Below are 112,100 nucleotides of genomic sequence, written 5' to 3' on the forward strand. Positions count from 1 at the left end.
CTCGATCTCGTCGCGCTGACGACCCAGCTCAGACCGGATCGAGCCAAAAAGCTCAGGATCGCGGTCCGACAAGGACTGGGTGAAAAATCCGGTGTCACGAAGATTGGCGTTCATTGGCGCTCCACATGGCTGGGTAAAATCTTGCGGATTTCCTATCGGAAACGCCACTTTCGCAAAAGGCTTAAAGCGACGATTTGGCCTGCTGCGGCGTCAAGACTGGCCTATTGGGGAAAGGTATGTTTGTTTCGGAACCAAATGTGCAACACCGGAAACCACAAAACATGAAAAAGAGAATCGCCTTTCTCGCCAGTGAGGTCAAAGTGGCGCAAACGGCGCGCGACATCCTGGTGGCCAAACATGGTAACGTGGCACCTCGGGACGCAGATATTGTGGTTGCATTAGGTGGGGACGGCTTCATGTTGCACACCCTGCACAACATGCAGCATCTTGATACTCCGGTCTACGGGATGAATCGCGGCACGATCGGCTTTCTGATGAATGAGTATCACGAAGACGACCTGATGGCGCGGCTGGAGGATGCCGAGGAAGAGGTTATCAACCCGTTGGCCATGCAGGCGATGGATCAATCTGGAAAACTGCACGAGGCACTGGCGATCAACGAAGTGTCATTGCTGCGTGCCGGTCCTCAGGCAGCAAGGCTCAAGATCAGCGTAGACGGCCGGGTGCGCATGGCCGAACTGGTCTGTGACGGGGCGTTGCTTGCCACGCCTGCGGGATCGACCGCCTACAACTATTCCGCGCATGGGCCGATTGTTCCGATTGGCGCTGACGTTCTGGCCCTGACACCCATCGCGGCGTTTCGCCCACGGCGGTGGCGCGGTGCCTTATTGCCGAAAATGGCGAAAGTCAGGTTCGATGTGGTCGAAGCTGACAAGCGCCCGGTCATTGTGGCTGCTGATTCCGTGTCTTTCCCGGATATAGACTGGGTCGAGATCAGGTCGGAACCTGCCATTGCGCACCGTATCCTTTTCGACCCCGGCCATGGGTTGGAAGAACGTCTAATATCCGAACAATTCACATAAAACTAGGATTCCCCTAATTTTTCTCACGCCTGTGTGAAGCAGTTCACAGGAATTCCCTTAACGATTGGCTAATGTGAACTTGCCCGGAGAACGCGCCAAGGTGGGAGTGAGTGGCCACCTGAACGGTGTTTTCGAATGGTTGCGCAGATTTTGCGCTGGCGAGGGTGGGTGGTGCTACGCTCGTCATCAGAAATCCGGGCTTATTTTAGCAGCTGGACCCCGGGCACAATGACCCGGGGTCTATTTTTGCTACATATGATCCCAAAGCGGCAAACACATCTGTCCCACGCGGGCTTCTATCGCGGCGGCGGCATCCACGGCCAGATCCTCGCGCCAGCGCTGTGCCGCGATCTGTACGTTGATAGGTTGAGGCCCTTTGGGAAGATTGGCCAGCCGCGACGGAACGCAAGCTGCTGGCAGTCCTAGAAAGTTCATCGCATAGGAATAGACAGCGCATCCCAAAACATCATGCACGCCTTCCGCGCCTTCGGTGTCCCGGTCAGGTTTGAAAAATGGCTGTGGCAGGAAAGGGGACAAAACCAGCGGGTAGTCCTGCAAAAACAGGGACCATTCGCGTGCATAATGGCTGCGCTTGGCCAGCATCCGAACCAATTCTGTTTCAACGATGGGCGGGAACTCCTGAAAGTAGACGTCAAAGATGTCGCGGATAGTTCTGGAACCAGCGGCTTCAATGTCAGATTTCATCAGGGTCAGCACTTCGCCCATCAAGGTCCGATACCCGATCCGGCCACATTCAAAGACATCGGGTGGATCGAACTCTTCAACGACGTACCCTGCATCGACCAGCGCATCGCGCGCAGTGTCGAGGGCTTTTTCTACCTCGGGGTGCAGGGCATAGCCGAAGGTGTTCTTGGTGAATGCCACCTTGATCGGCTGGTCAAAACGCTCGCCGTGCCAGGGCATTGGAACGTGGAATGGGTCCCGCGCATCGGTGGCGATCAGGCTGGGCATGGACAGGTGCAGATCCGCAGCCGACCGGGTGATCAGGCCCTGAACCGACATTGACTGCGCCAGCAATCCGCGTTCGGCCTTCTGACTTGGGTTCCACGCGGGAACGCGCCCCAACCCCGGTTTGACCGTCACGGCACCGATGGCGGCAGCCGGAAAGCGTAGGCTACCGCCAATATCGTTGCCATGGGCCAGAGCACCGACACCCGCCATCACGGCGGCAGCAGCGCCACCGGATGATCCCCCGGGTGAAATGTGCCGTCCCCACGGGTTGAACGTGCGCCCATGCAGGGGGTTGTCGGTGTCGGCCCTGAAGGAAAACTCGGGCGTATTCGTTCGCCCGATCACAATGGCCCCCGCTTTTTGCAAGTTGCTGACCACCGGCGCGTCATCCGGTGCAATCACATCCTTCAGCGCAATGACACCGTTGGTGGTCGCGTGGCCTTTTTGATCGACATTCACCTTGATTGTTACCGGAACTCCATGCAGCGGGCCGGTCGGCTGACCACGCTCCCGTGCAGCATCTAGCGACTGCGCGCGTTCCAGGGCCTCGGTGCGCAAATCTTCGACGACTGCGTTCAGCGCGGGGTTCACCGCGTCCATGCGATCAATCGAGGCCTGAACCGCCTCGGTTGCACTCAGATCGCCGCGTCGGGTCAGGGTGGTCAGCTCTGTGGCGCTGAGACGCCAGATATTGGTATGTGTCATGGGCCCTCACTGTCTTACAGCGACAGTAGGGGCCCAGATTCAGGTTGCAAGGGCGGACATGGTATGGGCGGCCGATGCCGCCCGATGGTTACTTTGCGTAACCAATTGTCTGCAACGCCACCTTGATCTCATCAAGGATGGCAGGATCGTCAATTGTTGCAGGCATTTTGTAATCTTGACTGTCTGCAATCGACACCATCGTGCCGCGCAGGATCTTACCGGAACGGGTCTTGGGTAACCTGTCGACAACAACAGCCAGTTTGAAGGCGGCCACCGGCCCGATCTTTTCCCGAACCATTTTGACGACTTCCTGAACCACATCGCCATGATCCCGTGTGGCACCAGCATTCAGGCACAGGAAGCCGACCGGCATCTGCCCCTTCAGTTGGTCCGAAACACCGATTACCGCGCATTCTGCCACATCGGGGTGGGCGGCCAACACTTCTTCCATCCCACCCGTCGACAGGCGATGGCCCGCTACGTTGATGACGTCATCGGTGCGCGCCATGATGTAGAGGTACCCGTCTTCGTCAATCATCCCGGCATCGCCGGTTTCGTAATATCCGGGGAAGTGTTCAAGATAAGATTTCTTGAACCGTGCTTCGGCATTCCACAGTGTTGGCAAGGTGCCTGGGGGCAGGGGCAGTTTAACCGCGATGGCACCCAGTTCACCGGCCTTCATCGGGTGACCGCCTTCATCCAGAATTTGCACGTCATAACCCGGCATCGGTTTTGCGGGCGAGCCCAGCTTGACCGGAAGCTCTTCGATACCCAGCGGGTTTCCGGCAATGGCCCAGCCGGTTTCGGTTTGCCACCAATGGTCGATCACCGGAACCTTCAGCGCGTTTTGTGCCCAGATAATTGTGTCAGGGTCAGCCCGTTCGCCTGCCAGATAGAGGGCCTGTAGATGAGACAGATCGTATTTGGCGATCAATTCGCCTTTTGGGTCTTCTCGTTTGACGGCGCGGATGGCTGTAGGTGCGGTGAAGAAGCTTTTGACCTTATGTTCCGAGATCACGCGCCAGAAGGTGCCCGCGTCCGGGGTGCCGACTGGCTTGCCCTCGAACACAATTGTGGTGTTTCCATGGATCAGGGGCGCGTAGCAGATATAGGAGTGTCCCACGACCCAGCCCACGTCGGAGGCTGCCCAGAATACGTCACCCGGATCGACGTTATAGATATTCTTCATCGTCCAGTTCAGTGCCACTAGGTGTCCGGCAGTGGGGCGCACGACCCCTTTGGGTGCACCCGTAGTGCCAGAGGTGTACAGGATATAAGCCGGGTCATTGCCATCGACCGGTACGCATTCAGCCGGTTCGACACCGTATTGGAAGCCATGCCAGTTGAAGTCGCGCCCTTCAATCAACTGAGCGACTTCTTGTTCCCGCTGGAAGATCACACAAAAATCAGGCTTGTGGTTAGCCAGGTCGATCGCGCCGTCAAGCAGGGGCTTATAATGAACCACGCGGCCTGGCTCCATCCCGCAGGACGCGGCGATGATTGCTTTGGGTTTGGCATCGTCGATGCGCACAGCCAGTTCGTTGCTGGCAAACCCGCCGAACACGACTGAATGCACGGCTCCCAGACGGGCACAGGCCAGCATCGCCTCAAGCGCTTCGGGGATCATCGGCATGTAGATGATGACACGGTCACCTTTCTCGACACCCTTTGCCCGCAGCGCGCCGGCCAGAGTGGCCACGCGGTTGCGAAGCTCGACATAGGATATCTCGCGCTTGGTGTGGGTGATGGGGCTGTCATAGATGATGGCGGTTTGTTCACCGCGCCCGTTTTCCACATGACGGTCTACGGCATTCCAACAGGTATTGACCCGCGCGTCGCTGAACCATTCGTACAAAGGCGCATTGTCGTCGAACAGTGCCTTGCTGGGGGCCTTGACCCAATCGATCCCTTTTGCGGCGTTCATCCAGAACGCTTCGGGGTCGGTCTTCCAGCTGTCATAAACGTCCTGATACGCCATTTCGTCCTCCTCACAACGGCCTGGACATTGTGTTAGGTCGCAGAAAACATCCGGGCAAGCGCGACGCATGACGACGCGTCAGTTTATCGCAAATAATTTGCAGATCAGCGGAATATGACTTGCAAATTTTTGCAAAATCGCAGGCGTAGCAGAGTTTTCATCGCCGCAGCGGATGGATTTGCAAAGTTGCAAACTTTTGCATGCAAATCTTGCACCCCCTCCGGGAATCATCTCAACCAGCCGTTTTGGCGTAACGTGGCAGCTTGTCCTGAAGGTTCAGCCAGGGCAGGTGATCGGCGTGGAACACGTGAAACTGTGGTGGCAGGGTTTCCGGTTCGTCCAGCGTTGCGGTGTAAAGATGTATGTTCACGCTATCGCGCGCTGTGCGATAGGCCATCTGGGTTCCGCAATTGCCACAAAACAGACGCTCGACCCCTTCGGATGAACGATAGATCTTTGGTGCCTGACCCAACCATCTGACTGCTTCATGCGGCAGCCCGAAAAAAGCCGTGACCGGCGCGGCGCAGTTTCGCCTGCAATCTGAACAGTGGCAATAACAGCTCCACGCGGCTTGGGCATCGCTTTCCCAATGCACGGCGTTGCAGTGGCAATGTCCTTTCATGCGCTTCCCCCCTGTTGACAGGGGCGCCAGCAAGGCTGCCCCCGGTTAACCGTAATGCGCCACGGGTGTTCCTGCAATCGCCGCCATGTTCAGCAGACCGCGCGCGGTGATGGATGGAGTAACAATATGGGCCTTGTTGCCCATTCCCATCAGGATCGGGCCAACTTCAATCCCGTCCGCCTTCATCTTCAGAATATTGCGCACGCCGCTGGCCGCATCTGCGTGGGCGAATATCAGAACGTTGGCCGCCCCTTCCAACCGCGACGCCGGGAAGATGCGCGCCCGCAGGTCTGCATCCAAAGCCGCATCCAGGTTCATTTCGCCTTCATAGACAAAATCGCGCGGCTGCCGATCAAGGATTTCCAGCGCCGCCCGCAGCCGTTTGCCTGATCCTTCAGCCTGATTGCCAAATTGCGATTGCGAACAGAAGGCGATCTTGGGCTCGATCCCGAACCGGCGAACATGTCGCGCAGCACCAATGGTGGTTTCTGCCAGTTCTTCCGGCGACGGCAATTGCCGGACATGCGTGTCGGCGATGAACAGGGGGCCGTCTTCCAAAATCATCAGCGACAACGCGCCGTGCGGGCGCAGGTTGCCCTCGTCAAGCACCTGCTCAACATAGTTCAGGTGCCAGCGGAATTCACCAAATGTGCCGCAGATCATGCTGTCCGCTTCGCCACGATGCACCATGATCGCACCGATGGCTGTCGTGTTGGTGCGCATAATCGCCTTTGCCAGATCCGGCGTCACACCGCGGCGCTGCATGATCTGGTGGTAGGAAGTCCAATAATCGTAATAGCGCGGGTCGTTCTCCGGGTTAACGATCTGACAGTCCTTGCCCGGACGAATGGTCAGCCCCAGCTTTTCACACCGGGTTTCGATCACATCGGGTCGCCCGATCAGAATTGGCGTTTCCGTCGTCTCTTCGAGAATGGCCTGCGCGGCTCTCAGAACCCTTTCATCTTCACCTTCGGCAAAAACGATGCGACGGGATGCGACGGCCGCAGCCTCGAACACAGGACGCATCAGAAGGGCAGATTTGAAGACAGTCTGGTTGAGCTTTTCCTTATAGGCGTCAAAGTCGTCGATAGGGCGTTTTGCAACACCGCTTTCCATGGCGGCTTTGGCGACCGCCGATGACACCACGCCCACAAGACGCGGGTCAAATGGTTTTGGGATCAGGTAATCCGGGCCAAAGGTCAGTTGCTCGCCCTTATAGGCAGCCGCGGCTTCGGCGCTTGTGGTTGCGCGCGCCATCTCAGCGATACCATCCACGCAGGCAATCTGCATCGCGTCGTTGATCTCGGTCGCGCCGACGTCCAATGCACCCCTGAAGATAAACGGAAAACACAACACGTTGTTGACTTGATTGGGAAAATCGCTGCGACCCGTGGCGATGATTGCGTCTGGTGCCACTGCGCGCGCGTCCTCTGGCAGGATTTCCGGCGTCGGGTTGGCCAGGGCGAAGATAATCGGGCGGCTGGCCATTTTCCGGACCATGTCAGGCTTCAGAACATTTGGTCCGCTGAGACCTAAAAACAGGTCAGCCCCACCGATCACATCGTCCAGCGTCCGCAAGTTCGACTTCTGCTCGAACTGTGACTTGTGCGGGTTCATGTCCTCGGCCCGTCCTTCGTAGACAAGCCCGTGAATGTCGCACAGCCAAATGTTTTCACGTTTCACGCCCAGCTTGACGAGCATGGTCAGGCACGCGATCCCGGCGGCCCCGCCACCGGTTGACACGACCTTGATGTCCTCAAAAGACTTTCCGGCCACATGTAGCGCATTCTTGGCCGCAGCCCCGACCACAATGGCAGTTCCGTGCTGGTCATCATGGAAAACCGGGATGTTCATACGTTCACGGCAGAGCTTTTCGACGATGAAGCAATCGGGGGCCTTGATGTCTTCAAGGTTAATGGCGCCAAATGTCGGTTCAAGGGCACAGACGATATTCGCCAGCTTTTCGGGATCGGGCTGATCGACCTCGATATCAAAACAGTCAATGCCCGCGAACTTTTTGAACAGAACAGCCTTGCCTTCCATAACCGGCTTCGACGCGAGAGCCCCGATATTCCCCAGGCCGAGCACGGCGGTGCCGTTTGACACCACAGCAACAAGGTTAGCGCGCGCGGTGTACCGCTCGGCATTGGCTGCATCGGCCTTGATTTCAAGACTTGCCTCCGCCACGCCGGGCGAATAGGCGCGGGCCAGATCGCGACCGTTGGCCATAGGTTTGGTGGCCTTGATCTCAAGCTTTCCGGGTTTGGGAAATTCATGATATTCGAGCGCAGCTTGTCGCAGGCTGGGGGTGTCAGACATCGGCGATTCAGCTCCCATTGAGAATTTGATTTAGCCTTAAACTATTTATTTGAACTTGGCTACGCTACGTAACTCTGCCGTGATGTCGCAACCAGAATCCGGATTGATATTGTCTGAGTTCATTTTCACCTTTTCACATTGCGACGTCCAAGATCACTCTGGCAAGGCCGTCGTGACATTCAGGCCTGATGACATGGCTGGTAACCAATGAGGGATCAGTAGGTTGGATGTTGGTTGCAGCGATGCTGGGCAGTTGTTGTCGCCCAGATTTTGGTCGAGTTCACCGCGCTGAACGGCGGAATTTTACCCGTGATCATTGAAATGCGGTTCTTCGCTGCGGAAGAAATGCCGGGGATGTTTTTTTCGGTTGGCATTTTGGCGTCTGTTCTGATCGGATGGCCAAAGTTGCAATTCGAAGAGAATACTGATGACCAAGACATCCGATCTGGCGAAAACGCACGCTGAGATTCGCCTGCCCACGCGGGAAATTCGCGACGACATCCCCTTTTACACGAAAAAACTGGGGATGAAGATGGACATGATCTATCCCGCTGACGATCCGCGCGTCGCGGTGTTTTCGGGGCATGGCGTGCGGTTGCGCATTGAAAAAGACGCACCGGAAAGCCCTGGAACCTTGCGTATTCTGACGGATAATCCGTCTGATTTCGCGGGTGGTGAACGCGTTCTGGTGGCGCCAAATGGCACCCGGGTCGAAATTGAAGAACGAAATCCGCCACTGGTGATGCCAGAGACCGTGCATTCCTTTGTCGTGCGCAGGCTCAAGGATCAGGCCCCTTGGATCATCGGTCGGGCCGGGATGCACTATCGCGATCTGGTGCCGGATCGGCTGGGCGGGTCGATCATCGCCAGTCATATCCGCATTCCCGATGGCGGACCGGTCCCGGACATGGTGCATTTTCACAAGGTCGGGTTTCAGCTGATCTTTTGCATCCATGGCTGGGTGGATGTGGTCTATGAGGATCAGGGCGAGAAAATGCGCCTGACAGCGGGGGACTGCTTTATTCAACCACCGGAAATCCGGCACCGTGTTCTCGAAGCCTCTGATAATGTTCAGGTCATCGAGATTGGAGTGCCGGCTGAGCATGTCACGGAAATCGACCATGACATGATACTTCCCACTCCGCACATCCGCCCGGACCGCGAATGGCAGGGGCAACGTTTTGTCTATAATCAGGCCAAGGGTGCCGAGTGGATGCCCTTCCGTCTTCCGGGTTACATCTGCCGCGACACCACGATTGCCGAGAACACCAAGGGCGTCGCTGGGGTGCAGGTTGTGCGCAAAGGATCGGGTGATCCGGAATGGGCCATCCATGACACCGACATTCACTTTACCTTTGTGATGGACGGAGAGGTCACCCTGGAAGGAGAGGGGCGCGATCCCTACCGGCTGGAGCAAGGGGATGCGTTCGTCATCCCACCTGGGATGCGCACACGGCTGTCCGACCCAACAGAAAATATCGAATTGTTGGAAGTCACCTTACCCGGTACCTTCAACACAACGCTGGGTTAAGCGAAGAACACGGGTCGGGGGCTTCAAATTCCCCGCTTTAATACGTTAGCGTGCAAATTTCTGACCAGATGATCAAAAAAATGGGGAATCGCCATGTCGCTGAAAGACGCCGCCTTGTCTGTCCGGGAAAACGCCTACGCGCCATATTCGAACTTCAAAGTTGGCGCAGCGCTCCGGTCTTCTTCGGGTCATGTCTTTTCCGGGTGCAACGTCGAAAATGTGGCCTATCCCGAGGGCACCTGCGCGGAAGCAGGTGCAATTGCCGCAATGGTGGCCGCGGGTGAGCAGGAACTGACCGAAGTCTACGTGGTTGCCTCCAGCCCTCAGCCTGTGCCGCCTTGCGGTGGATGCCGTCAGAAGCTGGCCGAGTTTGGCAAGCGCGATGTAAAGGTCACTCTGGCAACCGTAGATGGTGCGGAGTTTGAGACAACCATCGGAGATTTGCTGCCGGGTGCGTTTGACGCGTCGCACATGGAAGATGTCTGAACGCATGGACGCCCGTTCAATCATAGCCAAACTGCGCAGGCACGAAGTTCCAGGCCGCGACGAGCTGATCTGGTTCGCGCAAGGGTTGGCAGACGGCAGCGTCAGCGATGCGCAGGCCGGGGCGTTTGCCATGGCCGTCTGTATGGGCGGGCTGGGCCCTCAGGGGCGTGCGGACTTGACGATTGCGATGCGCGATAGCGGCGATGTTGTCAGTTGGGATGTGGACGGGCCGGTGATCGACAAGCACTCGACCGGTGGGGTCGGGGACTGTGTCAGCCTTGTGCTTGCTCCGGCGCTGGCGGAATGCGGTGCGTTTGTTCCGATGATCTCGGGCCGGGGTTTGGGACACACGGGTGGAACGCTTGACAAGCTCGAGGCGATTCCGGGTGTCAGCACTCAGATCAGTCAGGACCGACTTGCGCAGATATTGCGCGAAACGGGCGCGGCTATCGTCGGCGCGACGGGCCAGATTGCACCGGCGGACAAGCGGCTTTATGCGGTTCGGGACGTGACGGCGACGGTTGAAAGTCTGGATCTGATCACAGCATCGATCCTGTCTAAAAAGCTGGCGGCCAGCCCGGATGCGTTGGTTCTTGACGTCAAGGTCGGCAGCGGTGCCTTTATGAAAACAATTGAGGATGCCCGTAAGCTGGCCACAGCATTGACCGAGACCGCAAACGCGGCCGGGTGCCGGACTTCGGCGGTGATCACCGACATGAACCAGCCTTTGGCATCGGCGCTGGGCAATGCACTGGAGGTCGCGGAAGTGATGAAGGTTCTGACCGGTCCGGATGCTTCGCCTCTGGTGGATATTTCTGCCGAGTTGGGCGGCGTCCTGTTGGCCGATGCAGGCATGTGCAAATCGGTCGAGGAGGGGCGCGAGCAGATCGCCGAGATCATCCGTGACGGTCGCGCCGCCGAACGGTTTGGTCGCATGTTGGCTGCGGTTGGTGGTCCTGTGAAATTTGTCGATACCTGGACCCGTTTCCTTCCTGAGGCGAGCGTTATTCAGGAGGTTCCTGCCTCCGAAGACGGTTACATCTCCTCCATCAACGGAGAGGCTCTGGGCCTTGCGGTCGTCGCGCTGGGTGGCGGCCGTCAGGTCGAAAGCGATGAGATCGATCCAGCAGTAGGAATATCCAACATCCTCAGGCTGGGGGATCGTGTGTCCAAAGGTTCACCGATTGCCGTGGTCCACGCTGCGCGGGAAGACGCCGCACGGCGCGCGGCGGAAACTGTGCTAAGCGCGATGACGATCAGCGATACAGCTCCCAAGCGTCCCGATCTGATCCACGAAAGGATCAGCGTATGAGCCGTGCATTCCTTGTGGTTATGGATTCCGTCGGAATAGGCGGGGCACCCGACGCAGATCAGTTTTTCAACGGTGATGTCCCGGATACCGGGGCAAACACGCTGGCCCATATCGCCCAAGCCTGCGCGGAAGGCCGTGCAGAAGAGGGGCGCACCGGCCCTTTGCACCTGCCCAATCTGGACGCGCTGGGTTTGGGCGCGGCTGTGCGGCTGGCGTCTGGAGAGGCCACTCCGGGCCTCGATGCCGAACCCGCTGGACTATGGGGCTGCGCGCGTGAGCATTCGCCCGGTAAGGACACGCCCTCAGGCCACTGGGAACTGGCGGGCCTGCCGGTGCCCTGGGATTGGCATTACTTTCCGAACACGGTTCCGGCTTTTCCAACGGAATTGAGCCGCGCGGCAGCCGAAGCTGCCGGGACCGAAGGCATTCTTGGCGACTGCCACGCGTCCGGAACAGCGATCATTGCCGAGCTGGGCGCCGAGCATATGCGCACCGGCTGGCCGATCTGCTACACATCCGCTGACAGTGTATTTCAGATCGCGGCTCATGAGGAAAGCTTTGGGCTGGAACGGTTGCTGGACATGTGCCGCGCGCTTGCACCGCGTTTGCATCAGATGAAAGTCGGGCGTGTCATTGCGCGCCCCTTTGTCGGAACGCCTGAGGCGGGGTTTGATCGGACGACCAATCGCAAGGATTTCGCCATTCTGCCCCCGGCACCGGTGCTGACCAATTGGGTGCAGGATGCAGGGCGGCGGGTTCATGCTGTAGGTAAGATCGGCGACATCTTCTCGATGCAAGGGATCAACACGCTGCGCAAAGGGTCGGATGCCCAGCTAATGCAGCACCTGTCTGACCTTGTGGACGAGGCGGAAGAGGGCAGTCTGGCCTTCGCCAACTTTGTCGAGTTCGACAGCCTGTACGGACATCGCCGGGACATCAGCGGATATGCGCGTGCGTTGGAATGGTTCGACCGCGAGATCGGAGAAGTCCTTAAGAAGCTTCACCCGGGCGACCTGTTGCTGTTGACTGCTGATCATGGCAATGACCCAAGCTGGACCGGAACAGATCACACCCGTGAACAGGTTCCGGTTCTGATTGCGGGGCAGGGTGCGGGACAGATCGGGCAAGTGGATTTTGCCGATATCGCGGCCAGCATTGCCCATCATCTGAATATTCCGGCGCAAGGGCCGGGAAGGAACTTTTTATGAGCGTTGCAGACCTGCCCAAAATTGAACTGCATCTTCACCACGAAGGTGCAGCGCCTCCGGCCTTCATCCGCCAGCTTGCGCATGAAAAACGTGTGGATCTGAGCGGTATCTTCAAGGCGGACGGGTCGTATGATTTTCGTGATTTCGCGCATTTTCTGAGCGTGTACGAAGCCGCTTGCGAAGTTCTGAAAACGCCCGAAGACTTCCGGCGGCTGACATTGGCCATTCTTGAGGAAAGCGCTGAAAATGGCGTGGTTTATTCCGAGACCTTCCTCAGCCCTGATTTTTGCGGCGGTGGCGACCTGCATGCGTGGCGGGATTATCTGAACGCCATTCAGGATGCGGCAGACGAGGCCGAGCGTAAATTTGGTATCACCTTGCGCGGTGTCGTTACCTGTGTCCGCCATTTTGGCGCCGAACAAGCCAGGCGAAGTGCCCATTGTGCGGCCGAGACCGCCGGAAACTGGATCACCGGTTTCGGCATGGGCGGCAACGAATCCATCGGCACGCAGGGCGACTTCAAATGGTCTTTCGATTGTGCCCGCGAAGCCGGGCTGCGCCTGACCACGCATGCAGGTGAGTTTGGCGGTCCGGACAGTGTGCGCGACGCTGTGCGCGATCTGGGGGTTGAGCGTATCGGGCACGGCGTCCGCGCCATCGAAGACCTTGATCTTGTTCGTGAACTGGTTGACCGGGATATCACGCTTGAAGTGTGTCCGGGTTCGAATGTGGTTCTGGGCCTTTTCCCGGATTTTGCTGCCCACCCCATCGCGAAACTGCGCGATGCGGGCGTAAAGGTTACGGTTTCCACCGACGATCCTCCGTTTTTTCACACGACCATGCGGCGGGAATATGAGATGTTGAACGCGGCTTTCGGTTGGGAGGCTGGGGATTTTGCGGCAATGAATGAGATGGCCCTGAATGCGGCCTTCTGCGATGAAGACACCCGCGCGCGGGTCAAGAAAAGACTGGAGAACACATGAGCGAACATCTGACCGTCGTCGATCACCCGCTGGTGCAACACAAGCTGACGCTCATGCGGGACAAGGGCACCTCGACCGCCGGGTTCCGGCAGTTGTTGCGCGAAATCACATTGCTGCTGGCCTACGAGGTCACGCGCGACATTCCCTTGACCACGCGCAATATCGAAACGCCGATGGAAGAGATGGACGCCCCCATTCTGGCAGGTAAGAAAATGGCGCTGGTGTCAATCCTGCGCGCCGGAAACGGGATGCTGGATGGGGTGCTTGAACTTGTGCCTTCAGCACGCGTCGGTTTCGTGGGGCTGTATCGCGACGAAGAAACGCTGAAACCCGTACAGTATTATTTCAAGGCCCCCGAAAGCCTGAAGGACCGTTTGGTCATTGCGGTGGATCCAATGCTGGCCACCGGCAACAGCTCGGCCGCGGCCATTGACCTGCTGAAAGAGGCCGGGGCGACGGATATTCGCTTTCTGTGCCTGTTGGCGGCACCCGAAGGTGTCGCGCGGATGAAAGAAGCGCACCCTGACGTGCGTATCGTTACAGCAGCGCTGGACCGCGAGTTGAACTCGAAAGGCTACATCATGCCCGGTCTGGGGGATGCCGGTGACCGGATGTTCGGAACCAAGTAACCCGGTTTATTCGCCGCAAATATTCTGTAGCCGGACCCAGTCGCGGTCCGGCAGCACCTGTTCCAGCGCCCTTCCCGCCATTGGATCCGCTTCGATCAGGCCAAGAACGGTTTCGCCGGTCACATCACGGGCATAGGCGTAGGGGGTTGACGGAAGCGCGCTTTGCGAGAACAGCGCCAGCAAATCGTCGTCAGAAATGGCCGGGCGGGGCTGTGACAGGACCTTCTCGGTATATATGTCGATAATCTCGGACGTCAGTCCGCCGGTTGTCAGCAGTCTAAAGGCAGAGGTTGCGCCGGTCCTGTCCAGCAAGTCATCCAGCGGGTCTTTGTGCGCGGTCCGCGCCCGTTCAGCAATCACATAGCCCGCTGCGACCGCAGGGTCTTCGTAATCCTCTACCAAAGCACGGCTTAGCAGGACTGTGCCGCCAGGCAGGCTGAGGCTGTCCTGAACGCCTGCGGGCAGAATGATGATTTGCCGTACGCCGGTGCGCCGGGCCAATTGTTCCAGTGAATCCCGAGCATCCCGCGACGTACAGGCCCGGCCCGAGACGCGCTCGATCCGATGCAAGATCATATCGCCGATTTCTTGCCGTTTAACTTGGGGCACGACCGAGACAACATGGTTTTGCAGCGCACCGGGCAGCCAGAACAGCAACAGCGCCAGCACAGCGGCCACGACGCCTCCGACACTCAGCCAGCGCAAACGCCCCGGGTGGGGGCGGGACCGATCTATAGCGCGCTGCAATCGGTCGATCGCTTCAAGCATCGTGGTTTCGGATTCGGCCAGCTCAAGCGTCTCATCCGGATCACCGTCCGGGTTGAATATGGCCGGAAAGGAACCTGGGTTTTGGCGTTCAAGTGCCGCCAGCGACCAGTGAGTCAGCGCCCTGTCATTGAAATCGGAAATGGTCAGGGTGGCTTCGCCGATAGACACCACAACCTCGCGCCGCTGTTCATCGGGCGAGGGGCGCCACAGACCGGTGGCTTCGATCCGCTGGTACTGTTTCAGGGCCGTCATCTGGGTGGGTCTGCTCGAATTTGTTTTGCCGCAGCTTAGCATGGTGAAATCGCAGGGCGCAAACCTGTTGCGCAGTCACTGCGAATTGTGCTGGATACCCGAAAGGATCGAGACTGTCGGTCCACGATCACAATCAGGACACGACTTCATGCAGGCGCATTCCTCATCTTCTGCTGTGCTGGCTTCGGCCCTGATGGTCAGTGCTATGGCAATTATCGGCGTCATCGACAATGTTGTGATCCTTTTGGCCGAAACCGTCGGGCTGTGGCAGTTCCATCTGACCCGTGCACTGTTGATGCTGCCGCTGATAGTTGGCCTGTCGTTTCTGGGGCTGGGCGGGTTGAGGCCCGTGCGGTGGGGTCCTGTCATTTTGCGCAGCGTTCTGATTACCACGGCAATGCTGTTCTATTTTGCATCCCTTGCCATGATGCCTATTGCACAGGCGCTGGCAGGGTTGTTCACCTCACCGATTTTTGTGCTGCTGATCTCCGCTCTGGTGCTCAGGCAACCAATAGGGCCGTGGCGCATACTGGCCGTACTGACTGGATTTACTGGCATCCTTCTGGTGCTTCAGCCAAACCCCGGCGATTTTGACCTGCGCACGTTGGTGCCCGTGGCGGCGGGGTTTTTCTATGCCCTCAGTTCGATCCTCACGCGTACACATTGTTCTCAGGAAAGCACTGTGGCCATGCTGGCCGTCATGGTCATTACGCTGGGTTTGGCAGGTGCGATGGGGCTCACGTTTCTGACAATCTCGCCGGTCGTTACGGCAGACGGTGCCGAGGGGTTTGTTACGCGTGGGTGGGTCTGGGATATGGGGCCTGCCATACCGTGGCTGGTTACTCAGGCTATCGGTTCTACAATCGCGGTTTTCATGCTGATCAAGGCATATCAGGTGGGCGAGCCGTCTTATGTGGCGGTGTTCGAGTATTCTGTCATGATTTTCGGCCCGCTTTTCGCTTTTGCGGCCTTTGGACAAACCATTGGCGTCTTTCAGATTTCGGGCATCCTTATGATTGCGGCAGCGGGTCTGTTGCTGGGGTGGCGCGCCAGCCGATCATCTGACCAGCAAAAAGTTGCCTGACGCGATTGGGTCGTATGTACGCCTAAGCCAGACCGTTTTGTTATTTCCGTATCCAGTGAAACGCCGTGGATTCGGAGGATCGACAAATGGCATTCGTTTCAGAAATGGCAAAAATGCTCGGTGAGCTTTCTGGAGTGTTCACGAAAACCCTCGGTAATTACGCGGAATTGGTCAAAAATGGGCGCAAATATGTCTGAAATGTGACGGGCAGAATTTTTGGTGTTAGCTCATTGGCATAACCGTTTTGTGCCAAAAGGGGGTAAGGCACGTGTCCGAAGTAACAAGTATTTCTGTTTATCTGGATCAACTGCCAGAAGTTGATCGAACCAACAAAAAACAGGCGGTAAATGCGCGCCGTGGCGGGATTTTGCACGGCACCAAGATCGCCACGACTGCAGGGTGGAAGCCGGTCGAACGGATCGCGGTAGGTGATCTGGTTCGAACCCTCGATCATGGGTTCAAAGAGGTTCGGCGCATCTCAATAAGCGTTGTGGTCATTCCGGCCGATGAACGCCGGGTCGAGTTCCTGCCGGTCCTCGTGCCCGCCCACGCTGCATATAACGGGCGAGCTGTCTGGTTGATGCCCGAACAGGGCATGGCGCTGAACCTGTCCCGGATCAACGCCAAGGCCGATGGACCTTCGGTGTTGCCCGCGCGTTTGCTGAACGGAGCCGGTCGCCTGACGTCACAGGCACCGGGGTCGTCTTTTGAAGTGTTTTCCTTGTTCTTTGATGATGATCAGGTGATCTTTGTCGAAGGCGGATTGCAGGCCTATTGCCCGTCCGGTCGCTTCAACATGCGCGGCGCAACTACGGGAACACGGTATGAAGTCGCGACCGAAGAGGTTGCCTCCGACCTGATCCATTCGCTTATAAGCAGAGGCGATATGTCGGCTCTTGCTAACCCATTGGGTGCGCTGCCTGCACCCATTCCCCAGGAACCGATTTTTCCGATCCGCCCGCCATTTGGGGTCAGGCGACCGGGTCGACCGGGACGCCCAAGCGCGCCGGTTCTGTTCCTGCGGCCCGAATGGCAGATCTAACCAAACACTGACAAGAACGATGCGGGCGCATGATGACATGCGCCCGCGTCATTGGATTAAGCGGCTTTTGCTTCGGGGTTGAAGCGACCGTAGAAGCTCTGACCTTTTTCTGCCATCTCGCGCAGCAGCGGCGGGCAGGCAAAGCGTTCGCCGTATGTCTCGGCCAATTGATCACAACGCTCGGCCGCATAGGGCGTGCCGATGATGTCCAGCCAGCTGAACGGACCACCCGACCACGGGGCAAACCCCCAGCCCAGAATTGCACCGACATCGCCCTCGCGGATGTCTTCCAGAACACCTTCTTCCAGTGCGCGGACCGCTTCCAGAACCTGAGCAAACATCAGACGTTCCTGCACTTCGATCAGGTCAGGCTGGTCATCGGCAAGCGGATACTTCTCTTGCAGGCCCTTCCAGTATTCGACGCGCTTGCCCTTTTCGTCATAGTCGAAGAAACCCGCGTTCACCTTGCGACCCAGACGGCCCTGTTCCTCCATCCAGAAGATCAAATCGTCCGAGGGGCTTTCCGGATAGGCATCGCCCATCGCCGCCTTTGTCGCGCGGGCGATCTTGGCACCCAGATCAATCGAGGTTTCGTCGGTCAACTGGATCGGACCGACCGGGAAACCCAACTGCCGCGCGGCGTTGTCGATCAAAATGGGGCTGACGCCTTCAGTGACCATGCGCGCGCCTTCGTTGATATATGGAATGATGCAGCGGTTTGCGTAGAAGAAACGCGCATCGTTGACCACGATCGGGGTCTTGCGGATCTGGCGCACATAGTCCAGCGCCTTGGCCACCGCACGATCCCCGGTTTCCTTGCCCTTGATAATCTCGACCAGGAACATCTTCTCGACCGGTGAGAAGAAGTGGATGCCGATGAACTGGTCTGCCCGCACCGAGGCTTTGGCCAGATCGCTGATCGGCAGGGTCGAGGTGTTCGATGCAAAGATGCAGTCCTCGGGGATAATCGCCTCGACCTTCTTGGTCATCTCAGCCTTGACGCCCATGTCTTCAAAGACGGCTTCGATAATCAGGTCACACCCTTTCAGGTTGTCCAGATCCGGCGTCGCGGTGATGCGACCCAGCATGGCCTCTTTTTTCTCAGCCGTGACCTTGCCGCGCTTCATGCCTTTGTCGAGATAGGTATCGGTATAGGCTTTGCCTTTGTCTGCAGCCTCCTGGTCGCGGTCGATCAGAACCACTTCCATACCGGCCTGCGCCGAAACCAGGGCGATACCAGCCCCCATCATGCCCGCGCCCAGAACACCGATCTTCTTGACCGACTGATCCGGGACACCGGCGGGGCGCACGGCGCCTTTTTCCAGCGCTTCCTTGTTCAGGAACAGCGACCGGATCATCGCACCTGACGAAGGGTTCATCAGCACGGACGTGAACCAGCGCGCTTCGATTTTCAGCGCGGTGTCGAAATCCACCAGAGCGCCTTCGTAAACCGCGCTCAGCAGAGCCTTGGCTGCCGGGAAAGCCCCTTGGGTCTTGCCGTTCACCATCGCCGACGCGCCAACGAAGTTCATGAAGCCCGCAGGATGATAGGGGGCGCCACCGGGCATCTTATAACCCTTCGCGTCCCATGGCTTGACCAGATCGGCGTCCTTGGCGTTCAGCACCCATTCCTTAGCCGCTGTCATTGGATCGGCTGCAATTTCGTCGACATAGCCTGCGCCCTTGGCTTTCTTGACGTCCAGCATCTTGCCTTCCAGCAACAGCGGTGCCGCCGCAATGGCGCCAACTTTGCGGACCATGCGGGTGGTGCCGCCCGCACCGGGGAAGATGCCGACCATGATCTCGGGCAGGCCGTACTTCGCCTTTGGGTTTTCAGCCGCGAAGATACGATGGGTGGACAGCGGCAGTTCCATACCGATGCCCGCAGCGGTCCCCGGCAGAACTGTAGCAATCGGCTTGCCACCTTTCTTGTTCTTGGGGTCCATGCCAGCCAGTTCGATCTTGCGCAACAGGGCGTGCATTTTCATCGTTCCCTCGAACAGACCCTTGGCCGGATTGTCGCCCGCCTGTTCTTTCATCACCGCCAGCAGGTTCAGATCCATGCCGCCCGCAAATGACCCTTCCTTGCCCGAAGTTACGATGATGCCTTTCACCTCATCGTCGGCCAGCGCCTGATCGATGCAATCGCTCAATTCTGCTAGCCCATCAAAGGACATCACGTTCATGGTCTTCCCGGGCACGTCCCAGGTGATCGTGGCGACGCCGTCTGCGTCTTTGCTCAGAGTGAAATCAGTCATTGTCATCTCCAATCTGGTCAGCCGTCAGCGGGCTGCCATCTTTGCGTGTGAAGGAGAATCCGTTCTCATCAACCTTCACCATCATGTCCATGTCGCTGTAATAGCCGGTCTCGGTCGGGGTCCGTGTGCCCACCACCAGAAAGGTCATGGGCGCATCGGTCTTGTTCACAAGATGATGGCCGTTGGCCTCACCTGCGGGCCAGGCAGCGCAATCGCCGGGCTGCATCTCGTTTTCGCCATCATCATCGACCAGCGTGCACGAGCCGGTGAGGATGATGGCAAACTCGTCCTGCTTCATGTGGTAATGGCGCAGCGAGGACAGGCCCTGCGGTTCCAGCCGCACGATGTTGACCCCGTATTGGGTCAGCCCGCCCGCATCGCCCACCCGCTGCGCGAAGCGACCTGCGGTCGCTTCGGCCAGCTTGCCGGGATAGGCCGAGCCGCCCTGAAACGGGATCTGAGAAAGATCCAGCTTGGGCATCAGACGCGCTCGATAATGGTTGCCGCACCCATGCCGGATGCAATGCAAAGCGTGGCCAGACCGGTTTCCTTGTCCTGACGCTCAAGCTCATCCAGCAGCGTACCGATGATCATCGCACCCGTGGCACCCAGCGGGTGACCCATCGCGATCGAGCCACCGTTGACGTTGACCAGTGCAGGATCGACATCAAATGCCTGCTGGAAACGCAGCACGACCGAGGCGAAGGCTTCGTTCACTTCAAACAGGTCCAGATCGCTGATCTTCATGCCATTGTCGGCCAAAATCTTCTCGGTCACCGGTACCGGGCCGGTCAGCATAATGGTTGGATCGGTGCCAATCTTGGCGGTGGCCTTGATGCGAGCACGCGGCTTGAGGCCGTATTTCTCGCCAAATTCCTTGTTGCCGATCAGAACAGCAGCGGCTCCGTCCACGATGCCCGAGCTGTTGCCTGCATGGTGGATGTGGTTTATGCGTTCAAGATGGGGGTATTTCAGCATCGCAACCTTGTCGAAGCCAGGCATCTGTTCGCCCATCATTGCGAATGACGGGTTCAAAGCGCCGAGGCTCTGCATATCGGTGCCCGGACGCATGTATTCATCGCGGTCCAGAATGGTCAGACCGTTTTGATCCTTGACGGTGATCACGGATTTCTCAAACCGGTTGTCGGCCCAGGCTTCCGCAGCACGTCTTTGCGATTCAACCGCCAGCGCATCCGCGTCATCACGGGTAAAGCCATACTCGGTGGCAATGATGTCGGCCGAGATGCCCTGAGGCACGAAATAGGTCTCCATCGCCAGCGAGGGGTCAACGGCGATTGCTGCACCGTCGCTGCCCATGGCCACGCGACCCATCATCTCGACACCGCCTGCAATGTAGGCATCGCCCGCGCCGCCTTTCACCTGGTTTGCGGCCAGGTTCACGGCTTCCATGCCCGAGGCGCAGAAACGGTTGATCGCCAGACCTGGGATCGACTGGTCGAGGTCGGACGCCAGAACGGCCGAGCGCGCCAGACAGCCGCCTTGCTCCATCACTTGCGTGACGTTTCCCCAGATCACGTCTTCGACAGCGTGACCTTCTAGGTTGTTGCGCTCTTTCACCGCGTTCAGGGTCAGGGCGGACAGGCGCACCGAGGTTACCTCGTGCAGGCTGCCATCCTTGCGGCCCTTGCCGCGCGGCGTGCGCAGGGCGTCATAGATATAGGCTTCGGTCATGGGTCTTCTCCTCAAGCTCGATCCGACGGGTTGCCGGGCATCAGGTCATAGGGGTGTTTCCAGCCGGGCTGTTCGGACAAGCGGGTCAGCCAGGCGTCGATATGGGGCCAGTCGGCACGGTCAAAACCGAATGGTTCAGGGTAATACAGATAGCCGCAGCAGCTAAGGTCGGCGTTGGTCACGCCGTCGCCGACGATCCAGTCGCGGCCTTCCAGATGCGCGTTCAGGATCTCATAAGCTGCTTTCAAACGTCCTTTATTGAATGCAATGACGTCAGGGTTGCGGTGCTGCTCGGGTAGGAAATTGATCAGGAACCGCGTCAAACCAGCCATTGAGCTGAGTTTGTGATTGTCCCACAAAACCCAACGCAGAATATCGTAGTTTTCTTCCCGGTCCTTGCCACCGAACTTGCCGGATTTCTCTGTGACATAGGCCTGAATCGCGCCGGATTGGCTGGTGCGAAAATCTCCATCGACAAGAACAGGTGCCTCACCCAACTCGTTTACATCAGCACGATATTCCGGCGTGCGGGTTACACCTTTGAAGAAATCGACAAAGACCGGTTCCCACTCCAATCCGGACATTTCCAGAGCCAAAGCAGCTTTGTAGCTGTTTCCACTTTCTCCGAAGCAATGAAGTTTGATGGTCATGTGCTCGCCCCTCCCAAGGCGCATTTGGCTAGGCCGGATTTGAGTATTTTTGAAAAGATGAAGGGCAGTAGGTAACCTTTCATCAACCATCTTCGTATTCAGTGGTCGTGCAGTACAGGCTGGAGAGCCGATGACCGCAAAAGGTGAAGTCGTTCCTGTCCTGATGGCGAGTGCGCCCGGTGGCAGGGACGCATCGCCGCTTCATCTTTTCACAAATACTCCCGCCGGAGGCGTCCGGCATTCAAATTAAAGGCGCCGTTGAGTTTTCTCCGCAGCAGTTCACCTCTTCCGTGCCTCAAGTTCGGAATTGAAGATGCGTAGGCGGTGGGTCAGGTTCTCCTCATCAATCACGCTGTTGAAATTCTCGAACAAGAAAGACAGCGCCTCGCCTTCGTCCAGACCAGCATCCCGCGCGAACGCTTTGAGTTTGCGATACCCATCTTCAGTCATCGCAACCGGAAAGCGGCGGGTCAGGCGAAAACGTTTTGGCATTTGGTCTCCTCCGGTAAGCTGGGTCCGGGCGGTGTTGCCCGGACCCAGACTGAGTTCAGAAGTTCGCCGCGTCTAGTGCCATTACCGTGTCCGCACCGGTCTGAATGCGCGCAAGATGCATCGCTGTCGCTGGCAGGCGGCGCGCCATGTAGAAGCGACCGGTGTTGATCTTGGTCTCGTAGAACTCTTTGTCCGACGCATTACTGTCCAGAGCGTTCTGCGCGGCCTTGGCCATCTGCGCCCACATCAGACCCAGGCAAACATGGCCGAACATGTGCATGAAGTCATAGGACCCGGACAGTGCGTTATTCGGGTTCTTCATGCCTTCCTGCATGAAATACATGCCTGCGGCCTGAAGATCCTTGGACGCGGCCTTCAGCGGTTCGATGAAGGCTTTATCGTAAGCTTCGTCCTTGCCGCCGTTTTCTTTGCAGAAGCTTTTGACCATCTCGAAGAAGGCCATGACGTGTTTGCCGCCATCCTGCGCCAGTTTGCGACCCACAAGGTCAAGCGCCTGAACGCCATTTGCGCCTTCGTAGATCATCGCGATGCGGGCGTCGCGGGTGTATTGTGACATACCCCATTCTTCGATGTAGCCATGGCCACCATAGACCTGCTGCGCCTGAACGGTCATGTCGTAACCTTCGTCGGTCAGGAAGCCTTTGATGACCGGAGTCAGCAACGAGATCAGCCCGTCTGCATCCTTGTCTCCCGCGCGGTGCGCCTTGTCGATCATTGTCGCGCCCCAAAGGATGAACGCGCGTGCGCCTTCGGTAAAGCTTTTCTGATCCATCAGGTTGCGACGGATGTCAGGATGCACGATCAGAGGATCGGCCGGACCATCCGGATTTTTGACACCGGTCACATCGCGACCCTGCAAACGGTCTTTGGCGTATTCCAGAGCGTTCTGATAGGCCGCTTCGGCTTGCGACAGGCCCTGCATGCCCACACCCAGACGCGCTTCGTTCATCATGGTGAACATGGCGCGCATGCCCTTGTGCTCTTCGCCCAGCAGCCAGCCGGTGGCTTCGTCATAGTTCATGACGCAGGTCGAGTTGCCGTGGATGCCCATTTTCTCTTCGATCTTTCCGACCGATACGCCGTTGCGTTCGCCCAGGCTGCCGTCTTCGTTCACAATGAATTTGGGCACAATAAACAGCGACACGCCTTTGATGCCCTCGGGGCCACCTGGGATCTTGGCCAGCACCAGGTGGATGATGTTGTTTGCCATGTCGTGGTCGCCGGCCGAGATAAAGATCTTCTGGCCGGAAATCTTATAGCTGCCATCACCCTGCGGTTCTGCCTTGGTACGCATCAGGCCCAGATCGGTGCCACAATGCGGTTCGGTCAGGTTCATGGTGCCGGTCCATTCACAGCTGACCATGTTGGGCAGGTATTTGTTCTTCTGCTCGTCTGTCCCGTGCGCCAGAATGGCCGAGGCCGCGCCATGGGTCAGGCCCTGATACATGGTGAAAGCCTGGTTGGAGCCCGAGAACATCTCACCCACGGCCGTACCGATCACGTAGGGCATGTTCTGGCCACCATATTCTTCCGGCATGTCGAGGCCAGTCCAGCCACCTTCCTTCATCTGCTCGAACGCGTCTTTGAACCCGGTAGGTGTGTACACAATGCCGTTTTCCAACCGGCACCCTTCGGTGTCACCAACAACGTTCAAAGGATGCAGGACGTTGGCGGCAACCTTGCCTGCTTCTTCCAGAACTGCGCCGGTGAATTCGGCCTCCAGTTCATCATAGCCGGGGATGTCCGACTGCGAGACTTTCAGAACATCGTGCAGAATGAACTGCATGTCTTTGGTTGGCGCGTTGTAAACGGGCATGTGAAGCTCCCTTAATTCATATGTCCGGAAAGCAGGGCGAGGTTACTCGGCCGCCTTCTTTTCCTGTTTCATTGAGGCGATGACTTTCTCGCCCCAGCGCAACTGCTCTTTCAGATCGTCGATGGCCTGCGTCAGCTCTTCGCGGCGCGATTCCATGTCAGCCAGACGTTCGCACGCGATTTCATAAGTGCGATTCATCTGGGTGACCTGTTGATCGCCCACATGGTAGAGATCCAGCAGCTGTCGAATTTCCTCGAGGCTGAACCCGAATCTTTTGCCGCGCAGGATCAGCTTCAGCCGCGCCCGGTCACGTTTGGTGAACAGACGTTTTTGGCCTTCGCGGATCGGGAACAGTAGTTCCTTTGCCTCGTAGAACCGCAAGGTGCGTGGTGTGACATCATAGGTCTCGCACATCTCGCGAATGGTCATCACATCTTCGGTCATTCGTCATACTCTCGTCACTGGCGTCATGAGACATGAGTTGCGCAGTTGGTGGGCGCTTTACAACATGTGAGTGACGTTTACGTAATCCAGACGCTGCGTCACTTTTAAGTTGACGTAACATCCGTGCACGTAAGCAGCTTCCGGTGTAATTTTGTTACCGTTACGTCAACTAATTTCCGGCATGAATAAACGGGTGCCTTGAAGGGAATGCGCACCGGTTTTGACAGGTTCTGCCACCTGCAATGCTTTGTTATGAAATATCGGAAAAGGTTATTCCAGCGACTTGGCCGTTTGGTCGCGCAGGCTTTTGAGTTCGTCCATTGCCTCATCCAGCTGCTGTCGCTGCTGCTGAAGCTCACTCATCTGGCGGTCCGCCATTTCGACAAAGGTGGCCATCTGGGCCTCGTTTCCCTGATCTTCATAGATCAGTAGCCATTGGCGAATCTCTTCTAGAGGAAAACCAAACTTTCGGCCGCGCATGATCAGTTTCATCCGCGCGCATTCCCGGGCCCCATAAAAGCGCGAACGCCCTTCGCGGTCCGGTTGCAAAAGCTCGATATATTCGTAGTAGCGCAAGGTGCGCGGTGTCACTTCAAACTCGGCGCACATTTCTTTGAATGACAAACGGTTGTTGGACATTCCCGGTCTCCTCGTCAGCAACCTAGGCGGTCCCGATCCCAAGCGCAACAGGTAGGCTTGCTCTTTACCGGAACACCGGCTCATAAAGGCGGTGCAGAGAACAGGACGCATACCCATGGTCGGTAAGACAGTTTTAGCCCGCCAGTTTATCGAGGCGATCCCCCATGCGCGGGCATTGAACCTTACGCTCACGCAGATCGGCGAAGGTGAGGCAGAGATAACCTTGCCCTACAACGAAGACCTGATCGGGGATCCGCGCACAGGGGTGATTCATGGGGGGGCGATATCCACGATCCTGGACACCTGTTGTGGTGCTGCGGTGATGAGCCACCCGTCGGCCCCCGGAGGAACCGCAACAATCGATCTGCGGATAGACTATATGCGCGCGGCGACGCCAGGTCAGACGATTACTGCGCATGCCGTCTGTCACCATATCACGCGAAACGTTGCCTTCGTGCGGGCCACCGCAATGGACAACGACACGGATCTGCCTGTGGCGACTGCCTCGGGCTCTTTTACGGTTGAAGGGAAGTAATATGCCAAGACCTCGTCCCGAGCCGATGCAGGTGGTCAAGCAGCGCCGCGATGCAGCCCTACGCGCGCTTGTTGACGGCGTACCGTATATACGTTTTCTGAACATCAGTTTCGACAGGCGCGGGGATGAGCTGACCGGCGTTTTGAATTTCGATGACAAGCTGATCGGCAATCCGTTTCTGCCTGCAATTCATGGCGGCGTAACCGCTGCCTTTTTGGAGGTGACAGCCGTTATCACGCTGAGCTGGGAACACATATTCCCAAGTATAGAAAACGGTGAGATCGATGCAGATGCCATCGTGTCAGACGAAAGCATCCGGTTTCCGAAGACGATCGACTTTACCGTCGACTATCTGCGTTCCGGCTTGCCGCGAGACGCCTATGCGAGGGCGTTTATCAGCCGGTCCGGGCGGCGTTACGCCTCGGTACGGGTTGAAGCCTGGCAGGACAATCATGCGAAACTGTTTGCGCAGGCCTCCGGGCATTTCTTGATGCCGCAACCTGCCAGAGACAAGAGCTGACCATGCAGGACGCCTCGGCGCCCATCACGCATGGACGGGTGCTGAAGATCGCGGTGCCGATTGTCCTGTCGAACGCCACGGTCCCGATTCTGGGGGCAGTGGATACCGGCGTTGTCGGTCAGTTAGGGCAGGCTGCGCCTATCGGGGCGGTCGGGATCGGCGCAGTTATCCTGTCAACGATCTACTGGATCTTCGGCTTCTTGCGGATGGGAACCACCGGGATGGCGGCGCAGGCACGCGGGGCAGGCGACGCTGTTGAAACCCGCGCTTTGCTGATGCGTGGTCTGATGCTTGGCGGCGCGGCCGGGTTGTTCTTTATCCTCACCCAAGTGGCTGTGTTCGCGGGTGCGTTCGCTTTATCTCCGGCAAGTCCCGAGGTCGAAACGCTGGCCCACGCCTATCTTGAGATTCGAATTTGGGGCGCGCCTGCCACTATCGCGCTTTATGCGGTTACCGGATGGTTGATTGCGGTTGAACGCACGCGCGGGGTTTTTGTTCTTCAGGTCTGGATGAACGGATTGAACATCGTTCTGGATCTATGGTTCGTGCTTGGTCTCGGCTGGGGTGTCGAAGGGGTTGCCATAGCCACTTTGATTGCGGAATGGACAGGTCTGGCGCTGGGCCTTTGGCTGTGTCGGGATGGGTTCGAAGACGGAACCTGGCGTGACTGGGCCCGCATATTTGATGCCGTTCGGCTGCACCGGATGTTGCAGGTCAACGGCGATATCATGATCCGGTCGGTTTTGCTAACCGGATCCTTCACGACCTTTCTTTTCGTCGGTTCCGATCTGGGTGATGTCAATCTGGCGGCCAATCAGGTCTTGCTTCAGTTTCTAGAAATCACAGCTTTTGCGCTGGACGGGTTTGCCTTTTCCGCCGAGGCGCTAGTCGGAAGCGCGGTGGGTGCCAGAGACAGGTATCAGATGCGCCGCGCGTCCGTCATGACTTCGCAATGGGGTGTTGGCGGTGCCCTGTTACTGGGTGTGGTTTTCTTTGTCGCCGGACCGGCGTTGATCGACCTCATGTCAACATCGCCGCAGGTGCGCGAGGCCGGGCGCGAGTTTCTTATCTGGGCCGCGTTGGCACCCGTTATAGGCGTGGCAAGCTGGATGTTTGACGGCATCTACATAGGTGCTACATGGACCCGCGCCATGCGTAGCGCGATGTTCCAATCGGTCGCTATCTATCTGGTTGCGCTGTTCATTCTGGTGCCAAGTTTCGGAAACCACGGCCTGTGGGCCGCGTTGATGGTGCTTAATATAGCACGTGGCGTGACTTTGGGATGGCGCTATCCCAAGCTCGAGGCGCAGGTGGCCTAGAGCAGCGCAAGAAGGTTTTCCGGCGGACGCCCTATGGCGGCCTTATCCCCCGCAATTGCAAGCGGACGCTCAATCAGGATCGGGTTTTCAGCCATGGCCCGGATCAGGGCGTCGTCTGGCGAAGCCTTTGTCAGCCCCAGTTCCTTGAACCGAGATTCTCCGGTACGAATCATCTCAACGGGCGAAAGCCCCAAGGCGGATTGTGCCGCTCGCAGCTCATCGATTGATGGTGCATCCTCAAGATATTTGCGCACCGTGACCCGTGCGCCATTCTTTTCCAGTAATGCAAGACCCGCGCGGGATTTTGAACAGCGCGGGTTGTGCCAATATTCGATCATAGCCAGTCCTCTCGTTTGCTGCCGACGGCTTGGGCTACATTCTCAAAGCCGTCGCGGGCCAGTAGTTCATCCAGCCCGTTCGCAATGTCCGCCGCCAGAGAAATGCCGCCATACACCATCGCCGTATAGAACTGCACAGCAGATGCCCCGGCGCAGATCTTGGCATAGGCCTGTTCCGCATTGCTGATGCCACCGACGCCGATCAGGGGAATGTCACCCCCGGTCAACTGGCTGAGCCGCGCCAGAACACGTGTTGATTTCTCGAACAGCGGTGCGCCGGACAGCCCGCCGGTTTCACCTTTGTGCGAACTGCGCAGCCCGTCGCGTGACAGGGTGGTGTTGGTGGCGATCACGGCATCCACACGGGTCTCGCGCGCAACCTCGGCAATGTTCTGCAACTCGGCATCGGTCAGGTCCGGCGCGATTTTCAGGAAGATGGGCAGCGGGCGAGGCAGCGCATCCCGGGTTTCAATCACACTGTTCAAAAGTGCGCTCAGCGCTGCTTTGCCCTGCAAATCCCGCAGCTTTTCCGTATTCGGGGATGACACGTTGACCGTGGCAAAATCCAGATGCGCGGCACAATGCGCCAGCACCTTGACGAAATCACCTGCGCGATCCTCGCTGTCCTTGTTGGCGCCCAGATTCAGGCCGATCACCCCATTCTTGGGGCGATCAGCAAGCCGTTTTGCCATCACCTCCATGCCTTCGTTGTTGAAGCCAAAACGGTTGATCGCCGCTTTGTCCTCGGTCAGGCGAAACAGGCGGGGTTTGGGGTTTCCCGGTTGGGGGCGCGGTGTGACGGCGCCGACTTCGATGAAGCCGAATCCTGCGCGTGACAGCGGCGTCAGAACCTCACCGTTCTTGTCGAAGCCCGCGGCCAATCCTACCGGGTTAGGCAGGTCCAAACCTGCAAGGCTGGTTTTCAGGCGCGGCGTTGCCACCGGCCCCGGCGCAGGCGCAAGCCCCGCCTTCAAAGCCCTGATCGACATTCCGTGGGCGGTCTCGGGGTCCATGCAATGCAGGGCCGCAAGCCCGAACTTCTCGGTCAGTTTCATCCAAACGCTTTCCCGCTTTTGCTTGATCCGCACCGGATCAGGCGCGAGGTTTCTACCGCAGCCTGCCGATGGACCACCGCTGCCCGGTACACCGGGTCAGTCACCATTTCCAGAAACGCATATGCAGTCGGATAGCGTGCGATAAAGACGGCATCCCATACCTCATCAGCCGGTCCGATCAGAGTCGTTTCAAATACACCCCGCCACAGGATGCTTGCCCCGATACGGCCAATGATTGCGGCGGTTTCAGTCCCGTATTTCTGATAGGCCTGCGCCCCGGTCAGCCCTGCGCCGGCCAATTCATGCGAACTGGGATACTGCGCCTCGGCGCGGAACTTCACTAGATTGAGCATCTCGATCGGCCGGTCGCGGTCCAGGGCCTTGAACGCCTCGAACTGGGCGCGATCCGGATCGACATAGGATGTCATGCCATGTCCTCGGGAAACCGATGTGCCGTACCGACAAAAGGCAGCGGACGCGCCCAGACAACATCGCTTAACCTGATCTGACGATACAGATGCGGAAACAGGGCGTTTCCTCGCGACACTTCCCATTTCAGGTCATCGCCCATGGCGTCGGCATCACATGCCAACAGTGTAAGCCCTTCAACGCCGGCAAAATGCTTGGCGGCGGTTTCAGCCGCTTGTTCAGCGGTGGAAAAGTGAACAAACCCGTCTGACACGTCAATGGGTGCTCCGTCTGTGGCGCCCAGACTTTGCAGTTCAGCCCATTCGTCGGTTCGGAAAATCTTGTAGATCAGCATGATGACCTGATGCCCCGCACGGCGCTTGGAATCAAGCTGGATTTCTCCTTTGACTCTCAGTCGACATAAGCGCACGATCCCCGGCAATAATAATAGGGAGTTCCAAGATGTTGACCCGATTTTTAACTTCGGTTGCGGTGGTGGGCCTGACTGCGGGCGTCGCGGCAGCCGACTACAAGCTGACAATTCTGCACACCAACGATTTCCATTCGCGCTTTGAGCCGATCAACAAATACGACAGCGGATGCGGTGCGGAAGACAATGCGGAAGGTAAGTGCTTTGGCGGCTCGGCGCGCCTTGTTACGGCAGTTGCCGATGCGCGCGAGCGCGCAGAAAACTCGATTCTGGTGGATGGAGGTGACCAGTTCCAGGGGTCCCTTTTCTATACCTACTACAAGGGCAAGGTCGCGGCCGAGTTCATGAACAAGCTGGGCTATAACGCCATGACCGTTGGCAACCACGAGTTTGATGACGGCCCCGAAGTGTTGCGGGGGTTCATCGACTCGGTCGACTTCCCGGTCCTGATGTCCAACGCTGATATTCGCGACGAAGAGCTTTTGACGGACAGGATCAAGAAATCGACTGTTATCGAGGTGGGCGGCGAAAAGATCGGCCTGATCGGTCTGACCCCAATCGACACGGATGAGCTTGCCTCGCCCGGCCCCAACGTCACGTTCTCGGACCCGGTGCCAGCCGTGCAGGCCGAAGTCGATAAACTGACGGGTGAGGGCGTTAACAAGATCATCGTTCTCAGCCACTCCGGCTATGGCGTCGATCAGCGCGTCGCGCAAGAAACGACCGGCGTTGATGTGATCGTCGGCGGACATTCAAATACGTATCTTTCGAATGTGTCGGATAAGGCGGCAGGTCCGTACCCAACGGTGGTAAACGGCGTACAGATCGTTCAGGCCTATGCCTATGGCAAGTTTCTGGGCGAGTTGAACGTCACTTTCGATGACGACGGCAAAGTGGTCGAGGCAGTTGGCGAGCCTTTGATCATGGACAACGCAGTAACCGAGGATCAGGCCGCGCTGGACAGGATTGCGGAACTGGCGGTGCCTTTGGATGAAATCCGTAACAAGGTCGTTGCAAGCGCTGCGGAAGCTGTTGAAGGGGATCGCTCTATTTGCCGTGTGCAGGAATGCCAGATGGGCAACCTGGTCGCCGATGCGATGCTGGCGCGCGTGGCGGATCAGGGCGTTCAGATCGCCATTGCCAACTCGGGTGGGTTGCGGGCGTCCATCGACCCTGGCGATGTAACCATGGGCGAAGTTCTGGCTGTACTACCTTTCCAGAACACATTGTCGACCTTCGAAATCAGCGGACAGGGTGTCATTGACGCGCTGGAGAATGGCGTTAGTCAGGTGGAAGAAGTGAAAGGTCGTTTCCCGCAGGTCGCTGGTCTTAGCTTTACCTGGGACCCAAGCGTTGCACCGAACGAAGGACGCGTCAGCGAGGTGATGGTTGCCGACGGTGACGGTTTTATACCGATCGACCCGAACAAGACTTACCTTGTCGTCACCAACAACTTTGTTCGCAACGGCGGTGACGGGTACAAGATGTTCGAAGGCGACGACAAGAACGCCTATGACTTCGGCCCGGACCTTGCGGATGTAACCGCAGAATACCTGGCGGAAAATGCGCCCTATCAGCCCTATGTCGACGGGCGTATCAAGCAGAAATAACTGGGTTTACGACAAAGAAAAAAGCCGCATCCTCGTGATGCGGCTTTTTGGGGAACCGATCAGCTGAAATCGTATTCCGGCCAGAGTTCGGGGTCGATCCCGTCGAGCATCGGCTTGATATGCTCGACAACCCCGCGCCAACCTCCGATAGACTTGGTCGAGATCTTGCTGCGCACCTGATCAATGCTGGCCGTGCGCACCTGTTTCGTGTTCTTTTCAGGGTGCATCATCGTTTCGTTCCACTCCAAATCGCAGAACGCGGCGACCTGCTGGCTGTAAGTTTTCGGGTCTGCCACCAGTTCTTCGTAAGGCACCGTCAGAATACGATTGCCGAACACGGCATCCCAATGTGCCATGTAGCGACGATACATATTTGCCGAATGGGCGATGGCCTGCATATTCGAGGCATAGCGCATTCCACCGGCAGGAAAACACCTGATCCATTTGGACAATCCAACATCACGCGGATCGCGCAGCATATTAATAATCTTTGCCTTTGGGAAGGCAGACAGCAGGAAGCCGATACGTTGATAATTGTGCGGCATCTTGTCGACAAAGGCGACAGAGTCGCCTGGAATTGGCGGCATCAATTCGAGGAATTCCCGCGCGAGTTCAGACGCTTTGGCAACGTCGTACTTCATGCCTTTTTTCTCATATTCACGCGACAGGTCGGCCCCCAAAGTCAGTTCACCGCAACCGGATATTCCGGGGGCTGAACTCAACATCATTTCCATCAATGTCGTGCCCGAGCGGGGCTGACCCAGTACAAAGATTGGTGTTGGCCCCTCGGCAAAGCCGGACTCTGGTGCATCTGAATCGACGGGGAACAAGCTGGTGATCCGGAACAGTTTTTCCTCTTCATCGGCCGAGACATAAGGGTTGCCTTGGTGCTGAATATCATTGGCCCGCGCGTAATACGGCATGGCGGCATTCAAACCGTCTAACTTTGAAATCAAATGCGCCTTGGCGAACTGGAGTTCCAGCTTATCATCTCCCTTTTCGGAGATGGCTTTATTTACGGCTTCCAGCAGCTCCGGAGCTTCCTCTGTAGTTGCCATTGCCGATAATTGCAGCAAAGCCGACACATGCTCGGGTTCGTTTTGAAGAATGCGCCTCAGTATTGCTTTGGACTCGTTCTTTTCGCCGGTTTGGTGAAGGTCTACAGATTTTATAAGGGCAATTTTTGTGTTCTCGGGGTCCAGCTCGTAGGCGCGGGCGACATCCCGCGAGTTTTCATCGTCAAAGCCGATATTGGCGTAAGCTCTGGCACGTTTAGCAAGAAGGTCCACATTGTCTGGATCGCTCTCCAGCTTCCTGCTCGCATGTTCGATCATCATGCGCCAGTTGGTGCCTTTGAGGTGAATTTCATCCAGCACGCGGTTCAATTCCTGGTTGTTGGGGAATTGCTCCAGCTTTTGTTCGGTATATTCCAGGGCCTTGGGAATTTGCCCGGTCTGCATCAATGCATTCGCCAGGTTTTCGACAAACTGCAGGTCGTCCGGTTTCATCCGCGAGGCTTCAACAAAATGCGGAATTGATTTCTTGTATTGCTTCATCTCGGTCAAGACAAAGCCGGCGATGGCATGATAATCTGAGTCTTTTGGGAATTTCTTGACACCCAACTGGGCCTTTTTCAAAGCTTGCGGCAGCTTGCCTGCTTCCAGAAGGGCCAGTGCTTTGCTCTTAAGGGATTGCGTTGTCTGGTTTTCCATGTGACCCCGTGAAATCCTGTGCCTGTATCAAGAATGTATCGGTGGTTCATTACCCATGTGCGGACGGTTTGCAATAACTCTTCCCAACGACGCAATGGCGCAGCTGTTTTCGGCTCGCCCGGCAAACGCTCTGCCTGCGGTGCCGAATTTCAATGTTTGTCCGACAAATCAGGTACATGTCGTGCGTAGTGGCGAAACAGGGCGCCATCTGGACGCGCTGCGGTGGGGATTCCTGCCGCATTGGTACAAGACCGAAACAGCGGGGCCGTTGCTGATCAACGCCCGGGCCGAGACCCTGGCGGACAAGCCCGCCTTTCGCGATGCTTGCCGGACACGCCGCTGTCTGATCTTAGCGACCGGGTTCTATGAATGGACAAAAACGAAACAGGGAACGCGCCTGCCCTGGTATATCCACCGTCAGGACAAAGCTCCGATTGCTTTTGCCGGGGTCTGGCAGGACTGGGGTCCTGAAGGTGAACGGCAGGGCACCTGTGCAATCGTGACGACGGCTGCCAACAAAAGGCTTGAGGTCATTCATCAGCGAATGCCCTTGATCGTAGAACCCGAAGACTGGCCATTGTGGTTGGGTGAAGCCGGAAAAGGGGCCGCGCGGCTGATGCAGCCGGGGCACGAGGATGTGCTGACCTTCCACCGGGTCAGTCCTGTGGTGAACTCGAACCGGGCCAGCGGGCCAGAGCTGATCGAACCTTATGACGCGTGACCTTTTCTTTAGAAACGCAGCAAGCTAAACCTTCGGCATGGCTCTGAAATTTCCTGACCTGACCCAACTTTACGCGCACGGGTATGATACCGTGATCGACGTTCGCAGCCCTGCCGAGTTTGCCGAAGATCATCTACCGGGTGCAATAAACCTGCCTGTGCTGAACAACGAGGAACGCGCCCGGGTCGGAACCATTTATGTACAGGACAGCCCCTTTCTGGCGCGCAAGCTGGGCGCTGCTTTGGTGTTCCGCAATGCAGCTAATCACATCGAACACCACCTCAGCCATCATGACGGAGCGTGGCGCCCCTTGGTCTATTGCTGGCGCGGTGGACAGCGTTCCGGATCATTCACATGGATGTTGCAGCAAATCGGTTGGCGCGCGGAAGTTGTTGAGGGCGGCTATCGTACCTACCGTCGATTGGTGAACGCTTATTTGTACGATGATCCCTTGCCACATCGGCTGATCGCGCTGGATGGCTACACGGGCACCGCAAAAACCGATCTTTTGGCTCTGTTGCACGCACGAGGTGTACAGGTTCTGGACCTTGAAGCGCTGGCCAACCATCGCGGGTCCTTGCTGGGCGAAAGGCCTGGGGGGCAGCCCAGCCAAAAGGGGTTTGAATCTGCTCTGTCCGCTGCGCTGTGCGCAATGAACCCGGCGCGTCCAGTCGTGGTCGAAGCGGAATCCTCCAAAATTGGCAGCTTGATTCTGCCACCCAGCCTTTGGAACGCGTTGTGTAAGGCTCCGCGCGTGAGCATTACGGCTTCGATTGAAGCACGTTCGGCCTATCTGGTGCGGGCTTATGACGACATTCTGTCTGACAGTGACCGATTGCGGGACCGGTTATCACCGCTGCGGTTCCATCGCGGGCATGAGGTCGTGGACGGGTGGCTGCGCTTGATTGATGCGGATGAAAAACAGGCGCTGACACAGGCGTTGATGGAACAGCATTATGATCCCGCATACACCAAGTCCCGGCAATCCCGCCCGGTACAGGTGTTGGCCAATCTCAATATCGCAACTTTGGACAATGCGGGGCTGAGCAACGCGGCCGCGCAAATTGAAAGCCTGCTGGATCAGCTGTGAATGCGCAAGCCGGGTGTGCTGGTCAGTTGGCCAATGATCATTGCCGGATATCCCGCGTCCAGAAGATCTTGCAGAAGAGTATCGGCGTCCTTCGCATTCACGGCGGCCAGCAGGCCCCCGGCTGATTGCGGATCAAAAAGCAGCGCCGCCTTGCCCCCGGACGGAAGATTGGGCGCAATCTCGCTGTTGTCAGCAAAAATCGTTGACCGGACCCCCTGATCCGTCAGCGCAAGAGCACCGTCCATAACCTTTACAGCGTCCAGATCAAGCATGGCGCCGCAATGCGATGCGTCGCAGATGCCTTGCAGATGCCCGGCCAGACCAAACCCGGTCACGTCGGTCATCGCATGGGCGTTGGCCAAAATGCGGGCTGCATCGCCCTGCGGCTGTGTCATATGTTTGTAGGCTGCCGCGACCCAGGCCCCTTCGGCAAGACCGGCCATTTCCGCTGCCATCAGAACTCCGCTTCCCAAGGGTTTGGTCAGGATCAGGCGATCTCCCGGCTGCCCGCCCGCCAATGTAATCGGGGTAGCCTCACACAGGCCAGTCAGCGTGAAACCAACAGTCATCTCATCGCCCATTGAACTGTGCCCGCCCACGATTTCTGCGCCCGCAGCGCGCATGACGTCACTCGCGACTGACATGACTTCGGACATTGTGCGGCTTTGCAGGGGGGCGGACATGCGCGGCAGGATGATCGTTGCCGTGGCCGCCTGAGGCGCGGCCCCCATGGCCCAGATATCCCCTAGGGCGTGAACCGCGGCAACACGCGTCATCAGTGCGGGATCGTTGGTGAAAGCCCGCAGATGGTCGGACGTCATGACTTGCTGCGCCCCGCCCGTTTGCAATAGCGCGGCATCGTCGCCGGGCAAGGTAGCGACGTCGGTACGAGTAGGGGCGGGGAGGGATTTCAGGGCGATTTGCAATGCGTCGCGCCCGACCTTTGCTCCACATCCTCCGCACATGGGCTTTTCACCCAAAACCCCATCAAGCCCAGCGGCCCGGTCGCGTGGCAGGGCGGGCGGTGTCATTCGCGGCAGGTCGCGAAACTTTTTCATGAAACTCTGGTCGATATGGTTCTTCCAGGCCCACATCAACGGGCCGCTGAACGATGTTCCCAAACGCTCGGCCAGTGCAGACTTGCCACCTAGTGAGATCAGTTTGAGATAGTCTTTTTGCGGTGTGTATTTTCGCATCCGTCCCGCGCCGAGCGCTGCGCGCAGATTATCGAACAAAACCGGCGCTTCGCGCACCGCATAGACGCCAGCCTTCGGTCTGGGGTTTTCCGAAAGATGGGCGCAATCCCCGGCGGCAAACACAGCCGGATCACTGGATTGCAGGTAGCTGTTCACGCGGATGTATCCGTCCTGAAGGTCAAGCCCTGTATTTGCGATCCAGTCATAGGCGCGGGCTCCGGCGGCACCGGTCACGAAACCAGCCGGAATTGTGCGCCCGTCCTGTAGTTCCACGTGATCCTGCCCGATCCGGGTGATCACCGTGTTTTCGATCACCTCCACGCCAAGATCATGCATTGCAATCCGGATTGTTGCCGCCGCCTTGGGTTTGGTTGCAGTCAGGGCCGAGGCACTATCGATCAGGGTAATCTGTGCCGCCCGCCCCCTGGCCTTTAACGCGTGCGCCATCGCCATGACCAGTTCGACGCCCGCGACGCCGCCGCCGATCACAGCGACCGAGGCCGGCCCTTGACCCTTTAGATACTCGGCCCATTTCGCAGCAAAAGGTCCCAACGGCTTGGCTGGCACTGCATGTTCCGCAAAGCCCGGCAGGGCGGGCATGTCCGACGTGATCCCTACATTGACCGAAGCCACATCGAAGCCTACCGGAGGATGCCCGGGGACGTGCACTTCATGTGTTTCGGTGTCGATGCCACTGACCGCACCCAAGATCACACGTGCACCTGCGAAACGGGCCAATCTGACAAGATCGATATCCAACTCCCACCGGTCGTAATGACCGGCGACATATCCGGGCAACATTCCTGAGTAGGGGGCAGTGGGGCCGGGGTTGATCACGGTTACCCGCGCGCCGGGCAAAGGGTTCATTCCCCATTTGCGCAGCAGCAGGGCATGGGTGTGGCCGCCGCCAATTAAAACCAGATCACGGGTCAGGGGCAGCGGAGATGTGTGCATTTGTGTTAATTCGCGCTGTGGTCCGGAACATCCTCGACCTGCTCGACCGCGTGGGTGGCCCAGAGCTCATCCTCGCCAGCATCGGGCAGGTCGCTGGGCAGTTCATGACGGTGAATGTGCCATTTTGCAATGAACAGGGCCGTGATCGGAGCCGTCAGGAATAGAAACAGCGTGATCAGAAGCTCGTGTAGCGACAGTTTGCCTTCCAGCAGAACGGAATGGGTGATCGAAGCCAGCAACACCCCGCCCACACCCAAAGTTGTCGCTTTGGTCGGCGCGTGAAGGCGCGACATAGGGTCATTCAACTTGATCATGCCGAAGGACCCGACAAACCCGAAGATACCCGAGACTATCAGGAAAACGGCGATCAGCAGCTCTGCAAGGAATGTCATATCGCCCTCATTCGATGATGTTGCCGCGCAGCATGAAGCGTGCATAAGCCACGGTTGAGACGAAGCCCAGCATCGCGATGATCATCGCCGCTTCGAAGAAAATCTCGGTCCCTTTCGACAGGCCATAAAGGATCATCAGGGCAATCGTATTGATGACCATCGTATCCAGAGCCAGAACCCGGGTCCCAACGCCGTCCGCGGTAATTATCCGCCACAGACACATCATGATCGCCGCGCCGAAACAGGCAAATGCAAAGTAGATTGCGTATTCGATCATTCGAAAATCTCCTTCAGGCGACGTTCATAGCGTTGCTTGATTTCGTCGCGCACCTGATCCGGGTTCGGCGCGTCCAGGCAATGAACCAGCAGATTGTGCCCCTGTGCCGACAGGTCGCAACTGACGGTGCCGGGCGTCATCGTGATGGTTCCGGCCAGCACGGTTATGGCCTCGGGTGTCCGAAGCTCCAGCGGAATGCTAACCCAGTTGGGCCGCCGGTCTTCATTGCGTTTGAAGAGGACGATCCGGGCCACCGTCATATTTGCAACGACAATATCCCACAGCACCACGATCATGTATTCGGCGACCATGGGCCAGTTGCGCAGCTTGGGCCTGTCGGGCCAGTAAGGTTGTGTGACGAAGGGAATGATGATTCCAAGGATCAGGCCAAAGACCAGAGAATTCAGTGACGGGCTGTTGGCCAGCAGAATCCAGACGATCGTCAACAAAATGGTCAGGTGCGGGTGCGGAAAAATCCGGTGTAGCAGTTTCATCACTCGGCCCCTCCCAATACGGCAGAGATGTAGTTTTCAGGCATAAACAGCTGCCCTGCGGTTTGGCTTGTATATTCCAGCGCAGGACCCGCGAACAATGTCAGCAGGATCAGGCCGGCTACGGCGCCAAACACGGCAGTAAAGGCCAGACCGGGTTGCGGTTCAGGTGCGACCGGTGCAGGGGCAGCTTCATTTTCCGCTGGCTCAGCTATCGGAACAGCCTGAGTGTCGTAACTTTTCCAGAAAATCAAAGTTCCGGCTCGGGCCAACCCGATTATTGTGACGAACGAGCCGATCAGAATCACGGCCCAGACCGTCGTGGCATCCGAAGCATCGCGCGAGGCGTCCAGCACAAGCAGCTTGCCAATAAAGCCGGACAAGGGCGGCATCCCCGCCATCGCAATCGCCCCCACGAAGAACAGCGCGGACACCAGCCCGCTTTGCGGCATGGGTGGCGTTGGTGCGATGGCCCCGCCGCGCCGCGCCATCACCAGATCGGCAACCAGGAATAGCAGGGCTGTCGCCAGTGTCGAATGGAACACATAGTACAGTGCCGCGGCTGTTGCATCAGGCGTGAATTGCGAGATTGCGATCAACAGGGTGCCCATGGATGCAATCGCGCAGAACGCCACCATGCGGGCGATGTGTTTTGACCCCAGAATGCCGATAGCCCCGACAGCCAAAGTGACAAGTGCAGCAGGTTGCAACCACGCACCCACCAGTCCCTGTGTTGCGGCGACATCGGGGCCAAAGGCCAGTGTGAACATCCGCAGAATCGAATAAGCCCCGACCTTGGTCATGATTGCAAACAGGGCCGCGACGGGCATTGGCGCATTGGCGTAGCTGGCAGGTAGCCAGAAATGCAGGGGCAGAACGGCGGCCTTGATGCAAAAGACCAGCAGCAAAAGAACCGCGCCAACCCGCAGCAATGCCGTATCCTCGGCCGGGATTTCTGCTACCCGTAAGGCGATATCTGCCATGTTCAGTGTCCCAGTCACGCCATAGATCGTGCCCAAAGCAAACAGGAACAAAGTCGATCCCAACAGGTTGTAAGCGACATATTGCACACCCGCCTTCAACCGCACCGCACCGCCACCATGGGTCATCAGGCCATAAGAGGCGATCAGCAGAACTTCGAAAAACACGAAAAGGTTAAAGGCATCTCCGGTCAGGAAAGCGCCGCAGACACCCATAAGCTGAAAATGGAACAGGGCGTGGAAATGCTTGCCCCGGTTGTCCCAGCCTGTTGCAATGGCGTAAAGCACAATAGGCAGGGCAAGCAGAGCTGTCAGCAAAACCATCATGGCTGACATTCGATCCAGCACCATGACAATGCCAAACGGGGCAGGCCAGTTGCCAAGCTCGTATACCTGAATATCTCCGCCCGAGGCCTGTGCCGTGATCGTCAGGGCGATACCCAACAGGGCTACAACACCGGCAACCGAAAAGATGCGCTGCAAATCCAGATGGTATCGCAGGACCATGATGTTAAACGGAGCCAGGATCGCGGGCAGGACGATCGGCGCAACGATCCAGTGGTTCATGCGTCTTCTCCTGCTGCATCTACGCTGTCCTGCGCTGTCATGTCGATATGGTCATCCTTGGAGGACAGGTACGCGCTGAGCGAGATCATCACGATCACCGCGGTCATCCCAAAGGAAATCACAATTGCGGTCAGCACCAGCGCCTGTGGCAGAGGATCGGTATAAGCGACGTCCTTGTATTTGTTCAGAACCGGGGGGGCGTTCAGCGCAAGGCGCCCGGTCGCGAACAGGAACACGTTGACCGCGTAAGTAATCAGCGACAGGCCCAGAATAACAGGGAACGTCCGGCGGCGCAGGATCAGGAATATTCCGGCAGCGGTCAAGATACCGACGGCAGAGGCTACGAGCGCTTCCATCAGGCCTGCTCCTTCTCTTGTTCTTGTTCCGGTGGAGAGTCCCGCAGAGGGTTGATATCCATCGGAAATTCCTGTGCCATTCCGGGTTGCCATGCAAAGCGGGACAGGCTGTCGAGCGCCAGCATTACCGCGCCCAGAACCGCAAGGAACACGCCCGTGTCAAACAGCATGGCGGTGGCCCATTCGAATTCCTCAAGTGGCGGCCAGTGGAGATAGCCGAAATCACTGGTCAAGAAGGGGCGTTCATTAAACCAGGCCCCCAGACCCGTGGCTGCGGCGATCAGGACGCCCCAGCCAATGGTGCCATGGTAATAAAACCGCTGCCGCTCAATCGCCCAGGTATAGCCGCTGGCCATGTATTGCATCAGATAGGCGATGGCGACGATCAGCCCGGCGATAAAACCGCCGCCTGGCTGGTTGTGCCCACGGAAGAAAATATAAGCCCCGACCATCAGCGCAATTGGCATCATCACGCGGGTCGCCACAACCATCATCAGCGGATGTGAATCACCGGATTGAGGCCAATGCGGTTTGCGATTCAGCAGGTAACTGCGGACATTGGTGCTTAGCACGGATTCCGTCAGCGCAAAGATAATCAGCGCGGCAATGCCCAGCACGATGATCTCGCCAAACGTATCAAAACCCCGGAAGTCGACCAGGATCACGTTGACAACATTGGTGCCGCCACCACCCTTATAGGAATTGGCCAGATGGAATTCTGAAATCGTTGGAAATGCAAAATCGCGCATCATCATCGCGTAGACCAGCGCGCCGGTGCCAAGACCGGCAACGACGGAAATCGCGGCATCCCGCCATCGCCGCGCCGCGCTGCTGTCCCACGGCGTCTCGGTCGGCAGGAAGTTCAGCGACAGCAGCAACAAGATCATCGTTACCACCTCGACCGAGATTTGCGTCAAGGCAAGGTCAGGAGCTGAAAGATAGTTGAACGCGATGGAAACGATCAGGCCCACGACACCGATCAAAACCAGCGACAACAGGCGGTTCCGGTGGAACCACATGATACCAAGCGTCGCGCCCACCAGACAGATCCAGCCGATGATCGGAATGATCTGCGCTGGCAGCGGAACGCGTGTTTCCACACCGATGGTGCCTGTCGAATAGGCGTAATAACCAAGGCCTACAGTGAAGGCGACGAAGATGACCGCATAGCGGCTGAGAACACCGTTATGCATTTCATCGGTTATCCAGCGGCTTAACCTGGTCAGCGCGTCGATGATTGCCTCAAAGATCACCTTGGCCTCGGGTCGGGGCAGGGCATTCCAGACCTGCTCGCCGCGTTTGTGCATTGCCAGCAGGAACAGGCCGCCCAACGTCGCAACAACCGACATGTAAAGTGCAGGCGTGAAGCCATGCCACAGTTTGAGCGAGTAATACGGCAGCTTCTCTCCGCCAATTACCGCGCTGGAAACCACGGCGATCAGGGGGCCAACGATTACTGCGGAATTCAGACCGATCAGGACGACCAGCACCACCAGCAATGCGGGTGCCAGCCACAGCCCGACAGGCGGGTCATGCGGATGGGCGGGATAATCGTCTCGCTGGGGTCCAAGGAAAACATGGCTGACGAATCGGAAAGAATAAGCGGCCGAAAACAGCGCTGCCAAAAGTGCCAGTCCCGGAACCAGATAATGTGAATGCAACCAGGTGGTATGGACGGTCTCTTCCAGCATCATCTCTTTCGACAAAAAGCCGTTCAGCGGCGGCAGACCCGCCATGGACAGGGCCGCGATGGTGCCGATGGTAAAGGTGATCGGCATCAGGTGGCGCAGACCGCCCAACCGTTTCAGGTTCCGCGTACCGGTCTCGTGATCCACGATCCCGGCCGTCATGAACAGGGCGGCCTTAAAGGTCGCATGGTTGATGATGTGGAAAATGGCGGCCACGGCGGCAATTTTGGTGCCAAAGCCCAGCAGCATGGTGATCAGGCCCAGATGGGATACGGTCGAAAAGGCTAGCAGCGCCTTTAGATCATCCTTGAACAGCGCGATGACCGCACCCAGCAGCATGGTGATCAGACCAGTCGTGGCCACGATGTAGAACCAGGCATCTGTTCCTGCCAGAACCGGCCACATCCGCGCCATCAGGAACAGACCGGCTTTCACCATGGTGGCCGAGTGCAAATAGGCGGAAACCGGTGTCGGTGCGGCCATCGCATGCGGCAGCCAGAAGTGAAACGGGAACTGTGCCGACTTGGTGAAAGCGCCCAACAGGATCAGGATCAACGCCGGCAGGTAGTAGGGGGACGCCTGAATCAGTTCCTTGCTCTGCAAAATGACACTCAGGTCATAGGACCCAACGATATTGCCGAGGATCAGCATCCCGGCGATCATCGCCAACCCACCCGAGCCGGTGACGGCCAAAGCCATGCGCGCGCCCTGTCGGCCATCGGGCAGATGTTTCCAATAGCCGATTAGCAGGAATGAGCTGAGCGATGTAAGTTCCCAGAAAACAATCAAAAGTAGGATATTGTCGGACAGGACAATACCAACCATCGCCCCCTGAAATAGCAGCAGGTAGGTATAGAACTGCCCCATCGGGTCTTCGCGCGACAGGTAAAACCGTGCGTAGAGGATGATGAGCAATCCAATGCCGAGGATCAGCAAGGCGAAAAGAAATCCCAGCCCGTCCAGCATGAAATTCGCGTTCAGGCCTAACCTTGGTATCCAGTCAAACCGGGCGGTCACGACGTCTCCGCGCATGACCGAAGGGATGTGGATCAACAGCCCCATCAGGGCCAGAAATGTGGTCAACCCGGCTGCGGATGCGGCAGCGTTTCGGCCCGCGCGGATCAGCAGTGCGGGAAATACAGCACCAAGGAAGGGAAGGGCCGCGATAAGGAATAGGGACAAGTGCGATACTCCGGTCTGGGCGGTCAGGGTGAGGTCAATTTTGTAAGGATATTTTGCCGACTGTCCAGAGATGGCAACTTTTTAACGAGCTGAAATGGATCACCAAGGTATTGGCGGCGCAGCGCATTAATGACGCGATCTTGATCTGCGAGCTGTCTTTCACCGCGCAACCTGCTGTCTGGTTGTGATAGAAACAGCACCAGCGAACAGGAGGCTGAGGTGTGGCCGAAAAAATGAACCGATCCCGACGGTGGGTAGTGATTGGCGTCGGTGCCGCGATTGCTGCCGGGTTTGCGATTAGGCAATACAGGCTGATCCCCGAAGATCACAGCGGTGGCCGCATCAGCGTGGCCGACGCCCATGAGCAGGCAGTGGACGGGCGCGTTCTGCTGGTTGATATCCGCACACCGCGCGAGTGGCGCGCCTCGGGAATTGGCGAGGGCGCGGTACCGCTGGACTTGCGCCGCGAGGATTTCGTCGACGTTCTGACACAAATGACCGGCGGTGATCAGGCTGCGCCCGTGGCGCTGATTTGCGCCCGAGGGGTGCGGTCCGCGCGCCTCAGCAATCGTTTGATTGAAGCCGGATTCACAAATATCATCGACGTACCCGAGGGTATGTTGGGCTCGGCGGCCGGGCCGGGATGGGTAAGAGCCGGTTTACCGGTTCGCAAATACAATGAGGATGCGGGATGATCAGGGAAATCGGCTTGGCAGCAGTATTTGCCTTCACCGCGCAGTTGGCCCTGGCGGGTTGCGCTGATCAGGGGGATATTTGCGAAACCTCCTTGGGCGCGTACCATATCGAACTGCCCGATGCGGAAAACCCGCCATTGGTGGTGTTTCTGCACGGATATGGCGGCAGTGGATCGGGAACGATGCGAAATCGCGGGATGGTCGAACCTCTGTTGGCGCGCGGTTATGCAGTGATGGCGCCTGAAGGTTCGGAAAGGCCCAACCGGGGCGGCAGAAAAAGCTGGAATTTTATCCCTGGATTTGGCGAACGGGATGAAACCGCCTTTCTGTCCGAAGTGGTTCAGGACGCGGAAAACCGGTTCGGAATCAATGTGGACCGGGTCATGCTGGGCGGGTTTTCGGCTGGTGGCTTTATGGTCAACTATCTCGCCTGCAAGGCGCCCGAGACATTTTCAGCATATGTTCCGGTGTCCGGAGGATTCTGGCGGCCACACCCAGAAACCTGCAAGGGTCCAATCCGGATGCTGCATACCCATGGCTGGACGGACAACGTAGTTCCGCTTGAGGGGCGCGTACTGGGCGGTGGCCGGTTTCAGCAGGGCGATATCTATGCCGGGCTCGAAATCTGGCGCGAGGCAAATGGCTGCGTCGATCACAAACCGGCCGGCTTTAGCACAACGGAGAATTTCATGCGCCGCCGCTGGACCACCTGTGCCAAAGGCAGCGCGCTGGAGTTCGCCTTGTTCCCGGGGGGGCATACAGTTCCAGCCGGTTGGGCCGATATGGTCGTGGATTGGTACGAAGGGCTTCCCGGCAGTTGATCACTCTGCCGGCGCCATCTTGATCTTGCCTTCAACCAGTTGCTTCAGCTCGGCCCGGTAACGGCGGGCCGACCGGGTGATGGCAGGTTCGCGGAAATCCTCGCGCATCCCGACCATCCGGCGTGCGGCACCGGCCGAAACACCGCTGAGTGCCGATAGCGGGATGGCCAGGGCGAGACTGATGGCAATCGGAGCCAACCAGATCGAGACCAGCCCGGACAGGATACCAACACTCAAGGCGATGCCACTGACTGTTTCCAATGCATGACACAGAAGCAGTGTGCGTAATCCGTAACTGCCACCGTCGCGTGCTTGCGGCGACCAGCCCCGCTGAATGCCAAGCGCCGTCCGGAAAACGGCGATCATCTGTTGCACCATCAGGATCGGCGCATACAGGATCGACAGAATGACCTCGGCCAGAAACGAGGTCAGGAACTTGAGGCCGCCTCCGAATTCGGAATAGCGTACACCGCTTAGCGGCAAAGCCAGAACTCCCAGCACCTTGGGTGCCAGCAGCATTGCATACATCACAAGAATGATCAGAACGTGCCGGGTTTCCGACATTTCCGGCCATTGCGGGAACAGCGGATTATCGGGGCTGAAGTAATGCAGGACAGAAGCGTCTTTGCCCTGACCGATCAGTGCCCACATCAAAAGCAGCGCAAACCACAAAGGTGACATCAAATAGCCAACGGCACCGTGGAACATGTGAAAACGCGAGACGGCCCGGAATCCAGTTGAGCCCAACAGTTTCAGGTGTTGCAGATTGCCCTGGCACCAACGCCGATCCCGCAACGCATGATCGATCAGTGTGGGGGGCGTTTCCTCGTAAGATCCCCGAATGCGCGGCAGGAACCGCACCGCCCATCCGGCACGGCGCAGCAATCCAGCCTCGACGAAATCGTGGCTCATGATCAGCTTATCCTGACCGTTGAGCGCACGCATCTTGGGCAGTCCGGCACTGGTAGCGAAAGCCTTGGTGCGGATAATTGCGTTGTGGCCCCAATAATTACCCTCTTGCCCGCACCAACGCGCCAACCCTTCGGCAAAGGCGATGCCATAGACTCCATTGGCAAATTGTTGCATTCGGGCAAAAACCGATTGCGCGCCGATCAGTTGCGGATAGCTCTGAATCAGCCCGGCACCGGGATCACGCGCCAGCGCATCGGTCAGCCGGTGTATAGCGCGGCCGGTCATCAGGCTGTCCGCATCCAGAACCAGCATCGCGTCCCAGTCTGCGCCCCAGCGACTGACCCAGTCGGCGATGTTTCCCACCTTGCGGTCGGTGTTTTGCTCGCGACGGCGGTAATACAACTCCAGTCCTGGGGCGAGCGTGGTGCGCAGGGCTTCGACGCTGGCCTGTTCCTGTGCCGCGATTTCAGGATCGCGCGTGTCGGACAGGATAAACATGGCATAGTGATGCTGCCCACCGCGTGCCTGCAAATCTTCGAGCATGGTGCGGGCGTTGCCCAGCACGTTCCATGGCACTTCGTTGTATACCGGTGTCAAAAGGGCAACGCGCAGGGGCTGTGCTGTGCGTTTGCGCTGCGGACGATCTTGTCTCGACAGCGAAACCATACCCAGCAGAACGGTGCAGACCGTGAACGAAATCCAGAAGAAGTTGAACGAGATAAGCGCCAACAGGATGCCCTCGATCAGATTGATCCCCTGGGCGCTGAACCAGTCGCTCATGATCCACAGCAGGCCCAATGTCGCTACCATCGCCGGTGAAAACGCAAGCGCGCGCCAAAATCCAGTCGCGCCCGTGTCTGTGCCCGATGGGGCATCGGCATCGTGGAACCCAACGCTGAAATTCTGCGCGGGCATCGCCAGAGGTGCCTCGGGCGGCATGATATGCAAATCGCGGTTCATATGGTCCATCGGTAAAGCCACACCTCAGAGGCAGGCTGTTTGTCTTTCAGCAGTTGCGCGCGCAACTCGACATGATCGCGCCCATCTGGCTGGAATGAAAACGCAAGACGCAATCCACCCGTATCCGGGTTGCGTTGCAGAACACCGTCCGAGGTTTCTGCATGAGGGGAATCCACGAAGACACTGATCGCCTCGATATCATCGAACAAATCGCTGCCTTCGAAATCGATGACAGCCAAACGCCCTTCACCGAAGGTGTTCTCGCCCATGGCAGTGTTGGTCACCCGTGGCATCGGAGTGCGCTGAGGCTCCTCACCCCAGATCAGACGATAGGACAGGTCAACCCGACTGCCTGCTGCATAGGGTTCTGCCGGGCGCCAATAGGCGACGATGTTGTCGTAGATTTCCTGATCTGCCGGTATTTCGACCAAAGTAACGGTGCCTTTGCCCCAGTCATTCTGAGGCTCGACCCACAGGCCCGGGCGTTTGTGATAATTCGCCTCAAGGTCGGCATAGTCCGAAAACTCGCGCTTGCGCTGCATCAGCCCGAAGCCGCGCGGGTTCTCGTCAACGAAGGAAGATATTTGCAGGCGGGTCGGGTTGGCCAGCGGACGCCACAACACCTCGCCCGCGCCATTGCGGATCAACAGCCCGTCGCTGTCATGGACGGCAGGGCGGAAATCGTCAAACCGGCTGTGGTTGGTCTGGTCGAACAGGAACATCGAGGTGCCCGGCGCGATACCCACATGAGGCAGGTCTTCGCGGGGAAAAAGCGTGGCCTCGACATCGATAACGCAATCTGCCCCCGCCGTGACATTGAAGCGATAGGCGCCAGTCACGCTCGGACTGTCCATCAACGCATGGACGACCATATTGCGATGGCCGGGTTTGGGGCGTTCCAGCCAGAAACGGATGAATTCAGGAAATTCCTCACCATCCGGTTCGCCTGTTTTCAGGGCCAGACCGCGTGCTGACAAACCGTAGACCTCGTCCAGACCGATAGCGCGGAAATAGCTGGCACCCTGCCAGACGCAGAATTCATCCGTCTTGCCGGGGCGGTGCATCTCGGTCCGAAGGCGCAGGCCTGAAAAGCCCAGAGTCTCGTCGATGGGCAATTGTGGCACATCTTCAGATTTCTCGAACATCCCCAGATCGAAAACGACCGGTGTGGTCATGCCATTTTCGACCGTTTCCACCTTGACGGTCCGGGGGAAATACAGGCCCGGTGTGAAGAAATCGACGTTGAATGGTGTTTCGGTCTCGTACCACAAAGCCCGGTCCAGTCGGAATCGGATCGAGCGATACTGTTCGTAAGTCAGATCCTGCCATTCCTGAGGAACCATTTCACGTTCCGCATAAGGGCGGCTGGCCAGGTCGCGGGCCAATTCGACCACGTGGTCGCGGTCAAAGGGGACTGCGCCCCCGGATGCATATGCCGATGGGGCAAAGGCCAAGGCTGTCGTCGAGACGAGGAATGCGCGACGGGTTAAATTCATCTCTTCAATTTCCAGGGTTGAGACTTGAACCAAGATGCCAGATAAGCCACGCCAATGATCATGGCAAAGCCAATCATATTGGCGACAAAGACGGTGGCAACATCCCGCCCAGTCTGATCAAGGGCAACGCCGATAAGTCGTGCTGCCGCCATGGAAAATACAAAGACTGCAAGGGATTGCTGACCGACTTTGGTGATGACTGTCAACAGGAACTGCCAGACGCGCGCGCCCATGCTGTGACCCGTCGCAATCAGGCGGTGACCATGTTCGCCTGCCGCGGCCCAACCCAGATAGGCCAATGACAGAAAATGGACATATCGCAGCGCGCCAAACTCGGTTTTGTCGCGCAATTCGTCAGTCAGTGGCCAGATCTTTCGGATCGCAGCGCCCAACTCAGGCGCAGCGGTATTGACCCAGAGGAAGACCTTCCAAGATCCAAACGGAGCTGACAGGATCAGGAACAAGGCAGCCGCCCAGACCAGAGATTTCGATACCGGTGGAGCGGGAATCCAGCCGCGCATCAAGGCAAATCCGGTGAAGAACAGCAATTGCCAGCCAAACGGGTTGAAAAACCATTGCCGATCCGACCACGGCTCGGCCGGAAGGGCCAGCGCGCCGGTCTGGGTGACACACCAGATCGCCACAGATGCAGCAGCCATCAGCCAGAAACTGATACGGTATAGCGCGATGTAGAGCGGCATCAGCGCCAGTACCACCAGATACATCGGCAAGATGTCAAAGTAGTTCGGTACATAAGTCAGCGTGAAGAGCCCCACCATCTGCGGGGCGGGATCATCGAAGAAATGCTGAAGGTTCAGCGACGAGACATAGGTTTTCTCGAACGCACCGGTCAGGTCCAGCGCTGCCATTGTCATGGCAACAAAGAAGAACAGGGCAATATGGGCCCAATAAACCTGCCAGATGCGATAGGCCACACGGGCTGTGCCCATCCACCAGCCCTTGTACAGGAACGCCCCGCCAAAGGCGATGGCCGAGGCCATGCCCGAACAGAACACGAAGATCTCGGTTGCATCTGAGTACCCAAAGCGCGCCGGGATCCAATTCGCCCAGGGATCATTGGGAATGTGGGCAATCAGGATGATGAACATCGCGATGCCGCGATAGAAATCCAGTCGCGGGTCACGCGTGCGGGCGGGGGTCGCAGCCGAGGCCGCGACGGGTGCAAAATCAGCAGCGGGCGATATGGTCGCCATACGGTCTCTGTCCTTCTTGGTCGTCTTGTTACTCGGCGGGGACGCTTTGCATGTCTCCGCCGTCGCGCGCCGCATCAATCAGGGCGCGGCGCGCAATGGCATAATTGTCTTCACCGCCGGCGCGTTTAGCACGGCGGTCATCCAGAATACGTTCGACGGCATCCAGACGCCCGGCACGCAGACCCGAGTCGATGGTAATGCGTTCAAATACATCACGTTGTGCGTGGCTTCCACCGGCCAGTTGCATTGAACCGCGCGCCGCCAACAAGTGATCAAATGCCGTGCCATAATGGCCGTCACCAAAGGCTTCAAGGCCCATGGCGGCCGCGACACCGGGATCGGCCATACGGCGGGTGGTGTCGTCATTGGCACGCGCTGCATCCTTGTTCATGCGGGTCAGCATCTTGGCGGTGGCGTCGGCGCGGTTGTCACCGGTCAGCGCCAGTAGATAGTGCAGATCGGCGAAGATCAGGCAGCCGTCTTCGGTGCGCGCAGCACTCAGGTCAGCCAGTTCTTCCCAGCGATTTCCAACATTTACGCCTTCAAGTTCAAGCCGCATCAGCAGCGAAGTTCCGTTCGAGATGTCGCGGTAATCGTCGGTTTTGTCCTTGCGGACGTGGTTGTCATACAGATTCATCACCTGATCAATCTGACCCAGATCCAGATGCATCAGAGCCTTATGCCACCAGACGTGATAGCGGAAGTTGTTGCAATGGGCCCAGGCCGCCTCGCGCCCGGCCAGCCAGTCAAGGCCCAGCTGCGCGTTGCCAGCCATTTCATGGACATGGGCCACCGCGTGCAGACCCCAGGCATCGTCGGACACCATCCAAAGCGCCTGACGTCCTGCAATTTCGGCCTTTTCGTAGGCTCCGGTTTCTTCCAGTGCGAAGGAATGGCAGCCCAGCAGATAGCCGCGACCGGGGTGATCGGGTTCATATGCTGGCATTACCCGTTCGATCGAACGGCGCATTCCATCCGGATCCCCCAGAACGAAACGGGTCGCATGGCTGAGTTTCATCGCCAACGTATCTTGTGGATGATCGCGCAGGACTGCTTCGAACTTTTGCACCGCCTGTGTCAGTTGGCCCGCCAGATACAGCCCCAATGCATCGACAAACAGCCGCTCGCGCGCCGAGACGGGCTGCCGGCTCATCGCAGCATTGGCAGCCGCCAAAGCCTCGACTGCAACCGCCATCATCTCACGCCGACCGAGAAGGGCCATGAACAGGCCTTTCACGGCATGACCCAAAGCAAAATCGGGCTCAAGCTCCAACACTTTGCCCAGATGTTGGGGTGTAGCCGCGGCATGAGCCATAAACCCAAGCAGAACACCATTCCAGGCTTCGACAGCTTCCGGCTGCGCCAAGGTGTTCATCTGTCCAAAAACGTCTTGTTTCATACTTGGGTCCAATCTGATTGCGGTATTTGACACTGTTTGATGTAACAGAGTGTGCGAGAGCGGCGTATCAGTATCGACCCCGCTCTCGAATTGGTGAAATGTCGTGTGTAAGAAAGTCGAAAAAATCCGCCGATTCAAAGGCATGTTTCAGCAACTTGCCGCCTAGTTGTGCAAGTGTTTCAATCGTCGAACGGGTTTTCAGCGCTTAACACCCAGTAAGTATCGGCCCCGCAGGTGGGTGGCGCGCTGCGATATGTTACAGGCGTGCGTGACAAGTTCAGGGGATTCCCGATCAGGTTCACGATACCGGGCTGGGCCTGCATCGAAATCTGCATTTTTCGTGCTGCCACCTGTTCCGTATCAAAAACCTGATCCAGCGTCTGGACCGGTCCTACGGGCACTTTCACGGCTTCAAGACCGGAAATTACTGATCGTGTATCCAGACCTTGGACAGCGGGCCGAAGAATGGCGTTTAGCGCATCACGGTGTTCCAGTCGCGCCGGGTTGGTCACGAATCTGGGGTCGTCGGCAAGTTCGGGTTGTCCCAGGAAACCGCACAGCTTTCTGAACTGGCCATCATTTCCAACCGCCAGAATGACATGCCCATCGGATGTCTCGTAGACGTCATAAGGCACGATGTTGGGGTGCCCGTTTCCACGGCGCTGCGGAACGTTGCCAGAAGTCAGGTAATTGACGCCCTCGTTGATCAGCCACGCGATCTGAGAATCAACAAGTGCCAGATCGACCTGTTGACCTTCACCGGTCAGGTCGCGGTGGCGCAGCGCGGCCAGAATGCCAACGCTTGCATACATTCCGCACATCACATCAGCGATGCCGACCCCCACTTTCATCGGCGCGCCTTCCGGGTCGCCGGTCAGGGACATGATCCCGCCATAGCCCTGTGCCATCAGGTCATAGCCGGGTTTGCTGGCATTTGGCCCGGTTTGGCCGTAGCCCGAGATCGAGCAGTAAACGAGGCTAGGGAATTCCTGCGACAGGGTGGCATAGTCCAGCCCGTATTTCGCGAGACCGCCGGGTTTGAAATTCTCAATCAGAATATCCGCGTGTGAGGCCAGCCGCCGTACTTCCGCCTGACCTTTCTCGGTTGCGATATCCAGGGCCACAGATTTCTTGTTTCGGTTCGCTGACATGAAATAGGCGCTCAGGTCCGAACGGTTGCCATCGGCATCGGTGACATAGGGCGGACCCCATTGCCGCGTGTCGTCGCCCCCGGTGGCAGGGTTCTCGATCTTGATGACACTTGCGCCCAGATCACCCAGCAACTGCGTGCAGGTTGGCCCGGCCAGAATACGGCTGAGGTCCAGAACTTTGACGCCCTTCAGCGGGCCCTCAGATGCGGCCATCGTATCCTCCACGGTCGATTTCAGCGGCGATGACGGTAAATGTCTCGGCCTTTACAGCAGCTTCAAGTGCTGCACGCAACTCTGCCCGGTTGCGGACAGTGTGGCCGTTCCCACCAAATGCACGGGCCATGGCGGCGAAGTCATGGTGGTCGAAATCCACACCATTATTGACCATCTGCCGCTGCCGTTGTTTCAACTCGATAAGGGCAAGGCTGGCATCTACGAAGACAAGAAAGATCGGATTGCCGCCCATTTGAGCCGCCGTAGACAATTCCCCGGCGACCATCAGAAACCCGGCATCACCCGAAAAGCTGATCACCGGGCGGTCGGGCTCGGCCAGTTTCAGACCAATGGCCATTGGGACAGCACAGCCCATGGTGCAGAGCGCCGAGGATTGGATCAGCCCACGTTCTTCGCTGCATTCCCACATCTGGCTCAGCAGAATGCGATGCGCGCCGCTGTCAGCGGTTGCGAGTGTTTCGGGGGGCAGGGTCGTGCGCGTTTCGGCGATGACAGCGGCGGGTCCCCAGTCCTCATCGGTGGGAAAGGCCAATGCCAGTGCGGTTTTGACCTGCGCGGGCTCACCACCCGGCCATGTCGTGCGGGCGGGGTTTCCCTTGGCAATGGCCTCAAGTGTCTCGCCCGTGTCGGCCACCAGATTAAGACCCGCCTGATGCATGTAGTGGTCATTGATCACCGCTGATATGTCGATGACGCGCTTTTCTTCGGGGTCCCAGATTTCGCGCCAGCCGGGGCGCATTTCGATCGGGTCATACCCCAGACACAGCACCAGATCGGCTTGTTCGACCAATGGGACAAGGTGCTTGTCTGCCAAAGGCGACAGGCCAGCGCCGCCCAAACACAATGGGTGATCTTCGGGAACAACACCCTTGGCCTTGTAGGTGGTCACAAATGGAATTCCGAAATGTTCCAAAAACGCCTGCACCACACTGCGCGAGTCGTCATAGAGGACATCGAGACCAATAATGGCGATTGGGCGCTCGGCCTCAGCCACCCAGCGCCGGGCTTTTTCAAGGCATTCACCATTGGGACTGACAGGCGCGACCTTGGCCAGACGGCGGCGTTTCACACCCGTCACTGGCGTATCGGCGACCGAGATCGGAACATCGATATGGACCGGGCCCGGTCGCGGCTGTGTGGCAAGCGACACAGCCTTGTCTGCGACGATATCCGCGCCCTTGGCCGTCAGTGTGAACGTGCCCTTGGTGATGGAACGGTAAACCTGGCTGTGATCCATGACCTGATGAGTATAGGTCAGCGCCTCGTCCGCATCGACGCAACCGGTCAGAACGATCATCGGAACACGGTCCTGCAACGCATTGGCCACCACATTGATGCCGTTCATCGCGCCCGGACCCAAAGTGGCGACCAGAATCGCAGGCGCGCCGTCGCGGTGATGCACGGCCTCGGCCATGAATCCGGCCGAGTTTTCATGTTTTGTCAGATGAAAGGTGATGCCCGCCTTTTCAAGCGCATCCACCAGTGTCAGGACCTCACCCCCCGGCATTCCAAAGGCGTGGCGGCACCCCGCTTCATACAGGCGTTGGGCCAGAAGATCGGCGGCGCGCGGCGTGGGGTCCTGCATCAGTCATGCTCCGAGATAACCGTTTCGAAGCAGATTGCGGAGGACGCCACCAGACGCAAGGCGGATCACGTCAGTGTGACTATTTGACTGCGTCTTCAGCTACAGATTGAAAGGTTTTATCAAGTTCTGCAGCAATGTCCTGCAAAGCTTGTCCGCCTTCCGCCATGTAAGGGTCAAACACGAAACTGGGGGTCTTGTAAGACAGGGTTGCGGTTCCGTCCTCGTTCTCGGTGACATAGAAACGGATCGGTGCTTCGATCATTGCATTGGTAGAGGTTTCCAGCACCCTTACCGCGTAATCGTTGTTGAACGCGCCAATAACCAGATTGCCCGGAATGGTGATTCCGCGCGCCGCAGCTGCCTTGGTGGGGCCGGCCTGCGTGACCACTATCAATCCGTTGTCCTTGATCGCAGCCTTGGTTGCATCGACCAGTTCCGAATAGGTTTTGTCCGCAGGAAACACGGCCCAACCGGCTGGGGCGTCTTGTGCCCAAACGGGTAAAGTGATCAGGCAGAGCAAGGGAATGAGGGCTTTCATTGTCACGTCTCCTGTATTGAGGTGCAACCTGTGTGCCAGACCTTACCGTCCCGCGACATCACAAACCCGTGTTCATGTGCCCGTGCGGTTTTTCCGGCGCGTCTTTAACAGGTAGATATCCATGATCCAGCCATGTTCGGCGCGGGCCTTCGCCCGGGTCTCAAGGATGTTCTGCGCGACTTCATCCAGCGGGCCACTGATCAGAACCTCTTCTTTCATACCCACATAGGCGCCCCACCAGATGTCATAATCTGCCAAATCAAGGGTTTGGAACGAGCATTCGCCATCCAGCATCACCGCGACGTTCGAGTCCGCATCGGGCCAGCCTTCGTCCCGGATACGACGACCGGTTGTGACAACGTAGGGCGCGCCCAGATCATTGATGGGAATCACATGGGCAGCGGTCAGCGCCTGCAACGCGGTGATGCCGGGGATAACCTTGGTATCGGGTTGCGGGTTCAACCGGGCAGCGATACGCAATGAGCTGTCATAGAGGGACGGATCCCCCCAGATCAGCAACGCGACATGCTGCGCCTCTGGATGAGCGGCAATGGCCGCTTGCCAGCGCAGGGCGATGGCGTCGTGCCATTCATCGACACCGCGCAGGTAGCCATCGTCGGCCCGGCGCTGGGGAATATCGAAATAGGCGATCTGTGGCGGCGTTTCGGCGACACGCTCAATGATCGCTTCACGTAGCCCGGCCAGATCAGCCTTGTTTTCCCCTTTGCGTGGAATCAGGATCAAATCCGCCGCCCGGATCGCCTGCGCGCCCTGAAACGTTACATGATCCGGATTGCCGGTGCCGATGCCGATCAGGCTCAGATCAATCATCGTCGAACTCCGCCAGCGGGCCGTAAAGAATCAGTGCCGGTGCTTTGCCGATCTCGGTTTTCAGCTGCTCTGCCAGCGCGCCAATCGTGGCGCGTTGCAGTTTTTGGTCGGGGGTTGAGACGGATTCGGCCATAAGCGCCGGAGTATCCAAAGGCAAACCTTGAGTGTGCAGGGCTTCGACGAGCAAGGGGAAGGTGCGTTTGCCCATGAAAACGACGGTGGTGGCCTGCGGATCGGCCAGCGCCTTGAGGTTCAGGTCGTCGGGCAACTCACCACTGACGTCATGGCCGGTCACGAACTGAACCCGCCGGGCCGTAAGCCGACGCGTCAATGGAATGCCTGCGGCCGCTGCCGCTGCCACTGCTGAGGGGACGCCGGGAATGATCTCATAGGCGATACCGGCTGCGCGCAGGGCGACAAGCTCTTCCTCAAGCCGTCCGAACATACCGCCGTCTCCGGATTTCAGGCGCACCACATGCTGACCGGATTGCGCGTAATCCACCAGCAACCGGCTGACATGGTCCTGCTTGGGTGACGGACGACCGGCCCGCTTTCCGACACCAACCAGATCCGCATCGTCGCGCGCATGGCTCAGGATCGGGCCGCTGCTGAGATCGTCGAACAAGATCGCGTCGGCCTTTTGCATCCGGTCCACCGCCTTGAGCGTCAGCAGTTCCGGATCACCGGGGCCAGAGCCGATGAAAGAGACAAAGCCACTCATGCCGACGCCTCCGCAATCAGGTGAAAGAACGTGCCAGTGACATTGCCACGCAGTGATCCGGTTTGCGGGCCTTCTTCCCCTTCGGCGTCAAACACGCGTGCCAATGGGGCGTCCGGTTGGTCCACGATCGAGGAATAATGGAACTCGTGTCCGCGCAATGCCGATCCTTTGGCAAAGCCGGGCATAGGGGCCAGAAGGGCGGCCTTTCTGTAACCAAGGTTGAACTTGCGCTTCTGATAAGATGTGACAAGGCCCAGCAAACCAGCCATTTCATGGTGCACGCCGTCCTTGTCGATCAGCGCCTGACCAAGCGCCATGTAGCCGCCGCATTCTCCGTGCACCGGTTTTGTTTCCGCGTGTTTACGCAAATCACTCAGAAAGGTGGTGGCCGCTGCCAATGTTCCGGCGTGCAATTCGGGATACCCGCCGGGCAACCAGACCAGATCGGCATCCGCCGCCGGAGGTTCGTCTGCCAAGGGTGAAAAAGGCAAGATCTCGGCACCCGCATCGTGCCACCCTTGCAAAAGGTGGGGATAGGTAAAGGAAAAGGCGGCATCACGGGCCAGCGCGATTCGCTGGGCCGGGGGCTGCGGCAGCGCGGCTGACGAAGGTCCGCTGGGGCCTGAGGAAGCCGCCCGCTTGATTGCGTCAAGGTCCACATGTTCTCGTATAAACGCGGCATAGCCTACAATGGCGCTTTCCAGATCGGGGTGTTCGGCCGCCTGAATAAGTCCCAGATGCCGCTCTGGCAGGGTCAAATCACCACGGCGGGGCAGCACGCCCAGAACAGGCAGGCCCGCGCGCTCCATTCCCAGACGGGTCAGGCGTTCGTGGCGGGGGCTGGCGCATCGGTTCAGGATCACTCCGGCAAAGGGCAGATCGGGATTGTACATCCTGAACCCCAGCGCCGTTGCCGCCGCTGATTGTGCCTGCCCGCCCACATCCAGCACAAGCACAACGGGCCAGCCCATGCGCAGGGCGGTCTCGGCGCTCGATCCTTGCCCGACTTCGCCAGGCTTTGCGACACCGTCGAACAAACCCATCGAGCCCTCGGCCACCACAATGTCAGCGCCTTCGGCCTGAGCAGAAATTGCACTGAGCAGGGGATCTGCCATCGCCCAGCTGTCCAAATTGAACGAAGCCCGCCCGGCAGCTGCCCGGTGAAAGGCGGGATCGATATAATCCGGCCCGCTTTTAAAGGGTTGCACGGTCAGGCCATCTTCGGCCAGCGCGCGCAAAAGGCCCAGCATGACTGTCGTCTTGCCAGTACCCGAAGAGGGTGCTGAAATCAGAATACCCGGAGGGTTAGTCATCACCATGGCTCCAGCTTGACCAAGGGCTGTCGGCACTTTGCGGGCGATAGCGGCGGTCGTAATCTCTGGAATAAAGACAGCTTTCCTCAAAACCCTCACCGGCCAGCGCGGGGCCGACCATGATCAAAGCCGTGCGCGAGATGCTTTCATCCAGCGACCCTTTCAGGGTTTCCAGCGTTGCGCGGATGATCTGTTCATCCGGCCAGCTTGCGCGATACACAACGGCCACCGGGCAGTCCGGGCCATAAGCCGGGGTCAGGTCTGCAATAACCTTGTCCAGATTGCCGATTGACAGATGAATGGCCAGTGTCGCGCCGGTACGGGCAAAATTAACCAGGGTTTCACCTTCGGGCATGGATGACGCGCGCCCCGGAGTTCTGGTCAGAACCACCGACTGCGCTAGTCCCGGCAGGGTTAGTTCGGTGCCCAGGGCCGCTGCGGCGGCGGCAAAGGATGGCACGCCAGGGGTGACGCTGACCGGAATGCCCACTTCTTTCAGGCGTCGGATTTGTTCGCCCATCGCTGACCAGACTGACAAATCGCCCGAATGCAGCCGTGCCACATCCTGACCCGCTTTATGCGCGACTTCGATCTCGGCCATGATCTGGTCCAGATCCATGGGCGCAGTGTTGATGATTTTTGCGTCTTTGGGGCAGTGGCTCAGAATTTCCTCGGGCACCAGCGATCCGGCATAAAGGCACACGGGACACGAGGCGATGATGTCGCGCCCACGCAATGTCAACAGGTCTGCAGCGCCCGGTCCGGCGCCGATGAAATGAACGGTCATGTTTGTCCTCCGATGGCGATGGCGCAGGTGGCCAGCCGGTCGTCCGAAATATGTCTGGGTGAAAGCAGTCGCGCGCCGGACCCGGCGGCGGCAAGGGCCGATGCTTCGGCAACGCTGCCGGTGCCATAAGCGGCACGGCTGCGGTTCGAGCATGTCAGGGTGCGTTGTCCGGCCAAATCGGCAGCCGCCACGAAATGCAGCGGAAGAGCAAGGCTTTCCGCAAAGGCCACCAGCGCAGAGTGGCCGTTTTTGTCAGCGACCGTCGCCAGAGCTTGGACATCATGGCTGGCCGCTGCCGCGTCATAGGCGGCGCGCAAACTGTCTGCCGTCGCGTCGGATGAGAAGCCCAAGCCTGCCACGATCATAACGTCACGCTCCACTGGACGACCGGATAGGCAGATTTCCAGCCGCGCCGCGGTCCGAGCGGTGCAGAATGAGCCAGTTCGATCCGCAACAGGTCTCCGCCCAGGTCTTGGTGCCATCGCGCCAACAGGGCTTCGCTTTCCAGCGTTACCGCGTTGGCGACCATCCGGGTGCCAGCGGGCAGGGCGTCGCGAAGCCACGCCAGCAGGCTGGCGCTTAGCCCACCGCCGATGAAAACCACATCCGGCAGTGGCAAACCGGCCAGCGCTTCGGGTGCTGTGCCGTGGACAACCTGTAACCGATCCTGCCCCAGCGCGTCGGCATTGCGGCGAATGCGTTCGGCCCTGTCGGCGCGGGGTTCGATACTGGCGGCGGTCAGGGTCGGGTCGCACATCAGCCATTCAATACTGATCGAGCCGGTGCCACCGCCAATGTCCCACAGATGTTCGCCCCGCTGCGGTGCCAGTGCGGACAGGGTCAGTGCCCGGATCGGGCGTTTGGTGATCTGGCCGTCGGTTTCAAATAGATCATCCGGCTTGCCCGAGGCCTTGGACAGTCCCTGCCCAGTGCCGGTCACTTCCAACCCGACGCAGACAGGATGATCGAAGGTTCCCAGCAGAGCTTCGGTCAGGCTCAATGTCTGGATGCTTTCCCGCGGGCCGCCGAGGGCCTGCATCACATGCAACGCGCTGTCGGCAAAACCGGTTTCGCTCAGATATGTCGCCAGTTCAGCAACCGCCTTGCCGTCACGCAAAAGCACAATGGCATGAAGATCCGGGGCCAGATGCGGCCGCAATCGGGTCAAAGGCGCAGCGTGCAGGCCGAACGTCGGCGTGCTTTCCAAAGGCCAGCCCAGCCGCGCGGCGGCCAGCGAAAACGTGGACTGGCCGGGCAGGGCGCTCCACTCTTTGGCATCGAAGTTACGCGCGATGACGGACCCTGCGCCAAACCAGAACGGATCACCTGACGCCAGAACCACCGTCTGCCGTCCGCGCAGGCCTTTCAGGATCGGCAATCCGTCCGAGAACGGCACCGGCCATTCGACCCGTTCAGCCTCGTTTTCCGGCAGCAGCGACAGGTGACGAGGCGGCCCCATGATCACTTCGGCCCGGTCCAGCACTTGACGGCTTGCAGGCGACAGGCCATCAAGCCCATCTTCGCCCAATCCCAAAACGGTCAGCCACGGAGACTCAGACATGCCCAACCTCCTGATTCTTGGCGGCACGACCGAGGCCAACGCTTTGGCCAAAGCTGTTGCGGAACAAGGGATTACGGCTGTGTATTCTTATGCGGGACGGGTGGAAACCCCGCGTCCGCAGCCGTTGCCGGTGCGAGTTGGCGGGTTTGGCGGCCCGGAAGGTCTGGCCCACTACATCCGTGAAAACGCGATCACCCATGTCGTGGATGCGACCCATCCATTTGCGGCGCAGATGAGCCGGAACGCGATTGAGGCGTGTCACACAACTCAGGTTCCACTGGCCGCCTTGACCCGCGCGGCGTGGAAGCCGCAACCCGGCGATGTCTGGCACCGCGTGCCCGATATCCCTGCCGCCGTCGATGCGCTTGCAGGTGATCCTCAGCGTGTGTTCCTGGCTGTCGGACGTATGCATCTTGAAGACTTTGCTGCCCAGCCCCAGCACCACTACCTGCTGCGTCTGGTGGACGAACCCGACAGCTTGCCCTTGCCTCTGGCGCAGATTGTCGTGGCCCGGGGTCCTTTTGCAGAAGCCGAAGACCGCGCACTGATGCAGCAACATAGGACGCAACTTGTGGTGTCCAAGAACGCGGGCGGCTCGGGCGCGCGCGCCAAGCTGGACGCAGCGCGGGCGCTGGGCCTGCCAGTGCTTATGATCGACCGCCCGGTGCTTCCCAAGCGGACCGAGCTTTCGACTGTCGCACAGGTTCTGGACTGGCTGTCTCATCCCTGATCCTCGACCGGGGTGAAGCGTGGCGTATAGACGATCGGCGTGCCATTGCGTTCGATGACGCGAGTGCGCGACGAGCCGACAATTACCACGGTCTGCATATCCGCCATCTCGGGCGTGGCCTCGGCCAGTGTGGAAATCCGGATCGCCTCATCCGCTCGTGACACGGCGCGCGCAAACAGGATCACCCGCTCGGGCTCGCATTCTTCGCGCAGGATTTCCAATGTCTTTACAAGACCTTCCGGGCGAGACTTCGAGCGGGGGTTGTAGAATGCCATCGAGAAATCGGCCTGCGCAGCCAAGCGCAGGCGTTTTTCGATCAGCGACCAGGGCTTTAGGTTGTCGCTAAGGTTGATGGCGCAGAAATCATGCCCCATCGGAGCGCCTGCGCGGGCAGATGCGGCCAGCATCGCGGTGATCCCCGGCAGCACATCTATCTGAATGTCACGCCATTCTGTTGGGCCATTCTCCAACGCTTCGAACACAGCTGCAGCCATAGCAAACACACCGGGATCGCCCGAGGACACAACAACCACCCGCCTGCCGTCGGCGGCCATTTGCAGCGCGTGTTGCGAGCGGTCGATTTCAACCCGGTTGTCACTGGCGTGCAGGTTCAGGCCGGGGCGGTCGGCCACGCGGGCCACATAAGGGATATAGCCCACCACATCAGTGGCGTCGGCCAAAGCCGCTGTAACTTCGGGGGTGACCAGCGCCTCGTCTCCCGGACCAAGGCCTGCGATCTTGACCCAGCCGCTCATGGTCGGCGCCCCTGACCATGAACAACGATGATCGAGAAATACGGGGTGATCTTCTCGCAGGCCTCAGACAGTTTTGTCACCGTCTGGTTCGGCATTTGCGCGTATTCGACAATCCATGCGCGGTCGTACAGCCCGGAGGTTTTCAGTGCGCGTTTCACCTTGTCGATGTTCCGCCCGATCTTCATCACGACCAAAGCATCTGTCTTCGCCATGCGTTCAGCCAGAACCTCCTCGGGCAGGGTGCCGACCAGAACGGTCAGCACATCATCCCCCCAGGTGATCGGATCGCCGGTGGCCGTCCATGCACCGGACATACCGGTGATGGCTGGTACAACCTCGACCGGAGCTTCGTCACGCAACCGATTGTAAAGATGCATGAACGAGCCATAGAAAAACGGATCGCCCTCACACAGTACCACCACATCCTCACCCTGTTCCGACAGCGTCTTCAGGTGTGCTGTGCACTCTTCATAGAACGCGGCCTGCAACTCGTTATAACGCGGATCAGTGACCGGGATTTCGGTGGTCACCGGGTATTCCATCGGGAATTCAATCGCGCCTTCGGGGATCATCCCGTTGACGATTTTGCGGGCCTGACCGCTGCGACCCGGTTTGCGAAAGAATGCCACGTGTTTGGCGTTGCGTAGAAGGCGATCGGCCCGGACACTCATCAGATCAGGGTCACCGGGGCCAAGGCCCACGCCGTATATGGTACCCATTTTCATTCCGCCCGGCTTGCGATGGCGTTGATGGCTGCAACGGTGATGGCGCTGCCACCCAGACGGCCTTTGACAATGCAGGAGGGGACGGGTTGCGCCTGCCACAACGCGTCTTTGGATTCCACCGCTCCGACAAATCCGACGGGGCAGCCGATGATCGCAGCAGGGCGCGGGCAATCCGGGTCTTCCAGCATGTTCAGCAAGTGAAACAGCGCGGTGGGCGCGTTTCCAATGGCGACCAGAGCACCTTCCAGATGCGGACGCCAGAATTCCAGCGCAGCGGCAGAACGGGTGTTGCTCATCTTGGTGGCCAGAGGGCGCACGCGTTCGTCATGGAGGGTGCAGATCACCTGGTTGTCGGCAGGCAGACGGAAGCGGGTCACACCTTCGCTGACCATGCGCGCGTCACACAGGATCGCCGCGCCGTTTTCCAGCGCCGTGCGTGCGGCCTGCACAAATCCGGGTGAGAAATGTACAAACTCCTCCAGCCCGACCATGCCGGCGGCGTGGATCATCCGAACGGCGACCTGCTCTTCATCGGTATCAAAGCGGGCCAGATCAGCCTCGGACCGGATGGTGGCAAAGCTTTCCTTGTAGATCGCCGCGCCATCGGTTTCGTATGTATAGGGCATCAGGTGAAGTCCATGGTCATGAGTGTTTCGGGGGCGAGCCCGCGTTGGCAGGGCTCATCCCCTGCGCGGCCCTGTTTGACAAGATCAAATCGCCCGTTGTTGCCGACCACTGTGATCTCGGCCGGGCCCATATGGGCGCACCCCTTGGCGCAGCCCGAGACATGCAGACGACCGGGGATGCGCCGGGCCAATGCACGGGCGATGTCGCGGGTTTCCACCTGCGCTTGCGGGCAGAACGGCGCGCCGGGGCAGGCGTCGGTTGTCATCATCGGATCGGCTCCGTCCATGACGAAATCCGGGGAGGGTATCGCCGCCCCGCCTTCCAGCAGGATCAGCCGCCACGGGGTGACACGCAGGGCAGAAGCGCCGCTGGCTTCAACCAGTTCACAAAGCTTGCGCGCAGGCAGCGAGCCGAATGCCGCGCCGTAGAGAGCGCCCAGTTCATAGGGGCCGGGTTGCAGTTTTTCACCGATAGGACCGGGGGCAAGTCCCAGCCAATCCTGTGGCAGCGCGTGGGCGACCCGCGCCATGCGGCGTGTCTCGGGCGTATAGGTCTGGGCAAACCAACGGGCCATCGCGATCACGTGGTCGATGGCGTCGCCTTCGGCCACACACCGCCCGGTTTTGCAGCCGTCGGCGCGCAGGATCAGACCGTCGGCACACAGTTCCAGACGAATATCTGCGGAATCCGAGGCCAACAGGCGCGTCGGGCCTGTATCTATGGCAAAACCGAACTTAGCGGGCAGAGCAGGCAGTTCCGCCAGTCGATCGATCAATTCCTGCGTCAGCCGCGCGGTCAAATCGCCCGCCTGATAGAGCGGAGTGACCAGAATATTGCGGCGTACTTCGATGCCGGGTTCCGCATCAAGCAAGTCCAGCGCCGCAAGCTCCACAAGCAACGGCTGGTGGTCGCGCTCATCCACGCCGCGCAGTTGCAGGTTGGCACGATTGGTCAGGTCAATGGTGCCGTTGCCGAACCGTTCAGCCAGTTCGCACAAGCCAATAGCCTGCCTGGCATTCAGTCGCGCCAGACGCGGACGGACCCGCACGACCAGCCCGTCGCCTGACATCATCGGACGATGCGCGCCGGGACACCAGCCTTGAACGATAGGTGCACTCATCTCAAACCCTCCAAATCGGCCCGGATCGAATTCCGGCGCGTGTTCCAAAGCCCCGCTTCCAGCAATGCACGGAACCTGTCTTGCATGGCCTGATGGGCCTTCGGGTTGGTCTCTTGCAGAAAGGTATCAACGGCCTCATTACCCAATGTGGCTTCGTGATAGAGATCAAACAGATGCGGAGCGACAGTGCCGGACAGATGCGCGAAAGAGGCCATGTGATCCAGCGTCGCAGCAATCTCGGCGGCGCCGCGAAAACCATGGCGCTGCATCCCCGCAATCCAGCCGGGGTTGGCTGCGCGGGCATGAACGACGCGGCTGATTTCTTCCGGCAGAGTCCGGGCGCGCGGATTATCTGGGTTGGTGTTGTCCAAATGGTAAAGCTGAGCGGTGCCCCCAGCGACCTTTTTGGCGGCGGCAAAACCGGCTTCATGCGTGGCATAGTCGTTGGCCAGCAGCAGGTCAGTTTCCGTCAGATCCTGGAGGTGAACAAAACTGTCGGCATTGGCGACACGATCCGTGATTCCCGCTTTGTCTTGCGCAATGTGTTCACCTTCCAGCGCGTACGAGCTGGCCTCAAGCCATGCTTCCCCGGCTTGGGCGCGCGCCTCGTCCGTATAGGTCTCGGACAGATGGGTCATGTTCAGGCCGTAACTGCCGGGGGCCGGGCCAAACACCCGCGCAGCCGGGGCGTGACCGGCATAGGGGTTCCAGTCGGTCGCTTCATCACGCTCTGACAAAGCCCGAACCGCCTGACCATAAAGGGCTGACAACGTGGGGAACACATCGCGAAACAAGCCCGAAACCCTCAGGGTGACGTCCAGGCGCGGGCGGCTCAGGTCGGTGATGGGCAGCACTTCGATACCCGAAACCCGCTCGGATCCCTTGTCCCAAACCGGCTTTACACCCAGCAGGTGCAGGGCCATGGCGAATTCTTCGCCCGCAGTGCGCATGGTGGCCGATCCCCACAGATCGACAATCAGCCCTTTCGGGTAATCACCTTCCTCCTGCAAGTGCCGCCGTACCAGTTCCTCGGCCAGTTTCACGCCTTGCGTGTAAGCTGCGCGGGTGGGCACAGATCGCGGATCGGTGGTGTAAAGGTTTCGCCCGGTCGGCAGCACGTCAAAGCGGCCCCGATAGGGCGAGCCGGACGGGCCAGCCTCGATCCTCTTGCCGGCCAGCGCATTGATCAGGGCCTTGCGTTCGGCATGGGCGGATGGGGCTGGGTCGAAACTGCCGGTCACGTCCGGGACACGCCCATAGACGTGCAGCCCGTCGCCGAACTGACTTTCTTTGATATCGCAGACAAAGCGGTCAATGCGCGTGATTGCTTCGGCGGTGCTGGTGGCCTGATCCAGACCCAGATCGTTCTCCAGTCCAATGGCCTGTGCTTCTTCCCGGATATCTTCCTGCAGCCGGTCACGGCGTCTGGGGTCAAGGCCGTCCGCGTTTGAAAACTCGTCCAGCAGGGCTTCCAACCGCACCATCCGGTCAGGCGTTCCGCTTTCTTTCATGAGAGGTGGGATGTGGCCCAGGGTCACCGCGCCGATCCGGCGTTTGGCCTGCGCGGCCTCGCCCGGGTCGTTGACGATGAACGGGTAGATCACCGGCAGGTCACGGATCAGTGCCTCGGGCCAGCAGTTTGCCGATAGGGCGACTGATTTGCCGGGCAGCCATTCCAGCGTGCCATGCGCACCGATATGGATCAGCGCATCCGCTCCAAGACCTTTGCGCAGCCACAAATAGAAGGCGACATAGCTATGGCGCGGGGTGCGCGAAAGGTCGTGATAGTCGTCATCGCGCAGCTCGGGTGTTCCGCGTTCTGGTTGCAGTGCGACCAGCGCCTTGCCGCGTCGCAAAGCCGTGAAGTGAAACGCGTCATGAGCGAAAATTGGGTCTTGCTCGGGATCGCCCCATACGGTGTGCAGATCGGTGCGCAGGGTCTCGGGCAATTCAGCGAGTGCACTCAGATAATCCTCAAGCGGCCACGATACCCGGGCGTCCAAGAGTGTGTCGGCAATCGGTTCGGCAGCCGTGATGTCGTAGCCTTCACCGTGAAGATCAGACAGCATCGCTTCGGCTGAGGCCAACGCGTCGAGACCGACCGCATGGGCCATCTGCCAGTCTTTGCCTGGATATGTGGACAGTACCAACGCGGGGATCTGGTCTGCCTTGGGTTTATCACTCAGAGCAAGCCAGCCAGATACCCGGTCGATGATCGCCTCGATCCGGTCCGGCTCGGCCCGATGCGCAAAACGCGAGTATTCCAGATGCGGATCGCGCTTGCCCGGCTCTTTGAAGGAGGCAATGCCTGCTGATATTCGCCCGTCCACTTCGGGTAATACCACGTGCATGGCGAGGTCGGCAGGCGACAGGCCGCGTTCGGCCTCGGCCCAAGCCTTGCGTCGCGAGGTGGCGAGGGCGACCTGAAACACCGGCACATTCGCCGCGTCCAGAGGCGACGTGCCAGACGCGCCCTTACCCGAGAATGAAGTGGCGTTGATGATGGCCGATGGTCTGAGGGCAACGACCTGTTCCCTGAGCCAGTTGGCAGCGGCCGGGGCCTTGAGCGACGGGGCGAACAAACCCACCGCCTGGAGCCCGCGGGCGCGCAAGCTGCGGATCAGGGCCGCGACCGGGGCTGTGTCTGCTGATGTCAGATAAGCGCGGTAGAAGGTTACGAGAATGCGTTTAGCATCGTTCTCGAACGCGCAATCCACCGGGATGACACCCTGTTCCGGGCACCACGCACCGCATTCGGGCACGGTTTTCGCGCCCATCACCGGGCCGGCATAAAGCCCTGCTGCTAACGCCATCTGGGCCAATGCGGCCTGCGCGGCGACTTCTCCGCCGGTATCACACAGATGTGCCAGCCGCCGCAGGGTCGAGAGGGGCAGGGTCGAATACTCATCCAACCGAGTGTCTTCGCGCCCATCCGCCGGTAAAACGGCCAGCGCGATGCCTTTGGCCTGTGCCAGTGCCAGAACCTGTTGCAACCCGTAAGACCAATAGGGCACGCCACCGATCAGACGGATCAGGATGCCCTTTGCGCCTTCAAGTGTCTGTTCAACATAGGTGTCGACGGACAGTGGGTGTTTCAATGCTGCAAGATTGGCCAGTCGCAAGGTTGGCATCCGCCCCTCAGGTCCGCCGCCGCGATGCCAGCCCGCCGCGAAAGCGCTCAGGTCACTGTCGGAAAAGGACAGTACAACCAGATCAGCCGGGCTTTGGCCCAGATCGGTTGGGGTCTCGGTTTCCTCGAGCCCGTGGCTTTCGCGAAAGACGACGTGCATGACTTACTCGGCAACCTCGGTCACACCCACTAGGATATCACGGATCTCAGCCTCTTTGATGTCGTCATGTTCGGCAATGACGACCAGGCGCGAGCGGCGCTCTTCACCGGGCTCCCACGGGCGGTCGTATTGGTGACGAACCCGTACGCCGACAGCCTGAACCAGCAGGCGCATCGGTTTGCCAGTGACGGCGGCATAGCCTTTGACGCGCAGGATATTCAGCTCAGTTGCCAGACGTTCAATCCTGGCAACCAGTTCCGCCGGGTCGGTCTGTTCCGGCAACTCGACGATGATGCTTTCGAAATCGTCATGCTCATGATCGTGATGGCCATCGTGATGTGACGGGCGCGCGTCCATGTCATCTTCGGCGGCAGCCTCAAGGCCAAGCACGACACGAACGTCGACGACACCCTCGGCAACCTCGACGACGGGAAGCGGGCGCGGCGCCTCAGCGGCGATGATCTGTTTAGCTTTCGCGACACCTTCGGGACCTGCCAGATCGGGCTTGGTCAGCAGGATGATATCCGCGCACGAGATCTGATCCTCGAACACCTCGGACAAGGGTGTTTCGTGGTTGATCGAGTCATCAGCCAGCCGTTGGGCATCCACCGCTTCAACGTTCGGAGCAAAGCGACCGGCGGCCACGGCCTCGGCATCGGCCAGCGCAATAACGCCATCAACGGTAATTTTCGAACGGATATCAGGCCAATCAAACGCTTTCAGCAGCGGTTTGGGCAGTGCAAGGCCGGATGTTTCGATCAAAATGTGATCCGGGCGCGGTTCCAGCGCCATCAGCGCCTCGATGGTCGGGATGAAATCGTCGGCCACGGTGCAGCAGATGCAGCCGTTTGCCAGTTCCATGATGTTTTCCGCAGGGCATTCCGGAATCGCGCAGGACTTCAGGATGTCGCCATCAACACCCACATCGCCAAACTCGTTAACAACAATCGCAAGGCGCTTGCCCTGCGGGTTCTGCATCAGATGGCGCACCAGCGTGGTTTTGCCCGAGCCCAGAAAGCCGGTGATCACAGTGACGGGGAGTTTTTCAAGGTTCGACATGATCTCAGGCTCCAATCGGGGGAATGCGCGAGGCGCAGTTTTTGCGGAAATGTTCAGGACGGTCGCGCCATTTCACCAGACCATCGCCTGTGGCCAGATACTTAGTCGCGCCATCGATGATGACATCGACGTGATCGATTTCGTTCAGATTCTCGTAAACAAAGGTCCAGCGATCCGGCCCGCCCCGAAGCACGATGGAACAGCCCTGATCGCAGTTCGAAAGGCATTCGACCGGTTTCAGAATGATGCCATCCGGCAGGACAGCCTGTTCCAGGGCCTTGTGCAACAATGTGCCGGGTCGCTCAGCGTCATCCTCGACGGGCAGACCCCGGCGGCAAGTCGTGCAGACCAGTAGCTCTACCGGTTCGTTCTCGGTCATGTCTCTCATCCCCCCAAATCCTCTTCGCGGGGGACGGGGTTTCATGCGGGCACCACGTCTGCACATGGACCCGACACCGGAACACCCCGCCCGGTTTCAACTTCGGGTGTTGGCAGGTCTCCCGGCTTGCGGATGCCAGAGCGGTCGCTCTGTCGGATGTCCCGCCTTCCCGGCACAGGCCAGTGGTATTGGGCATCCTCTCCGGTCACGGTCGCGGGGGCGGCTGCGTTTAGCGGATGAACCGTTGACGCATTCCCTTTTCATCGGCTGTCGCCGACACCAACGACAGGGACATGCGGCACCGCTGACCCGCTTGTCAAGCGGTTCGCGCGCAACAAATAGGCCAAGGAGAAAAAAGCGACCTGTAGGCGTCGTTCGGCGGCATGAAGAATGTGTTCGGTATGTGGTCGCATGACGGGAAAACGACGAAATTGGAGATGCGTCATATGAAAGTGGGATTTATCGGTCTGGGTAACGTAGGCGGCAAGCTTTCGGGATCCCTTTTGCGCAACGGCATTGATCTGACTGTGCATGACCTGAACGCGGATCTGGTGGCCGAGTTTGTCGCCAAAGGTGCAAAGGCGGCTGAGGGGCCCGCCCAGTTGATGCGCGATTGCGATGCGGTGATCACCTGTCTGCCGTCTCCGGCAGCATCGGACGCAGTCATGCAGGAGATGTTGCCCGAAGTGGGCCCCGGTAAGATCTGGATGGAGATGTCGACCACGGACGAGGCCGAAGTCAAACGCCTGGGAGCCGAAGTCATATCGCGCGGCGGTGCGGCCGTCGATTGCCCGGTTTCTGGCGGGTGCCACCGTGCCGCGACGGGCAATATCTCGATCTTTGCGGGCTGTGACCGGGAAACGTTTGAACGAATTCTGCCGTTCCTGACGACAATGGGTCGTCGGGTTTTGCACACCGGCGAACTGGGCTCGGCCTCGGTGCTGAAAGTGATGACCAATTATCTTGCCACCGCCAACCTGATCACCTGCGCCGAAGCACTGGTTACGGCAAAGGCTGCGGGGATGGATCTGAACACGACCTATGAGGCGATCAAAATCTCGTCCGGCACGTCCTTCGTGCACGAAACCGAAAGTCAGGTCATCTTGAACGGGTCGCGCGATATTTCCTTCACCATGGATCTGGTGAAGAAGGATATCGGTCTGTTTCAGGAGGTCGCCGACCGCGCCGGGGTGCCGCTGGAAATAAACCCGGTGATGATCAACATCTTTAACGATGGTATCGCACGCTATGGCGAACGCGAGCTTTCACCAAATATTATCAAGCGGCTGGAAGAGGCAACCGGCCTGGATATCACCGCCCCGGGCTTCCCTGCCGAAATGACGGATGATGAGCCGGAGGAGCCGGGATACGAGGTTGTGCCACAAGGGCGCGCCTGAACGTAAAGCACATACCAGACAAAATCTCGCCCCTTGAACGAGCAGGGGTAGGCAGGTGTTCCGAAAAACACGCCATATCTGGCCCGCAATTCGACAGAATCGCGGGCCTTGAACGTCTTGAAATACCGAGCGTCGCACGCGTGTACTGCGGGGTTAAGTCAGCGATTTGGATGTTGTTGGAGGCGAGTACCGGAATCGAACCGGTGTACACGGATTTGCAATCCGCTGCGTCACCACTCCGCCAACTCGCCTTTTCAAGTAAAATCAAATACTTGCTGTGGTGTGACTGGGTTTTTAACAGCTTTCCTCGGGGGCGTCCAGTGGATTGCGTGCGAATTTGCCGGCAAGACTGAAATTTGCCGAAGTCCATGCCCAAGGAGGTGATCACGATTTAGGTTGCGGCAACAGGGGCGTTGCTGGAAGGTTCAGGATATGGCACAAGCCCGACATCTTTGGGAATGAGACGAGATATCCAATGACTGACTTCGCAGCCCGGCGCCGCACAATGGTTGATACACAGATCCGCCCCTCTGACGTCACCAAGTTCCCGATCATTGAGGCTATGCTGAGTGTTCCGCGGGAGAGCTTCGTACCCGATTCTCAACGTGAAGCGGCCTATGTGGACGGCCTGATTGATCTGGGTGGCGGGCGCAGCATGCTGGAGCCGCGGACCCTGGCTAAAATGCTGGACGTGCTGAACATATCCAAGGATGAGATGGTCCTCGATATCGCTCCGGCAATGGGATATTCCACGGCTGTCACCGCACGGATGGCTGAGTTGGTTGTGGGTGTTGAATGCGACGAAACCCTTGCAGCCGAGGCGCAAAACCTCTTGGCCGAAGCTGACGTGCACAACGCCATCATCCACGTTGGCGCGCTGGAACAGGGTGTGGCGGAACACGGCCCCTATGATGCGATCATGGTGCAGGGCGGTGTCGAGCAGGTGCCCGATGCCCTGTTGGATCAACTCAAGGACCACGGTCGGATCGTGTGTCTGTTTGTCAACGGCAACCTGGGTACCGTGCGGATCGGTCGAAAAACCGGTGGTCGCGTCAGTTGGCGTGATGTGTTCAATGCCAATGCGCCGGTTCTGGAAGGTTTTTCGGCAGAGTGTGCATTTTCGCTATAGTCCGCCGATAGATTTTTCTATCGCCTTGATTAGTTGAAAAGAAGGCCGCAAACTGCCTGTAGGGCAGTGTAATTTCGTTTGAGAGGATTTTGGTATGCGTGGTTCGGCGACAGGTAAGCTGGTCAGGGCGTTTGCTGTGACCGCAGGACTTGCCATGAGCGTGATGCCAGGGCGTGCAGCGTGGGCAGACAACATAACGGATGCGTTCATCGGCGCGTATAACACCAGTGGATTGCTTGAGCAGAACCGGGCGTTGCTGCGCGCGGCGGATGAAGATGTGGCCATTGCGCTTTCTGCGTTGCGGCCAATCATCAACTGGACCGTGCAGGTCAGCCAGGATTACACCCGTTCGCGGGTCAATAATGTCGTGACGACAAACGAGCCGTCGCGGTTCTTTTCGGGCCTGACGCTGAGCCAGCTTTTGTATGATGGCGGCGCGTCGGTGCTGGGCAAGCAGTCGGCGCAGGAAACGGTGCTATCGACCCGGCAAACCCTGATCGATATCGAACAACAGGTTCTTATCCGCGCAGCAAATGCCTATCTGGGCGTCCTGTTGCAGGAAGAGACCGTGGCGATCCGCCAGAACAACGTGGATGTGTCGGCAGAGGAACTTAGGGCATCGAATGACCGCTTCGAAGTGGGCGAAGTAACCCGGACGGACGTCGCATTGTCCGAAGCGCAGCTGGCAAGCTCTCAGGCGGATCTGGCTGTGGCACGCGGTGAATTGAGCATTGCCCAGGCCGAATACGTGAACGCGGTCGGAAAGGCACCGGGGCGAACGGCTGGCCAGCCGAGCCTGCCCAATCTGCCGCGTTCCGAAGCTGAAGCTGTGAACCTGGCGCAACGCAACCACCCGGCCATTCTGTCGGCACAGCATCAGGTCAGGGCGTTCGATCTGGTCGTGCAGCAACAGCGGGCCAACCTTGGGCCGAATGTCAGCCTGAATGCCGATGCAGGCGTGTCCGAGCGCTATGACAATAATGACTATGTGAACGACGCGACCGTGTCGCTGAACTTCAATCAACCCATCTACGCAGGTGGCCGGTTGGCGGCAAATGTGCGCCGCGCGATGGCCAGCCGCGATGCCTCGCGTGCGAATCTTCTGAACGTTCAAAAGAACATCACGCAGGGTGTGACCGACCGGTATGCGGCGTTTCAGGCGGCCAGCGCCAGTTTGAGGGCGTCAACCGAGCGCGTTAACGCCTCGCAGGTGGCATTTGATGGCATCCGGGAAGAGGCGACTCTGGGCGCGCGAACAACTCTGGATGTATTGAATGCACAGCAGGATTTGCTGGATGCACAGCTGGCGGAAGTTGCTTCGCGCACCGAACGGTCGCGGGCTGCCTATCAGTTGTTGCAGGCGCAGGGCCTTCTGACAGCCGAGCGTCTTGGGCTGGCGGTGCAAATCTATGATCCGACTTTGTATTACAACCTGGTCAAGAATGCACCTGGACAGGTCAGCAAGCAAAGCAAGGATCTGGATCGTGTTCTCAAAGCGTTGCGCCGGGACTGATCGCCAATACTATTTGTTGTGAGGCACGGATTGTTTGGCTACACTTGATCCAAGGATAGAGCGGTAGAGAACAATGTCTGATAATGTCGTGAAAGCAGGGATCGAAGACGTTCTGTCTTCGGTCAAACGTCTGGTCAGTGAAGACAGTCGTGATAAATCCGTCTCGGATCAAACGACTAAGGCACGCAAGCCGGGGCGGCTGGTGCTTACCGATGCTTTGCGGATCAGCACACCAGATCAGTTGGGAGTGATTCCCGCTAAAGCTGTATCCAAAGCCGAAGTTACAGATGCCGCCAAGCCGATGTTGCTGCGAACCTGTGACATCGTTCAGACGGGTCAACCCGCGAACGCCGACGAGGACAAGCCAGAAGCAGCCGAGACGAAACACGCCCCGTCGGATGATGCTGCAATCAGCCTGAGTGCAAAGATCGAAGCGTTGGAAGCGGCCATTGCACAAACAGAAGACCAGTGGGAACCGGACGGTGACAGCCAGGATGCATATTCGGGCACACCGTCACATGCGCTGCCATGGGATGTCGAAGAAGAATTTGCCGCTGCGATGTCGATTGATGCTGCTGGAGGCGATGAACCAGAGGCGGCTCAGCAGGACGAAGGTGCACCTTATCAGGCGGAATTCATCCGGTCGTCTCGGGCTGTTGTGTCTGATGCTGATGCCGAAGAACCTGATTCCGACGAAAACGTCAGGACGATCGACATGGACGAGGACGCTCTGCGCACCCTGATCGCAGAGGTTGTCCGCACCGAACTGCAAGGAACGATGGGCGAGCGAATTACAAGAAATGTGCGCAAGATGGTCAGACGAGAGATCGCCCGCGCTCTTGCGGCTCAGGATCTGGAGTAACGGTCAGCTGCGGTGCGGGGGCTGCGCGAGGCTGAGCAGCAGGTCAAGGTCCATGTGGCGCTCCAGATGATCGGCCAGATCGTCCAGCGCCTGCTCGACGCCATCTTCATAGGACAGGTCCGAGGTCACGCCTAACGCTGACAAATACCGCGCCCGGAATGCGTCGGACGAAAAGATACCGTGCAGATAGCTTCCCTTGATCCGCCCGTTTGCGCTGGCCGCGCCCTCGGGGCGGCCTTCGACCTCAAGCCATGCATTGGCGCAATCCGGCCCGTCTGTATGGCCCATGTGGATTTCGTATCCGGTGACCGGCTCGCGGTCCGGCAAGGCATGGGCCTTACGCAGGACAACTTGCTTTTGTCCTCCCATGACCGTGTCTACATCCAGAAACCCCAACCCTTCGACCTTACCCGGTCGACCGTCCACGCCATCGGGGTCGGAGATGGTCTTGCCCAGCATTTGAAAGCCGCCACAGAGACCCAGAACATGCCCGCCGCGCCGGACATGGCCAAACAGGTCGATGTCCCAGCCTTGTGCGCGGAAATAGGCCAGATCTCCGATGGTGGACTTGCTGCCCGGTAGCAAAATCAGATCGGCATCGCCCGGCAATGGGCGTCCGGCCGGAATGATCTCGACGCTCACTCCGGGTTCGGCAGACAAGGGGTCAAGGTCGTCGAAATTCGCCATCCGTTCAAGCTGTGGCACAACAACCTTGCATGTGCCGCCTGTGTGAGAGCGGATGTCCATCATATCTTCGGCCGGAAGCTTCCAGGCGTCGTGAAACCATGGCACAACTCCCAGACAAGGCCACCCTGTACGAGAGGCGATATCCTCGCGCCCTTCGTCAAAAAGGGACACATCCCCCTTGAACCGATTGACTGCGAAGCCCCGAATTCGCGCAAGATCACCCTCATCCAGAACCGCCTGAGTGCCAACGATCTGTGCGATCACACCGCCGCGGTGAATGTCGCCGACAAGTATAACAGGTATATTCGCAGCGCAGGCAAAGCCCATATTGGCGATGTCACCCTTGCGCAGGTTGGTTTCGGCCGGGCTGCCCGCACCTTCGATCAGAACCAGATCCGCATTGCTGCACAGTCGGTCAAAGCTTTCCAGTGCGGCGCTTAGCAGCCTGGATTTATCCTTGCGATAATCACCGGCTTTCATGGTGCCCGCACGCTGCCCCTGAACGATGATCTGTGCGCCGGTATCTGTTTCAGGTTTCAGCAATACAGGGTTCATATCCGTATGCGTCGCTCGCCTTGCCGCCCGTGCCTGAAGGGACTGTGCGCGACCGATTTCCCCACCGTTTTCCGTAACAGCAGCATTGTTCGACATGTTCTGCGGCTTGAAGGGCGCAACCCGAAGACCTCTCCGTGTAAAAGCTCGCGCAAGCCCCGCCACCAGAACGGATTTTCCGACATTGCTGCCGGTGCCTTGAATCATGATGGCGCGAACCATGGATTGTCTCCTACCTGTCAAAGCGCAGATGACCTGATTTGGGCGGGCAGGGGAAGCCCCGAACTCACCTTGACGCCCGGGATCGGGATTGTGGCGGTATACGCATAGAAAAACGCGCTCTGATGGCAGAGCGCGTTTTTTCTGAGTTGAAACAGCCTTGGATCAGGCAGCTTCAGCCTGCTGAGCGGCGTTGCGACGCTCGCTTTCTTCACGCGACAGCGCGACCGAGGTCCGCACGCCACGACCAACGAACTCCATCAGTCCGCTGACAACCCGTTCGTTCGGGTCGATTCCCGCGCAAGACAGCACTTCGCGTCCATCGCGCGAGCGCGCCCAACGGGCGATTTGTTCCGGACCATTGCCATATTTCTTGTCATCGGCAATGGCGTCATCGAGTGCGGCCAACACAACGGCCGCGAAAAGTTTGCGAGCACGATTGCCTTGTTCGTTGTTAAAGGCAGTGCCGTCAACGAAATCTCTCATCTCGTCTTCCTTGTTTTTCTTGCTCTTGCAATTTTCGGCGTGACGGTCCTTATGACCGATAAAGTGCGATTCGGATACAGCTAATATGCATAGTTGCGTTGCGTCACTTGCATATCTCGCTGCACCTGCAGCACTAGGTTTGGTTGTCTTGTCAGGTATGTTCCCGCCAGATATAGGAGGCGCAACTGACGCATCAACCGTTTGTGAAGGATTTATGTAATGCCCAAGATAAATGGGAACGAAATTCGCCCCGGCAATGTGCTTGAGCATAACGAAGGCCTTTGGGCCGCGGTCAAGGTTGACCATGTGAAGCCCGGCAAGGGCGGCGCTTTCGCGCAGGTCGAACTGCGCAACCTGCGCAATGGTTCAAAACTGAACGAACGGTTCCGCTCAGCTGACAAGGTTGAGCGTGTGCGCCTTGAGCAGAAGGATCAGCAGTTCCTGTATGAAACCGATGGCATGCTGGTCTTCATGGATGCCGAAACATACGAACAGATTGAATTGCCAGCGGATTTGCTGGGCGAGCGTCGTCCGTTCCTTCAAGATGGAATGACGATTGTTGTCGAATTCTACGAAAGTGAAGCGCTGAACGCGACGCTGCCGCAGAAAGTGACCTGCAAGATCGTCGAAACTGAGCCGGTCGTAAAAGGTCAGACCGCCGCGAACTCGTTCAAGCCTGCAATTCTGGACAATGGCGTGAAAGTCATGGTGCCGCCGTTCATCGGTCAGGATGAAATGATCATCGTGAACACCGAAACCATGGAATATTCCGAACGCGCGTGACGTTTCGTCGCTTTTAATATCAGACCGCGCAGAAAGCCGCTGCGCGGTCTTTTTTATGCACTGTTGCGGTACCGGTAATGCGCGGGGTCCGGGCCAAATAGTTCCAACATAAGTTCGTATTTGATGCGGTTGGCACTGACTTGTCTGTAAAAGGCGATCAGGAACGCGGTCGGGCCCTGTATCCGGCCAAGCCCGCTGGTCGCGGCCACCACTGTGCCGACATCGGTCTTGCCGTGCAGCACCAGATAACCGCCCAACATCAGAATACCGACGGTTCCGGCGCCATTGATCACGCTCAACAGGAACTTGGCCGAAAGCTTCCAGAGAAACATGCGCCGTCGTGTGTCATAGATGTTGTCGAACAGGGCATTGATATCCCGCTCGACGGCATCGATATCCTCGGTGGTCAGCCTATCAGTGGCGCTGCGCAAAAGGCGGACGCGTTCGGCGACGAACGTGTTCACTTTGCGTTGCGACACCAGAACGATAATGATCTGCGGAACAATCATGGAAAACGCGATAAGGCCAAGGCCTGGCTGCGTTGAGGATATGTACCCGATCACGCTGATCAGCGTTCCGACCTGAACCACCGGGTCCGAGAATGCGCCCCCGGCAAACTTGCCCAGCTCCTCAGCCTCGGCCGAGATGGCGGTCGTCATGGTGCCCTTGCGCAGGTTTTCACCCGTTTCCTTAAGGTCGGTCGCGCGCCAGAGCAAGCGTTGCCGGATCAGCCGGATCATGTCTTCGCCCAATATCCCTGCGCGAAAACCCAGAACCCATTTCAGGGCGAGGCTCAGCAGGATGACAATCATCATGCCGATGCCCAGCAGAACCAGCTTTTCGACGTGAAGATCATTGGACGTAAGGTGGTTGACGATATCGCGCTGAAATTCAAGCGGAACAGCGGCAAGCGCCGCAATGGCAATGGATAACAGGATGAGGATAATCTGCCGCCCGGCGCTGGCGCGCCAAATCGCGGAATAAAGCTGAAACATGCGGGTATCCGTGTTGCCCCTGTGCCGACACATTGGCAGGGCTGGGTAACGGGTTCAAACTTTATGAAACATACGGCGGATAAGGCCGTGCCGATTTGGCAACAAGTTACGCTTGGTCCGTCAGGCGAACCACGACGTCTTCGGCCAGCATGTCAGCACCCGCACGGTCAAAGCGCAGATAAGCGATCCCTTGTCCGCCTGATTGCGTGAACAAGGTGCCGACGGGTTTGCCGTTTGCGGTAATCTCAGTCCCCGCCGGAACCGATCCTTCGACAAAGACTCGCCGCAAGCCTTTGCGCAACTCGGTCTTGTGCTTCATGCGTGCGGTCACTTCCTGACCGACATAGCAACCTTTTTTGAAATCCACACCATTCAGCGTCTCGAACCCGGATTCAAGGATATAGCTGTCTGGCGTCAGTTCAGCGCCCGCCTCGGGGATGCAGTGTCGAACACGCAGCGCGTCCCAGTCGGTTCCGTCATCGCCTTCTGGGGCTGTCGAGTAATCGCGCCAACCCATATCCGGATGACGGGGGTCGGGCAGGGCAGTGTCCGGTGCTGGCCCAGTGCCGCGTTGCAGATGTAGATCCGTGCCTTCGATCACCACATCCGCACGGAGTTTGTACATGCTCAGGCGCCTGATCAGGTCATCTGCAAGTGGCTCGGCCACGTCCAGCAGCACGCCACCGTCATCGCGTTTCAGAAAGAAATCGGCCAGATACTTGCCCTGTGGAGTAAGCAACGCCGTATAAACAAGCCCATTGCCCAGCCCCTGAACGTCATTGGTGACGAGGTCCTGCAAAAAGTCTTCGGTGTCCGAGCCGGTCAGGCGCAGGATGCGGCGGGTGAGCATGGCTTGGTCCTCGTCATTGCCTTTGGCCTCGTGATATAGGAAGTCCCGCAGCCAAGACCAGAGGTTATCGGACGTGCCCGCACCCCTCACTGTAGTGATTCCAACCTTGAATGCCGCCGGTTCCTTGCCTGCGTGCCTTGAGGCCCTGATGGAAGGGGTGCATTCCGGGCTGATCCGGGACCTGATCGTCAGCGATGCAGGCTCAACTGACCAGACGTTGAGAATAGCAGAAGATGTTGGCGCGCATGTCATTAGAGGTGAGCCATCGCGCGGCGGTCAATTGCGCCGGGGGTGCGCGCATGCTGATGGAGACTGGCTTCTGATCCTTCATGCAGACACCGTGTTGCAAGAGGGATGGGCCAAGAGCGTAAGCGCCCATCTGCCATCCAACGCACCAGCGGCGTTTCGGTTGGCTTTTCGCGCGCGTGGGCTTGCGCCAGCCTGGGTGGCCGGATGGGCCAATTTGCGCAGCAGGCTGTTCGGTTTACCGTACGGAGATCAGGGGTTGCTGGTTCCGCGTGATGTCTATCTGGCGGCTGGCGGGTATCCGGACCAACCCTTGATGGAAGATGTGGCGCTGGTGCGCGTTTTGCCACGGATCGCAATACTCGAGTCGCGTGCCTTTACGAGCGCGGAGCGCTACGAACAGGAAGGTTGGTTTCGGCGGGGCACGCGGAACTTGTGGACACTTCTGCGCTATTTTCTGGGGGTTGATCCACAGGTGTTGGCGCGGGGCTATCGGCGTTGAGCTTCGTGCGCAATTCGACCAAAGATTTTCCCAATCGAAAGGGGGCCGCAAAGCTAACAAGACAAAGCGCCACGATTTGCAGCACCAGAATATGGGCGTTGGCCTGCAGGTATTCCCATTCGTTTTTCAACTTGCCGACCTGCTCGATCAGGTCGTCATAGCTTTGTGCCAGGATCTGATAATCTCCGGCAATCGCGGGCACCTTACGGCGCATGTTGTCGATGGCTACCTGAGTTTTGTCGTCCAGGGACGTGAATACGAGGAACTGGTCGATATCGAAAGCATCGGCTTTGGCCGTCATATCCCGTAGCTCGTCCATATCATCCTTGGCCTGACTTCCGAACAGGAAGTGCAGGCCCTGCAGGGGGGCTACTTCGTTGGTAACGGCGATGAACAGGGGCAATTCCGAGTTGCTGGCAGTTGAAGCCGACAGAAATTCAACCTTGTCGCACAGCACTGCCGTGTCAGGATCGTAAGCAGGGTCGCAGAAACGCAGACGAAACCGTGCGGCATCCCTGTCGAACGCCAATGTTGCCGCGTAGGCCACATCAATCTGACGATCCAGTCGCGAGCTGTCCGACGTATAAAGCCCTGCCAGAACAGCCACCAATGCGCCGATGCCACCCAGCACGACCCAGACCAGATCGGCCAGTTTCCATGCCCTGTGACCCGCGGGTTTGCGGAACAAAAAGGCGGTGCCGATCGATCCTGACAGAAAAAACAGGATAAGCAGGGGCAATTGGTTGTCTGTCACAAAACTCATGTGCCCGATCTTAGAACCTGATGCGCGTCCTGCAACCGGGATCACGTGCAGTTGTAACTTCTTACCGGGCACAAAGGCGCAGGACGAGACCGGAAACGGCTTGCGGACACATTCCCAACGGTGGCGGTATTTTGACCACTGGAATCCGGCTTGACAAAAATCCCGGTTTTGGCAGACACCACGCCCAAGTGAATAGGGCCCAAGACCCTTGTTGCGCGTATTCTGCGGGAAAGGTCGGGCATGACCCTGTTCGTCACTCTGATTATTCTGTCGGCGGCGTTGCTGCATGCCGTATGGAACGCCATCGTGAAAACGGCGACGGACCGCACCACGATGCTGGGTCTGGTCGCGTTGGGTCAGGTCTTGCCAGCGGCGGTAATGGTGATGGTCCTGCCCCTGCCGAACACGCAGAGCTTTGTCTATATCCTGCTCTCGACCGTCGTGCATTTCGGCTATTACTTCATGCTGAGCAAGGCCTACCAGCATGGCGACCTGAGTGTGGTTTACCCGATTGCACGCGGGATTGTTCCGGCACTGGTCTCGCTTTGGGCGATGGTGCTGGTGGGCGAAGTTCTGCCCTGGCAGGCCTGGGGCGGGATCGCCCTGATCGCGGTTGGCATTCAGCTGAGCAGCTGGGCCGCGCTGCGTTCGGGCGTCGGGCGCAGCGCGCTGGGATTTGCGCTGGGCACCGGGTTCTGCATTTCGATCTATTCGGTTGTTGACGGGGTCGGGGTGCGGCTGTCCGGCAATACGCTCAGCTATTGGGCGTGGGGGGCCTTTCTGCACCTGTTCATTGCAGGGTTTATCGGGGTCAGGAAACGCGCCACCCTGAAAGACCTGCCCGTCAGAATATGGATGACGGGCCTTTTGGGCGGGCTGGTTTCGATGACGGCGTATGGTCTGGTGCTTTACGCCAAGAACTTTGCGCCGCTGGGGGCGGTTTCGGCCCTGCGGGAAACCTCGGTTATCTTTGCGGCGCTTATCGGGTTCATTTTCCTGAAGGAAGGCAATTGGATGCGACGCCTGGGTGCCGCTGTCCTTATGGCCATTGGCGTCGCGCTGATCGGCACGGCGGTCTGATCCGGTCCCCGAGCCATAGCGAGACGCGTTATCCGGCTGCGCCTTCTGACTGAAGCGCCCGGAAATACCGGATCGTTGCGTCCAACCCTTCCTTCAGCTGCACCGTAGGCTCCCAGTTCAGCAGGGTCCGCGCCAGCGTGATATCGGGCTGACGTTGTTTTGGGTCGTCCTCAGGTAACTCCTTGAAACTTATAGGGGTTTCCGCGCCAACAAGCGCCTGCACTTCGCTGGCCAGCTCGTTCATCGAGAATTCGTTGGGATTGCCCAGATTGACCGGGCCGGTGACCTCCTTGCCGGTATCCATCAGGCGGATGAAGCCTTCGATCAGATCATCCACGTAACAGAATGACCGGGTCTGCGTGCCGTCGCCAAAGATCGTGATCGCCTCGCCGGTCAGGGCCTGCATGATGAAATTCGACACAACGCGTCCGTCGGCGGGGTGCATTCGGGGCCCGTAAGTGTTGAAGATGCGGGCGACCTTGATCTCCAACCCCATCTGACGGTGGTAATCAAAGAACAACGTCTCAGCACACCGCTTGCCCTCGTCATAGCACGAGCGCGGACCAACCGGGTTGACGTTGCCCCAATAGTCTTCGGTCTGCGGATGGATCGTCGGGTCGCCGTACACCTCAGACGTTGAGGCCTGAAAGATCTTGCATTTCAGACGTTTCGCCAGACCCAGCATGTTGATCGCGCCATGCACGCTGGTCTTGGTCGTCTGCACCGGATCGTGCTGGTAATGCACGGGCGAGGCGGGGCAGGCGAGGTTATAAATCTCGTCCACTTCCACGAACAGCGGGAAGGTCACATCGTGGCGCATGAACTCGAACCGCGGGTTGCTGTGCAGATGGTCGATATTGCGCTTGGTGCCGGTGAACAGGTTGTCGACGCACAAAACCTCATGCCCCTGATCCAGAAGCCGGTCGCACAGATGCGAGCCTAAAAACCCGGCCCCACCGGTTACGAGAACACGTTTTCGACTGTCATAAAGGCGGGCCATTGCAAATCCTTAATCATTAAATCCAAGCCATCTTGTCACGGGGAAGCCGGCTCTTGATCTGATTAGTAAACCGAAGGGATTTGAATTGCAGCAGATTTTGGTTTTTTGAGGGCGCGTGTGGTGAGGGTGTGTCTTCTGCTCCGTCAATGCTTGATGCGAGGCAGGTTGAACGCGCACCTCTCGGACTTAGTTCGAAGACCAAGTTAAGAGCAATGAAGTTGAAGTACACTAAATTGGTAGTTTTTCTGTATGCATCTTGAGCCATAAGATGAGCTGATCACGATCAGAACAAGCAAAAACAGAAGGCGCGTGTCGCTCATTGATTAACGCGAGAAACCTGCCATTTCGTTCCTGTATAATCACAGGTTCTCCATGAATATCGATGGTTTCGCCACCCATTTGCCCATGTATTATTTGTCCTGATTGCGCAACTGGCAAACTAAACCCACCTGTAGTGTAGAGCCACGGGCCATCTATCCGCGTATAGCTGTCTGCTTCAGCTTGCAATCTTGGTGCAACTCTACCTTGTGAGGGGTCGTTAAACGAAACTATGTTAACAATACATCCTGCATCGCTTAGCGCTTCAACTAATGGAATGAAATCTCCGTCAGCACCATATAGTGTGCACGTTTTCATTGTCGAAGTGAAAGCTAACCTTGTGGCATCTATCGCCAACTTTACATCCACCCCTTCTTGTTTCTTGGATCTTCCTTTTTGGGTAAGTACGCCAAGCTTAAGAACAAAACCTCGCTGCGCTTGTATCTCTTTCAACCAATCAGGTAGTTTCTCCGGATCTTCTGTCGCGGAGTAAAAGTAGACCCTGTCATGAGATAATAGCTGGAAAAGTTTCACAAAGCTAAACTTTGGAATCTGTTCGCAGGCTGCGTCAAACTCTGTCAACTTCTTCTCAAAGCTTTTTTGCATATTGTCAGCATCGACAAATGCAAAATGTGGCAGACGGTGTTGATCAATTTCCAACGTTGGAGTGGGAATTTTTTTCAATTGCAAAATCAAACATCCAACTCCTCCACAAACCGCGCGTTCTCCTGAATATATTGGAACCGCAGTTCGGGTTTTTTGCCCATCAGACGCTCGACCAGATCGCCGGTTTCGCCGGGTTCATCCTCGTCAATGGTGACCCGGATCAATTTCCGGGATTTGGGGTCCATCGTGGTCTCTTTCAGGTCCTTGGCGTCCATTTCGCCCAGACCCTTAAAGCGGGACACGTCGATCTTGCCTTTGCCGCCCAGACCTTTCTTCAGCCATTCGTCGCGCTCGGCCTCGTCCAGACAATAGACGCGTTTGGCGCCCTGGGTCAGGCGATAGAGGGGCGGGCAGGCCAGATACAGGTGGCCCGCGTCAATCATCGGGCGCATCTGGGTGAAGAAGAACGTCATTAGCAGCGCGGCGATATGCGCCCCGTCCACATCCGCGTCGGTCATGATGATGACCTTGTCATAGCGCAGGTCGTCGACGTTGAACTTGGTGCCAAGTCCGACACCCAGCGCCTGCGTCAGATCGCTGATCTCGGCATTGGTGCCCAGTTTCGAGCTGGCCGCGCCCAGCACGTTCAGGATCTTGCCGCGCAGGGGCAACAGGGCTTGCGTTTTGCGGTCGCGGCCCATCTTGGCCGAGCCGCCCGCAGAATCGCCCTCGACGATGAATAATTCCGTGCCGTCGCGTGTTGAACTGGAACAGTCCACCAGCTTGCCGGGAAGACGAAGTTTCTTAGTGGCGGACTTGCGTTGTGTTTCCTTCTCGGCCCGACGGCGCAGGCGTTCCTCAGACCGCAGGATGAGGAAGTCGAGGATCGCGCCGGCGGATTTCGTACCAGCCGCCAGCCAATTGTCGAAATGGTCGCGGACCGCGTTTTCGACCAGCCGCTGCGCCTCGACCGTAGCCAGACGGTCTTTGGTCTGGCCCACGAATTCCGGCTCAGAGATAAAGCACGACACCAGCGCGCAGCCACCCGTCAGCAGGTCGTCGCGGGTGATCTGCGCGGCTTTCTTGTTGTTGATCAACTCGCCATAGGCCTTGATCCCCTTAAGGATCGCAGCCCAGAAACCGGCCACATGGGTTCCACCTTCGGGGGTGGGAACGGTGTTACAATAGGACTGGATGAACCCGTCACGCGACGGTGTCCAGTTGATGGCCCATTCGACCTTGCCGGGGGTACCGAATTTCTCGTTGAAATCGACGGTGCCCGCAAAGGGTTGCTCGGCATAGGTGGACGAGCCGTTCATTGTCTCTTTCAGGTAATCCGACAGGCCGCCGGGAAAGTGGAACGAGGCCTCAAGCGGGGTTTCGCCGTCATCGATGGCGGTTTTCCAGCGGATTTCGACGCCCGAGAAAAGATAAGCCTTGGAGCGGATGGATTTGAACAGCCGCGCGGGCTTGAACTTGTGATGGCCAAAGATGTCCGGGTCGGCGTGGAAGGTCACCGTTGTACCGCGCCGGTTCGGGGCCGCGCCAACCTTTTCGACCGGGCCAAGCGGGATACCGCGCGAGAAACGTTGTTCATAGAGAGTTTTGTCCCGCGCCACCTGCACGACCATCGAATCAGACAGCGCGTTCACCACCGACGCACCGACCCCGTGCAAGCCGCCCGAGGTCTGATAGGCCTTGCCCGAGAACTTGCCACCCGCGTGCAGGGTGCACAGGATCACCTCCAACGCGGACTTGCCCGGAAATTTCGGATGCGGGTCGATCGGGATACCGCGCCCGTTGTCACGGACGGTCAGGGCGTAGTCGGAATGCAGCTCGACCTCGATCCGGTTGGCATAGCTTGCCACAGCCTCGTCCATCGAGTTGTCAAGGATCTCGGCCAACATATGGTGCAGCGCACGCTCATCCGTGCCGCCAATATACATGCCGGGGCGTTTGCGAACCGGTTCCAGCCCTTCGAGCACCTCGATCGAGGAGGCGTCATAGGTAGAGGTGGCGCTGGGCGTCAACAGATCTTCAGGCATGGGTGCTGCTCTTGTTTTTGGGTTTCCGCCATTATGGCAGGTGATGTGGTCCGGGGGAAGAGGGACGCGAGGTGTTGTGGATTTTCTGTCAAGCCGCTTGCAATCTGTGCAGATAATCAGTCCTTTGATCCCGGTAAAGCGGAGGTGATTAAATGAGCTGGATCAGAACCGTTCCGTTCGAAGAAGCGACTGGAAAGTTGAAGAAACTCTACGAACGCGTGACCGGGCCGAACAATAACGTAGACAACATCATGATGGCACACAGCCTTCGCCCGCATTCGATGGAAGGCCATATGGCCATGTACAAGGCGGTGCTGCATCATTCGGGCAACAAGATACCGAAGTGGTTTCTGGAAGTGCTGGGGGTTTGGGTCAGCTCGCTGAACCGGTGCGGGTATTGCGTCGAGCATCACTTTGCAGGTCTTCAGCGCTTGCTGGGTGATACGGTGCGTGGCAACGCGATCAGGGCAGCAATTGAGGCGCGCGATCCCTTGGCTGCACCGCTGGATGCGGCGCAAATGGCTGCGATGGATTATGCCCGCAAGCTGACTGAAGCGCCGGGCGATCTGGTCGAGGCGGACTTCGCCGCCCTGCGCGACGCAGGTTGGGATGATGGAGAAATCCTCGAGATCAATCAGGTCTGCTCCTATTTTTCATATGCAAACCGGACGGTTCTGGGGCTTGGGTGCTCAACCGATGGTGATGAGTTGGGCTTGTCGCCGAACAACTCTGACAACCCTGACGACTGGGGGCACCGGTAAGGTGCTGAAGATGTCGTTGGCGCTGCGACAAAGGCCGCCCGGCTGGCCGTTGCACACGGGCGAGGCCTGATTACGTCAGGCCAGTCCATTCCAGAATGGCCTGCGCCACGGCCCTCGGGTTTTGATGATGCAACCAATGATCGGTCCCGGGGATCGTGACACGGGTGAGGTGGGTGGCAAACGCCTCCAGCCCCTCAGTGGCTTCTGGTAAAAGGGCTTTGTCATCCGGCCCCCAAAGCAACAGGTGCGGACACCTGACACGCAACCGGTCGAGCGGCAGGTCGGGCAGGTCTGTCGCGGGGACACCGGGTTTGGCGACAACGAGCGGAGAAGCTCGGTACCAGTTCAGCATCGCCTGTAGCCGACCGGGACGGGCCCATTCAGTGCGGTAGTCGGCCATGCGAGCTTCGGTCAACCAGTCCAGCCCCATACCATGGCGAAAGAACTGTTCCAGCATCGCAAAGTTGTTTTCGGACAGTTTTTGCGCGGCATCAGGTGCTCGTAGCAGATTGATATATTGCGAGGCTATGGATTGTGCGCCACCCGAGGCCATGGCGCGTTGAAACGGCACCGGGTGCACGCCGTTTGCAATGATTAGCCGATCTACGAGTTCCGGTCGGAACATGGCGACGCCGTAAGCTACCGATGCGCCCCAGTCGTGACCCAGCAGCGCAACAGGTGCACCGCAGGGTTCTATCAGCGCCGCTATGTCCGTGACCAGTTGCGACAGGGTATAGTTCTGCACCCCTTCGGGACACCAGCTTTGGCCATAACCGCGTTGGTCCGGAGCAATACAATAAAAGCGTTCTGCCAGATGAGGCGCAAGACCAGCCCAGGCGCCGCTGTATTCGGGGAAACCATGCAGCATCACTAACGGTGGCGCGGCTTTGTCGCCCCATGTCCTGACGTGGAAAGAATAGCCGTTCAGCTTGAAAAAAGACGTTTGCATTGGAACAAGTGATCCGCGCTGGAAACTATGGGTTTTTGAGGCATCTATTTGATACCAATCAAAGCGCATTTCCGAGCTTTCTGCTAGCCACCGTTCGGGACAGTAGAAAAGGACAGGATGTATGGACGCCATTGCCACGACCAACGCAGAACCCACCCAGATCAAGACCACGCTCGCCAAAGACACCGACCCCTCAGCGCCCAGCCCCGAGAAAATCCGGCAGGCATTTGAAAGTGGGAAATACCCCTATGGCCGCAAAATGGCCCGGTCGGTGTATGAGACGCAAAAAGCCAATCTGCAGGCCGAGCTTTTGAAGGTTCAGCTGTGGGCGCAGGAAACGGGGCAGCGGTTTGTGTTGTTGTTCGAAGGGCGCGATGCCGCAGGCAAAGGGGGTACGATCAAGCGGTTCATGGAGCACCTGAACCCGCGTCAGGCACGTGTCGTTGCATTGAACAAACCCACCTGGGAAGAGAAAGGCCAGTGGTACTACCAGCGCTACATTCAGGAGATGCCGACCGTAGGCGAAATGGTGTTCTATGACCGGTCCTGGTACAACCGTGCGGGTGTGGAACGGGTCATGGGGTTCTGCACGCCCAACGAATATCTTGAGTTCATGCGGCAAACGCCCGAGTTGGAACGGATGCTGGTGCGCTCGGGCATTCAGCTATACAAATACTGGTTCTCGGTTACACAGCAAGAGCAGCAGCGCCGTTTCAAAAGCCGCGAAACCGACCCCCTGAAGCAATGGAAACTGTCACCGATCGACAAGGCGAGCCTCAGCAAGTGGGATGACTATACCGAGGCGAAAGAGGCCATGTTCTTTTACACGGATACGGCTGATGCACCCTGGACGATTATCAAGTCGAATGACAAGAAACGCGCGCGCCTGAACTGTATGCGTCACTTCCTGTCCTCGCTGGATTACCCTGGCAAGGATCACGATATCGTGTGCGAGCCTGATCCGCTGATCGTAGGGCAGGCGCATCACGTTATTCACCGATCCGAGCATATTCTGGGCACCGCGTTGCATCCCGACGCCCGCTGAGCATCAAAATGCCCGGCCACAGGGAAAGGTCGGGCACCAAAGTCTCAATCTGAAATATTGCCGATCCGCTCTTGTCCCGCGCCAAAGCCGCGCATATGGCTGGAGCGATGACAAAGGTGATGACATACCCGGCCCATTTTCGGGCTATTGCCGTTCTTGGCCTGCCACTGGTTGGCGGTCATCTGGCGCAATACGCGATCGGTTTGACCGACACCATCATGCTGGGTTGGTACGGGGTCGAGGCGCTGGCGGCCGTTACCTTGGCCAACAGTTATTATTTCGTGTTGTTTTTGTTTGGAGCGGGATTTGGCTGGGCAGTCATGCCCATGGTGGCCACAGCAGCGGCGGAAGGGGACGAAACCAGCATTCGCCGCTCGACCCGGATGGGTCTGTGGTTGTCGTTGCTGTATGCCGTAGTTGTCATGCCCTTGCTGTGGTGGTCCTATCCGATCCTGATCGCCATGAAGCAGGAACCGCAAGTCGCTGCAACCGCAGCCGAATATCTGAGAGTCGCCGGTTGGGGATTGTTTCCGGCCCTCATTGTGATGGTGTTGAAAAGCTATCTTGCGGCATTGGAGCGAACGCAGATCGTTTTGTGGATCACAATTGCGGCGGCGGCTGTGAACGGGCTGACCAATTATGCGTTGATTTTCGGCAACTGGGGCGCCCCCGAACTGGGCGTGACAGGGGCGGCAATCGCCTCGATTACGACACAAGTTGTTTCGCTGATTGCGGTCGTTATCTACGTGGTCCGGACGTTGCCGGAGCACAGCCTCTTCCAACGGTTCTGGCGACCGGATTGGGAAATGTTTGCCAGCGTATGGAAGCTGGGTGTGCCCATCGGCTTGACCACATTGGCCGAAGTTTCACTGTTCGCGACTTCTGCGGTGATGATGGGCTGGCTGGGTCAGGTCCCGCTGGCTGCGCATGGGATCGCCTTGAACCTGGCTTCGGCCACCTTCATGGTTCACCTGGGCTTATCAAATGCAGCGACCATCCGGGCTGGCAATGCGCTGGGTCGTCGGGATAGGGCGCATTTGGAAAAGGGCGCAATCTCCGTGACTGGTATGTCGCTGGTCATGTCGGTGGCAACCATCATCCTGTTCCTGACTTGTGCCGAGCCTTTGATTTCCCTGTTCATGGAAGCAGATGATCCGCAGCGGGGACAAATCCTGACCATCGGAACCGGTTTGCTTGCCATGGCGGCGTTGTTTCAGCTGGTCGATGGCGCGCAGGTGATTGCGCTGGGCCTGTTGCGCGGTTTGCAGGATGCCAAGATTCCAATGGTCATGGCGGCGCTCAGCTATTGGGTCGTGGGAATTCCGGCGTCGTATTATTTCGGCTTTGTACGTCATATGGACGGCATCGGTGTTTGGCTGGGGCTGGTGCTTGGTCTCGCCTTCGCGGCCGTGCTTCTCATGACCCGGTTCTGGATGTATTCGGTACAGCAGATACAGATATCAGCCGAGCCCGCTTAGTCTTTGTCCAGACGATCTGCCTTTTTCCGGACCAATACCGTACGCAGGTCGTGCATGGCCATCAATAACCTGTCGGTCACATCCTCCAGCTGCGTGTCGCTGGCCTTGGACTGAGCCCATTGCGTGGTCAGATTCAGATAGTCGACCGCGCGATGAATGTCGTCGATGTCGCGCTGGGCCAGCAGGGCCCGGCGCTCTTCCATCCATTGGGCAATCTCGGCCTGATCCCGGTCTGACAGCGTCCGCTGCCCGTGCGGCTTGACCTCACCATTGCGGATATTGATGACGGCAATCTGATCCATTTCGATCCGACGCTGACGGTTTTCAGTATCGATCCGAAACACCGCAGCACCGTTTTCACGTATGCGAAAGTAATACTCAGGCAGTTCGGCGGACATGGTCACCTCAGAGAAGCACAAAAACGCTGGATGCGGCTGCAAGCTTCGGTCAGTGCCGCGTCGGACGTAGCATAGCTGACGCGGAAATTCGGCGACAGGCCAAAGGCGGCACCAAACACAACGGCCACGTCGGCTTCTTCCAGCAGGGCGGTTGCAAAGGCTTCATCGTCTACAAGGACCGTCCCTGCCGGCGTCGTTTTCCCGATCAATCCGGCGATAGACGGATAGACATAGAAGGCCCCTTCAGGCGTTGGGCAGGTGACGCCGTCGATCTCGTTCAGCATCCGAACCACCAGATCGCGTCGGCGCCTGAATGTCTCGTTATTCGGGGCCAGAAAATCCTGGGTTCCGTTCAGGGCCTCAACAGCAGCCCATTGGCTGACCGAACAGGGGTTCGACGTTGATTGCGACTGGATCTTGCGCATGGCCGCGATGATCTCGACCGGGCCGGCGGCATAACCGATGCGCCAACCTGTCATGGCATAGGCTTTTGAAACCCCGTTGCAGGTGAGGGTCCGGTCAAATAGACCGGGTTCAACTTCGGCCGGGGTGCAGAACTCGAACCCGTCATAGGCCAGATGTTCGTACATGTCGTCCGACATGATCCAGACATGCGGATGACGCATCAGTACATCGGTCAGCGCCTTCAGTTCATCCCGACTATACCCTGCACCCGTCGGGTTCGAGGGCGAGTTAAAGATGAACCATTTTGTTTTGGGCGTGATGGCGGCTTCCAGTTGTTCTGCGGTCAGTTTGAAGCTGTTTTCCAGCGTCGTTTCGACCACAACAGGGGTGCCCCCCGCCAAAAGCACCATATCGGGGTAGCTGACCCAGTACGGCGCAGGGATGATTACCTCGTCACCGTCATTCATCGTCGCCATCAGGGCATTATACAGCGTTTGCTTGCCACCGGTCCCGACCGAGATCTGGGCCGGCGAATAGTCCAGCCCATGATCGCGTTTCATCTTGGCACATGCCGCTTGTTTCAGTTCGGGGATGCCGTCCGGCGCGGTGTATTTGGTTTTGCCTGCTGCGATGGCCGCAACAGCGGCGTCTTTGATGTTCTGGGGCGTGTCAAAATCCGGCTCACCAGCGCTCAGGCCGATGACATCACGCCCGGCGGCCTTCAGCTCGGCTGCCTTGGCTGTCATAGCGATGGTGGGTGAAGGTTTGACGCGTGACAGTGTCGCAGACAGAAAACTCATGCTCGGCCTCGGTTTGTATGTTCAGCCCGACTGTCATAGGGTGCGTCAGAGTGACGATCAAGCCGTATAGATAAAGTGAATTGGAGACCCGAATGAATGATGAAAACGACTGGTATGGTCCGGATTCTGCGACATTCGGAGACCGTCTGGCCGGTGCACGCGAAGCCGCGGGAATGACACAGGCGCAACTGGCACGGCGTCTTGGGGTCAAGAAGGCGACAATTTCAGATTGGGAAAACGATCTGTCCGAACCCCGGGCCAACAGGCTGTCGATGATGGCGGGCATGGTCAATGTCTCGATCATGTGGTTGTTGACCGGCGAGGGCGACGGCATGGATGCACCTGTGGGTGAGGGCGAAGGTGGAACGGAACTGTCCTCGGCCGTGGCCGAACTGCGCGCCATCCGCGCTGAGATGCGCGCATGTTCCGAACGCGCAGCCCGCCTGGAAAAGAAAATGCGTCAGATGCTGGAGCAGAAGAATTGAGCGAGCCCCGGGATGTGCGCATCAAGCGCATGCAAATGCGGTCGATGCGACGCGGCATCAAAGAGATGGACATTATCCTGTCAGCCTATGCTGGGCGCAATCTGGCCGACATGGATGCCGACGGTCTGGATATCTATGATGCGCTGTTGCACGAAAACGATCAGGACCTTTACCAATGGGTTACAGGGCAGGTGCAGCCTCCGGCGCGATTTGCCAGCCTGGTTGCAGACATAGCGCAAACCTTTCAGAAATAAGGCAAAGTTCCGCTTAACCGATTTTTCGGATTTTCGGTTCATCGTGTGTCAAACAGCGCGACTGAATTGGAGGGTCGGATGAGTATGGAAATGCAGGTCTCCACACCAGAGACTAAGGGCTTCATAACCAGCTATCTTGAGGCGCTGGCCCTGGTGGAGCGTCTGCACCGGTTGTTGCTGGATGTCATCAAGGACGAGTTTGAGCGCGTCGGCGTATTGGAAATCAATGCGGTTCAGGCGTTATTGCTGTTCAATATCGGTGATCACGAAGTTACGGCAGGCGAACTGAAAAGCCGTGGGTACTACCAGGGCAGCAATGTCAGCTATAACCTCAGAAACTGGTTGAGATGGGCTATATGCACCACCAAAGATGCGAGATTGATCGCCGTTCAGTTCGCGTACGCCTGACGCCGCAGGGCAGAGAAATCCGCAATATCGTGTCCAAGCTGTTTGCACGTCACGCCGAAGGCCTGCAAGGCAGGGGGGTGCTTGGGCTTGAAGGCATTGAGGATATCACAAGTTCGCTGCGTCGCGTTGAACGGTACTGGACGGATCAGATACGGTATATCTATTGATCAGTGGCGGGCGTCAGACAGAACAAGGCTGTCCAGCTCACGAAGGAGTTTGCGGGTCATGGTCTCTTCATATGCCTCAAAGCCCAGCGCCACTTCTACGAACGCGTTTGGCCCCAAAATGACCCAGGCCGAATAATAGGCTGAAAGTTCACCGACCTGAACATATCTCCGATCACCTTCTTTCGGATCGTCGGCACCGATCACCAGCCCGTTAATTGTGATCCCATCATGTCGCAAACTGGCTTTCACATCCCGTGGATGTGGTCCGAGATTATGTTTGCCATCGCCGGACAGATCCAGCGTACGGCGCCAGCATCCCCTTTGCTGATCAAGCAGGGAAGAGCCAAATAACATGGCCGACCCTAACGCCGTTCCTTGCGGCGCTGCGCTGCGCGAGGTTCGCATTAAACGATCACTGATTGCGATCAGGTCGGCGGGGGACCGTACTTCTTTCCACTTCAGCAGCATCCGTTCATGTCCCCGCTCGCTCCATTCGAAAATCGCCAGACGCAAGGAGGTTGCGCCGTCCGACAACATCAGCTGGCCAACTTCAGGGCGGCTTAGGGCCGACGCCAGCCCGTCCAGTTGCAGTCTGTATTCCCGGCTGTCGACCGAACCCGACACATCCAGACCTAGCGCAAGGGCCTGGCGGCATTCGCCAAAGGCAGGTCCTGATAACAGGCAAGCCAGAAAGACAATCACGCGACGTATCATGGGCCTTCAATCCGCAATGCACCGATCTGCAAGCCGCTCAGTTCCCGTTTCAGTTTCTTTCGCATGGCGCGCTCGAAATCTTCAAACCCGGTGGCAATTTCCAAAAAGGCGCCGGGCCCGTGCAGGACGCTATTTTCGAAGAAAGGGATCAGGAAAAGCTCTCCCTCGAAATCGGCTGCGTTGATCACAAGCCCATTCACGACAGTGTTTTGAAAGGGAAAGTGCCGATAGGCGATCTGCGGCCCATAGCCATCGTTGTTCGTGCCGTCGCCGGACAGGTCAATAGTTTGAAACAAGCATTGCGGCGCTTGCTCCATAAGGGTTGCACCGTATGCCAACGCATAGCCCATAGCTGTTGCTGATCCGCTGTCAGATCGGGCGGATTGGCTGACCTGGCTGGATGCGAACAGCAGATCACCAACATCATCGATCATTGTCCAGTTCAGGACGACATTTTGGGTTGAGCGGCCACTCCACTCATATACCGCCAGGGCAACCGGCATAGGTGAAGAAAAGAAGGCCTCTTGCACTTCGGGTGCAATCAATGCGGCGGCTAACCCCTGCCGCTGTAACACATCTTCGGCCTCATCGACTGAAACGGAAATATCCATCGCCAAGGCCAGCGCCAAGCGGCATTGCTCGGCCTTGACAGGGCTGGCCTGAACGACCAGCCCAAACGCTATCAGCCAACGGATCACCAGTGACCACTGCTCTCCATGCTGGCCCAGGGTTCGGCTGGTTCCAGTGCTTCGCCATTCTGCAAAAGCTCAACCGAGATATTGTCGGGCGATCGAACAAAAGCCATGCGACCATCCCTTGGCGGGCGATTGATCGTAACACCGTTGTTCTGAAGATGTTGGCAAACCTCGTAGATATTGTCGACACCGTAGGCCAGATGGCCGAAGTGACGGCTGTCGGCGGGCAACTCGTCATCACCGTCCCAATTGTACGTCAGCTCGATCGGGGCGTCTTCCTGTCCGGGAGGGGCCATGAAGATCAGAGAAAATCGCCCGGCTTCACTGTCATACCGACGTGTTTCTTTCAGACCCAGAAGCTCGTAAAATGCCATGGATTTTTCAAGATCCTTCACGCGGACCATGGTGTGAAGATATTTCAACGCCATTTCGGCCATCCTTTTTCGACTCACATTGCCAAGAGCTTAGCGCTCCTCCTCGACGTGTCGATAGAGCCCTCGGCAGCAATTTGTTTTTTGCGTCCGCTGCGGCATATATCGCGGTTCCTGTGCCGGGATCGGCGATATATAGTGGCAGGCGACTCATTGCCAGAAAGGAAGATTCGATGCCGCTGTCCCCTGATCAACAGGCCGAGATCGACGCGCAACGCGCGCAATCGCATCCCACGCGTCGAGTTGTCTCGGCGGGAATGGAAGATCACCTGTACACAGCGCATCAGGTTCTGGATCATGGCTTTGTCCGCGTGATCGACTATATGGGGGACGATGCCGCCATCTGTCAGGCTGCGCGCGTTTCATACGGCACAGGCACCAAATCCGTTCAGAATGACGAGGGGCTGATCAGGTATCTGATGCGGCACTGGCATTCGACGCCATTCGAAATGTGCGAAGTCAAATTGCACGTGAAATTGCCTGTGTTCGTGGCGCGGCAGTGGATCCGGCACCGGACCGCCAATGTGAATGAATACTCGGCACGGTATTCAATTCTGGATCGCGAGTTCTATATCCCCGCCCCTGAACATGTGGCAGCACAGTCCGAAGTGAACAATCAGGGCCGTGGGGCAACGTTGGAAGGTGAAGAGGCCGCGCGCGTATTGGAAACCCTCAAGGCGGACAGCACGCGGTGCTATGACAACTACGAGTCCATGATCAGCCAGGACGGGCAACAGGGGCTTGCCCGTGAACTGGCCCGCATGAACCTACCCGCAAACGTTTATACGCAGTGGTATTGGAAGGTGGACCTGCATAATCTGTTCCACTTCCTGCGCCTGCGTGCCGACCCACATGCTCAGTATGAAATCCGCGTTTATGCCGAGGCGATGTGCAAGATCGTCGCTGATTGGGTGCCCTTTGCATATAAGGCGTTCGAGGATTATCGGCTGGGTGCGGTAAACCTGTCTGCCCAGATGGTCGAAAGCCTGCAACGAATGCTGGCAGGAGAGGCGGTCACGCAGGAAAACTCGGGGATGACGGCGCGTGAATGGCGTGAGTTCGAGGCGATCATTCGCAGATAGAACCGACAAGCTGCATAGCTTTTGTCTATACGTGTCGTCATGGAATTGTTACATTGGTTCCGTGGCCCGCTTTTTGAACCTTGCTCTGTTATGTCTGGTTTTTGGTTTTGCCCTACCTGTGCGAGCCAAATCCCCATAGCTGAGGTTCTGTGCGAACTGACGCCCCGGCTGCACCAGAAACTGGAAAGTCAGTTCGTCGCGTGGCATCAGGTGTTCGCGGGCCGGAACAGGTTATGGAAGTCTGGGCAAGTCAGCGCGGGGACTGGACAATGGTTGTCACCTACCCAACAGGCACAACCTGCATCGTGGCTATGGGCGAAAACTAGAACACTCACGCCGACGCCAAGCCCGCGCGAGGGTAATGGAACGAAACCGGTGGGGGATGGATAACGGCCGGAAATTGGCCGTCATCCTTAATGATCTACCGCGTGTTTAGCGGGAAGTCGTTACAGTGGTTTCAAATCAGCTGCCATTTGGCGGCCGTCGCGTCCGTCCTGCAACTCGTACGAAACTTTTTGGTTGTCTGCGAGTCCGGTGAGGCCGGACCGTTCTACGGCCGAGATATGTACAAACACATCTTTGCCCCCTTCGTCAGGGGCAATAAATCCATAGCCTTTGGTGGTATTGAACCATTTCACGGTGCCGGTTGGCATGTCCCGTGTCTCCTTCTACTTACGCATTGTCCCACAAATTGGTGGGGGCTGTGGTCAGCGTCACCACACAAAAAAACTGCGTAGCGCATGCTGAACAGTCCAATTCGTGCGTTTCGCCTTTTTCAACATTGCACGGTGAAGTAAAAAATCAAGAATAACCGCAAGAAACGGGCAAGATTGCCTAAAAAGGAAGCAAGGGCAGGAGCGTCAAAGACATGCAGCTTTATGGATTGAAAAACTGTGACACTTGTCGCAAAGCATTGAAATCACTGCCAGACGCCAAGTTTTTCGACGTACGCAGCGACGGTGTGCCGGATTCGTTGCTGTCATGGGCCTTTGCTGAGTTCGGCAATGACTTGCTTAATACCAGATCAACGACATGGCGCGGATTGGACGAAACCCAGCGTGCCAAGGCCCCTTTGGAGCTTTTGAGAGAGCATCCGGCCCTGATGAAACGCCCACTGATCGAAGCGGATGGCAGGCTGTTGTTGGGCTGGACGGCTGAAACCCGTGCTCAGCTTGGCATTTCTTGAACGAGTGCCTATCTGCCTGAAAGCAACAATGAGGATTTTCAATGCGTAATGCCGCAATGTTATTGGGTGTAATCGCCGGGTTGATCGGCATGATCGTCGGGTTCTTCGGCTATGCGAAGGTGGTCGTGGTTGACCATGTCGGTGAAATTGAAGGCATGCTAAGCCAGGTCGACAATCCTGATCTGGTGCAAGCCATTTCGATTATCGCGCCCCTCTTGGCAATCGCGGGCGGGGCCATGGCGCCAGCGCGCGCGTTGATTGCCGGGGTCTTGTTGCTGGTGTCAGCGGCCGCGATGTACTACGCGTTCGGCTTTGGTGTTTTCACCATGTTCCCGATCACATTTGCTGCTGTCGCCGGATTACTTGGGATGGCCGCAGGAAAACCGGACCAGCCCAAGGCGCATTTCTAAGTTACTTAAGGCGCAGGATCCGGTCGAGTGAGATCGGACCTGCGCCGTTGACGACGATCACCAGCATCAGGAAGGTCCACATCGTGCGCTGATCCATCAGGGACGGGGCCGCGTCGAACAGGCTGCCCAGTTTCACGCCATGTCCGGTGACGTCGACAAGGGTCTGCACCCAGATAAAACCGATCATGCCCAAAGCCGCCAGACGCGAGAACAGTCCAACCAGAAGTAGCGTCGGAAGCACAAATTCGGCAACCGTTCCCATGAAGATGACGATGCGTTGGAAGAACGTCATTTGGGACACGTCATACAGAACAGCTTCTGCCGCTTTGGGGAAAATCTGACCAAAGGCACCTGCCGAAGGCGAAAAGATCGACCCGTCGATCTTCAGCATGGCTGAGTTCCAGTAATAGACCAGAAGAACCGCAACAAAGACCAGCCGTGCCAGCGTAGGGGTCAACCAGCCAGACGCAAAGTCCAGTTTTCCCATGGTGTTATTGTAGGTTGAGATCAGAGCAGTCATGTCTTGGGCCTTTCGATAGTCACAGAGGTTATTGAACCACCCTTCAGAAGCAGCGCCAGAGTGGTTCCAAGATCAAATTCAGGCAGTTCAGCAGTCGTTTTTTCAAATGCCCCGCCGATTGTGTCGCCGTTCTGCATATAGGCGATCCAGTCTGCACCACCCGCTGGAAGCGGATTGGGTGTCGGGTCGAACTCGGCGCGCGTGATCAACACATCCTCGGCCCGTGCATCTGGTTTCGGGGCATCGGCTTCCACGTTGAAGCGCCAGATAGCGTGAATGGGCCAGTCCGAGCGGATCACCTGCATGGCCGGTGCAAACTGCAACCGGGCCTGCATGACCTGCTCGGGCTCGACCGCTAAAACGTCTGCCGGTGCAGGTTCGCTGTCGGCGGCGTGGTAGGACTTGCGCAAGGCAATCTCTAACCGGGCCACGTCGGGCAGATATCCGAGATGGGCAAGTTGGGGCATTCCGGCCAGAAAATCAGGAAACGCCTCGCCATAAAACATCATCAGAGGAGAGGAGGGCGGGTGTTGACGCAGGAAAATCCCGGCCAGCCCATCCATGTTCTGCGCCCCTAGCAATTTGGCAATCACGGGAAACGCCTGATGCATCGCTTCGGTCAGCGACACCGCAACATTGTTGCGGTACACGCTGAACCGGCGACCGGCGGGGCGCGCGCCACCGTCCAGCAATCCGCCGGGAACGGGCGCTGACGCATCCATCATGGCCGCGCGGAATTCAGATTGCGAAACGCTCATACCGGTATCCGGTCCAGTGCGGATTGCGCGCGAACGGCCTCATTTCGCAGAACGGGCCAATCCGGCACATCAGTGTCCCATTCGATCAGAATGGGTTTTGGCCCCGAACGCTCCAGCACATAATCCAGCAGGGTCCACACCGGGTCGACCACTTCTCGTCCGTGACTGTCGATCAGCAGCGGATGACCGTGATCGTCTTCATCCTCATCATGGCCGCCAAGGTGGATTTCCGACACTTTTTCAAGCGGATAGGCGTCAATATAACTTTGCGGCGAGAATTCCAGATTGGTGGCCGAGACAAAGACATTGTTTACGTCCAGCAACAAGCCGCAACCGGTGCGCCTGGCAATCTCCCTCAGGAAATCAGGTTCGGACCAGGTGCTTTCCTCGAAGGCCAGATAGCTGGACGGGTTTTCCAGCAGCATCTGGCGCCCGACCGTGTGCTGGACCTGGTCGATATGTTCACAAACCCGCGCAAGAGTTTCGTCGGTAAAGGGAAGGGGCAGCAGGTCGTTGTAAAAATGGCTGTCATGGGTGGACCAGGCCAAATGTTCGGAAAAGCTTGCAGGGTTCAGCCAGCCTACCAGGTGTTTTAGCCGGGCCAGATGATCAGGGTCCAGCGCGCCTTCACCGCCAATGGAAAGGCCAACGCCATGGACCGAGATTGGGAACTTTTCGGAGAGGTGGCGCAGCTGCGCCAAGGGCCGCCCGCCGTCGCCCATATAGTTCTCGGCATGGATTTCCAGCCATGCAACAGGCTGTGCGTGTTCAAGTATCTGAGCAAAATGTTGCGGTTTGTAACCTACGCCCGGCGCTGCAGGCAGGCGGTTTGACCGGTGGGTGTCATCCAACATGGGCCAGTTCCTCGATCACGAAAGGGAAAGGGCGGGCGATGGTGCCCGCCCCTTGAAATCGTCAGGCCAATCTTATGCCGGCAGGTCGCGTTCCAGCGCTTCCAGCGAACCTTTGCGCGGTGTGCCGTTTGCTTCCGCAGGCAATTCGATGTCAGCGCAGGTGCCTGCGTCAACCAGGGTCCATGCGTTGCCCTGATAATCAACGGTCGAGGTGCCCGCGCATGTGGTTCCGGGACCTGCGGCGCAGTCGTTCTGGCCGGCCAGCGATACACCGTAGCACTTTTCTTTTGCCTGTGCGCTTGCTGTGGTTGCGGCACCCGATACGGCGGCTGCGACTGCGGTTGCGATAACCAGGGATTTAGCTGTTTTCGACATCTCGGTAATCCTCTTGATGACTGGGTATGTCTGCTTGTGACAATGACAAAGGTAGTGGCTTGGTGGGCAGAGTTGAATTCACGAGCCCGTGTCTCACAAGCGCGTCATGGGGCGGCCTGCCCCCTTGCAGCGTAATACACTGTTTTTGATGAAGAAAGGGTGAAATGTTACAATCCGACCCCATAGGAGGGGTCGGATTTTTTTGGATATGGTGCTGTTTGTTACAGCAGATCTGGCGGGGTGGCGGCGCGTGCCAGCTCTTTTGTTACAACATCAAGCGGTTGTACCTGAGTCTGTTTTTCACCCAGTCGCCGCACGCTTACGGTGCGCTCGTCAACTTCGCGGTGACCGACGGCCAGAATTACAGGTACTTTGCCGACCGAATGCTCACGGACCTTGTAGTTGATCTTTTCATTGCGGATGTCAGCCTCGGCCCGCACACCTGCCGCGCGCAGGGTTTCGACCACTTTGGCGACATAGTCGTCCGCGTCGGACGTGATGGACGCGACGACGACCTGACGCGGGGCCAGCCAGAACGGCAATTTGCCTGCGTGTTCCTCGATCAGGATACCGATAAAGCGTTCGAAGGATCCCAGCGTGGCGCGATGCAACATGACGGGGCGGTGTTTGGCCCCGTCGGCGCCGATATAGGTGGCGTCCAGCCGTTCGGGCAGAACGAAATCGACCTGGAAGGTGCCGCATTGCCAGTCACGCCCGATGGCGTCCGTCAGAACGAATTCCAGTTTCGGACCATAGAATGCACCTTCGCCCGGGTTCAGTTCCGGTTCGATCCCGGCGGCACGGGTGGCGGACAAAAGTGCCGCTTCTGCCTTGTCCCATACCTCGTCCGACCCGGCGCGGGTTTCGGGACGGTCAGAGAATTTCACCGAAAAATCCTCGAACCCCAGATCCTTGTAGATCACGCTGAGGAAACGGATGAATTCGGCGGTCTCCGCCTCGATCTGTTCTTCGGTTGAAAAGATATGGGCGTCGTCCTGCGTGAACCCGCGCACCCGCATGATGCCATGCAATGCACCAGAGGGTTCGTACCGGTTGCACGATCCGAACTCGGCCATGCGCAGCGGCAGGTCGCGATAGGATTTCAGGCCTTGCTTGAAAATCTCGACATGGCAGGGGCAGTTCATCGGTTTGAGCGCGTTGACGGCCTTTTCGCGGGCATGTTCCTCGTCGACTTCGACGATGAACATGTTTTCCTGATATTTGTCCCAGTGGCCTGATCGTTCCCACAGTTTGCGGTCAACAACCTGCGGCGTGTTTACCTCGACATACCCACCCTTGCGCTGCTGACGTCGCATGTAGTCCTGCAACTGGGTGTAGATGGTCCAGCCATTGGGGTGCCAGAAAATCTGACCGGGGGCTTCTTCCTGCATGTGAAACAGGTCCATCTCTCGGCCTAGTTTGCGGTGGTCGCGCTTTGCGGCCTCTTCCAGCATATGAAGGTGGTCTTTCAGTTTTTCCTTGCCGGTGAAGGCCACGCCGTAGATGCGTTGCAGCATCGCGCGGTTGCTGTCGCCGCGCCAATAGGCACCGGCGATGGACATCAGCTTGAACGCATCACCGGGAACCTGACCGGTATGTTGCAGATGCGGACCGCGGCACAAATCCTGCCAGTGGCCGTGCCAGTACATGCGCAACGGCTCATCCCCGGGAATGGCTTCGATCAGCTCAACCTTGTAGGGCTCGTTATTGGCCTTGTAGAACTTGATGGCCCGCTCGCGGTCCCAAACCTCGGTGGTGACAGGGTCGCGCTTGTTGATGATCTCTTTCATCTTTTTCTCGATGAGACCAAGATCTTCGGGCGTGAACGGTTCTTCCCGGTCGAAGTCATAATACCAGCCGTTTTCGATAACGGGGCCGATGGTGACCTTGGTCGCAGGCCAGATTTCCTGCACGGCGCGGGCCATGATGTGGGCCAGATCGTGGCGGATCAGTTCGTTGGCCTGCGCGTCATCCTTCATGGTGTGGATGGCAATCTGTGCATCGGCTTCGATGGGCCATTGCAGGTCCCAGTGTTGGCCGTCAACGGTGGCTGAGATGGCCTTTTTGGCCAGCGAACTTGAAATATCGGCAGCCACCTGCGCAGGCGTAACCCCTGCGTCATAGGAACGTGCATTGCCATCTGGGAAAGTGAGAGAGACGGATTTTGAATCCAGGGCCATGTCGGCTCTCCTCGTCGGTTTGGCGCCCACTGAACGCCCGGTTGCGGGTTATTTGCGTCTGGCTGATGTGGCAGGTGCAGCAATTCCTGTCAAGGGTCGCAGGGTACGGTCACTGACGCCACGACACCCCGAATTCGGGAATTGCGACCAACGGGCTGCCGTGCATGATGTTCCCCAAAGCGTAAGAGGGTTTCATGGCGGCGACGGATTTTCTGGAAACAGCACAAGGGCGAAAACTGGCCTATCACAAAACCGAAGGCTCAGGGCCGACCCTGGTTTTTCTGGGTGGGCTTATGTCGGATATGGAAGGCACCAAGGCAGTCCATCTGGAAGCTTGGGCGCAGGCGCGGGGGCGGGCCTTTTTGCGGTTTGATTATTCCGGTCATGGCGAAAGCTCTGGCGCGTTCAAGGATGGCTGCATTGGGGATTGGCATGAGGATACTGTCGCTGCGGTCGATGCCTTGACCAAGGGGCCGCTGATCGCTGTCGGCTCGTCCATGGGGGGGTGGCAGGCGCTTTTGCTGGCCAAGGCCCTGCCGGACCGGATTGCAGGTATGGTCACGATCGCCGCCGCGCCGGATTTCACGGAAGATGGCTATTGGGCATCCTTCACCGATGACCAGAAAGCCGCCCTGGAAACTGTCGGGCATGTCGAGTTGCCGTCCGATTACATGGAACCTTACTTCGTCACCAAACGGATGATCGAAGATGGGCGGCAGCGCCTTGTACTGCGCGACACGTTGAACCTGCCGTTCAAGGTTCGTTTCCTACAGGGAACAGCGGATACGGCCGTTTCGACTGAAACGGCCGTTCGGTTGCTGGACCACGCAACAGGGCCGGACATGCAGCTTCTTTTGGTCAAGGATGCCGATCACAGGTTCTCGGATGATGCATGTCTTGGCTTGATCGAGGCGGCGGTTCTGGATGTGTTGGGAGACGCGTGATGCGGCGTTTGGGATGGCTTCTGGGGCGCTTGTTCCTTGCGTTGATTGTCATCGGCGGCCTTATCTACTGGTTTGGCCCGCGCGAAGAGGTGAACCTGAGCCCAAGCTTTGATCCGCGCAAGTTTGGTGAGGGCGTACAGGTTTATTTCGAAAGCACCGAAGCCGCGTTTGACTATATCGTTCCGGGTGTCGAAAAACGAGTGATCTGGCAGGATGGCTTTAACGAACGGCGCACCCCGTATTCCGTTCTTTACATCCATGGCTTTTCAGCAAGTTCCGAGGAAATCCGGCCAGTGCCGGACCTTGTGGCAGACGCGCTGGGGGCCAATCTGGTTTACACACGCCTGCAAGGTCATGGGCGAAGCGGATCAGCCATGGCGGAAGGCACTGCCTCGGGCTGGATGCAGGACACCGCCGAGGGATTGGCGGCCGCGCGTGCTGTTGGGGACAAGGTGATCGTGATCTCAACGTCGACCGGTGCGACGCTTGCAGCCGCCGCCGCTTTGGATGCCAGCCTCAGCGAAGATGTTGTCGGCATGGTCTTTGTCTCTCCGAATTTCGGGGTCAACACGGCCGCGGCATGGATTCCCACTTTGCCATGGGCGAGGGATTGGTTACCGGTCCTGATGGGGGACGAACGCGATGTATCGGGGCCGGACCCGGAAAAGAACAAATATTGGTCTACTATCTATCCATGGGAGTCGGTCGTGCCGATGTCCGTTCTGGTCGAGAAAGTATTTGCGCTGGATTTCTCGAACGCCCTTGTGCCCGTGCTGTTCTGGTTCTCGGACAACGATCAGGTGGTGCGCCCTGGCCGCACACACGAGGTCGCCGAAGCGTGGGGTGCGCCAGCATCCGTCAAACTGGTGACAATGGGTCCCGAGGATGATCCGTCATCTCATGTTATTGCCGGTCGCCTGATGTCGCCAGGGCAGACCGACGCGGCTGTGGCCGGTATCCTGGATTGGTTAAAAGGGCTGGGGGTGGAATGATGGCGGCCTCGGGTCGCGGTAAGATGCGTAAGCCGGGCAGTATGTGGAGCCTTGAGACCTTAGGGCGCGTTCGTCTGTCCCGGTATTTCTTCATGCGCGATTTCCTCTATTCCGAGATCGGGAACTTTCACCAAAAACAGAACATTCCAGACAATCCGGATCTGGCTATCGAGACAGGACGTGCGTTCTGTGAAACTCTGCTGGACCCGCTGGAAGAGACCTTTGGCAGGATCGCCGTGCGCTCGGGCTATCGCTCGCCGTCGCTGAACAGGTTTGGCAATGAAAACAGACTGAACTGTGCCCGGAATGATCACCCGTTGGAGTGCCACATCTGGGATCGTGGAGCCGGGGACGAGCGGATTGCCGGGGCGTCTGTTGTTGTCCCCTGGTTCGCGGATCAGTATGCGCAGGGCCGGGATTGGCGCGATCTGGCATGGTGGATGCATGATCACCTGGATTATTCCGAGATCTGGTTCTTTCCGAAACTCTGCGCTTTCAATCTGGTGTGGCGCCCTAAACCGCAGCGCCGGATTGACAGCTATATTGCGCCACGCGGATGCCTGCTGAAACCCGGCGCTGAGCCCGAGGAAAGTGCCGCTTCACGACGGTCCCGCTATGCGGACTTTCCAGCTTTTCGGGCAATCGCCTATCCGTGACGTTCCGCTTGTTTGAATGTGATAAACTCTCAACCTGACTGCAAACCCAAGGGCTCGGGAAACCGAGCGTATGGAGGCCCCGCGTGATCGAGCCGCTGGTACTGCTACCTGGACTGATGTGCGATGCCCGACTGTATCGCCCTCAGATCGAGGTGTTTTCGCAGACGCGACCCGTAACCGTTGCGCCGCTCTCAGCAGGTGAGCGTATCGAAGAGATCGCCTCGGGTCTGCTGGACCAGCTTCCACATCGGTTTGCACTGGCTGGATTAAGCATGGGTGGTGTGGTGGCGTTAGAGCTGATCCGCCGAGCACCGGAACGTGTGTCGCGCCTGTGCCTGATGGCAACTGATGCGCAGGCGGACACGCCTCAAATGGCGGCCAGTCGCGAAGACCTGATCATTGGCGCGCAAGGTGGCCGGTTGGAGGAGGTCATGCGGAAACTTGTAAGTTCCGACGCGCTGGCACCGGGCCCGCAGCGTATTCCCATCCTGAACGGTTTGCTGGCAATGGCGCAGGATTTGGGTGCTGAAACTTTCGTGCGTCAGATGCGTGCCCTGCAACGCCGCCCGGATCAACAGGCCGCGTTGCGTCGCATCAAGGTGCCCACGTTGGTTCTGTGTGGTGCGCATGACACTTTGACGCCGGTCAAACAGCATTCTTTCATGGCAGAACTCATTCCCGGAGCGGAACTGCTGGTTATTGAAAAGTCCGGTCACTTGCCGACCCTCGAGACGCCCGACATCGTCAATGAGGCACTGCAAACCTGGTTGGACGCCCAGAAACGGTTTGATTACTGGTAAAGCATCGCGCGTTCGGTCTTTGAAATGACAGTTGGCGTCACCACGGTTTTACCGGTTTCTCGATCGAAAAACGGTGTGTTCTTCCATCGCCCGGACAGGCGCGATCCGACGGCCCTGCGCAACAGGCCAAAAATGGCGGGGCCGGGATTTTCGTGCTTTTGCTTTCCGTCCGGTCGGGGAACAAACCCGCGTGTCGTGACGGGTCCTAGCGCCGAAGCACCACCCGCAACCCGGCCGACGATAACGCCAGCAAACGGGAGTTTCGCGGTTTTGGGCGTTGCCGCCAAAGGTGCGTTACAGCAGCTGGCGTACCATCGCAGCATACCCTTGGGGCTGAGTTGCATCGCCGCAAGATACTGTCTTCCTGCGCTGATTTCGATTTCATCCGGTGCGATCTGAAAAATCCCGACAGGTCCGGGTGCCGGGTCCGGCTGCTTGAAATATAGTTGAGCGGCCCGGCAATCATGGCAGAAACACTCAACATGTGTGCCTTGCCGAACACCGCGGGGTGAAATACGCCCCTGCAACGCGCCGCATTGGCAGGAAAAGGTAAGGCCATTTTGCGCTGGCCCGCTCATGTCGCTTAAGCAACCTTGTTGGAATTGGCCGCGCGACGGTTTGGTTTTCGCGCATTTTCGTTCATGAAATCAATCACAAGGGGACGAATGTTGTCGCGCCAGCTGCGGCCTGCGAAGATACCATAGTGACCGGCGCCGGGTTCAACGTGGCTTGCCTTTTTGCTGTCGGGCAGGCCGGTACACAAATCCAGCGCAGCAATACACTGGCCGGGTGCAGAGATGTCATCATTTGCACCTTCGACAGTCTTCACCGCAACATCGGTAATCTTACTGATGTCCACTTTGTGACCCGCGACCACGAACTCGTTTCTCGCAATCTCTCGATTCTTGAAGACCCGCTCGACCGTCGAAAGATAGAACTCGGCAGTCATGTCCATCACGGCCAGGTATTCGTCGTAGAAGCGGTTATGGGCATCCTGATCCGAGGCTTCGTCCCGCATGACGCGCTGGATCTGGTCGGAAAACGCTTTGGAGTGACGATCTGCATTCATGGACATGAACGAGGCCAATTGCAGCAGTCCCGGATAGACCATGCGCCCTACGCCCTTGTACTTGAAGCCAACGCGCTGAATCATTGTTTCTTCCAACTGGCCCATAGTGACGCGACGGCCGAAGTCTGTCACATCGGTCGGCGTGGCGTCCGGATCGACGGGGCCACCAATCAGCGTCAGGGTGCTTGGCTGGGCTTTGGGTTCAATCTCGGCCAGGTACGCCGTTGCAGCCAATGTCAGAGGCGCAGGTTGGCAAACGGCAACAACATGGGTGTCTGGCCCAAGCTCTTTCATAAAATCTACAAGATAGAGCGTGTAGTCTTCGACATCGAATTTGCCTGCGGATACAGGGATATCGCGCGCATTATGCCAATCTGTGATGTAGACTTCACAATTGACCAGAAGGCTTTTCACCGTCGAGCGCAGCAACGTAGCATAATGCCCGGACATCGGTGCAACCAACAGCACTTTGCGCGGTTGTTCTTTCCGGCCATTGACGCGGAAATGTACCAGATCACCAAAAGGGCGTTCCAGAACAGTCGTGATTTCAACCAGGTGGTCCTTGCCATCTTCGCAGGTGAATGTGCGAATACCCCAATCGGGTTTTGCAACCATCCGCTGGAACGTACGCTCGGTCACTTCACCCCAGGCGGCCATCCAGTTGAATGCGGGGTTCGGCACCATGGAAAACATCGGATAAGACGCCATCGCGCTGGCGGTTGCACCAAGCCACTGGTTGGTGTTTCGCGCAGTTTCCATCAGGTCGTAGGTCATCATGTAGCGCATAAATGGGGCCTCCTGAGTGTCAGCCTGATAGTTCGGACCATTCGTCGCTTTGCCCCCCAGCACCCACGACGTTATTCTGCATAGCAGCGAGGTTAGGGGGGAATTGTTAAAATGACAACTAGTGAAGACCACATGCCAGACGTATCCGAAGAACACATTGAACGCCTTAAAGAAAATATGGAAAAGGTCGAGAAGTTATCGAAGCGCCTGATTGAGGTCATGGCTGTAAAACGGCCCCACACGCCCGCGCTGGACGGCCCGAATCAAGAGCTTTTCGCACGAGCAGCAAGTGCCTATTGGGCAGAGGCTTGGCAAAATCCCGCCAAGTTGCTGGAACAGCAGATAGAATTTTGGGGCAAGTCAGTGCTGAACTTTGCCGAGGCGCAGAAAGCACTGACTGCGTCTGACGCGGAAAGCGAAGCACCCAAGCCAGAAGACAAGCGATTTTCGAACCCCCTTTGGGAGACCAATCCCTATTTCCGTCTGATCCGCCAGCAATACCAGACCAATGCGCAAGCAATCGCGCAGGCTGTTGCGTCCGTGGATGATCTGGATGCCAAGGACAAAAGGAGGCTGCAATATTTCTCGCAACAAATCGTCGATATGATGGCGCCGACAAACTTCCTGGCGACCAATCCGGATGCATTACAAAAAGCGGTCGAAACCGAGGGCCAGTCACTGATCAAGGGGTTGGAAAACCTTGTGTCAGATCTTGAGGCCAACAATGGCGAGCTGGTCGTCAAACTGGCAGATGAGAGTGCCTTTGAGGTCGGCGGTAACCTGGCGACGACGCCGGGGGAGGTGGTTTATCGTAACCGGATGATGGAACTGATCCAGTACAAGCCGGCGACCGAAACTGTATATGAGACACCGATTGTCCTGTTCCCGCCCTGGATCAACAAGTTCTATATTCTGGACCTGAAAGCCCAGAACAGCATGATCAAATGGATCACCGAACAGGGGTATACCCTGTTTGTTGTAAGCTGGGTCAATCCGGACGAAAGCTATGCCGAAACAGGCATGGAAGACTACATTCAGGACGGTTTCCTGACTGCAATCGAGACGGCCAAGAAGATTTGCAAGGTCAAACAGGTCAACGCTGTGGGGTATTGCATCGCGGGCACCACCCTGAGCCTGACGCTGTCTCTGCTGAAACAGCGAGGAGACAAGTCGGTCAAATCGGCGACCCTGTTCACCGCATTGACGGATTTTTCCGATCAGGGAGAGTTCACGCCCTTCCTTCAAAACGATTTTATCGACGGAATCGAAGAAGAAGTGAAAAAGGAAGGTGTTCTGCGGTCGTGGATCATGGCGCGCACTATGTCCTTCCTGAGATCACGTGACCTGATTTATGGCCCGGCCATTCGCAGCTATATGATGGGTGAAGTGCCCCCAGCCTTTGATCTGCTGTACTGGAACGGTGATGGAGCCAACCTGCCTGCGAAAATGGCGGTTGAGTACTTGCGTGGACTATGCCAGCGCAACGAATTTGCCACCGATGGCTTTGAGTTGCTGGGGCATAAGCTAAAGCTTGGTGACGTTGATGTGCCCCTGATGGCCATCACATGCGAAACCGATCACATCGCGGCATGGAAAGACTGCTATCGCGGTGTGCAAAAGATGGGCTCGCGATCAAAAACTTTCGTGGTTTCCGAGTCGGGTCATATTGCGGGTATTGTGAACCCGCCCAGCAAGAAAAAGTACGGGCATTACACTAACCCGGATTTGAAACCAGACGCCGCCACCTGGTTGAAGGAAGCCGACTTTCATGAAGGGTCATGGTGGCCCATGTGGGATGCCTGGCTGAAAAAGCGGTCGGGCAAGCAGGTACCGGCCCGCAAACCCGGCGATTCGAAGCACCCGAGCCTGGCTGCTGCACCCGGAACGTATGTAGTGGCAAAACCAAACACCTGATTTCATTCTGAAACTTAAATTTTTCTGCAATGCAGCAAAAAAATACTTGCAATGCTGCGTTGCAGCAATCATATTGTCCTCAAGCTGATGAAACCCGGGGTGGGCCCGGACTGGCTAAAAGGATTATGACAATGGCTAAGACCCAAGACTTTACCGCGATCATGAAAGACATGATGGGTGCATTCCCTGTGGACACAACCGCAATGGAAGGCGCATTCAAATCGACCGCTTCGCTGAACGAAAAGCTGTCGGGCGTTGCTCTGGAAGCAGCTGAGAAATCGGCAGAAATCTCGAGCAAATGGACCAAAGACACGCTGGCCAAACTGACCGAGATGTCGAAAGCCAAGGCAGAGCCTGCCGACTACGCAAAAGCAGCAACCGATTTCGCAAGCGCGTCTGCTGAAGTTGCAGCCGAGAATATGGCCGCTTTCGCAGAAATCGCGAAAAAAGTTCAGACCGAAACCGTCGAACTGCTGATGGCTGCTGGTAAAGAAGCTGCGGAAGAAGCATCCGCCGCTGTTAAAAAAGCAACCAATGACGTGACCACAGCCGCTAAAAAAGCTGCTGCTGCGAAGTAAGAAAAGTCAGCGAAACGCACCCGACCCTCCCTATAGGTGCAATCGCGTTGGGCAGGTCCATTGACCTGCCCTTTCTTTTTGTGCTGCACTCGCATAACCTGTGCTGCAACGCATCATCCTTGGGGAGGGAACCCGGTGTCGGACCAAGAAAAACCGCTGCTGATCAAGCGCTATGCCAGCCGTCGGCTGTATAACACCGAGACCAGCGATTACGTGACGCTCGAAGATATCGCGGGATTCATCCGTGACGGGCGCGAAGTACAGATCATCGACCTGAAGTCCGGCGACGACCTGACACGGCAGTATCTGCTGCAAATCATTGCTGAACATGAAAGCCGCGGCGAGAATGTGTTGCCGGTCAATGTTCTGAATGATCTGGTGCGCAGCTACATGCTGCCGGGCGGGGGCATGATGCCGCAATTCCTGCAAAGCTCGTTCGATATGCTGCGCGAAAGCCAAAGCAAGATGATGGAAAACATGAACGCCATGAACCCGATGTCCCAGATGCCGGGTTTTGAAGCGTTGCAAGCACAGCAGCAGGCATTTCTGAAGGCTATGACAGGTGGGTTGTCTGGCAGATGGTCCTCGCCAGAGAAGGAAAGCGAAAAGTCAGAGCCGAAAGAGGATCTTGACGATATCAAGAAACAGTTGGCCGAACTTCAACAGAAGCTTTCAAAACTGAATTAAGGTGAGCCTGAGGAAAAGGCCCACCATTTAAGTGGGTCAGTTCTAGTCTCAGGTGCCGTAGACCGGCATTGGGCCGGTCACTTCGCCGACCGCGGCCAGCAGAATATCGGCGATCACGTCCAGCTCTGCGCGTGTCAGGCGTACGGGCAGTCGGACGTCACACGCTTTCATCAGCATGTCACGCGTTTGCGGCAGCTCGAACGTCTCCGGCAAGAATTGCCAGTTCCAGAAGGCGCGCGCATTGTCCTGACTCAGGCCAAAGACCTGAACTTTGACACCGCGTGCCTCGGATGCGGCGGCAAATGCGCGAATCTCGTGTTCCTGCAACCCAACCAGATTGAATTGAATAGAATCCGGCGCGCGCTGCTCGGGGGGCAAGGGCGCGGGCACATTGATATGGGGTGAGGTATTCAAGCGCCCGGCAACGTAGTCGTGATTCGCAAGACCATCGCGGACACGACGGGCCAGTTCCGGGATCTGCGGGCGGATCACAGCGGCGCTCAGGTTGTTCAAGCGCAGGTTATACAGTGGCAACTTGTTCTGCCAGCGGGCGAAGGCCTCTTCCAATTCGGGCGAGTTGTCGCCGTGCGGTCCTTTATGTTTCTTCCAGTTATGTTCGTACGCGCCCGACATGATGACGGCACGGGCCACCAGATCAGCATCGTTTGAGATCAGAATACCGCCTTCGCCCGCATTGATCATCTTGTAGGACTGAAACGAGAAACAGCCGACCTTGCCGATGGTGCCGATATTTCTGCCATGCCAGGTCGTGCCCAGCGAATGCGCAGCGTCTTCGATTACCGGGATGTCACGCGCGTTACACAGCGCCATGATCGCGTCCATATCAGATGTGTGGCCGCGCATGTGACTGATGATCACCGCCTGAACGCTGTCGAGCTTGGCCTCGAAATCGGCCATGTCGATGCGATAATTCTCACCCACTTCGCATAGGACCGGGATGCAGTCCGCGTGGGTGACCGACGAGGGAACCGCGGCAAATGTGAAGCCGGGGATCAGGACGCGCGCATCACGCGGCAGACCCAGTGCCTTGAGCGACAGAAACAGCGCAGCAGAACAGGATGAAACAGCGAGAGCGTATTTTGTGCCCAGAAGTTCGGCAAACTCGGCCTCCAGCAAAGACACCGGGGCATCTTGCGGGGCGGTATAGCGAAACAAGTCGCCCGACTGCATCAGGGCGTCGATGGCTTCTTTTGCTGCTTCTGGGATGGGTTCGGCGTCATGAACGTTTGGTGGAAGCGTCATATTTGGAATTCCCGAATTCTATCTTTGGTAAAGATAAAGCTATTCAGGCGGCAATCCAAGCCCTCAATCGCCGCGCCAGCGGAAATTCACCAATATGTCACAAGTAACGTGGATCAGATCCCAAGCCGGTCCCGCATGGCGAACCATGTCATTGCCAGCACAAGCAGCGGGTTGCGCAGGGCAGACCCGCCTGGGAAGGGCAGGGTTGGCACGCGGGCCATTGTATCGAACCCTTCAGATTGGCCCTGAATGGCCAGTGCCATCAATTGCCCTGCATGGGTCGCGGTGCCTACACCATGACCGGAATAGCCGGAAGCAGACAGAATATTGGGCGCGATACGCACCAGATAAGGCATCCGCCGCATGGTAATGGCCAGCGTCCCACCCCATGCGTAGTCGATTTTGACATCGCGCAGATGTGGGAAGATTTCGGTCATCGGCTTGCGGACCTTCGCCGCGACATCCGCAGGAAAACGATAGCCATAACTTTCGCCGCCACCGAACAAAAGCCGGCCATCGGCGCTGAGGCGGAAATAGTTCACCACGAACTTGGTATCCGCGACCGCGACATCCTGAGTCAGGACCCGCGCGGCCTCGCTGCCAAGGGGTTCAGTCGCTGCGATGAAGTTGTTGATGGGCATGACACGGGCCGCGACGGTCCGGTTGAGATTGCCAAGATAGCCATTACAGGCCAGCACAACATGGTCGGCCCTAACGTTCCCCCTGGCGGTCCGGATCAGTGCAGGCCGGGTTTCGTCAATATCGATGACTTCGGTGCCCTCAAAAATTCGAACACCCGCTTTAGCCGCCGCCCGCGCCAACCCCAGCGCAAAGTTCAATGGGTGCAAATGAGCAGCCCCCATGTCCAGATACCCACCCTTGTAAGCGGGTGAGGGGCAAAGTTTGTGGCCTTCGTCTTCATCCAGCAGCTTGATCTGGTCATACTGATAACGGTCGGACAGATAGCCTGCATGGGTGTGCAGCTCTTTTCGTTCCGAAGCTGACAGACCCAGAACCGCGACGCCGGGTTGCAAGTCGCACGCGATCTGATGCTTGGCGATCAGTGATTTGACCAGATCCTTGGCGTCTTCGGCCAGGTCCCACAGCTTTGCGGCATCCGGGTCGCCAACAAGACGCTCGAGGTCTTCCTGATCCATCCGCTGCGCGCTGCCCAGCTGGCCACCATTGCGCCCCGAGGCACCAAATCCGACACGGTGGGCTTCAAGCAGAACGACATCGAACCCCGCCTCGGCCAGATGCAATGCTGCGGACAGGCCTGTGTAGCCACCGCCCACAACGCAGACATCCGCCGTAATATCTTCGGCCAAAACAGGAAAGCGTTCCGTTGGGTTCGCCGTCGCGGCATACCAGCTAGCAGGGTATACGCCCTTGCGGTCATTGGAATAGAGCAGATTCACGAAAAGTCTCAGACGTTGATCAGCAGATGTTCCCGTTCCCACGGAGAAATGACCTGCAGAAATTCTTCATATTCAGCCCGCTTCACGATGCCATAGACACGGGCAAACTCGGGGCCAAGGATTTCGTGCAGGGCTGTGGCTTCGTCAAACATATCCAGCGCATCGCCCATGACCTGGGGGATATCCCCTTCGCCTTCATAGGCGTCACCATAGAATTGACGACGCGGGCGTTCTTGTTCAACCAGACCCAGATAGCCGCACGCCAGCGACAGGGCGATGCCCAGATACGGGTTGCAATCCATACCGGCAATGCGGTTTTCGACACGGCGCGATTCAGGTCCGGACAGTGGAACGCGAATGCCTGTAGTGCGGTTGTCGCGAGCCCATTCCAGATTGATCGGCGCGGCGTGGTCTTTCACGTAGCGACGATACGAGTTTACATAAGGTGCCATCACGGCCAGACCGGAGGGCAGATGGTTCTGCAACCCGGCAATGAAGTGATAGAACGCGTCCGTTTCGCCGCCCTGCGGGCCCGAAAAGATATTCTGGCCGGTCTCCATGTCGATAATCGAATGATGGATATGCATGGCCGAGCCCGGCTCTTCCTCGATCGGTTTGGCCATGAAGGTTGCAAAACAATTGTGCCGTAACGCCGCCTCGCGGATCAGGCGCTTGAAGTAGAAAACCTCATCAGCAAGTTTGACTGGGTTGCCGTGGCGCAGGTTGATCTCCAACTGGCCCGCACCGCCTTCCTGGGTGATGCCATCGATTTCGAACCCCTGATGTTCGGCAAAGTCATAGATATCGTCGATGACCGGGCCGAACTCGTCCACCGCGGTCATCGAATACGCCTGCCGCGCCGCAGCCGGGCGGCCAGAACGCCCCATCATCGGCTTGATTTCCTGTGCGGGATCGACGTTGGGGGCGACCAGAAA

Annotated in this window: 110 protein-coding genes, 1 tRNA gene, 1 pseudogene and 1 riboswitch (1 of these 113 running past the window's edge); of the genes and pseudogenes, 41 read left to right on the forward strand and 71 right to left on the reverse strand. The window is 57.9% G+C overall.

Annotated features, from left to right (window positions below):
* Positions 1–236 precede the first annotated feature (236 nt).
* Positions 237–1,043, forward strand: a complete 807-nt coding sequence (locus tag ACR0ID_RS00005) for an NAD kinase (protein WP_480517711.1) — start codon at positions 237–239, stop codon at positions 1,041–1,043.
* 249 nt (positions 1,044–1,292) lie between these two features.
* Here ACR0ID_RS00005 and ACR0ID_RS00010 read toward each other — a convergent pair whose 3' ends face one another.
* From ACR0ID_RS00010 to ACR0ID_RS00030, 5 genes are all read right to left on the reverse strand, one after another.
* Positions 1,293–2,720, reverse strand: a complete 1,428-nt coding sequence (locus ACR0ID_RS00010) for an amidase family protein (protein ID WP_480603042.1) — start codon at positions 2,718–2,720, stop codon at positions 1,293–1,295.
* Between the two features lie 88 nt (positions 2,721–2,808).
* The gene (prpE, locus tag ACR0ID_RS00015; RefSeq protein WP_480473554.1) at positions 2,809–4,698 is read right to left on the reverse strand and encodes a propionate-CoA ligase PrpE; all 1,890 of its coding nucleotides are present in this window, start codon (positions 4,696–4,698) and stop codon (positions 2,809–2,811) included.
* A gap of 232 nt (positions 4,699–4,930) precedes the next feature.
* Entirely contained in the window at positions 4,931–5,320 is a 390-nt protein-coding gene (locus ACR0ID_RS00020; RefSeq protein ID WP_480603044.1) for a GFA family protein, read from the reverse strand.
* Positions 5,321–5,365: 45 nt separating this feature from the next.
* Entirely contained in the window at positions 5,366–7,639 is a 2,274-nt protein-coding gene (locus tag ACR0ID_RS00025) for an NADP-dependent malic enzyme (protein ID WP_480603045.1), read from the reverse strand.
* 215 nt (positions 7,640–7,854) lie between these two features.
* A complete protein-coding gene (locus tag ACR0ID_RS00030; RefSeq protein ID WP_480473551.1) occupies positions 7,855–8,013 on the reverse strand; it encodes a hypothetical protein in 159 nt (52 codons plus the stop codon).
* A 53-nt stretch (positions 8,014–8,066) separates the two neighbouring features.
* On the opposite strand from ACR0ID_RS00030, the gene ACR0ID_RS00035 reads away from it, so the two are divergent.
* From ACR0ID_RS00035 to upp, 6 genes are all read left to right on the forward strand, one after another.
* Positions 8,067–9,170 carry a cupin domain-containing protein gene (locus tag ACR0ID_RS00035; protein WP_480603048.1) on the forward strand — a complete coding sequence of 368 codons (1,104 nt, stop codon included), beginning with the start codon at positions 8,067–8,069 and terminating at the stop codon, positions 9,168–9,170.
* Positions 9,171–9,263: 93 nt separating this feature from the next.
* Positions 9,264–9,656, forward strand: coding sequence for a cytidine deaminase (locus ACR0ID_RS00040; RefSeq protein WP_267365809.1), 393 nt, complete (start codon positions 9,264–9,266; stop codon positions 9,654–9,656).
* Positions 9,657–9,660: 4 nt separating this feature from the next.
* A complete protein-coding gene (locus ACR0ID_RS00045; RefSeq protein ID WP_480603050.1) occupies positions 9,661–10,968 on the forward strand; it encodes a thymidine phosphorylase in 1,308 nt (435 codons plus the stop codon).
* Positions 10,965–12,176: a phosphopentomutase gene (locus ACR0ID_RS00050; protein WP_480603052.1), complete on the forward strand. Its 1,212-nt coding sequence runs from the start codon at positions 10,965–10,967 to the stop codon at positions 12,174–12,176. The genes ACR0ID_RS00045 and ACR0ID_RS00050 overlap by 4 nt, the downstream gene beginning before the upstream one ends.
* A complete protein-coding gene (locus ACR0ID_RS00055) occupies positions 12,173–13,159 on the forward strand; it encodes an adenosine deaminase (protein ID WP_480603054.1) in 987 nt (328 codons plus the stop codon). The genes ACR0ID_RS00050 and ACR0ID_RS00055 overlap by 4 nt, the downstream gene beginning before the upstream one ends.
* Entirely contained in the window at positions 13,156–13,788 is a 633-nt protein-coding gene (gene upp, locus ACR0ID_RS00060; protein ID WP_480473547.1) for a uracil phosphoribosyltransferase, read from the forward strand. The genes ACR0ID_RS00055 and upp overlap by 4 nt, the downstream gene beginning before the upstream one ends.
* Positions 13,789–13,794: 6 nt before the next feature.
* On the opposite strand, the gene ACR0ID_RS00065 is transcribed toward upp, so the two are convergent.
* Positions 13,795–14,808 (reverse strand): hypothetical protein, encoded by a 1,014-nt coding sequence (locus ACR0ID_RS00065; protein WP_480603056.1) that lies wholly within the window; start codon positions 14,806–14,808, stop codon positions 13,795–13,797.
* Positions 14,809–14,956: 148 nt separating this feature from the next.
* Here ACR0ID_RS00065 and ACR0ID_RS00070 point away from each other — a divergent pair, with 148 nt between their 5' ends.
* Both ACR0ID_RS00070 and ACR0ID_RS00075 read left to right on the forward strand, forming a co-directional pair.
* The gene (locus ACR0ID_RS00070; RefSeq protein ID WP_480603058.1) at positions 14,957–15,892 is read left to right on the forward strand and encodes a DMT family transporter; all 936 of its coding nucleotides are present in this window, start codon (positions 14,957–14,959) and stop codon (positions 15,890–15,892) included.
* Positions 15,893–16,160: 268 nt separating this feature from the next.
* Positions 16,161–16,934 (forward strand): Hint domain-containing protein, encoded by a 774-nt coding sequence (locus ACR0ID_RS00075; RefSeq protein ID WP_480603060.1) that lies wholly within the window; start codon positions 16,161–16,163, stop codon positions 16,932–16,934.
* Positions 16,935–16,990: 56 nt separating this feature from the next.
* Here ACR0ID_RS00075 and ACR0ID_RS00080 read toward each other — a convergent pair whose 3' ends face one another.
* From ACR0ID_RS00080 to ACR0ID_RS00115, 8 genes are all read right to left on the reverse strand, one after another.
* Positions 16,991–19,192, reverse strand: coding sequence for a 3-hydroxyacyl-CoA dehydrogenase NAD-binding domain-containing protein (locus tag ACR0ID_RS00080; RefSeq protein ID WP_480603062.1), 2,202 nt, complete (start codon positions 19,190–19,192; stop codon positions 16,991–16,993).
* Entirely contained in the window at positions 19,185–19,673 is a 489-nt protein-coding gene (locus ACR0ID_RS00085) for a cupin domain-containing protein (RefSeq protein WP_480603064.1), read from the reverse strand. The genes ACR0ID_RS00080 and ACR0ID_RS00085 overlap by 8 nt, the downstream gene beginning before the upstream one ends.
* Positions 19,673–20,884, reverse strand: coding sequence for an acetyl-CoA C-acetyltransferase (locus tag ACR0ID_RS00090; protein ID WP_480603066.1), 1,212 nt, complete (start codon positions 20,882–20,884; stop codon positions 19,673–19,675). Before ACR0ID_RS00090 ends, ACR0ID_RS00085 begins: the two co-directional genes overlap by 1 nt.
* 11 nt (positions 20,885–20,895) lie before the next feature.
* On the reverse strand, positions 20,896–21,534 hold the full coding sequence (locus tag ACR0ID_RS00095; protein ID WP_480603068.1) for a glutathione S-transferase family protein: 639 nt from the start codon (positions 21,532–21,534) through the stop codon (positions 20,896–20,898).
* Positions 21,535–21,813: 279 nt separating this feature from the next.
* Positions 21,814–22,026 carry a hypothetical protein gene (locus tag ACR0ID_RS00100; RefSeq protein WP_209503252.1) on the reverse strand — a complete coding sequence of 71 codons (213 nt, stop codon included), beginning with the start codon at positions 22,024–22,026 and terminating at the stop codon, positions 21,814–21,816.
* 55 nt (positions 22,027–22,081) lie between these two features.
* A complete protein-coding gene (locus ACR0ID_RS00105) occupies positions 22,082–23,863 on the reverse strand; it encodes an acyl-CoA dehydrogenase C-terminal domain-containing protein (RefSeq protein WP_480517685.1) in 1,782 nt (593 codons plus the stop codon).
* 42 nt (positions 23,864–23,905) lie between these two features.
* Positions 23,906–24,307 (reverse strand): MerR family transcriptional regulator, encoded by a 402-nt coding sequence (locus ACR0ID_RS00110; RefSeq protein WP_209503256.1) that lies wholly within the window; start codon positions 24,305–24,307, stop codon positions 23,906–23,908.
* A gap of 270 nt (positions 24,308–24,577) precedes the next feature.
* Complete coding sequence (locus ACR0ID_RS00115; protein ID WP_480603070.1) at positions 24,578–24,946, reverse strand: MerR family transcriptional regulator; 369 nt, start codon at positions 24,944–24,946, stop codon at positions 24,578–24,580.
* A gap of 115 nt (positions 24,947–25,061) precedes the next feature.
* On the opposite strand from ACR0ID_RS00115, the gene ACR0ID_RS00120 reads away from it, so the two are divergent.
* From ACR0ID_RS00120 to ACR0ID_RS00130, 3 genes are read left to right on the forward strand one after another with little or no spacing between them, the layout of a single operon-like run.
* Positions 25,062–25,481, forward strand: coding sequence for a PaaI family thioesterase (locus tag ACR0ID_RS00120; RefSeq protein ID WP_480603072.1), 420 nt, complete (start codon positions 25,062–25,064; stop codon positions 25,479–25,481).
* A gap of 1 nt (position 25,482) precedes the next feature.
* Positions 25,483–26,001: a PaaI family thioesterase gene (locus tag ACR0ID_RS00125; protein ID WP_480473536.1), complete on the forward strand. Its 519-nt coding sequence runs from the start codon at positions 25,483–25,485 to the stop codon at positions 25,999–26,001.
* A 2-nt stretch (positions 26,002–26,003) separates the two neighbouring features.
* The gene (locus ACR0ID_RS00130; protein WP_480603074.1) at positions 26,004–27,320 is read left to right on the forward strand and encodes an MATE family efflux transporter; all 1,317 of its coding nucleotides are present in this window, start codon (positions 26,004–26,006) and stop codon (positions 27,318–27,320) included.
* Here ACR0ID_RS00130 and arsC read toward each other — a convergent pair.
* The 4 genes from arsC to ACR0ID_RS00150 are packed head-to-tail and all read right to left on the reverse strand — an operon-like array spanning position 27,317 to position 29,476.
* The gene (arsC, locus tag ACR0ID_RS00135; RefSeq protein WP_480603076.1) at positions 27,317–27,658 is read right to left on the reverse strand and encodes an arsenate reductase (glutaredoxin); all 342 of its coding nucleotides are present in this window, start codon (positions 27,656–27,658) and stop codon (positions 27,317–27,319) included. The genes ACR0ID_RS00130 and arsC overlap by 4 nt on opposite strands.
* Positions 27,655–28,713: a quinone-dependent dihydroorotate dehydrogenase gene (locus tag ACR0ID_RS00140; RefSeq protein ID WP_480603078.1), complete on the reverse strand. Its 1,059-nt coding sequence runs from the start codon at positions 28,711–28,713 to the stop codon at positions 27,655–27,657. The genes arsC and ACR0ID_RS00140 overlap by 4 nt, the downstream gene beginning before the upstream one ends.
* Positions 28,710–29,141 (reverse strand): DUF1330 domain-containing protein, encoded by a 432-nt coding sequence (locus ACR0ID_RS00145; RefSeq protein WP_480603080.1) that lies wholly within the window; start codon positions 29,139–29,141, stop codon positions 28,710–28,712. Before ACR0ID_RS00145 ends, ACR0ID_RS00140 begins: the two co-directional genes overlap by 4 nt.
* A complete protein-coding gene (locus ACR0ID_RS00150) occupies positions 29,138–29,476 on the reverse strand; it encodes a DUF952 domain-containing protein (RefSeq protein ID WP_480473530.1) in 339 nt (112 codons plus the stop codon). Before ACR0ID_RS00150 ends, ACR0ID_RS00145 begins: the two co-directional genes overlap by 4 nt.
* Before the next feature lie 107 nt (positions 29,477–29,583).
* Between ACR0ID_RS00150 and ACR0ID_RS00155 the strand changes: the two genes are divergently transcribed.
* On the forward strand, positions 29,584–31,161 hold the full coding sequence (locus tag ACR0ID_RS00155; protein ID WP_480517669.1) for a bifunctional metallophosphatase/5'-nucleotidase: 1,578 nt from the start codon (positions 29,584–29,586) through the stop codon (positions 31,159–31,161).
* A gap of 59 nt (positions 31,162–31,220) precedes the next feature.
* On the opposite strand, the gene ACR0ID_RS00160 is transcribed toward ACR0ID_RS00155, so the two are convergent.
* Positions 31,221–32,873, reverse strand: a complete 1,653-nt coding sequence (locus ACR0ID_RS00160) for a tetratricopeptide repeat-containing sulfotransferase family protein (protein ID WP_480603082.1) — start codon at positions 32,871–32,873, stop codon at positions 31,221–31,223.
* A gap of 55 nt (positions 32,874–32,928) precedes the next feature.
* On the opposite strand from ACR0ID_RS00160, the gene ACR0ID_RS00165 reads away from it, so the two are divergent.
* Positions 32,929–33,594 (forward strand): SOS response-associated peptidase, encoded by a 666-nt coding sequence (locus tag ACR0ID_RS00165; protein ID WP_480517665.1) that lies wholly within the window; start codon positions 32,929–32,931, stop codon positions 33,592–33,594.
* Between the two features lie 37 nt (positions 33,595–33,631).
* Positions 33,632–34,684: a tRNA 2-selenouridine(34) synthase MnmH gene (mnmH, locus tag ACR0ID_RS00170; RefSeq protein WP_480603084.1), complete on the forward strand. Its 1,053-nt coding sequence runs from the start codon at positions 33,632–33,634 to the stop codon at positions 34,682–34,684.
* On the opposite strand, the gene selD is transcribed toward mnmH, so the two are convergent.
* The 7 genes from selD to ACR0ID_RS00205 are packed head-to-tail and all read right to left on the reverse strand — an operon-like array spanning position 34,675 to position 42,767.
* A complete protein-coding gene (gene selD, locus ACR0ID_RS00175; RefSeq protein ID WP_480603086.1) occupies positions 34,675–36,834 on the reverse strand; it encodes a selenide, water dikinase SelD in 2,160 nt (719 codons plus the stop codon). The genes mnmH and selD overlap by 10 nt on opposite strands.
* Before the next feature lie 5 nt (positions 36,835–36,839).
* Positions 36,840–37,226 carry a Na+/H+ antiporter subunit G gene (locus ACR0ID_RS00180; RefSeq protein WP_480473524.1) on the reverse strand — a complete coding sequence of 129 codons (387 nt, stop codon included), beginning with the start codon at positions 37,224–37,226 and terminating at the stop codon, positions 36,840–36,842.
* Between the two features lie 7 nt (positions 37,227–37,233).
* Complete coding sequence (locus ACR0ID_RS00185) at positions 37,234–37,503, reverse strand: K+/H+ antiporter subunit F (RefSeq protein WP_209503286.1); 270 nt, start codon at positions 37,501–37,503, stop codon at positions 37,234–37,236.
* Entirely contained in the window at positions 37,500–37,997 is a 498-nt protein-coding gene (locus tag ACR0ID_RS00190; protein ID WP_480473523.1) for a Na+/H+ antiporter subunit E, read from the reverse strand. Before ACR0ID_RS00190 ends, ACR0ID_RS00185 begins: the two co-directional genes overlap by 4 nt.
* Positions 37,997–39,541, reverse strand: coding sequence for a monovalent cation/H+ antiporter subunit D (locus tag ACR0ID_RS00195; RefSeq protein WP_480473522.1), 1,545 nt, complete (start codon positions 39,539–39,541; stop codon positions 37,997–37,999). The genes ACR0ID_RS00190 and ACR0ID_RS00195 overlap by 1 nt, the downstream gene beginning before the upstream one ends.
* A complete protein-coding gene (locus ACR0ID_RS00200; protein WP_209503290.1) occupies positions 39,538–39,897 on the reverse strand; it encodes a Na+/H+ antiporter subunit C in 360 nt (119 codons plus the stop codon). Before ACR0ID_RS00200 ends, ACR0ID_RS00195 begins: the two co-directional genes overlap by 4 nt.
* On the reverse strand, positions 39,897–42,767 hold the full coding sequence (locus tag ACR0ID_RS00205; protein WP_480473520.1) for a monovalent cation/H+ antiporter subunit A: 2,871 nt from the start codon (positions 42,765–42,767) through the stop codon (positions 39,897–39,899). Before ACR0ID_RS00205 ends, ACR0ID_RS00200 begins: the two co-directional genes overlap by 1 nt.
* A 233-nt stretch (positions 42,768–43,000) precedes the next feature.
* Between ACR0ID_RS00205 and ACR0ID_RS00210 the strand changes: the two genes are divergently transcribed.
* A complete protein-coding gene (locus ACR0ID_RS00210; protein WP_480553894.1) occupies positions 43,001–43,462 on the forward strand; it encodes a rhodanese-like domain-containing protein in 462 nt (153 codons plus the stop codon).
* Positions 43,459–44,283 carry a CE1 family esterase gene (locus ACR0ID_RS00215; protein ID WP_480553856.1) on the forward strand — a complete coding sequence of 275 codons (825 nt, stop codon included), beginning with the start codon at positions 43,459–43,461 and terminating at the stop codon, positions 44,281–44,283. Before ACR0ID_RS00210 ends, ACR0ID_RS00215 begins: the two co-directional genes overlap by 4 nt.
* Here the strand turns inward: ACR0ID_RS00215 and mdoH are convergent, their stop codons facing one another.
* The 13 genes from mdoH to cbiE form a co-directional block, all read right to left on the reverse strand.
* Entirely contained in the window at positions 44,284–46,155 is a 1,872-nt protein-coding gene (mdoH, locus tag ACR0ID_RS00220; protein WP_480603088.1) for a glucans biosynthesis glucosyltransferase MdoH, read from the reverse strand.
* Positions 46,152–47,651, reverse strand: coding sequence for an OpgD/OpgG family glucan biosynthesis protein (locus ACR0ID_RS00225; protein ID WP_480603090.1), 1,500 nt, complete (start codon positions 47,649–47,651; stop codon positions 46,152–46,154). Before ACR0ID_RS00225 ends, mdoH begins: the two co-directional genes overlap by 4 nt.
* Complete coding sequence (locus tag ACR0ID_RS00230) at positions 47,648–48,865, reverse strand: OpgC family protein (RefSeq protein WP_480517648.1); 1,218 nt, start codon at positions 48,863–48,865, stop codon at positions 47,648–47,650. Before ACR0ID_RS00230 ends, ACR0ID_RS00225 begins: the two co-directional genes overlap by 4 nt.
* 28 nt (positions 48,866–48,893) lie before the next feature.
* Positions 48,894–50,264, reverse strand: a complete 1,371-nt coding sequence (locus ACR0ID_RS00235) for a tetratricopeptide repeat protein (RefSeq protein ID WP_480603092.1) — start codon at positions 50,262–50,264, stop codon at positions 48,894–48,896.
* 179 nt (positions 50,265–50,443) lie between these two features.
* On the reverse strand, positions 50,444–51,628 hold the full coding sequence (locus ACR0ID_RS00240) for a CaiB/BaiF CoA transferase family protein (protein WP_480603094.1): 1,185 nt from the start codon (positions 51,626–51,628) through the stop codon (positions 50,444–50,446).
* A complete protein-coding gene (locus tag ACR0ID_RS00245; protein WP_480603096.1) occupies positions 51,615–53,234 on the reverse strand; it encodes a thiamine pyrophosphate-binding protein in 1,620 nt (539 codons plus the stop codon). The genes ACR0ID_RS00240 and ACR0ID_RS00245 overlap by 14 nt, the downstream gene beginning before the upstream one ends.
* A gap of 79 nt (positions 53,235–53,313) precedes the next feature.
* Positions 53,314–53,772 (reverse strand): DUF302 domain-containing protein, encoded by a 459-nt coding sequence (locus ACR0ID_RS00250; RefSeq protein ID WP_480603098.1) that lies wholly within the window; start codon positions 53,770–53,772, stop codon positions 53,314–53,316.
* Positions 53,773–53,844: 72 nt separating this feature from the next.
* The gene (cobF, locus tag ACR0ID_RS00255) at positions 53,845–54,603 is read right to left on the reverse strand and encodes a precorrin-6A synthase (deacetylating) (protein ID WP_480517638.1); all 759 of its coding nucleotides are present in this window, start codon (positions 54,601–54,603) and stop codon (positions 53,845–53,847) included.
* Entirely contained in the window at positions 54,596–55,324 is a 729-nt protein-coding gene (cobA, locus tag ACR0ID_RS00260; protein WP_267363673.1) for a uroporphyrinogen-III C-methyltransferase, read from the reverse strand. Before cobA ends, cobF begins: the two co-directional genes overlap by 8 nt.
* On the reverse strand, positions 55,321–56,643 hold the full coding sequence (locus tag ACR0ID_RS00265; protein ID WP_480603100.1) for a cobyrinic acid a,c-diamide synthase CobB: 1,323 nt from the start codon (positions 56,641–56,643) through the stop codon (positions 55,321–55,323). The genes cobA and ACR0ID_RS00265 overlap by 4 nt, the downstream gene beginning before the upstream one ends.
* On the reverse strand, positions 56,630–57,424 hold the full coding sequence (cobM, locus tag ACR0ID_RS00270; RefSeq protein ID WP_480603102.1) for a precorrin-4 C(11)-methyltransferase: 795 nt from the start codon (positions 57,422–57,424) through the stop codon (positions 56,630–56,632). Before cobM ends, ACR0ID_RS00265 begins: the two co-directional genes overlap by 14 nt.
* Positions 57,421–57,789, reverse strand: a complete 369-nt coding sequence (locus ACR0ID_RS00275) for a cobalamin biosynthesis protein (protein ID WP_480476793.1) — start codon at positions 57,787–57,789, stop codon at positions 57,421–57,423. Before ACR0ID_RS00275 ends, cobM begins: the two co-directional genes overlap by 4 nt.
* The gene (gene cbiE, locus ACR0ID_RS00280) at positions 57,786–58,985 is read right to left on the reverse strand and encodes a precorrin-6y C5,15-methyltransferase (decarboxylating) subunit CbiE (RefSeq protein ID WP_480603104.1); all 1,200 of its coding nucleotides are present in this window, start codon (positions 58,983–58,985) and stop codon (positions 57,786–57,788) included. The genes ACR0ID_RS00275 and cbiE overlap by 4 nt, the downstream gene beginning before the upstream one ends.
* Here cbiE and ACR0ID_RS00285 point away from each other — a divergent pair.
* The gene (locus tag ACR0ID_RS00285; protein WP_480553847.1) at positions 58,984–59,715 is read left to right on the forward strand and encodes a cobalt-precorrin-6A reductase; all 732 of its coding nucleotides are present in this window, start codon (positions 58,984–58,986) and stop codon (positions 59,713–59,715) included. The two genes, cbiE and ACR0ID_RS00285, sit on opposite strands and share 2 nt — an antisense overlap.
* Here the strand turns inward: ACR0ID_RS00285 and cobJ are convergent.
* Genes cobJ through ACR0ID_RS00320 form a run of 7 tightly spaced genes read right to left on the reverse strand, consistent with a single transcriptional unit; the run spans position 59,706 to position 67,670 of the window.
* Positions 59,706–60,470 (reverse strand): precorrin-3B C(17)-methyltransferase, encoded by a 765-nt coding sequence (gene cobJ, locus ACR0ID_RS00290; protein WP_480603106.1) that lies wholly within the window; start codon positions 60,468–60,470, stop codon positions 59,706–59,708. The two genes, ACR0ID_RS00285 and cobJ, sit on opposite strands and share 10 nt — an antisense overlap.
* On the reverse strand, positions 60,467–61,195 hold the full coding sequence (locus ACR0ID_RS00295; protein WP_480603108.1) for a precorrin-2 C(20)-methyltransferase: 729 nt from the start codon (positions 61,193–61,195) through the stop codon (positions 60,467–60,469). The genes cobJ and ACR0ID_RS00295 overlap by 4 nt, the downstream gene beginning before the upstream one ends.
* A complete protein-coding gene (locus tag ACR0ID_RS00300) occupies positions 61,192–61,821 on the reverse strand; it encodes a precorrin-8X methylmutase (RefSeq protein WP_480473498.1) in 630 nt (209 codons plus the stop codon). Before ACR0ID_RS00300 ends, ACR0ID_RS00295 begins: the two co-directional genes overlap by 4 nt.
* The gene (locus ACR0ID_RS00305) at positions 61,821–62,942 is read right to left on the reverse strand and encodes a cobalamin biosynthesis protein CobG (protein ID WP_480603111.1); all 1,122 of its coding nucleotides are present in this window, start codon (positions 62,940–62,942) and stop codon (positions 61,821–61,823) included. The genes ACR0ID_RS00300 and ACR0ID_RS00305 overlap by 1 nt, the downstream gene beginning before the upstream one ends.
* Positions 62,939–66,232 carry a cobaltochelatase subunit CobN gene (gene cobN / locus ACR0ID_RS00310; RefSeq protein WP_480603113.1) on the reverse strand — a complete coding sequence of 1,098 codons (3,294 nt, stop codon included), beginning with the start codon at positions 66,230–66,232 and terminating at the stop codon, positions 62,939–62,941. The genes ACR0ID_RS00305 and cobN overlap by 4 nt, the downstream gene beginning before the upstream one ends.
* A 3-nt stretch (positions 66,233–66,235) precedes the next feature.
* A complete protein-coding gene (gene cobW / locus ACR0ID_RS00315) occupies positions 66,236–67,291 on the reverse strand; it encodes a cobalamin biosynthesis protein CobW (RefSeq protein WP_480473492.1) in 1,056 nt (351 codons plus the stop codon).
* Between the two features lie 4 nt (positions 67,292–67,295).
* Positions 67,296–67,670 (reverse strand): DUF1636 family protein, encoded by a 375-nt coding sequence (locus ACR0ID_RS00320; RefSeq protein WP_480603115.1) that lies wholly within the window; start codon positions 67,668–67,670, stop codon positions 67,296–67,298.
* Positions 67,671–67,764: 94 nt separating this feature from the next.
* Positions 67,765–67,969, reverse strand: a riboswitch (cobalamin riboswitch).
* A gap of 102 nt (positions 67,970–68,071) precedes the next feature.
* On the opposite strand from ACR0ID_RS00320, the gene ACR0ID_RS00325 reads away from it, so the two are divergent.
* Positions 68,072–69,067 (forward strand): NAD(P)-dependent oxidoreductase, encoded by a 996-nt coding sequence (locus ACR0ID_RS00325; protein WP_480603851.1) that lies wholly within the window; start codon positions 68,072–68,074, stop codon positions 69,065–69,067.
* Between the two features lie 177 nt (positions 69,068–69,244).
* Here ACR0ID_RS00325 and ACR0ID_RS00330 read toward each other — a convergent pair.
* Positions 69,245–69,318: transfer RNA gene (locus ACR0ID_RS00330), tRNA-Cys, on the reverse strand.
* A 224-nt stretch (positions 69,319–69,542) separates the two neighbouring features.
* Here ACR0ID_RS00330 and ACR0ID_RS00335 point away from each other — a divergent pair.
* The 3 genes from ACR0ID_RS00335 to ACR0ID_RS00345 all read left to right on the forward strand — a co-directional run bounded on the left by ACR0ID_RS00335 (position 69,543) and on the right by ACR0ID_RS00345 (position 72,571).
* Positions 69,543–70,196, forward strand: coding sequence for a protein-L-isoaspartate O-methyltransferase family protein (locus ACR0ID_RS00335; RefSeq protein ID WP_480603117.1), 654 nt, complete (start codon positions 69,543–69,545; stop codon positions 70,194–70,196).
* Between the two features lie 94 nt (positions 70,197–70,290).
* Positions 70,291–71,709, forward strand: coding sequence for a TolC family outer membrane protein (locus ACR0ID_RS00340; protein WP_480603119.1), 1,419 nt, complete (start codon positions 70,291–70,293; stop codon positions 71,707–71,709).
* Between the two features lie 73 nt (positions 71,710–71,782).
* The gene (locus ACR0ID_RS00345) at positions 71,783–72,571 is read left to right on the forward strand and encodes a hypothetical protein (protein WP_480603121.1); all 789 of its coding nucleotides are present in this window, start codon (positions 71,783–71,785) and stop codon (positions 72,569–72,571) included.
* Between the two features lie 3 nt (positions 72,572–72,574).
* Here ACR0ID_RS00345 and ACR0ID_RS00350 read toward each other — a convergent pair whose 3' ends face one another.
* Both ACR0ID_RS00350 and ACR0ID_RS00355 read right to left on the reverse strand, forming a co-directional pair.
* Positions 72,575–74,032: a cobyric acid synthase gene (locus ACR0ID_RS00350; protein WP_480603123.1), complete on the reverse strand. Its 1,458-nt coding sequence runs from the start codon at positions 74,030–74,032 to the stop codon at positions 72,575–72,577.
* A gap of 162 nt (positions 74,033–74,194) precedes the next feature.
* Positions 74,195–74,515 (reverse strand): DUF6280 family protein, encoded by a 321-nt coding sequence (locus ACR0ID_RS00355; RefSeq protein WP_037310273.1) that lies wholly within the window; start codon positions 74,513–74,515, stop codon positions 74,195–74,197.
* 219 nt (positions 74,516–74,734) lie between these two features.
* Between ACR0ID_RS00355 and efp the strand changes: the two genes are divergently transcribed.
* Positions 74,735–75,298 carry an elongation factor P gene (gene efp / locus ACR0ID_RS00360; RefSeq protein ID WP_480473482.1) on the forward strand — a complete coding sequence of 188 codons (564 nt, stop codon included), beginning with the start codon at positions 74,735–74,737 and terminating at the stop codon, positions 75,296–75,298.
* Between the two features lie 53 nt (positions 75,299–75,351).
* Here the strand turns inward: efp and ACR0ID_RS00365 are convergent, their stop codons facing one another.
* Complete coding sequence (locus ACR0ID_RS00365; RefSeq protein WP_480603126.1) at positions 75,352–76,293, reverse strand: ABC transporter transmembrane domain-containing protein; 942 nt, start codon at positions 76,291–76,293, stop codon at positions 75,352–75,354.
* A gap of 106 nt (positions 76,294–76,399) precedes the next feature.
* Positions 76,400–77,143, reverse strand: coding sequence for a CAF17-like 4Fe-4S cluster assembly/insertion protein YgfZ (gene ygfZ / locus ACR0ID_RS00370; protein WP_480603127.1), 744 nt, complete (start codon positions 77,141–77,143; stop codon positions 76,400–76,402).
* Positions 77,144–77,216: 73 nt separating this feature from the next.
* Here ygfZ and ACR0ID_RS00375 point away from each other — a divergent pair, with 73 nt between their 5' ends.
* Together ACR0ID_RS00375 and ACR0ID_RS00380 are read left to right on the forward strand one after the other, a co-directional pair.
* Positions 77,217–77,891, forward strand: a complete 675-nt coding sequence (locus tag ACR0ID_RS00375) for a TIGR04283 family arsenosugar biosynthesis glycosyltransferase (RefSeq protein ID WP_480603129.1) — start codon at positions 77,217–77,219, stop codon at positions 77,889–77,891.
* Between the two features lie 1,003 nt (positions 77,892–78,894).
* Positions 78,895–79,734 (forward strand): EamA family transporter, encoded by an 840-nt coding sequence (locus ACR0ID_RS00380; RefSeq protein ID WP_480517606.1) that lies wholly within the window; start codon positions 78,895–78,897, stop codon positions 79,732–79,734.
* 28 nt (positions 79,735–79,762) lie between these two features.
* Here the strand turns inward: ACR0ID_RS00380 and ACR0ID_RS00385 are convergent, their stop codons facing one another.
* The 3 genes from ACR0ID_RS00385 to parE all read right to left on the reverse strand — a co-directional run bounded on the left by ACR0ID_RS00385 (position 79,763) and on the right by parE (position 83,703).
* Complete coding sequence (locus ACR0ID_RS00385; protein WP_480492906.1) at positions 79,763–80,734, reverse strand: UDP-glucuronic acid decarboxylase family protein; 972 nt, start codon at positions 80,732–80,734, stop codon at positions 79,763–79,765.
* A 228-nt stretch (positions 80,735–80,962) separates the two neighbouring features.
* The gene (locus tag ACR0ID_RS00390) at positions 80,963–81,748 is read right to left on the reverse strand and encodes an NYN domain-containing protein (protein ID WP_480603132.1); all 786 of its coding nucleotides are present in this window, start codon (positions 81,746–81,748) and stop codon (positions 80,963–80,965) included.
* Entirely contained in the window at positions 81,745–83,703 is a 1,959-nt protein-coding gene (parE, locus tag ACR0ID_RS00395; protein WP_480603134.1) for a DNA topoisomerase IV subunit B, read from the reverse strand. Before parE ends, ACR0ID_RS00390 begins: the two co-directional genes overlap by 4 nt.
* Before the next feature lie 152 nt (positions 83,704–83,855).
* Here parE and ACR0ID_RS00400 point away from each other — a divergent pair, with 152 nt between their 5' ends.
* Entirely contained in the window at positions 83,856–84,464 is a 609-nt protein-coding gene (locus tag ACR0ID_RS00400) for a carboxymuconolactone decarboxylase family protein (protein ID WP_480603135.1), read from the forward strand.
* 70 nt (positions 84,465–84,534) lie between these two features.
* On the opposite strand, the gene ACR0ID_RS00405 is transcribed toward ACR0ID_RS00400, so the two are convergent.
* Complete coding sequence (locus tag ACR0ID_RS00405; RefSeq protein WP_480603137.1) at positions 84,535–85,413, reverse strand: alpha/beta fold hydrolase; 879 nt, start codon at positions 85,411–85,413, stop codon at positions 84,535–84,537.
* Positions 85,414–85,534: 121 nt separating this feature from the next.
* On the opposite strand from ACR0ID_RS00405, the gene ppk2 reads away from it, so the two are divergent.
* Positions 85,535–86,458: a polyphosphate kinase 2 gene (gene ppk2, locus ACR0ID_RS00410; protein ID WP_480473473.1), complete on the forward strand. Its 924-nt coding sequence runs from the start codon at positions 85,535–85,537 to the stop codon at positions 86,456–86,458.
* Positions 86,459–86,565: 107 nt separating this feature from the next.
* On the forward strand, positions 86,566–87,936 hold the full coding sequence (locus ACR0ID_RS00415; RefSeq protein ID WP_480476787.1) for an MATE family efflux transporter: 1,371 nt from the start codon (positions 86,566–86,568) through the stop codon (positions 87,934–87,936).
* Here ACR0ID_RS00415 and ACR0ID_RS00420 read toward each other — a convergent pair.
* Both ACR0ID_RS00420 and ACR0ID_RS00425 read right to left on the reverse strand, forming a co-directional pair.
* Positions 87,933–88,334 (reverse strand): hypothetical protein, encoded by a 402-nt coding sequence (locus tag ACR0ID_RS00420; RefSeq protein ID WP_480473472.1) that lies wholly within the window; start codon positions 88,332–88,334, stop codon positions 87,933–87,935. The two genes, ACR0ID_RS00415 and ACR0ID_RS00420, sit on opposite strands and share 4 nt — an antisense overlap.
* Before the next feature lie 2 nt (positions 88,335–88,336).
* Entirely contained in the window at positions 88,337–89,539 is a 1,203-nt protein-coding gene (locus ACR0ID_RS00425; RefSeq protein ID WP_480473471.1) for a pyridoxal phosphate-dependent aminotransferase, read from the reverse strand.
* Between the two features lie 92 nt (positions 89,540–89,631).
* On the opposite strand from ACR0ID_RS00425, the gene ACR0ID_RS00430 reads away from it, so the two are divergent.
* The 3 genes and pseudogenes from ACR0ID_RS00430 to ACR0ID_RS00440 all read left to right on the forward strand — a co-directional run bounded on the left by ACR0ID_RS00430 (position 89,632) and on the right by ACR0ID_RS00440 (position 90,853).
* On the forward strand, positions 89,632–90,024 hold the full coding sequence (locus ACR0ID_RS00430; protein WP_480473470.1) for a helix-turn-helix domain-containing protein: 393 nt from the start codon (positions 89,632–89,634) through the stop codon (positions 90,022–90,024).
* A gap of 29 nt (positions 90,025–90,053) precedes the next feature.
* Entirely contained in the window at positions 90,054–90,278 is a 225-nt protein-coding gene (locus ACR0ID_RS00435) for a succinate dehydrogenase assembly factor 2 (protein WP_480476785.1), read from the forward strand.
* A 78-nt stretch (positions 90,279–90,356) separates the two neighbouring features.
* A pseudogene (locus tag ACR0ID_RS00440) lies at positions 90,357–90,853 on the forward strand (MarR family winged helix-turn-helix transcriptional regulator).
* On the opposite strand, the gene ACR0ID_RS00445 reads toward ACR0ID_RS00440, so the two are convergent.
* From ACR0ID_RS00445 to ACR0ID_RS00455, 3 genes are read right to left on the reverse strand one after another with little or no spacing between them, the layout of a single operon-like run.
* On the reverse strand, positions 90,854–91,567 hold the full coding sequence (locus ACR0ID_RS00445) for a DUF1194 domain-containing protein (RefSeq protein WP_480603140.1): 714 nt from the start codon (positions 91,565–91,567) through the stop codon (positions 90,854–90,856).
* A complete protein-coding gene (locus ACR0ID_RS00450) occupies positions 91,564–92,265 on the reverse strand; it encodes a DUF1194 domain-containing protein (RefSeq protein ID WP_480603142.1) in 702 nt (233 codons plus the stop codon). The genes ACR0ID_RS00445 and ACR0ID_RS00450 overlap by 4 nt, the downstream gene beginning before the upstream one ends.
* The gene (locus ACR0ID_RS00455) at positions 92,262–92,690 is read right to left on the reverse strand and encodes a VOC family protein (protein ID WP_209503395.1); all 429 of its coding nucleotides are present in this window, start codon (positions 92,688–92,690) and stop codon (positions 92,262–92,264) included. The genes ACR0ID_RS00450 and ACR0ID_RS00455 overlap by 4 nt, the downstream gene beginning before the upstream one ends.
* Before the next feature lie 176 nt (positions 92,691–92,866).
* Here ACR0ID_RS00455 and thyX point away from each other — a divergent pair, with 176 nt between their 5' ends.
* A complete protein-coding gene (gene thyX, locus ACR0ID_RS00460; protein ID WP_480473465.1) occupies positions 92,867–93,775 on the forward strand; it encodes an FAD-dependent thymidylate synthase in 909 nt (302 codons plus the stop codon).
* A gap of 446 nt (positions 93,776–94,221) precedes the next feature.
* On the opposite strand, the gene ACR0ID_RS00465 is transcribed toward thyX, so the two are convergent.
* On the reverse strand, positions 94,222–94,428 hold the full coding sequence (locus tag ACR0ID_RS00465; protein ID WP_008758035.1) for a cold-shock protein: 207 nt from the start codon (positions 94,426–94,428) through the stop codon (positions 94,222–94,224).
* Positions 94,429–94,643: 215 nt separating this feature from the next.
* Between ACR0ID_RS00465 and ACR0ID_RS00470 the strand changes: the two genes are divergently transcribed.
* Both ACR0ID_RS00470 and ACR0ID_RS00475 read left to right on the forward strand, forming a co-directional pair.
* Entirely contained in the window at positions 94,644–94,961 is a 318-nt protein-coding gene (locus tag ACR0ID_RS00470; protein ID WP_480603144.1) for an ArsC/Spx/MgsR family protein, read from the forward strand.
* Between the two features lie 41 nt (positions 94,962–95,002).
* The gene (locus tag ACR0ID_RS00475; protein WP_480603145.1) at positions 95,003–95,371 is read left to right on the forward strand and encodes a hypothetical protein; all 369 of its coding nucleotides are present in this window, start codon (positions 95,003–95,005) and stop codon (positions 95,369–95,371) included.
* 1 nt (position 95,372) lies between these two features.
* Here ACR0ID_RS00475 and ACR0ID_RS00480 read toward each other — a convergent pair whose 3' ends face one another.
* The 5 genes from ACR0ID_RS00480 to thrS all read right to left on the reverse strand — a co-directional run bounded on the left by ACR0ID_RS00480 (position 95,373) and on the right by thrS (position 100,058).
* Positions 95,373–95,891 carry a DoxX family protein gene (locus ACR0ID_RS00480; RefSeq protein ID WP_480473462.1) on the reverse strand — a complete coding sequence of 173 codons (519 nt, stop codon included), beginning with the start codon at positions 95,889–95,891 and terminating at the stop codon, positions 95,373–95,375.
* Positions 95,888–96,649, reverse strand: coding sequence for an HvfC/BufC family peptide modification chaperone (locus ACR0ID_RS00485; protein ID WP_480603147.1), 762 nt, complete (start codon positions 96,647–96,649; stop codon positions 95,888–95,890). The genes ACR0ID_RS00480 and ACR0ID_RS00485 overlap by 4 nt, the downstream gene beginning before the upstream one ends.
* Complete coding sequence (gene bufB / locus ACR0ID_RS00490) at positions 96,646–97,503, reverse strand: MNIO family bufferin maturase (protein ID WP_480603149.1); 858 nt, start codon at positions 97,501–97,503, stop codon at positions 96,646–96,648. The genes ACR0ID_RS00485 and bufB overlap by 4 nt, the downstream gene beginning before the upstream one ends.
* A 72-nt stretch (positions 97,504–97,575) precedes the next feature.
* On the reverse strand, positions 97,576–97,878 hold the full coding sequence (locus ACR0ID_RS00495; protein ID WP_267365389.1) for a BufA1 family periplasmic bufferin-type metallophore: 303 nt from the start codon (positions 97,876–97,878) through the stop codon (positions 97,576–97,578).
* Positions 97,879–98,099: 221 nt separating this feature from the next.
* The gene (gene thrS / locus ACR0ID_RS00500) at positions 98,100–100,058 is read right to left on the reverse strand and encodes a threonine--tRNA ligase (protein WP_480603150.1); all 1,959 of its coding nucleotides are present in this window, start codon (positions 100,056–100,058) and stop codon (positions 98,100–98,102) included.
* 194 nt (positions 100,059–100,252) lie between these two features.
* Between thrS and ACR0ID_RS00505 the strand changes: the two genes are divergently transcribed.
* From ACR0ID_RS00505 to ACR0ID_RS00520, 4 genes are all read left to right on the forward strand, one after another.
* Positions 100,253–101,002, forward strand: a complete 750-nt coding sequence (locus ACR0ID_RS00505; protein WP_480603152.1) for an alpha/beta fold hydrolase — start codon at positions 100,253–100,255, stop codon at positions 101,000–101,002.
* Positions 101,002–101,994 carry an alpha/beta hydrolase gene (locus tag ACR0ID_RS00510; protein WP_480603153.1) on the forward strand — a complete coding sequence of 331 codons (993 nt, stop codon included), beginning with the start codon at positions 101,002–101,004 and terminating at the stop codon, positions 101,992–101,994. Before ACR0ID_RS00505 ends, ACR0ID_RS00510 begins: the two co-directional genes overlap by 1 nt.
* Positions 101,995–102,035: 41 nt before the next feature.
* The gene (locus tag ACR0ID_RS00515) at positions 102,036–102,650 is read left to right on the forward strand and encodes a hypothetical protein (RefSeq protein WP_480603854.1); all 615 of its coding nucleotides are present in this window, start codon (positions 102,036–102,038) and stop codon (positions 102,648–102,650) included.
* Positions 102,651–102,733: 83 nt separating this feature from the next.
* Entirely contained in the window at positions 102,734–103,450 is a 717-nt protein-coding gene (locus ACR0ID_RS00520; protein WP_480603155.1) for an alpha/beta fold hydrolase, read from the forward strand.
* Here ACR0ID_RS00520 and ACR0ID_RS00525 read toward each other — a convergent pair.
* Positions 103,441–104,028 (reverse strand): DUF6151 family protein, encoded by a 588-nt coding sequence (locus ACR0ID_RS00525; RefSeq protein ID WP_480603157.1) that lies wholly within the window; start codon positions 104,026–104,028, stop codon positions 103,441–103,443. The genes ACR0ID_RS00520 and ACR0ID_RS00525 overlap by 10 nt on opposite strands.
* A 5-nt stretch (positions 104,029–104,033) precedes the next feature.
* Entirely contained in the window at positions 104,034–105,305 is a 1,272-nt protein-coding gene (phaZ, locus tag ACR0ID_RS00530; RefSeq protein ID WP_480473454.1) for a polyhydroxyalkanoate depolymerase, read from the reverse strand.
* A 111-nt stretch (positions 105,306–105,416) separates the two neighbouring features.
* On the opposite strand from phaZ, the gene ACR0ID_RS00535 reads away from it, so the two are divergent.
* From ACR0ID_RS00535 to phaR, 3 genes are all read left to right on the forward strand, one after another.
* Complete coding sequence (locus ACR0ID_RS00535) at positions 105,417–107,219, forward strand: PHA/PHB synthase family protein (RefSeq protein WP_480603159.1); 1,803 nt, start codon at positions 105,417–105,419, stop codon at positions 107,217–107,219.
* A gap of 131 nt (positions 107,220–107,350) precedes the next feature.
* Positions 107,351–107,797, forward strand: coding sequence for a phasin family protein (locus ACR0ID_RS00540; RefSeq protein ID WP_209503426.1), 447 nt, complete (start codon positions 107,351–107,353; stop codon positions 107,795–107,797).
* Positions 107,798–107,932: 135 nt separating this feature from the next.
* Positions 107,933–108,484 (forward strand): polyhydroxyalkanoate synthesis repressor PhaR, encoded by a 552-nt coding sequence (gene phaR, locus ACR0ID_RS00545; protein WP_267365377.1) that lies wholly within the window; start codon positions 107,933–107,935, stop codon positions 108,482–108,484.
* 48 nt (positions 108,485–108,532) lie between these two features.
* On the opposite strand, the gene ACR0ID_RS00550 is transcribed toward phaR, so the two are convergent.
* The 3 genes from ACR0ID_RS00550 to ACR0ID_RS00560 form a co-directional block, all read right to left on the reverse strand.
* The gene (locus ACR0ID_RS00550; protein ID WP_480603161.1) at positions 108,533–109,747 is read right to left on the reverse strand and encodes a DegT/DnrJ/EryC1/StrS family aminotransferase; all 1,215 of its coding nucleotides are present in this window, start codon (positions 109,745–109,747) and stop codon (positions 108,533–108,535) included.
* Positions 109,748–109,860: 113 nt separating this feature from the next.
* Positions 109,861–111,165 carry an NAD(P)/FAD-dependent oxidoreductase gene (locus ACR0ID_RS00555; RefSeq protein ID WP_480603163.1) on the reverse strand — a complete coding sequence of 435 codons (1,305 nt, stop codon included), beginning with the start codon at positions 111,163–111,165 and terminating at the stop codon, positions 109,861–109,863.
* An 8-nt stretch (positions 111,166–111,173) separates the two neighbouring features.
* Positions 111,174–112,100: the 3' portion of a glutamine synthetase family protein gene (locus ACR0ID_RS00560; RefSeq protein WP_480473449.1), read on the reverse strand. It continues 432 nt past the right edge of the window; the window shows 927 of its 1,359 coding nt (coding positions 433–1,359); its start codon lies beyond the right edge, outside the window; it ends in the stop codon at positions 111,174–111,176.

The sequence above is a fragment of the Ruegeria sp. AL2 genome, assembly GCF_056540845.1.

Excerpts from the sequence above, each read along its gene's own strand:
- ACR0ID_RS00005 (WP_480517711.1), top strand. The coding sequence starts at position 237 with ATGTTTGTTTCGGAACCAAATGTGCAACACCGGAAACCACAAAACATG.
- ACR0ID_RS00010 (WP_480603042.1), bottom strand. The coding sequence starts at position 2,720 with ATGACACATACCAATATCTGGCGTCTCAGCGCCACAGAGCTGACCACC.
- prpE (WP_480473554.1), bottom strand. The coding sequence starts at position 4,698 with ATGGCGTATCAGGACGTTTATGACAGCTGGAAGACCGACCCCGAAGCG.
- ACR0ID_RS00020 (WP_480603044.1), bottom strand. The coding sequence starts at position 5,320 with ATGAAAGGACATTGCCACTGCAACGCCGTGCATTGGGAAAGCGATGCC.
- ACR0ID_RS00025 (WP_480603045.1), bottom strand. The coding sequence starts at position 7,639 with ATGTCTGACACCCCCAGCCTGCGACAAGCTGCGCTCGAATATCATGAA.
- ACR0ID_RS00030 (WP_480473551.1), bottom strand. The coding sequence starts at position 8,013 with ATGCCAACCGAAAAAAACATCCCCGGCATTTCTTCCGCAGCGAAGAAC.
- ACR0ID_RS00035 (WP_480603048.1), top strand. The coding sequence starts at position 8,067 with ATGACCAAGACATCCGATCTGGCGAAAACGCACGCTGAGATTCGCCTG.
- ACR0ID_RS00040 (WP_267365809.1), top strand. The coding sequence starts at position 9,264 with ATGTCGCTGAAAGACGCCGCCTTGTCTGTCCGGGAAAACGCCTACGCG.
- ACR0ID_RS00045 (WP_480603050.1), top strand. The coding sequence starts at position 9,661 with ATGGACGCCCGTTCAATCATAGCCAAACTGCGCAGGCACGAAGTTCCA.
- ACR0ID_RS00050 (WP_480603052.1), top strand. The coding sequence starts at position 10,965 with ATGAGCCGTGCATTCCTTGTGGTTATGGATTCCGTCGGAATAGGCGGG.
- ACR0ID_RS00055 (WP_480603054.1), top strand. The coding sequence starts at position 12,173 with ATGAGCGTTGCAGACCTGCCCAAAATTGAACTGCATCTTCACCACGAA.
- upp (WP_480473547.1), top strand. The coding sequence starts at position 13,156 with ATGAGCGAACATCTGACCGTCGTCGATCACCCGCTGGTGCAACACAAG.
- ACR0ID_RS00065 (WP_480603056.1), bottom strand. The coding sequence starts at position 14,808 with ATGACGGCCCTGAAACAGTACCAGCGGATCGAAGCCACCGGTCTGTGG.
- ACR0ID_RS00070 (WP_480603058.1), top strand. The coding sequence starts at position 14,957 with ATGCAGGCGCATTCCTCATCTTCTGCTGTGCTGGCTTCGGCCCTGATG.
- ACR0ID_RS00080 (WP_480603062.1), bottom strand. The coding sequence starts at position 19,192 with ATGACTGATTTCACTCTGAGCAAAGACGCAGACGGCGTCGCCACGATC.
- ACR0ID_RS00085 (WP_480603064.1), bottom strand. The coding sequence starts at position 19,673 with ATGCCCAAGCTGGATCTTTCTCAGATCCCGTTTCAGGGCGGCTCGGCC.
- ACR0ID_RS00090 (WP_480603066.1), bottom strand. The coding sequence starts at position 20,884 with ATGACCGAAGCCTATATCTATGACGCCCTGCGCACGCCGCGCGGCAAG.
- ACR0ID_RS00095 (WP_480603068.1), bottom strand. The coding sequence starts at position 21,534 with ATGACCATCAAACTTCATTGCTTCGGAGAAAGTGGAAACAGCTACAAA.
- ACR0ID_RS00100 (WP_209503252.1), bottom strand. The coding sequence starts at position 22,026 with ATGCCAAAACGTTTTCGCCTGACCCGCCGCTTTCCGGTTGCGATGACT.
- ACR0ID_RS00105 (WP_480517685.1), bottom strand. The coding sequence starts at position 23,863 with ATGCCCGTTTACAACGCGCCAACCAAAGACATGCAGTTCATTCTGCAC.
- ACR0ID_RS00110 (WP_209503256.1), bottom strand. The coding sequence starts at position 24,307 with ATGACCGAAGATGTGATGACCATTCGCGAGATGTGCGAGACCTATGAT.
- ACR0ID_RS00115 (WP_480603070.1), bottom strand. The coding sequence starts at position 24,946 with ATGTCCAACAACCGTTTGTCATTCAAAGAAATGTGCGCCGAGTTTGAA.
- ACR0ID_RS00120 (WP_480603072.1), top strand. The coding sequence starts at position 25,062 with ATGGTCGGTAAGACAGTTTTAGCCCGCCAGTTTATCGAGGCGATCCCC.
- ACR0ID_RS00125 (WP_480473536.1), top strand. The coding sequence starts at position 25,483 with ATGCCAAGACCTCGTCCCGAGCCGATGCAGGTGGTCAAGCAGCGCCGC.
- ACR0ID_RS00130 (WP_480603074.1), top strand. The coding sequence starts at position 26,004 with ATGCAGGACGCCTCGGCGCCCATCACGCATGGACGGGTGCTGAAGATC.
- arsC (WP_480603076.1), bottom strand. The coding sequence starts at position 27,658 with ATGATCGAATATTGGCACAACCCGCGCTGTTCAAAATCCCGCGCGGGT.
- ACR0ID_RS00140 (WP_480603078.1), bottom strand. The coding sequence starts at position 28,713 with ATGAAACTGACCGAGAAGTTCGGGCTTGCGGCCCTGCATTGCATGGAC.
- ACR0ID_RS00145 (WP_480603080.1), bottom strand. The coding sequence starts at position 29,141 with ATGACATCCTATGTCGATCCGGATCGCGCCCAGTTCGAGGCGTTCAAG.
- ACR0ID_RS00150 (WP_480473530.1), bottom strand. The coding sequence starts at position 29,476 with ATGCTGATCTACAAGATTTTCCGAACCGACGAATGGGCTGAACTGCAA.
- ACR0ID_RS00155 (WP_480517669.1), top strand. The coding sequence starts at position 29,584 with ATGTTGACCCGATTTTTAACTTCGGTTGCGGTGGTGGGCCTGACTGCG.
- ACR0ID_RS00160 (WP_480603082.1), bottom strand. The coding sequence starts at position 32,873 with ATGGAAAACCAGACAACGCAATCCCTTAAGAGCAAAGCACTGGCCCTT.
- ACR0ID_RS00165 (WP_480517665.1), top strand. The coding sequence starts at position 32,929 with ATGTGCGGACGGTTTGCAATAACTCTTCCCAACGACGCAATGGCGCAG.
- mnmH (WP_480603084.1), top strand. The coding sequence starts at position 33,632 with ATGGCTCTGAAATTTCCTGACCTGACCCAACTTTACGCGCACGGGTAT.
- selD (WP_480603086.1), bottom strand. The coding sequence starts at position 36,834 with ATGCACACATCTCCGCTGCCCCTGACCCGTGATCTGGTTTTAATTGGC.
- ACR0ID_RS00180 (WP_480473524.1), bottom strand. The coding sequence starts at position 37,226 with ATGACATTCCTTGCAGAGCTGCTGATCGCCGTTTTCCTGATAGTCTCG.
- ACR0ID_RS00185 (WP_209503286.1), bottom strand. The coding sequence starts at position 37,503 with ATGATCGAATACGCAATCTACTTTGCATTTGCCTGTTTCGGCGCGGCG.
- ACR0ID_RS00190 (WP_480473523.1), bottom strand. The coding sequence starts at position 37,997 with ATGAAACTGCTACACCGGATTTTTCCGCACCCGCACCTGACCATTTTG.
- ACR0ID_RS00195 (WP_480473522.1), bottom strand. The coding sequence starts at position 39,541 with ATGAACCACTGGATCGTTGCGCCGATCGTCCTGCCCGCGATCCTGGCT.
- ACR0ID_RS00200 (WP_209503290.1), bottom strand. The coding sequence starts at position 39,897 with ATGGAAGCGCTCGTAGCCTCTGCCGTCGGTATCTTGACCGCTGCCGGA.
- ACR0ID_RS00210 (WP_480553894.1), top strand. The coding sequence starts at position 43,001 with ATGAACCGATCCCGACGGTGGGTAGTGATTGGCGTCGGTGCCGCGATT.
- ACR0ID_RS00215 (WP_480553856.1), top strand. The coding sequence starts at position 43,459 with ATGATCAGGGAAATCGGCTTGGCAGCAGTATTTGCCTTCACCGCGCAG.
- mdoH (WP_480603088.1), bottom strand. The coding sequence starts at position 46,155 with ATGAACCGCGATTTGCATATCATGCCGCCCGAGGCACCTCTGGCGATG.
- ACR0ID_RS00225 (WP_480603090.1), bottom strand. The coding sequence starts at position 47,651 with ATGAATTTAACCCGTCGCGCATTCCTCGTCTCGACGACAGCCTTGGCC.
- ACR0ID_RS00230 (WP_480517648.1), bottom strand. The coding sequence starts at position 48,865 with ATGGCGACCATATCGCCCGCTGCTGATTTTGCACCCGTCGCGGCCTCG.
- ACR0ID_RS00235 (WP_480603092.1), bottom strand. The coding sequence starts at position 50,264 with ATGAAACAAGACGTTTTTGGACAGATGAACACCTTGGCGCAGCCGGAA.
- ACR0ID_RS00240 (WP_480603094.1), bottom strand. The coding sequence starts at position 51,628 with ATGGCCGCATCTGAGGGCCCGCTGAAGGGCGTCAAAGTTCTGGACCTC.
- ACR0ID_RS00245 (WP_480603096.1), bottom strand. The coding sequence starts at position 53,234 with ATGCAGGACCCCACGCCGCGCGCCGCCGATCTTCTGGCCCAACGCCTG.
- ACR0ID_RS00250 (WP_480603098.1), bottom strand. The coding sequence starts at position 53,772 with ATGAAAGCCCTCATTCCCTTGCTCTGCCTGATCACTTTACCCGTTTGG.
- cobF (WP_480517638.1), bottom strand. The coding sequence starts at position 54,603 with ATGATTGATCTGAGCCTGATCGGCATCGGCACCGGCAATCCGGATCAT.
- cobA (WP_267363673.1), bottom strand. The coding sequence starts at position 55,324 with ATGAGTGGCTTTGTCTCTTTCATCGGCTCTGGCCCCGGTGATCCGGAA.
- ACR0ID_RS00265 (WP_480603100.1), bottom strand. The coding sequence starts at position 56,643 with ATGGTGATGACTAACCCTCCGGGTATTCTGATTTCAGCACCCTCTTCG.
- cobM (WP_480603102.1), bottom strand. The coding sequence starts at position 57,424 with ATGACCGTTCATTTCATCGGCGCCGGACCGGGCGCTGCAGACCTGTTG.
- ACR0ID_RS00275 (WP_480476793.1), bottom strand. The coding sequence starts at position 57,789 with ATGATCGTGGCAGGCTTGGGCTTCTCATCCGACGCGACGGCAGACAGT.
- ACR0ID_RS00285 (WP_480553847.1), top strand. The coding sequence starts at position 58,984 with ATGCCCAACCTCCTGATTCTTGGCGGCACGACCGAGGCCAACGCTTTG.
- cbiE (WP_480603104.1), bottom strand. The coding sequence starts at position 58,985 with ATGTCTGAGTCTCCGTGGCTGACCGTTTTGGGATTGGGCGAAGATGGG.
- cobJ (WP_480603106.1), bottom strand. The coding sequence starts at position 60,470 with ATGAGCGGCTGGGTCAAGATCGCAGGCCTTGGTCCGGGAGACGAGGCG.
- ACR0ID_RS00295 (WP_480603108.1), bottom strand. The coding sequence starts at position 61,195 with ATGAAAATGGGTACCATATACGGCGTGGGCCTTGGCCCCGGTGACCCT.
- ACR0ID_RS00300 (WP_480473498.1), bottom strand. The coding sequence starts at position 61,821 with ATGCCCTATACATACGAAACCGATGGCGCGGCGATCTACAAGGAAAGC.
- ACR0ID_RS00305 (WP_480603111.1), bottom strand. The coding sequence starts at position 62,942 with ATGAGTGCACCTATCGTTCAAGGCTGGTGTCCCGGCGCGCATCGTCCG.
- cobN (WP_480603113.1), bottom strand. The coding sequence starts at position 66,232 with ATGCACGTCGTCTTTCGCGAAAGCCACGGGCTCGAGGAAACCGAGACC.
- cobW (WP_480473492.1), bottom strand. The coding sequence starts at position 67,291 with ATGTCGAACCTTGAAAAACTCCCCGTCACTGTGATCACCGGCTTTCTG.
- ACR0ID_RS00320 (WP_480603115.1), bottom strand. The coding sequence starts at position 67,670 with ATGACCGAGAACGAACCGGTAGAGCTACTGGTCTGCACGACTTGCCGC.
- ACR0ID_RS00325 (WP_480603851.1), top strand. The coding sequence starts at position 68,072 with ATGTGGTCGCATGACGGGAAAACGACGAAATTGGAGATGCGTCATATG.
- ACR0ID_RS00335 (WP_480603117.1), top strand. The coding sequence starts at position 69,543 with ATGACTGACTTCGCAGCCCGGCGCCGCACAATGGTTGATACACAGATC.
- ACR0ID_RS00340 (WP_480603119.1), top strand. The coding sequence starts at position 70,291 with ATGCGTGGTTCGGCGACAGGTAAGCTGGTCAGGGCGTTTGCTGTGACC.
- ACR0ID_RS00345 (WP_480603121.1), top strand. The coding sequence starts at position 71,783 with ATGTCTGATAATGTCGTGAAAGCAGGGATCGAAGACGTTCTGTCTTCG.
- ACR0ID_RS00350 (WP_480603123.1), bottom strand. The coding sequence starts at position 74,032 with ATGGTTCGCGCCATCATGATTCAAGGCACCGGCAGCAATGTCGGAAAA.
- ACR0ID_RS00355 (WP_037310273.1), bottom strand. The coding sequence starts at position 74,515 with ATGAGAGATTTCGTTGACGGCACTGCCTTTAACAACGAACAAGGCAAT.
- efp (WP_480473482.1), top strand. The coding sequence starts at position 74,735 with ATGCCCAAGATAAATGGGAACGAAATTCGCCCCGGCAATGTGCTTGAG.
- ACR0ID_RS00365 (WP_480603126.1), bottom strand. The coding sequence starts at position 76,293 with ATGTTTCAGCTTTATTCCGCGATTTGGCGCGCCAGCGCCGGGCGGCAG.
- ygfZ (WP_480603127.1), bottom strand. The coding sequence starts at position 77,143 with ATGCTCACCCGCCGCATCCTGCGCCTGACCGGCTCGGACACCGAAGAC.
- ACR0ID_RS00380 (WP_480517606.1), top strand. The coding sequence starts at position 78,895 with ATGACCCTGTTCGTCACTCTGATTATTCTGTCGGCGGCGTTGCTGCAT.
- ACR0ID_RS00385 (WP_480492906.1), bottom strand. The coding sequence starts at position 80,734 with ATGGCCCGCCTTTATGACAGTCGAAAACGTGTTCTCGTAACCGGTGGG.
- parE (WP_480603134.1), bottom strand. The coding sequence starts at position 83,703 with ATGCCTGAAGATCTGTTGACGCCCAGCGCCACCTCTACCTATGACGCC.
- ACR0ID_RS00400 (WP_480603135.1), top strand. The coding sequence starts at position 83,856 with ATGAGCTGGATCAGAACCGTTCCGTTCGAAGAAGCGACTGGAAAGTTG.
- ACR0ID_RS00405 (WP_480603137.1), bottom strand. The coding sequence starts at position 85,413 with ATGCAAACGTCTTTTTTCAAGCTGAACGGCTATTCTTTCCACGTCAGG.
- ppk2 (WP_480473473.1), top strand. The coding sequence starts at position 85,535 with ATGGACGCCATTGCCACGACCAACGCAGAACCCACCCAGATCAAGACC.
- ACR0ID_RS00415 (WP_480476787.1), top strand. The coding sequence starts at position 86,566 with ATGACAAAGGTGATGACATACCCGGCCCATTTTCGGGCTATTGCCGTT.
- ACR0ID_RS00420 (WP_480473472.1), bottom strand. The coding sequence starts at position 88,334 with ATGTCCGCCGAACTGCCTGAGTATTACTTTCGCATACGTGAAAACGGT.
- ACR0ID_RS00425 (WP_480473471.1), bottom strand. The coding sequence starts at position 89,539 with ATGAGTTTTCTGTCTGCGACACTGTCACGCGTCAAACCTTCACCCACC.
- ACR0ID_RS00430 (WP_480473470.1), top strand. The coding sequence starts at position 89,632 with ATGAATGATGAAAACGACTGGTATGGTCCGGATTCTGCGACATTCGGA.
- ACR0ID_RS00435 (WP_480476785.1), top strand. The coding sequence starts at position 90,054 with ATGCAAATGCGGTCGATGCGACGCGGCATCAAAGAGATGGACATTATC.
- ACR0ID_RS00445 (WP_480603140.1), bottom strand. The coding sequence starts at position 91,567 with ATGATACGTCGCGTGATTGTCTTTCTGGCTTGCCTGTTATCAGGACCT.
- ACR0ID_RS00455 (WP_209503395.1), bottom strand. The coding sequence starts at position 92,690 with ATGGCGTTGAAATATCTTCACACCATGGTCCGCGTGAAGGATCTTGAA.
- thyX (WP_480473465.1), top strand. The coding sequence starts at position 92,867 with ATGCCGCTGTCCCCTGATCAACAGGCCGAGATCGACGCGCAACGCGCG.
- ACR0ID_RS00465 (WP_008758035.1), bottom strand. The coding sequence starts at position 94,428 with ATGCCAACCGGCACCGTGAAATGGTTCAATACCACCAAAGGCTATGGA.
- ACR0ID_RS00470 (WP_480603144.1), top strand. The coding sequence starts at position 94,644 with ATGCAGCTTTATGGATTGAAAAACTGTGACACTTGTCGCAAAGCATTG.
- ACR0ID_RS00475 (WP_480603145.1), top strand. The coding sequence starts at position 95,003 with ATGCGTAATGCCGCAATGTTATTGGGTGTAATCGCCGGGTTGATCGGC.
- ACR0ID_RS00480 (WP_480473462.1), bottom strand. The coding sequence starts at position 95,891 with ATGACTGCTCTGATCTCAACCTACAATAACACCATGGGAAAACTGGAC.
- ACR0ID_RS00485 (WP_480603147.1), bottom strand. The coding sequence starts at position 96,649 with ATGAGCGTTTCGCAATCTGAATTCCGCGCGGCCATGATGGATGCGTCA.
- bufB (WP_480603149.1), bottom strand. The coding sequence starts at position 97,503 with ATGTTGGATGACACCCACCGGTCAAACCGCCTGCCTGCAGCGCCGGGC.
- ACR0ID_RS00495 (WP_267365389.1), bottom strand. The coding sequence starts at position 97,878 with ATGTCGAAAACAGCTAAATCCCTGGTTATCGCAACCGCAGTCGCAGCC.
- thrS (WP_480603150.1), bottom strand. The coding sequence starts at position 100,058 with ATGGCCCTGGATTCAAAATCCGTCTCTCTCACTTTCCCAGATGGCAAT.
- ACR0ID_RS00505 (WP_480603152.1), top strand. The coding sequence starts at position 100,253 with ATGGCGGCGACGGATTTTCTGGAAACAGCACAAGGGCGAAAACTGGCC.
- ACR0ID_RS00510 (WP_480603153.1), top strand. The coding sequence starts at position 101,002 with ATGCGGCGTTTGGGATGGCTTCTGGGGCGCTTGTTCCTTGCGTTGATT.
- ACR0ID_RS00515 (WP_480603854.1), top strand. The coding sequence starts at position 102,036 with ATGTGGAGCCTTGAGACCTTAGGGCGCGTTCGTCTGTCCCGGTATTTC.
- ACR0ID_RS00525 (WP_480603157.1), bottom strand. The coding sequence starts at position 104,028 with ATGAGCGGGCCAGCGCAAAATGGCCTTACCTTTTCCTGCCAATGCGGC.
- phaZ (WP_480473454.1), bottom strand. The coding sequence starts at position 105,305 with ATGCGCTACATGATGACCTACGACCTGATGGAAACTGCGCGAAACACC.
- ACR0ID_RS00535 (WP_480603159.1), top strand. The coding sequence starts at position 105,417 with ATGACAACTAGTGAAGACCACATGCCAGACGTATCCGAAGAACACATT.
- ACR0ID_RS00540 (WP_209503426.1), top strand. The coding sequence starts at position 107,351 with ATGGCTAAGACCCAAGACTTTACCGCGATCATGAAAGACATGATGGGT.
- ACR0ID_RS00550 (WP_480603161.1), bottom strand. The coding sequence starts at position 109,747 with ATGACGCTTCCACCAAACGTTCATGACGCCGAACCCATCCCAGAAGCA.